The organism is Alteromonas portus (genome assembly GCF_005117025.1).
Lineage (GTDB): Bacteria > Pseudomonadota > Gammaproteobacteria > Enterobacterales > Alteromonadaceae > Alteromonas > Alteromonas portus.
Genome location: NZ_SWCO01000003.1, coordinates 57,672 through 173,014, shown reverse-complemented (window position 1 = coordinate 173,014; position 115,343 = coordinate 57,672). Strand labels below are relative to the sequence as shown.

Annotated in this window: 88 protein-coding genes (2 of these 88 cut by a window edge); 23 read left to right on the top strand and 65 right to left on the bottom strand. The window is 43.3% G+C overall.

What is annotated here, in order from left to right:
- The 27 genes from uup to E5672_RS06980 all read right to left on the bottom strand — a co-directional run.
- On the bottom strand, nt 1-642 hold the 5' portion of the coding sequence (gene uup, locus E5672_RS07110; RefSeq protein WP_136781563.1) for an ATP-binding cassette ATPase Uup. It extends 1,299 nt beyond the left edge of the window; 642 of the gene's 1,941 nt are visible here — the first part of the coding sequence; the start codon lies at nt 640-642; the stop codon falls past the left edge of the window.
- A complete protein-coding gene (locus E5672_RS07105; protein WP_136781562.1) occupies nt 639-872 on the bottom strand; it encodes a glutaredoxin family protein in 234 nt (77 codons plus the stop codon). Before E5672_RS07105 ends, uup begins: the two co-directional genes overlap by 4 nt.
- Nucleotides 869-2,965 (bottom strand): bifunctional 23S rRNA (guanine(2069)-N(7))-methyltransferase RlmK/23S rRNA (guanine(2445)-N(2))-methyltransferase RlmL, encoded by a 2,097-nt coding sequence (gene rlmKL, locus E5672_RS07100; protein ID WP_136781561.1) that lies wholly within the window; start codon nt 2,963-2,965, stop codon nt 869-871. Before rlmKL ends, E5672_RS07105 begins: the two co-directional genes overlap by 4 nt.
- Before the next feature lie 68 nt (nt 2,966-3,033).
- Nucleotides 3,034-4,041, bottom strand: coding sequence for a quinone-dependent dihydroorotate dehydrogenase (gene pyrD / locus E5672_RS07095; RefSeq protein ID WP_136781560.1), 1,008 nt, complete (start codon nt 4,039-4,041; stop codon nt 3,034-3,036).
- Between the two features lie 165 nt (nt 4,042-4,206).
- A complete protein-coding gene (locus E5672_RS07090) occupies nt 4,207-9,045 on the bottom strand; it encodes an NAD-glutamate dehydrogenase (protein WP_136781559.1) in 4,839 nt (1,612 codons plus the stop codon).
- Nucleotides 9,046-9,241: 196 nt separating this feature from the next.
- On the bottom strand, nt 9,242-11,560 hold the full coding sequence (locus E5672_RS07085) for an efflux RND transporter permease subunit (protein WP_136781558.1): 2,319 nt from the start codon (nt 11,558-11,560) through the stop codon (nt 9,242-9,244).
- Nucleotides 11,561-11,575: 15 nt separating this feature from the next.
- The gene (locus tag E5672_RS07080; protein ID WP_136781557.1) at nt 11,576-12,622 is read right to left on the bottom strand and encodes a WD40/YVTN/BNR-like repeat-containing protein; all 1,047 of its coding nucleotides are present in this window, start codon (nt 12,620-12,622) and stop codon (nt 11,576-11,578) included.
- A 79-nt stretch (nt 12,623-12,701) separates the two neighbouring features.
- A complete protein-coding gene (locus tag E5672_RS07075) occupies nt 12,702-14,069 on the bottom strand; it encodes a DUF1329 domain-containing protein (RefSeq protein WP_136781556.1) in 1,368 nt (455 codons plus the stop codon).
- An 11-nt stretch (nt 14,070-14,080) separates the two neighbouring features.
- Nucleotides 14,081-16,141 (bottom strand): DUF1302 domain-containing protein, encoded by a 2,061-nt coding sequence (locus E5672_RS07070; RefSeq protein ID WP_136781555.1) that lies wholly within the window; start codon nt 16,139-16,141, stop codon nt 14,081-14,083.
- Between the two features lie 340 nt (nt 16,142-16,481).
- Entirely contained in the window at nt 16,482-16,724 is a 243-nt protein-coding gene (locus E5672_RS07065; protein WP_136781554.1) for a DUF2835 family protein, read from the bottom strand.
- A complete protein-coding gene (gene pepN / locus E5672_RS07060) occupies nt 16,711-19,320 on the bottom strand; it encodes an aminopeptidase N (protein ID WP_136781553.1) in 2,610 nt (869 codons plus the stop codon). The genes E5672_RS07065 and pepN overlap by 14 nt, the downstream gene beginning before the upstream one ends.
- A 47-nt stretch (nt 19,321-19,367) precedes the next feature.
- On the bottom strand, nt 19,368-20,843 hold the full coding sequence (gene nhaC, locus E5672_RS07055; RefSeq protein ID WP_136781552.1) for a Na+/H+ antiporter NhaC: 1,476 nt from the start codon (nt 20,841-20,843) through the stop codon (nt 19,368-19,370).
- Between the two features lie 71 nt (nt 20,844-20,914).
- Entirely contained in the window at nt 20,915-22,249 is a 1,335-nt protein-coding gene (locus tag E5672_RS07050; protein WP_136781551.1) for a sodium-dependent transporter, read from the bottom strand.
- Between the two features lie 82 nt (nt 22,250-22,331).
- Entirely contained in the window at nt 22,332-24,374 is a 2,043-nt protein-coding gene (prc, locus tag E5672_RS07045) for a carboxy terminal-processing peptidase (protein ID WP_136781550.1), read from the bottom strand.
- A 3-nt stretch (nt 24,375-24,377) separates the two neighbouring features.
- Nucleotides 24,378-25,046: an RNA chaperone ProQ gene (gene proQ, locus E5672_RS07040; RefSeq protein ID WP_136781549.1), complete on the bottom strand. Its 669-nt coding sequence runs from the start codon at nt 25,044-25,046 to the stop codon at nt 24,378-24,380.
- Nucleotides 25,047-25,062: 16 nt separating this feature from the next.
- The gene (locus E5672_RS07035) at nt 25,063-25,353 is read right to left on the bottom strand and encodes a hypothetical protein (protein ID WP_118494789.1); all 291 of its coding nucleotides are present in this window, start codon (nt 25,351-25,353) and stop codon (nt 25,063-25,065) included.
- Nucleotides 25,354-25,355: 2 nt separating this feature from the next.
- Nucleotides 25,356-25,811 carry a GAF domain-containing protein gene (locus E5672_RS07030; protein ID WP_136781548.1) on the bottom strand — a complete coding sequence of 152 codons (456 nt, stop codon included), beginning with the start codon at nt 25,809-25,811 and terminating at the stop codon, nt 25,356-25,358.
- Nucleotides 25,812-25,823: 12 nt separating this feature from the next.
- Entirely contained in the window at nt 25,824-26,555 is a 732-nt protein-coding gene (locus tag E5672_RS07025) for an SIMPL domain-containing protein (protein ID WP_136781547.1), read from the bottom strand.
- Between the two features lie 361 nt (nt 26,556-26,916).
- Entirely contained in the window at nt 26,917-28,038 is a 1,122-nt protein-coding gene (locus E5672_RS07020; protein WP_240692177.1) for a pyridoxal-phosphate-dependent aminotransferase family protein, read from the bottom strand.
- Between the two features lie 520 nt (nt 28,039-28,558).
- Complete coding sequence (locus E5672_RS07015; RefSeq protein WP_136781546.1) at nt 28,559-29,083, bottom strand: gamma carbonic anhydrase family protein; 525 nt, start codon at nt 29,081-29,083, stop codon at nt 28,559-28,561.
- 10 nt (nt 29,084-29,093) lie between these two features.
- Complete coding sequence (gene tesB / locus E5672_RS07010) at nt 29,094-29,954, bottom strand: acyl-CoA thioesterase II (RefSeq protein WP_136781545.1); 861 nt, start codon at nt 29,952-29,954, stop codon at nt 29,094-29,096.
- Nucleotides 29,947-31,827, bottom strand: coding sequence for a protein kinase domain-containing protein (locus E5672_RS07005; protein WP_136781544.1), 1,881 nt, complete (start codon nt 31,825-31,827; stop codon nt 29,947-29,949). The genes tesB and E5672_RS07005 overlap by 8 nt, the downstream gene beginning before the upstream one ends.
- A gap of 84 nt (nt 31,828-31,911) precedes the next feature.
- The gene (locus E5672_RS07000; RefSeq protein WP_136781543.1) at nt 31,912-32,790 is read right to left on the bottom strand and encodes a 23S rRNA (adenine(2030)-N(6))-methyltransferase RlmJ; all 879 of its coding nucleotides are present in this window, start codon (nt 32,788-32,790) and stop codon (nt 31,912-31,914) included.
- A 160-nt stretch (nt 32,791-32,950) separates the two neighbouring features.
- Nucleotides 32,951-34,666, bottom strand: coding sequence for a dihydrolipoyllysine-residue acetyltransferase (locus E5672_RS06995; RefSeq protein ID WP_136781542.1), 1,716 nt, complete (start codon nt 34,664-34,666; stop codon nt 32,951-32,953).
- Nucleotides 34,667-34,682: 16 nt separating this feature from the next.
- Nucleotides 34,683-35,660, bottom strand: coding sequence for an alpha-ketoacid dehydrogenase subunit beta (locus E5672_RS06990; protein ID WP_061095031.1), 978 nt, complete (start codon nt 35,658-35,660; stop codon nt 34,683-34,685).
- A complete protein-coding gene (locus E5672_RS06985) occupies nt 35,660-36,847 on the bottom strand; it encodes a thiamine pyrophosphate-dependent dehydrogenase E1 component subunit alpha (protein WP_136781541.1) in 1,188 nt (395 codons plus the stop codon). Before E5672_RS06985 ends, E5672_RS06990 begins: the two co-directional genes overlap by 1 nt.
- Before the next feature lie 267 nt (nt 36,848-37,114).
- Nucleotides 37,115-37,660, bottom strand: a complete 546-nt coding sequence (locus E5672_RS06980; protein ID WP_136781540.1) for a hypothetical protein — start codon at nt 37,658-37,660, stop codon at nt 37,115-37,117.
- A gap of 263 nt (nt 37,661-37,923) precedes the next feature.
- Between E5672_RS06980 and E5672_RS06975 the strand changes: the two genes are divergently transcribed.
- Nucleotides 37,924-41,943, top strand: coding sequence for a rhombosortase-dependent M36 family metallopeptidase (locus tag E5672_RS06975; RefSeq protein ID WP_136781539.1), 4,020 nt, complete (start codon nt 37,924-37,926; stop codon nt 41,941-41,943).
- Nucleotides 41,944-41,985: 42 nt separating this feature from the next.
- On the opposite strand, the gene rmuC is transcribed toward E5672_RS06975, so the two are convergent.
- A complete protein-coding gene (rmuC, locus tag E5672_RS06970) occupies nt 41,986-43,275 on the bottom strand; it encodes a DNA recombination protein RmuC (protein ID WP_136781538.1) in 1,290 nt (429 codons plus the stop codon).
- A 233-nt stretch (nt 43,276-43,508) separates the two neighbouring features.
- Nucleotides 43,509-45,038, bottom strand: a complete 1,530-nt coding sequence (locus E5672_RS06965; protein WP_136781537.1) for a fumarate hydratase — start codon at nt 45,036-45,038, stop codon at nt 43,509-43,511.
- A 270-nt stretch (nt 45,039-45,308) separates the two neighbouring features.
- Here E5672_RS06965 and pabB point away from each other — a divergent pair, with 270 nt between their 5' ends.
- The 3 genes from pabB to E5672_RS06950 all read left to right on the top strand — a co-directional run bounded on the left by pabB (nt 45,309) and on the right by E5672_RS06950 (nt 48,941).
- On the top strand, nt 45,309-46,760 hold the full coding sequence (gene pabB, locus E5672_RS06960) for an aminodeoxychorismate synthase component I (protein ID WP_136781536.1): 1,452 nt from the start codon (nt 45,309-45,311) through the stop codon (nt 46,758-46,760).
- A gap of 79 nt (nt 46,761-46,839) precedes the next feature.
- A complete protein-coding gene (locus E5672_RS06955; protein WP_136781535.1) occupies nt 46,840-47,412 on the top strand; it encodes a CoA pyrophosphatase in 573 nt (190 codons plus the stop codon).
- 155 nt (nt 47,413-47,567) lie between these two features.
- Complete coding sequence (locus tag E5672_RS06950) at nt 47,568-48,941, top strand: L-serine ammonia-lyase (RefSeq protein ID WP_136781534.1); 1,374 nt, start codon at nt 47,568-47,570, stop codon at nt 48,939-48,941.
- Between the two features lie 77 nt (nt 48,942-49,018).
- Here E5672_RS06950 and cysB read toward each other — a convergent pair whose 3' ends face one another.
- On the bottom strand, nt 49,019-49,993 hold the full coding sequence (gene cysB, locus E5672_RS06945; RefSeq protein ID WP_136781533.1) for an HTH-type transcriptional regulator CysB: 975 nt from the start codon (nt 49,991-49,993) through the stop codon (nt 49,019-49,021).
- 208 nt (nt 49,994-50,201) lie between these two features.
- Here cysB and E5672_RS06940 point away from each other — a divergent pair, with 208 nt between their 5' ends.
- On the top strand, nt 50,202-50,906 hold the full coding sequence (locus tag E5672_RS06940; RefSeq protein WP_136781532.1) for a sensor histidine kinase: 705 nt from the start codon (nt 50,202-50,204) through the stop codon (nt 50,904-50,906).
- Between the two features lie 93 nt (nt 50,907-50,999).
- Nucleotides 51,000-51,758 (top strand): hypothetical protein, encoded by a 759-nt coding sequence (locus tag E5672_RS06935; protein WP_136781531.1) that lies wholly within the window; start codon nt 51,000-51,002, stop codon nt 51,756-51,758.
- A 32-nt stretch (nt 51,759-51,790) separates the two neighbouring features.
- Here the strand turns inward: E5672_RS06935 and E5672_RS06930 are convergent, their stop codons facing one another.
- Nucleotides 51,791-52,684 (bottom strand): LysR family transcriptional regulator, encoded by an 894-nt coding sequence (locus tag E5672_RS06930; protein ID WP_136781530.1) that lies wholly within the window; start codon nt 52,682-52,684, stop codon nt 51,791-51,793.
- 121 nt (nt 52,685-52,805) lie between these two features.
- On the opposite strand from E5672_RS06930, the gene E5672_RS06925 reads away from it, so the two are divergent.
- From E5672_RS06925 to E5672_RS06910, 4 genes are all read left to right on the top strand, one after another.
- Nucleotides 52,806-53,513: a CoA transferase subunit A gene (locus E5672_RS06925; protein ID WP_136781529.1), complete on the top strand. Its 708-nt coding sequence runs from the start codon at nt 52,806-52,808 to the stop codon at nt 53,511-53,513.
- Nucleotides 53,513-54,166, top strand: coding sequence for a CoA transferase subunit B (locus E5672_RS06920; RefSeq protein ID WP_205676479.1), 654 nt, complete (start codon nt 53,513-53,515; stop codon nt 54,164-54,166). The genes E5672_RS06925 and E5672_RS06920 overlap by 1 nt, the downstream gene beginning before the upstream one ends.
- A 305-nt stretch (nt 54,167-54,471) precedes the next feature.
- Entirely contained in the window at nt 54,472-55,797 is a 1,326-nt protein-coding gene (locus E5672_RS06915) for a DEAD/DEAH box helicase (RefSeq protein WP_136781527.1), read from the top strand.
- 230 nt (nt 55,798-56,027) lie between these two features.
- On the top strand, nt 56,028-56,543 hold the full coding sequence (locus tag E5672_RS06910; RefSeq protein WP_420809569.1) for a hypothetical protein: 516 nt from the start codon (nt 56,028-56,030) through the stop codon (nt 56,541-56,543).
- Nucleotides 56,544-56,720: 177 nt separating this feature from the next.
- Here the strand turns inward: E5672_RS06910 and E5672_RS06905 are convergent, their stop codons facing one another.
- The 5 genes from E5672_RS06905 to E5672_RS06885 form a co-directional block, all read right to left on the bottom strand.
- Nucleotides 56,721-57,176 carry a hypothetical protein gene (locus E5672_RS06905; protein ID WP_136781525.1) on the bottom strand — a complete coding sequence of 152 codons (456 nt, stop codon included), beginning with the start codon at nt 57,174-57,176 and terminating at the stop codon, nt 56,721-56,723.
- A 73-nt stretch (nt 57,177-57,249) separates the two neighbouring features.
- Complete coding sequence (locus E5672_RS06900; protein ID WP_136781524.1) at nt 57,250-58,308, bottom strand: YHYH protein; 1,059 nt, start codon at nt 58,306-58,308, stop codon at nt 57,250-57,252.
- Between the two features lie 371 nt (nt 58,309-58,679).
- Nucleotides 58,680-58,928 carry an EF-hand domain-containing protein gene (locus tag E5672_RS06895; protein WP_039220280.1) on the bottom strand — a complete coding sequence of 83 codons (249 nt, stop codon included), beginning with the start codon at nt 58,926-58,928 and terminating at the stop codon, nt 58,680-58,682.
- 52 nt (nt 58,929-58,980) lie between these two features.
- Nucleotides 58,981-59,976 carry an oxygen-dependent tRNA uridine(34) hydroxylase TrhO gene (trhO, locus tag E5672_RS06890; RefSeq protein ID WP_136781523.1) on the bottom strand — a complete coding sequence of 332 codons (996 nt, stop codon included), beginning with the start codon at nt 59,974-59,976 and terminating at the stop codon, nt 58,981-58,983.
- Nucleotides 59,977-60,109: 133 nt separating this feature from the next.
- Nucleotides 60,110-60,676, bottom strand: coding sequence for a VC2046/SO_2500 family protein (locus tag E5672_RS06885; RefSeq protein ID WP_136781522.1), 567 nt, complete (start codon nt 60,674-60,676; stop codon nt 60,110-60,112).
- A gap of 122 nt (nt 60,677-60,798) precedes the next feature.
- Between E5672_RS06885 and E5672_RS06880 the strand changes: the two genes are divergently transcribed.
- From E5672_RS06880 to E5672_RS06870, 3 genes are all read left to right on the top strand, one after another.
- On the top strand, nt 60,799-62,439 hold the full coding sequence (locus tag E5672_RS06880; protein WP_136781521.1) for a response regulator: 1,641 nt from the start codon (nt 60,799-60,801) through the stop codon (nt 62,437-62,439).
- A gap of 263 nt (nt 62,440-62,702) precedes the next feature.
- On the top strand, nt 62,703-63,944 hold the full coding sequence (locus E5672_RS06875) for a putative DNA modification/repair radical SAM protein (RefSeq protein ID WP_136781520.1): 1,242 nt from the start codon (nt 62,703-62,705) through the stop codon (nt 63,942-63,944).
- Between the two features lie 50 nt (nt 63,945-63,994).
- On the top strand, nt 63,995-64,798 hold the full coding sequence (locus E5672_RS06870) for a TIGR03915 family putative DNA repair protein (RefSeq protein WP_136781519.1): 804 nt from the start codon (nt 63,995-63,997) through the stop codon (nt 64,796-64,798).
- A 31-nt stretch (nt 64,799-64,829) separates the two neighbouring features.
- Here E5672_RS06870 and E5672_RS06865 read toward each other — a convergent pair whose 3' ends face one another.
- On the bottom strand, nt 64,830-65,672 hold the full coding sequence (locus E5672_RS06865) for a DUF6279 family lipoprotein (RefSeq protein WP_136781518.1): 843 nt from the start codon (nt 65,670-65,672) through the stop codon (nt 64,830-64,832).
- A 175-nt stretch (nt 65,673-65,847) separates the two neighbouring features.
- Between E5672_RS06865 and E5672_RS06860 the strand changes: the two genes are divergently transcribed.
- The gene (locus E5672_RS06860) at nt 65,848-66,852 is read left to right on the top strand and encodes an ATP-dependent 6-phosphofructokinase (RefSeq protein WP_136781517.1); all 1,005 of its coding nucleotides are present in this window, start codon (nt 65,848-65,850) and stop codon (nt 66,850-66,852) included.
- 110 nt (nt 66,853-66,962) lie between these two features.
- On the opposite strand, the gene E5672_RS06855 is transcribed toward E5672_RS06860, so the two are convergent.
- The 4 genes from E5672_RS06855 to E5672_RS06840 all read right to left on the bottom strand — a co-directional run bounded on the left by E5672_RS06855 (nt 66,963) and on the right by E5672_RS06840 (nt 70,218).
- Nucleotides 66,963-67,790, bottom strand: coding sequence for a LytR/AlgR family response regulator transcription factor (locus tag E5672_RS06855; RefSeq protein ID WP_136781516.1), 828 nt, complete (start codon nt 67,788-67,790; stop codon nt 66,963-66,965).
- 1 nt (nt 67,791) lies between these two features.
- Nucleotides 67,792-68,865 carry a sensor histidine kinase gene (locus E5672_RS06850; protein WP_136781515.1) on the bottom strand — a complete coding sequence of 358 codons (1,074 nt, stop codon included), beginning with the start codon at nt 68,863-68,865 and terminating at the stop codon, nt 67,792-67,794.
- 147 nt (nt 68,866-69,012) lie between these two features.
- Nucleotides 69,013-69,474 carry an Mpo1 family 2-hydroxy fatty acid dioxygenase gene (locus E5672_RS06845; protein ID WP_136781514.1) on the bottom strand — a complete coding sequence of 154 codons (462 nt, stop codon included), beginning with the start codon at nt 69,472-69,474 and terminating at the stop codon, nt 69,013-69,015.
- Between the two features lie 60 nt (nt 69,475-69,534).
- On the bottom strand, nt 69,535-70,218 hold the full coding sequence (locus E5672_RS06840; RefSeq protein WP_136781513.1) for a PilZ domain-containing protein: 684 nt from the start codon (nt 70,216-70,218) through the stop codon (nt 69,535-69,537).
- Nucleotides 70,219-70,411: 193 nt separating this feature from the next.
- Here E5672_RS06840 and E5672_RS06835 point away from each other — a divergent pair, with 193 nt between their 5' ends.
- Nucleotides 70,412-72,238 (top strand): M61 family metallopeptidase, encoded by a 1,827-nt coding sequence (locus E5672_RS06835; protein ID WP_136781512.1) that lies wholly within the window; start codon nt 70,412-70,414, stop codon nt 72,236-72,238.
- Nucleotides 72,239-72,352: 114 nt separating this feature from the next.
- Here the strand turns inward: E5672_RS06835 and E5672_RS06830 are convergent, their stop codons facing one another.
- The 3 genes from E5672_RS06830 to yejK all read right to left on the bottom strand — a co-directional run bounded on the left by E5672_RS06830 (nt 72,353) and on the right by yejK (nt 75,347).
- Nucleotides 72,353-73,261 carry a M23 family metallopeptidase gene (locus E5672_RS06830; RefSeq protein ID WP_136781511.1) on the bottom strand — a complete coding sequence of 303 codons (909 nt, stop codon included), beginning with the start codon at nt 73,259-73,261 and terminating at the stop codon, nt 72,353-72,355.
- A 37-nt stretch (nt 73,262-73,298) separates the two neighbouring features.
- Complete coding sequence (locus tag E5672_RS06825; RefSeq protein WP_136781510.1) at nt 73,299-74,174, bottom strand: 6-carboxytetrahydropterin synthase; 876 nt, start codon at nt 74,172-74,174, stop codon at nt 73,299-73,301.
- Nucleotides 74,175-74,240: 66 nt separating this feature from the next.
- The gene (gene yejK, locus E5672_RS06820; RefSeq protein ID WP_136781509.1) at nt 74,241-75,347 is read right to left on the bottom strand and encodes a nucleoid-associated protein YejK; all 1,107 of its coding nucleotides are present in this window, start codon (nt 75,345-75,347) and stop codon (nt 74,241-74,243) included.
- A gap of 159 nt (nt 75,348-75,506) precedes the next feature.
- On the opposite strand from yejK, the gene E5672_RS06815 reads away from it, so the two are divergent.
- Nucleotides 75,507-75,725 carry a YejL family protein gene (locus E5672_RS06815; RefSeq protein WP_014949499.1) on the top strand — a complete coding sequence of 73 codons (219 nt, stop codon included), beginning with the start codon at nt 75,507-75,509 and terminating at the stop codon, nt 75,723-75,725.
- Nucleotides 75,726-75,733: 8 nt separating this feature from the next.
- Nucleotides 75,734-77,260 (top strand): DUF3413 domain-containing protein, encoded by a 1,527-nt coding sequence (locus E5672_RS06810; RefSeq protein ID WP_136781508.1) that lies wholly within the window; start codon nt 75,734-75,736, stop codon nt 77,258-77,260.
- Nucleotides 77,261-77,351: 91 nt separating this feature from the next.
- Here E5672_RS06810 and E5672_RS06805 read toward each other — a convergent pair whose 3' ends face one another.
- From E5672_RS06805 to E5672_RS06790, 4 genes are all read right to left on the bottom strand, one after another.
- A complete protein-coding gene (locus E5672_RS06805; RefSeq protein WP_136781507.1) occupies nt 77,352-77,927 on the bottom strand; it encodes a D-glycero-alpha-D-manno-heptose-1,7-bisphosphate 7-phosphatase in 576 nt (191 codons plus the stop codon).
- A 35-nt stretch (nt 77,928-77,962) separates the two neighbouring features.
- A complete protein-coding gene (locus E5672_RS06800; protein ID WP_136781506.1) occupies nt 77,963-78,841 on the bottom strand; it encodes a putative RNA methyltransferase in 879 nt (292 codons plus the stop codon).
- A gap of 186 nt (nt 78,842-79,027) precedes the next feature.
- A complete protein-coding gene (locus E5672_RS06795) occupies nt 79,028-80,158 on the bottom strand; it encodes an enoyl-CoA hydratase/isomerase family protein (protein ID WP_136781505.1) in 1,131 nt (376 codons plus the stop codon).
- A 59-nt stretch (nt 80,159-80,217) separates the two neighbouring features.
- Nucleotides 80,218-81,372, bottom strand: a complete 1,155-nt coding sequence (locus E5672_RS06790) for an acyl-CoA dehydrogenase family protein (RefSeq protein WP_136781504.1) — start codon at nt 81,370-81,372, stop codon at nt 80,218-80,220.
- Nucleotides 81,373-81,609: 237 nt separating this feature from the next.
- On the opposite strand from E5672_RS06790, the gene E5672_RS06785 reads away from it, so the two are divergent.
- Nucleotides 81,610-83,211, top strand: coding sequence for a response regulator (locus tag E5672_RS06785; protein ID WP_338081707.1), 1,602 nt, complete (start codon nt 81,610-81,612; stop codon nt 83,209-83,211).
- A 57-nt stretch (nt 83,212-83,268) separates the two neighbouring features.
- On the opposite strand, the gene E5672_RS06780 is transcribed toward E5672_RS06785, so the two are convergent.
- A complete protein-coding gene (locus E5672_RS06780) occupies nt 83,269-84,144 on the bottom strand; it encodes an NAD(P)-dependent oxidoreductase (RefSeq protein WP_136781503.1) in 876 nt (291 codons plus the stop codon).
- A gap of 88 nt (nt 84,145-84,232) precedes the next feature.
- Between E5672_RS06780 and E5672_RS06775 the strand changes: the two genes are divergently transcribed.
- Together E5672_RS06775 and E5672_RS06770 are read left to right on the top strand one after the other, a co-directional pair.
- The gene (locus E5672_RS06775; RefSeq protein ID WP_136781502.1) at nt 84,233-84,718 is read left to right on the top strand and encodes a glutathione peroxidase; all 486 of its coding nucleotides are present in this window, start codon (nt 84,233-84,235) and stop codon (nt 84,716-84,718) included.
- Nucleotides 84,719-84,975: 257 nt separating this feature from the next.
- Entirely contained in the window at nt 84,976-86,016 is a 1,041-nt protein-coding gene (locus E5672_RS06770) for a 2-hydroxyacid dehydrogenase (protein ID WP_136781501.1), read from the top strand.
- Nucleotides 86,017-86,124: 108 nt separating this feature from the next.
- Here the strand turns inward: E5672_RS06770 and E5672_RS06765 are convergent, their stop codons facing one another.
- A complete protein-coding gene (locus tag E5672_RS06765; protein ID WP_136781500.1) occupies nt 86,125-86,871 on the bottom strand; it encodes a methyltransferase in 747 nt (248 codons plus the stop codon).
- A 15-nt stretch (nt 86,872-86,886) separates the two neighbouring features.
- Nucleotides 86,887-87,648 carry a Nif3-like dinuclear metal center hexameric protein gene (locus E5672_RS06760; protein WP_136781499.1) on the bottom strand — a complete coding sequence of 254 codons (762 nt, stop codon included), beginning with the start codon at nt 87,646-87,648 and terminating at the stop codon, nt 86,887-86,889.
- 255 nt (nt 87,649-87,903) lie between these two features.
- Here E5672_RS06760 and E5672_RS06755 point away from each other — a divergent pair, with 255 nt between their 5' ends.
- Nucleotides 87,904-88,227 carry a hypothetical protein gene (locus E5672_RS06755; RefSeq protein ID WP_136781498.1) on the top strand — a complete coding sequence of 108 codons (324 nt, stop codon included), beginning with the start codon at nt 87,904-87,906 and terminating at the stop codon, nt 88,225-88,227.
- Between the two features lie 74 nt (nt 88,228-88,301).
- Here the strand turns inward: E5672_RS06755 and E5672_RS06750 are convergent, their stop codons facing one another.
- The 4 genes from E5672_RS06750 to E5672_RS06735 all read right to left on the bottom strand — a co-directional run bounded on the left by E5672_RS06750 (nt 88,302) and on the right by E5672_RS06735 (nt 95,533).
- Nucleotides 88,302-88,925: a TetR/AcrR family transcriptional regulator gene (locus E5672_RS06750; protein ID WP_136781497.1), complete on the bottom strand. Its 624-nt coding sequence runs from the start codon at nt 88,923-88,925 to the stop codon at nt 88,302-88,304.
- A 102-nt stretch (nt 88,926-89,027) separates the two neighbouring features.
- The gene (gene sohB, locus E5672_RS06745) at nt 89,028-90,062 is read right to left on the bottom strand and encodes a protease SohB (RefSeq protein WP_136781496.1); all 1,035 of its coding nucleotides are present in this window, start codon (nt 90,060-90,062) and stop codon (nt 89,028-89,030) included.
- Nucleotides 90,063-90,180: 118 nt separating this feature from the next.
- Complete coding sequence (locus tag E5672_RS06740) at nt 90,181-92,706, bottom strand: acylase (RefSeq protein WP_205676478.1); 2,526 nt, start codon at nt 92,704-92,706, stop codon at nt 90,181-90,183.
- Nucleotides 92,707-92,935: 229 nt separating this feature from the next.
- Nucleotides 92,936-95,533 (bottom strand): VolA/Pla-1 family phospholipase, encoded by a 2,598-nt coding sequence (locus tag E5672_RS06735; RefSeq protein ID WP_136781495.1) that lies wholly within the window; start codon nt 95,531-95,533, stop codon nt 92,936-92,938.
- Nucleotides 95,534-95,853: 320 nt separating this feature from the next.
- Between E5672_RS06735 and E5672_RS06730 the strand changes: the two genes are divergently transcribed.
- Complete coding sequence (locus tag E5672_RS06730) at nt 95,854-96,597, top strand: YciK family oxidoreductase (protein WP_136781494.1); 744 nt, start codon at nt 95,854-95,856, stop codon at nt 96,595-96,597.
- Nucleotides 96,598-96,692: 95 nt separating this feature from the next.
- On the opposite strand, the gene glnS is transcribed toward E5672_RS06730, so the two are convergent.
- Complete coding sequence (gene glnS, locus E5672_RS06725; protein WP_136781493.1) at nt 96,693-98,360, bottom strand: glutamine--tRNA ligase; 1,668 nt, start codon at nt 98,358-98,360, stop codon at nt 96,693-96,695.
- Between the two features lie 297 nt (nt 98,361-98,657).
- Here glnS and E5672_RS06720 point away from each other — a divergent pair, with 297 nt between their 5' ends.
- Entirely contained in the window at nt 98,658-99,680 is a 1,023-nt protein-coding gene (locus tag E5672_RS06720) for a LacI family DNA-binding transcriptional regulator (RefSeq protein WP_136781492.1), read from the top strand.
- Nucleotides 99,681-99,786: 106 nt separating this feature from the next.
- Here E5672_RS06720 and E5672_RS06715 read toward each other — a convergent pair whose 3' ends face one another.
- The 9 genes from E5672_RS06715 to E5672_RS06675 form a co-directional block, all read right to left on the bottom strand.
- Nucleotides 99,787-101,484, bottom strand: a complete 1,698-nt coding sequence (locus E5672_RS06715; RefSeq protein WP_136781491.1) for an alpha-amylase family glycosyl hydrolase — start codon at nt 101,482-101,484, stop codon at nt 99,787-99,789.
- A 1-nt stretch (nt 101,485) separates the two neighbouring features.
- A complete protein-coding gene (locus E5672_RS06710) occupies nt 101,486-102,967 on the bottom strand; it encodes an MFS transporter (RefSeq protein ID WP_136781490.1) in 1,482 nt (493 codons plus the stop codon).
- Between the two features lie 38 nt (nt 102,968-103,005).
- On the bottom strand, nt 103,006-104,916 hold the full coding sequence (locus tag E5672_RS06705; RefSeq protein ID WP_136781489.1) for a glycoside hydrolase family 13 protein: 1,911 nt from the start codon (nt 104,914-104,916) through the stop codon (nt 103,006-103,008).
- Between the two features lie 200 nt (nt 104,917-105,116).
- Nucleotides 105,117-107,081: an alpha-amylase family protein gene (locus E5672_RS06700; protein WP_420809568.1), complete on the bottom strand. Its 1,965-nt coding sequence runs from the start codon at nt 107,079-107,081 to the stop codon at nt 105,117-105,119.
- A 114-nt stretch (nt 107,082-107,195) separates the two neighbouring features.
- On the bottom strand, nt 107,196-108,107 hold the full coding sequence (locus tag E5672_RS06695; protein WP_240692175.1) for a PEP-CTERM/exosortase system-associated acyltransferase: 912 nt from the start codon (nt 108,105-108,107) through the stop codon (nt 107,196-107,198).
- Nucleotides 108,108-108,210: 103 nt separating this feature from the next.
- Entirely contained in the window at nt 108,211-108,717 is a 507-nt protein-coding gene (locus E5672_RS06690) for an RNA methyltransferase (protein WP_136781488.1), read from the bottom strand.
- A 684-nt stretch (nt 108,718-109,401) separates the two neighbouring features.
- A complete protein-coding gene (locus tag E5672_RS06685; RefSeq protein ID WP_136781487.1) occupies nt 109,402-110,253 on the bottom strand; it encodes a patatin-like phospholipase family protein in 852 nt (283 codons plus the stop codon).
- A gap of 165 nt (nt 110,254-110,418) precedes the next feature.
- Entirely contained in the window at nt 110,419-114,750 is a 4,332-nt protein-coding gene (locus E5672_RS06680; RefSeq protein WP_161569377.1) for an alpha-1,6-glucosidase domain-containing protein, read from the bottom strand.
- An 83-nt stretch (nt 114,751-114,833) separates the two neighbouring features.
- Nucleotides 114,834-115,343, bottom strand: the final stretch of a protein-coding gene (locus E5672_RS06675; RefSeq protein ID WP_136781485.1) for a TonB-dependent receptor. It continues 2,541 nt past the right edge of the window; the window shows 510 of its 3,051 coding nt (coding positions 2,542-3,051); its start codon lies off the right edge, out of view; its stop codon occupies nt 114,834-114,836.

Sequence of the window (115,343 nt, the reverse complement as noted above, 5' to 3'; positions counted from 1 at the left end):
AGCACGGTCATGGCTTACGAACACAATAGCACCCTGATAGTTGCTCAAACTCGATTCAAGCCAGCGGATCATTTCGATATCAAGGTGGTTGGTCGGTTCGTCCAACAGTAATAAATCAGGCTGACGCACTAAAGCACGAGCTAGCGCTGCTTTTCTACGCCATCCCCCAGACAGAGTAGATAACGATATCTCAGGGTCTAGCTTTAGCATGGTGAGCGTTTGTTCTATTTGCTGTTCAAACTGCCATGCGTCTCTTGCTTCTAACTGTTCTTGTAGACGCTGTAATTTATTTAAATTCGCTTCGCTTGGATCTTCACCCACGATACGAGTTTGGTGAAAATAAGCTTTAAGGGTTTCACCTACGTCAGATAAACCTTCGGCAACATAATCAAAAAGTGTCACATCGGTGGTTTGAGGCGGGTCCTGCTCTAAGCGCGCAATAACCTTATTGTTTTCGATAATACGCTGACCGTCGTCGGCAATAATATCACCGGCAATCACTTTCATAAGGGTGGATTTACCGCTTCCGTTACGCCCAACTAAACATACGCGCTCTTTAGGCTGAACAACGAGTTCGACACCGTCTAAAAGCGGTGGATTTCCATAGATAACAGTGATGTTTTTTAACTGCAAAATGCTCACTGAAGAAACTCCTCTAAATCGGCGGTATTAAAAGGCCAGCCGATTTCTTTTTCATTATCTGCCCGTTTTAAAACGGGGATCCTTGCACCGTACAAATGGTAAAGCTCGGTGCTTGTGCGAATGTTAACTTTTTCTATGTCAAGCGATGTAAACATTGACGTTTGCTGAAGTTCAACATCAGCTGAGTCGCACAGACTACATTGGGGCCCGGTGTAGAAATAAATTTTCATGAACTTAATACCCAGCACTGATGAATGTTACCTTTGCGGGCGAAATCTTCAGGAATAGTGTCTTTGGTTATATTCTCCACTGACAATCCAAGATTGTTAATGGCAGTTTCATCTAACTTAAAGCCACGCTTATTGTTAGAGAATATAATAATCCCCTGCTCTTTTAGACACGCTTTAGCGTCGGTAAGCATTTTTACGTGGTCGCGCTGTACATCCCAGGTGCTTTGCATCCGCTTTGAGTTAGAAAACGACGGTGGGTCGATAAAAATTAAGTCGTATTTCCCTTTATGGGTACCTAACCACGTTGTGCAATCCGCTTGAATAAAAGCATGTGGGCTAGTAAGTTTATTCAGTGCTACGTTTTTCTTTGCCCATTCTAAATAGGTGTTAGACATATCCACAGTAGTAACAGATTTCGCACCACCCATACCCGCGAAAACAGACACACTTCCCGTATATGAAAACAGGTTTAGCACATCTTTACCCTGGGACAACGCCTGAACCTTTTGACGGGTATTACGGTGATCTAAGAAAAGACCCGTGTCTAAGTAGTCAGTCAGGTTAACCAGGAAACGCGCGCCATTTTCAAACACTTCCATCATGTCGCCAGACTGGTTAATTTTCTCGTACTGCTTGGTGCCTTTTTGTTGACTACGCACTTTAAGCGCAATGTGCTTTGGTGATATACCTGTTACGGCAGGCAAATGAAGTAACACTTCTTGCAGGCGCTTACGGGCCTTATCTTCAGATACAGTTTTAGGTGGCGCGTACTCTTGAACGACCAGCCAATCGCCATACCTGTCTACAGCAACGTTATAGTCCGGTAAGTCAGCATCGTATATGCGGTAACAGTTAGTGTTAGCGCTCTTTATCCAACCTTTCATACGTTTAAGGTTTTTCTTGAGACGATTCGCAAACTCATGGTTGCTGGCGTCTTCACTAAACTGCACCGTGTTTTGTTCATCAAGCACATAGTTGGCTAAGCGACACTCTAACTTACCGTTGTTCATGGCATAGTCTTTAGTGGCACGTAGCTTAAGCACGCGCAGCAAATCACGATTACTGCTAAGAAGGGATACATGCCATCCTTTCCAGGCTTCTTTAAAGCGCTTACCCCAGTCACTAAATAATGGTATTAGCGAGGTTAGTTCGCCCAAACGCTCACCGTAAGGAGGGTTAGACACAACGTAGCCTGGAGTACTCACCGGCGGCGACGATTTCGTTGCGTCTTGTTGTGAAAAGGAAATATCGTTAAACACGCCAGCGAAATCGGCGTTGGCTTTCGCAATGGCTACCATTTTACGGCTGAAGTCACCTGCGTAAATGCCGCCGCAGCTTGGCTTTTGCGCGGAAATAGCATGTTCGACTAACTCATCCCATACTTTCGCTTCATGGCCAAGCCATTTAGTGAAGCCCCAGTAAACTCGCTTAATACCTGGTGCAATGTTTCGGGCAATGTAAGCCGCTTCTATGGCGATAGTGCCTGAACCGCACATAAGGTCTACTAATGGCGCGTCGATATTTTCCGTCCAACCACTACGCATTAACATGGCGCTTGCAATATGCTCTTTAAGCGGCGCGTCGCCCGTTTCTTGTCGGTACGCGCGTTGGTGCAAGCTGGCGCCAGCTAGGTCTATGCCTAAAATCACGTTATCGCGATGCAGCCTTGCATATACAGAGATATCAGGGGTTTTACGCTCTACTGATGGGCGCGGTAAGCCCTGCTCTACGAACGAATCGACTATGGCGTCTTTAACACGAACCGCACCAAATTGGGTGTTTTTTATGGCAAAGTTTGTGCCGATAAACTGCACAGATAAGGTATGACGTGAATCCATCTGCATTTGCCAGTCAATACCCATAGCCGTGTTGTAAAGTGCATCTGCGTCACCTGCTTTTCCTGATGCAAGCACCCAAATTACGCGGTTGGCTAAGCGTGACCATAAGCAAAGTTTATACGCATCTTCCTTTGAGCCTTCAAACTGAATAGTGCCAGGCCCTTGTTTAATTTGCGCGTCAGGGCATAGGCTTAGCACCTCTTGTTTTAATAGTTCGTCAAGACCGCGACTGGTCGTAACCAGAATAGTATTCATTCATGTACCTGTTTTTGATGTACGTACTTAACGTAAAGCACGTACACGGGAGATTGGTTTCGGGTGTATTATAACGCGTTTACAATGCGTTTAACGAGAGATGGGCCTTGATAAATAAAAGCCGAGTAGACCTGCACCAAAGACGCGCCAGCGTCTAAACGGGCTTGTGCCGCTTCTGGTGAATCAATGCCGCCAACGCCGATAATCGGAATAGCGCGGTCTAGCGCTTTATTAAGCTTTCGGGTTACTTCCAAGCTCATATCCGTCATCACAGAACCACTTAATCCGCCCATTTCTTCAGCGTGCTGAAGCCCCGCTACAGCGTCACGCGAAAGCGTTGTGTTAGTTGCTATTACACCATCCATCTTGCTGTTGATTAACGATGCCGCAATGCTTTCAATTTCAACATCACTTAAATCGGGCGCTATTTTAATAAACAGCGGTACGTATTTTCCGTGTGTTTGCGTAAGTGTTTCTTGTGCGGCTTTTAAGCCTACTAATAACTTATCAAGCGCTTCACCGTACTGCAGGTTTCGCAGCCCAGGAGTGTTCGGTGATGAGATATTGATAGTGACATAGCTAGCGTAAGGATAAACCTTATTTAAGCAAATTAGATAATCGTCGAGTGCATTTGCTTCTTCGGTATCTTTGTTTTTACCAATGTTAATGCCAATGGGCCCTTTAAACTGGGCTTTTTTTACTTGCTCGACAAGATGATCAACACCTTTATTATTAAATCCCATGCGATTAATAATGGCGTGTTTTTCAGGTATTCTAAATAAACGAGGTTTGGGATTACCTGGCTGCGGACGAGGTGTTACCGTACCAATTTCCACGAAGCCAAACCCCATGCTTGAAAACGCATCAATACAATCGCCGTTCTTATCGAGTCCCGCGGCTAACCCCACAGGATTGTCAAAAGTCATCCCTGCGACAGTAACAGGCTTTTTAAGCGTAGGCGTGCTGTACATCCATTTCAGCGGTGTATGTTGGGTCTTGTTTAACCAGTTAATGGTGAAATCGTGACTTTTTTCAGGTTCACACTGAAGTAAGAGTTTTTGCACTAGAGATTGCATGGCTGTATTTAACGCTCGCTTATTAAGGGCCTATTGAACGTTACCGTAAAAGACATTGTACAGGTCTTATATTCAATAAAAACGCTGTAAAACTCTACGCTAATGTTCAAGCAGCCAATAAAAAGCCCTGATTAACAGGGCTTAAATCATTAAGGTGCGTGTATTCTAATGGTTAGACTTCACGCTTAAAAGCATCAATTCACGTAAAGCGACAGAAAATTTCGCAAATTCGTGTGTTGTACTGGTCTTAAACTCTGACATCATGTGATACCAGCGTTTAAGTAGTATCTGGTTACTCTCAATCCACTCATCTAAAATTTGGTCTGCGTTGCTTACATCTTCACGAGAAGCTAACAGATTCGCTGCGATTGAACGCTGCTGCCAATCCAGCTCTTCACGATACGAGGCTCGTGCCAACGCTTGCCAATGGTTGCTTACTGCTTGGTTGTTTATTTGGTCCAAGAACCAGTGAAGCTCTAAGCGAGAACCTAACTGATAATAAAGCTTAGCCACCACGTCAGTGTCGTGTTTGTCGGCTTCTACAATTTGCGCTAAGTCGAAGCTAGAGAACATATTTGAGAAGCTCGCAACTTGATACGCAATATCTTGAGGTACACCCTTATCGATATATTTCTGCGTTGCGGCTTCTAGCTGCGCGTATTCACTTTCAACAAGATAATGCTGTAAGTTTTTCGATAAAATATCGAATGTGCCGCGATAGCTAGCAATCGCTTCTTCAATAGATTGCGCCTTATTGCCGTGACGAATATACCAGCGTGAAGCACGACGCATAATTCTGCGCGCTTCATCAAGCATTTTTAGCTGAAGCTTTGCTGGGATAACGTTGTCTAGTTCCTCTATACGCTCCCACAGCGTTTTCATATTGAAAATACCGTGCACAATCGCATAGGCGTCGGCAATTTCGCTAACACTTGCCCCTGTCTCTTCTTGCATTCTGAACACGAAGTTCAGACCCATATCGTTAACCATATTGTTGGTCAATTTAGTGGCGATTATTTCGCTTCTAAGCGGGTGCTGCTGCATGTGTGAGGCAAACTTTTCGCGCAGCACTTTAGGGAATGCTTCTACTAACAGCTTGCCATGGTAAGGGTTGTCAGTAATTTCTGGAATATTAAGCGCGTCTTTAAGCACCATTTTTCCATAGGCAATCAGCACGCTAAGTTCAGGACGTGTAAGGCCTTGGTCAGTTGCAACGCGATCAGAAATCTCATCGTCACTTGGAATAAACTCAAGCTCACGGTTTAACTGCCCCTCGCGCTCAAGACCGTGAATAAAGCGAAGCTGTTCTTTAAGTTGCTTCACGCCAGCTAACTCGGTAATAGAGATAGACTGAGTTTGACGGTAACAATCTTTAAGTACGATTCGGCTTACATCATCGGTCATATCATACAACAGCTTATTGCGCTGTTTGAGCGTTAGCTCGCCGTCGTTGACCAGACTATTAAGTAAGATTTTAATGTTAACTTCGTTATCTGAGCAATCAACACCGCCAACGTTATCGATGAAGTCGGTATTAACGCGACCGCCATTAGAGGCGTATTCGATACGGCCTAATTGGGTTAAACCTAGGTTACCACCCTCGCCCACGATTTTAGCCTGAACGTCGCGGCCATTAACCCGTAAATCATCATTCGCACGATCGCCCACTTCAGAGTGAGATTCTTTCTTACTCTTGATATAGGTACCAATACCGCCGTTCCACAGTAAGTCGACAGGCATTTTCAATATATTATGAATAAGCTCGTTAGGCGTCATAGTAAGTTGACGTGTACCCAACCACTTCTTCATTTCAGGCGTAAGCTTAATGGACTTAGAGGCACGGCTGAATACACCGCCGCCTTTAGAAATTAATTTACTGTCGTAGTCTTCCCAACTTAGGCTTGGGTTTTCAAATAAACGCTGACGCTCTTTATAACTTGCTGCTGCATCAGGGCTTGGGTCAAAGAAAATGTGTAAGTGGTTAAATGCCGCAATTAAGCGTGTGTGCTTTGAAAGCAGCATACCGTTACCAAATACGTCGCCAGCCATATCGCCCACACCCACAGCGGTGAAGTCAGTGGTCTGACAGTCAATACCAATTTCTCTAAAGTGGCGCTTAACTGATTCCCAACCGCCGCGCGCAGTAATACCCATTTTCTTATGGTCGTAACCAATACTACCGCCAGAGGCAAATGCATCGCCCAGCCAGAAGCCGAATTCTTCTGCAATGCCGTTGGCAATGTCAGAGAAGGTCGCAGTGCCCTTGTCAGCGGCAACAACCAAATATGGGTCGTCATCGTCCAGGCGAACCACATCTTTCGGTGGAACAATTTCGCCATTTACGATGTTGTCAGTAATGTCTAACAAGCTTGTAATAAAGGTGCGGTAACACGCTTGACCTTCAGCTTGAATCGCTGCACGCCCCTCACCGACTGGTAAGTTTTTACATACAAAACCGCCTTTTGCACCAACAGGAACAATTACCGTATTCTTAACTTGCTGCGCTTTCACCAAGCCAAGTACTTCTGTTCTAAAGTCTTCCTGACGGTCAGACCAACGCAGACCACCACGGGCAACTTTGCCACCACGTAAATGCACACATTCAACGCGAGGGCTATATACAAAAATTTCAAATTTAGGTAGCGGTAGCGGCATTTCAGGAATAAGTTCAGGCATCATCTTGAATGATACGTAAGACTTTTCATTGCCTGCATCGTCTGGTTGATAGAAGTTTGTACGCAATGTCGCTGACATCATATCCAAGTAACGACGGATAATACGGTCGTCATCTAGATTACTTACGTTGTCTAGTTGCGCTTTTATGGTTTCTAAAATAGCTTCTTCTTTTTTCTGATTACGCTTTTTCTTAGGGTTAAAGCGTTGGTCAAAGAAATCAACCAGCAAACGTGCGATATCTGGATAATTAGAAAGCGTATTCGCAATGTAGTCGCGACTGAACGAGCTGCCTGTTTGACGCATATATTTGGCATAAGCGCGTAAGATGGTCACTTTTCGACCGGTCATGTTTGCGCCTAGGATAAGACGGTTAAATGCGTCATCTTCTAAGGTTTTGTACCATACCTTTGCAAAAGCATCCTGGAAGAGAATTTGTGCGTTTTCCATGTCAAAGTGTTGGCCACTTTTATGTAACATGGAGAAGTCCATCACCCAGTTACGCTCACCTTCGGAACACGTGATTTTATAAGGGCTTTCGTCGATTACGCGTAACCCAAAGTTCTCAAGCATAGGTAACACGTCAGACAAATGAATAGGTTCAGCGCGGTGGAAAAGCTTTAGTTTAACAACCTGGCTGTCAGCGTCTTCTTCTTGCGGACGATAGAACAACATATCCAGCGTGTGGCTGTCGTCAAGCATCTCTAGCTTACCAATATCAACTAGCGCTGCTGATGGAAGGTTATGCTCCATGTAGCTACGAGAAAACGCATTGTTGTACTTACGCTCAAGTGCTTTGCCAGATGCTTCACCGTGTGCAGCTGAAATAGCTGATGCTAGTCTGTCATTCCAGGTTTTGGTCAACTCAATAATGTTTTGCTCTATTTCCTTCACATCGAATTCCGCGTTGTTGTCGTTGACTCTTGCAATGTAATGCGTACGGGCATACACCGACTCTGAGAAGAACGTGGTAAATTCCACTTCTTCAGTGGCACCTAATGACGCTTTAAGCAGCGCTTGTGTTTCTTTACGTAGTTGAGTGTTGTAACGCTCTCTAGGAACGAACACCATGCAAGAGAAGAACCGACCAAATGTATCTTTGCGGATAAACAAACGTGAAATGCCGCGCTCTTGCATTTGGAATATACCCATTACAATTTGCGCAAGTTCTTCCGCTGGCGTTTGTAGCAATTCGTCACGTGGATAGGTTTCAATAATGTTTGCGAACGCTTTATAAGCGTGTGTGCCAGGTTCAAAGCCAGATAACTCACAAATACGCTTAATCTTTTCGCGCAAAATTGGCAGCTGAGTAACGCTATTGTTATAAAACGATGCTGAATATAAGCCTAAGAAGCGATGCTCACCGATAACTTGGCCGTCTTTATTGAAGACCTTTACACCAACATAATCCATGTATGCTGGCCGATGTACCCGCGCCCGCGAGTTGGTCTTGGTTAAAATTAACGGGTTTTTACTTAATGCTTCAGCTCTTGCCGACGCAGGTAAGCGTGATAACAAGCGCTCGCGGTCGTTCACTGAGTTTTTGAGAAGGCCTAAGCTGGTGTCATTTCTTGGGATCCATCTGTGGTCCCCTTCAATTGCCTTAACGTCATAATAGCGATATCCCATCATGGTAAAGTTGTGATCGCCTAACCATTCTAGGTATGCCTTGGTCTGTTTCTTTGCATCTGCAGACACAGGCCAGTTATATTTTGCATTGCTTTTGATAACGTCTTGCAAGGTATTGGTCATATCTTGCCAGTCTTTAACCGCCAAAGAGACTTCATCAACCACCGAGAAAAGCTCTTTAGTTAACGCGTCGATATCCTTCTTCGATGTCTGGGTATCAATTTCGATGAAAATGACAGTCTCTTTTTTTGCACCTTCAAGAGTTTGTCCTGGCTCGGCGAAAGCTTCAACTTTGTTTCCACCGTCTCGTTTAATGCCAATTGGGCTATGAAGAAATAGGTGTGCGGTAATGTTTAACCGGTTAAGCAGCATTCGAACAGAGTCAACCAAGAACGGCATGTCTGATACGATAATTTCTACGATGGTGTGGCTAGAGTGCCACCCATGTTTAGCAATTTCCGGATTAAATACGCGTATATATGGCGATGCGTGTTCAAACTTTGCTAAACCATTCCATAAACTTAATGTTGCACCATAAAGGTCGCTGTCGTTGCGATTTTCTAGGTCATCGCTTGATATGTTTTTATACAACAGACGTCCGAATTGCTGCACAAGAGACTTCTGCTTGGTATCTACTTTTTTGTCAATAAGTGCAAATACATTGTCTAGCAGTACTGAGTGTCGCTGTGAGGTGACTGTCATTTGTTAACCTTTTTTGAATGTCATAATACCAATTGAACTTGGTATAAGTGCCGAGTACCTAACTATTTTCTCTAATAAATGACGCTAATGAAAGCCCATTTTTAACCTTATATTAACAGCATAGATAACTATGCAGAAAACACCCAAAAAAAAGGGCCAAACGGCCCTTTTTTATGCGTAGCTATGCAAAAATATTTTATGCATCAGGGTCATTCTTGTTCCACCACAGGAACCTAGCCAAGGCAGGCAGTACAATTATTGCGCCGAGCATGTTCACAACGAACATAAACGTTAGCAATATTCCCATATCCATTTGGAACTTAAGTGAAGAGAACACCCAAGTACTTACGCCTATCGCTAGCGTTATGCCGGTGAACAGTACTGCACTTCCGCGCTCTTTTAACGCAGCGAAATATGCTTCCTGTACGGTGGCCCCTTTCTTCAGCATTAAGCTTTTAGTAGAAAGGATATAAATACCATAGTCCACTCCGATACCCACGCCAAGTGCGATAACTGGTAATGTAGAAACGGTGAGGCCAATTTGAAGGTATGTCATTAGCGCTTGAGCCAATACAGACACTACATATAGCGGTATTACAACGACTAACGTGGCACGAATAGAACGGAAGCTTATTAGACACAGCGCAATAACAGCGCCAAACACATAAAGCATCATAGGATCTTGTGCTGCACTAACCGCTTCGTTGGTTGCAGCCATTACGCCAACAGGACCAGAAGCAAGGCTAAACTTCATATCGTCGGTTTGATATTCATCGCGATAGGCTTTTACCGCATCAACTACACGAGATATGGTTTCCGCTTTATGGTCTTCCATAAAGAGGATGATTGGCATAACAGAACAATCACCGTTTAGTAAACCCGATGACGTTGGCACGCGAGAAATAGCCTGTACTAACGTCTGCTGATTACGAGGTAGTACCTGCCATTTGACGTTACCTTCGTTGTAACCTGCGTTTACGATTTTAGCCACAGAAGCCAGCGATACGGCAGATTGCACACCTTTTACGTTTTCCATTTTCCACTGGAAATCATCCATGGCTTTCATCACGCTATGGGATGTACAGGCCTCTGGCGTGGTTTCAACCAGAATTGAGATGTAGTCTACTGTAACCTCGTACTTGTCTGTTATCAGGAAAGTATCCTGATTGTAGCGGGATGTCTCATGAAGAGCTGGTGCACCAGCATGTAAATCCCCTATTTTCATGTTTTGCGCTTGGAAGTGCCCAAGTACAAACAAAATAGCAGTAACAGTTAAGATTAATGCTGCTGGCTTTTTACGCGAACATGCCGCAATCACTTCCCAGAATTTAGAGTTTGCGTTTTCTTTACCCGCAAATTTTTCAACATATTTCTGATCCAGCTTTAAGAAGCTCATCAAAACAGGTAGCAGCAAAAGGTTAGTAAGAATAATTACAGCAACACCCATACTTGCCGTTATCGCTAACTCGCGAATAATGCCGATATCGATAACCAGCAACGTCATGAAACCCACGGTATCCGATAACAGAGCAATTCCGCCCGGTACGAGTAGGTTTCTGAAGGCCGCCATAGAGGCTCGTTTTGCACCAATACCTGTTACTGCCTGCTTTTCTACAGCGTTAATCATTTGCACGCCGTGGCTAACTCCAATCGCGAACACCAAAAACGGTACTAGAATTGACATAGGGTCCATGCCAAAGCCAATTGAAGTCAAAAGCCCAAGCTGCCAGATAACAGCAATAATTGAACAAACCAATGGCAATAAGGTCAGCATGATGCTGCGTGAGAAGAAGTACACCATCACCGCAGTGATCGCGATTGCGATGGCAAAGAATAACAGTACGTCTTTAGCTCCGTCGGCTACATCGCCAATCATCTTCGCAAAACCGATAATATGGATAGACGTATTTTCGTTTTCATACTGACCGCGAAGCTGCTCTTCTAGCTCTGCAGCTAAAGCGAGTGTATTAAGCGGCTCGCCTGTTTGTGGGTCAATATCTAGCAACTGTGCAGTTACCATAGCACAGCTGTAATCACTAGAAACTTGTCGCCCTACAATATTTGCTTTTTCTACGTTTGCAGCCACTAATTCCAGTGCTTCAGGGCTGGACGAATTAAAGTCTGCCGGGATTACTGGACCGCCAGCAAAACCGCCTTCAACGATTTCTGTAAAACGCGTTGATGGAGAGAAAAGAGAAATAACTAATGAACGGTTCACGCCATTAATAAAGAAAAGCTGGTCGTGAACATTTTTCAATGTGTCGAAGAAGTTTTGATTGTAAATGTTGTCATTCTTGTCACAAACAGATACCAGAATATTATTGGCCCCACCAAAATCTTGGCGGTGCTCAATATAGGTTTTCATGTATTCGTGATTAAGCGGAATGTTTTTTTCAAAACCTGCGTCTAAGCGCATTTGTGAGGCTTGGTAACCTAGAAATACCGTTGCGATAGCAAACAGTGCCACCACGATTTTACGGTTTCCAAACACTAATTTTTCAAGAAAATGGGTCATTGTTTTTATACTGCCCTATTTTAAATTCAACGTTTTAACGCCGTTGGCGGAAACAGCAATGCTTGTACCATTAAATTGTGCGGCATTTAAAAGCGCTGCTTTATCTTTTATCTGAGAAACCTTGATGCCTTCGTCAACTTGGCAATCTGAAGGGTTGGCGTAAGGGTCACGCATACTGGTAGGAAGTGGACGCTGAGCACTTACCATCATACCGTTATTTCCTAAAGCGTAAACTTTTGACTCTGACCCAATTAGAATTGAATTAAGTGTACTGGTTGAACAAGTTTGAACGTATTCCCATTCACCTTGATTTCTATTCACGAATATGTTGCCGCGAAGTCCCACCGCTAACACCGTGTTTTCGTCTAACGGTTTTATATCGAAAAATGACCCCGTATAGTCGACATAGTAACGCTCCCAAGACTCTCCCATGTTGGTGCTTTTAGCTAACAAACCCGCTTCACCAGCCATATAAAGCGTATCACCGTCAAGGGTAACGCGATTTAAGTGAGGTAAAATAGACTCTAGCTCTTGCTGGTAAAAGTCTTCGTCTTCCTTGCGAATTTCTTCAAGGTACTCTTGATCCATCGGGTCAAGAAGACTGGCGTGACGTTCTGCAGACCACGTTTTTCCGCCGTCTAGAGTACGGTAAAACAGGCCATAGGCGCCCGTTGCTATCCCCTGTTTTTCGTCAAAGAAAAGTACATCTAAGAAGGGGCGCTGAAGGTCAGGCTGATAGTTTTGAATCTCCCAGCTTTCGCCCTTATCTGAAGAATGAAGAATGACAGCATCGTGACCCACTGCCCAAATATTTTCGCCTACAACTGTAGTTGCAGTAAGCGTCGATTGAGTAGGCACGAGCTTTTGATGAAAGCTTTTGCCATCCTCTGATACTAAAACGTGACCGCGTTCACCGACAATAACGACAAATGAATTAGCGTCTATGTCCAAAAGAACCGATTGCTCAACCAACGGTGCCATGAATGCTTCTTCGGCGAGTGCAGTTGAAGAGTAACTAACTGCGAAAGTGGCGGCAATGCACGCTACAATGGTTTTTTTCATAATTAACCATTCCCCCTATTTATAATTGTCTGTATACAAAAACGGTTGGCATATGCCAACCGTTTGTTGTGTAAGGCGATTAGCGCATACCTTCTCGTCGTAACGCTTGAGGCGTGAATTCCACGTCTCGAGGGCGTACGGTGAAGTCGTACATTTCTTCTTCGTTGTCTAAGCCGATGGCTAGGTAACGTCGAGAGTTTAAGTCGTAGTACGCGTCAAGCGTAGACCACTGAGTTGGAACTTCGTAGTAGTTCACACCATAAGCTACACCAACGCGGTATAGTTCGCCACGATTATCATACATATCAGCAACTTGAATTTGCCAGCTATCTTCGTCAATAAAGAATACGCGTTTTTGATAAATATGACGGAACCCTTCCTTAAGCGTTGCTTCGACTACCCAAACACGGTGCTTTTCCCAACGAGTCAGGTCAGGGTTAACGTGATTTGGCTTCAAAATATCCTCGTATGAGGCGTTATCTGAATGAAGCGCATAGTTGTTGTAAGCAACAAACATTTCCTGCTTACCTACGAGTTTCCAGTTATAACGATTTGGAGAACCATTAAACATATCAAAATCGTCAGTGGTACGCAGGCCATCGGCTGCAGTTCCCGGCGTGTCATATGCAATATTTGGCGCTAAACGCACACGACGTTGACCGGTGTTGTAAGTCCACGCTTTACGCGGCTCTTTTACCTGATCTACAGTTTCATGAACCAACAAAGCCGTTCCCGCCAAACGTGCAGGTTTTGTCACTTTTTGTTTAAACATGAACAAGATGTTTTCGTCTGTAAGCTTTTCGGGCGTAGCACCTTCTTCAGCGTACTTGATTAACAACTGTTCGTCGAAACCAATTACGTTATAGTCACCACCGGTAGTAACCGCTGCCTGTCCGCCGTTACGTTGCACCGCTTCACCACGATAGCGAAGAATGTGGTTCCAAATTGCTTCAAGACCGTTTTGTGGAATTGGGAATGGAATACCTAAAACGGCGCCTTTAATACCATTACCGTCGTCTAGAAGCTCAGCACGCGTTGCGTTTACCTTTGTAGCATCGTATATGGCCTGTGGATTTGACGCAGAACGACGGGTTGGATAAACCGGCATACGGAATGTTTCAGGGTACGCTTCAAAAAGTTTCTTTTGACCTTCTGATAGGAACTCTGAATATTCCTTGTAGTTCTTTGCCGTTATCTCAAACAACACCTTGTCTTCCGGAAAAGGGTCAGGGTGATGGTCGCCTACCGTATAACCAGACGGAGCAGCAGTAATACCGCCTGTCCACGCCGGAATACTGCCGTCTGCATTGCCTGCTTTTTCTGCACCTAATGGGGTTAAATCATTACCCAGTTTGTTTGCGTCTGCTTCAGACACTTTTGCCATCGCGCTTGCACCAGACAGAGCTAGTGACAAGGCTGCAGCGATAATTCCTACTTTTCTAATCATAAAAACCACTCTTAGATTGCGTATTTGATGTTAAATGAAATGAAGTCTCTGTCAGATAGCGCGTTGGTTGTACCAATACCACCCCAGAATGCACTGTAAGACGCCGTTGCAGACCATTTGCTTAAATAGTCGAACGTGAAAGATAGTGCAGCAGACTTAACATCTTCTGTGAAAAGAAATAATGGATCCGGTGTAGTGCCTTCAACGTCATGCGAGAAAGTACCGCGAACGCGAAGGTTCATACCGGCGAAAATTGAGTTGTAATCAGCAACAGCTAACAAGCGATAACCCCATGCATCGTCTGTTGCAAACGGATTAGTTTCTGGCCCGTCAGATAATGCTTGATGTAAACCCTCACGAGTATTGCCGTTAAGCGGTTCAAGTGACGGTGTACGAGCAGTGCCTGGTGCGTTTAGACGGATAACGTCAGGGTCTGGCATGTCAACAACGTTAACGTAACCTACTTCACCAAGCAGCACAAAGTTGTCAGAACCAAACTTAGGACCGAATACGTGTGACGCAGTGAACTGCATCTGCCATGTATCAGAGAAAAGGAAACCTTCTGCTGTTTCACCTGGACCTACAGCACGGCCAATGTTATTCAGCTGTGAAATACCTTCTAAATCAGGGCGTAGTCCAGCATTAGCAAGCTGTTCAGGCATACCCATGTAAAGCAATTCAACATCGTCGATTTGAAGTGGCTCGTCTACGCGATAAGCAAATTCGCCTGCAAGCGCTGTAGTACCGATGTTAGTGTTGAAGCTCATACCATAAAGTTTAATGTCTTCTGGGTAGTAGAACTCAGACTGTGTAAAGGCACCTAATTCAGTAATATTGTCACGAGTGACCGTATTCGTTGCGAGGAACGCCAAGTCTGCGCCAATGCCTTCAGCAGTGAAGTCTGATGTTTTACCAGAAATAAGCGGACGCTGACTATGGTAGTTAATGTGATAGAAACTGAACTCTGTTTCATTCAGTTCTTCAGCGAACCAGGTTAAGCGTAAGCCGTATTGACCCTGATCGTCTGCATCATTGTGCGCTTCGTCAGAGAAACCGCGTATAGCAACCTTGGTTGGATAAGCCAAATAAGCCTGAGATATAGCCGCAGAATCTGCGCCTGAACGCAACAAATCACCGTAGCCATTTAAAGCAGTCAATAGATGGTCAAGGTCAATGTCAGGGTTTCCGCTGAAACCTAGCTGGATATTTTGGCGCTGACCGCCCTCACCTGCAAAGTCGTTGCCGGCGAAGTAACTACCTGACACAGGTAGCCAGCTGCGCTGCCATTCATACTGATAATAACCTGAAATACTTACCGTATCTGTTAAGCCCAAAGACGCATAAACCATACCTACCGGTAGAAATACTTCTTTTAGCTCAGCGCCTGGAGCACGTGCACGGGTAACGTCAACCGGGTTGGTTGTGTTAATACCGTGTTGGATAAAGGTGCTTTCACCCCAGCTGATAACCTGGCGACCTACGCGAAGGGTAAGCGGCTTATCACCAATCCACCAATCACCATAAAAGAACGCATCGTACAAACGAACGTCAGTACAAAGCAAATCTTCTGCTTCCGGATCTTGGCACAAATCATATTGATTACCGGTAATCGGATTAGAGTACGGACGATCACCATCCATTTGCTCAAAGTCGTAGAACCAAAAACCACGAGCGAAGAAACCATAGTCGCCGAAGTTAATATCTAATTCGTGTGTGCCTGAAACTTGTGTTGCGAACGCGTCACCTGGATCGTGCGCAAGGTTACCAAGGTCGCCGTTTGTTGAGTACGCACCATCTGCTAACCCCCACACATCGCCACTTGGGTATAAAGGATTGAAAGCTGCGTGATAACCACTCCAATCGAACTGAGGATGGTTACTGTTACCTATAAGGTCGTAATCTCTTGCCTCTGTTCGAATACTTGTAGCCAGTGTAAATGTAGAATCTAAAGAAATACTTACATCACCCACTTGCCAATTTGCAGCGTGTGCTGGTACTGCAGCAGCACCTAGCAGAGAGAGAACTCCCGCTGCTACTGGTGATATCTTAAAAGCGCTAGGCCCGTTTTTCATATTTTTATACTCCCAAGTCGATGTGACTTAATACGTGACATCATGACCAACCATAACGATTAACAAAATCATTACATCATTTTGCCATAACCGCAAGAACTAATCCTACCAGTTAACAAAATTTACAACATTAGTCGTATCAAATAGTTATTGCTTTATTGTGAGTATAAAAGGCATTTATAAACTTGCAGAGAATTTGAACAAATTTATTGAGAATTAGCAGTAATTACCAATTCTTGTTATTTCTAGGGGGGTGGGTTGTCCAACGTTGACTAAGTTTCGTTGCAAGAATATGAACAGTTCGACTCAACGCGCGAATGATGTAAAAAAAGAAAAGGCCCTACGCGAGCCTTTCAAAAGATTTAATTTTTTTATTGGCGTCGACAATCATTCTAAAACGCCCTTTGATACCATCAGACGTAACAAACTGCCTAAGCCGGTTAGTTGGTACCTGAACGCTTAGTCCTGATTCACTCACCATCACCACATCTGGCATAGTCGCAACGTAAAGCACCTCACACTGCTTGTAAGGTGCTTGTATTGAAAAATAAAAAACCGAGTCGCTCTGACTAATGCTTGTCATAAGCAAGGCTTTTACTTACTTTCTCAAATAGATCCTTACTTAATCCTTTGTGGTTAAGTAACCGACCAAGTTGCTGTTTCATGTGAACTTGGTGTTCGCTTGCATATCCCTGCCATTGGGTTAATGGAGTTACAATGCGAGCTGCAACTTGAGGGTTGACCGCATCTAATTTAAGTAAGTAATCGGTGACGAACTTATAGCCGCTGCCATCCACTGCGTGGAATCTTTCACTATTGTAGAAAGCGAAACTGCCAATTACCGATCGAACGCGATTTGGGTTACTCATTGCAAACTGCGGGTGCTCACACAACATAGTGATAGTTGCAAAGATATCGTCCCTATTTTGCGTAGCGTGAAGTGCAAACCACTTGTCCAATACAAGCGGGTCATGATTCCACGTTGCTTCAAATTGAGCCATTAAGCTATCGAAGGTGCTGTTGCTGCAGTGTTGAGCACTTCTTAGTGCGCCTAAGGTATCTGTCATATTGTCAGCGGAGTCAAACTGAGAAACAACTTTGTGCTCATGCTGCGGTAACCGAGCCAAGTGTGCAAGCACGACGTTTTTGCAGCGTCGTTCGTTGATGGCGGACTGTGTATAGCTATAAGCTTTTTGTTCTATGCGATTGAAAATATCTAACAATTCTTTCTCTAAGGCACGTGCAAACTGGTTGCAAAACGCTTTTCTAGCTTTTGAGAGTGCAGAAACCTTTATGTTGCTTCGGCTTTGGCACAAGGTCTCAAATGAAGGAATAACTAAACACTCACCTAATAATTCAAGGTTATTCTTCTCTTGGGCAATAGCTTGTTTAATACCACTCCAAATGTCATTGCTGATCGCTGAACCCGGGGATTCCTCTAATTGCTTTACACAGCGGTCATACAGCGTTTGCATCGCATCCCAGCGATTAAATGGATCGTTGGCATGTTTAAATATGGTAAGAAGCGCATCTGTTCCCAAAGGGTTTTCAACTTTCGCTGGCGCAGAGAAGTTGCCCAATACTACAGGTGTTAAGCGAGTAGTTTTGGCCTCTACAGTAAAACGCATAGAGTCATCTTTTAAAATGACCATGCCGTTTTTAATGAGCGACTCTTTATCTGTGTAGCTATTCCCTTCATCATCAATAATCTCGATATTTACAGGAATATATAGAGGAAGCTTTTCTTTCTGATCGGAGGTTGCAGGCGTGTGCTGTGACAATGTAAAGCTATGCTTAACAATGCCATCATCATCGACCTCAGTGCTGTGTGCGACAGAAATCACTGGCGTACCAGATTGACTATACCAGCGGGTAAACTGGGTTAAATCTAAATCAGTAGCAGACTGCATTGCTGAAATGAAGTCATCACAGGTGACAGCCTGACCGTCGTGTCTTCTAAAGTACTCGTCCATACCACGTCTAAAGCCATCTGGCCCCAGTAATGTGTGGAACATGCGAATAACTTCAGCGCCTTTGTCATAAACCGTCACCGTGTAGAAGTTGTTCATTTCGATGACTTCTTCTGGGCGAATTGGGTGACTCATTGCACTCGCATCTTCTGCAAACTGGTGTTCCCGCATAACACGAACGTGCTTTATACGGTTACTTAACGCCGAAGTCATATCAGCGCTGAACTGTTGGTCTCTGAATACAGTAAGCCCCTCTTTAAGGCTTAACTGAAACCAATCGCGACAAGTAACCCGGTTACCAGTCCAATTGTGAAAATACTCATGTGCGATAACCGATTCCACATTGAAAAAGTCATCGTCGGTGGCACTTTTCTGATCGGCTAGAACAAACTTACTGTTAAAAACGTTTAAGCCTTTGTTTTCCATCGCTCCCATATTGAAGAAATCGACGGCAACAATCATGTAAATATCTAAGTCGTACTCTAAACCGAACACATCTTCGTCCCACTTCATCGCCCGCTTGAGCGATTCTAATGCGAAGACACCTTGAGACTTTTTGCCTTTATCAACATAAAGTTCTAGCGCAACCTCTTTACCGCTAGTGGTGGTGTAGCTATCAGTAAGTAAATCGAAGTCACCGGCAACTAAAGCAAAAAGGTAGCAAGGTTTCGGATGCGGATCGTGCCATTTAACAAAATGAGTATTCTCGTTTACTTCGCCCTTGTCCACTGGGTTGCCATTGGCTAAAAGCATTGGTACTGATTTGTCGGCAACAACCGTCACTGTGTAGACCGATAAAATATCCGGGCGGTCCATGAAGTACGTTATGCGACGAAATCCTTCAGCTTCGCACTGTGTGCAATAGGCACCGCCAGACAAATACAAGCCTTCCAGCGCCTTGTTCTGTTCGGGGGCAATGGTATTGGTAATCTCTAAGACGAACTCATCAAGTTCAGTAACCACACTTAAAGCGCTATCTGTTACCGTGTATTCATTATCAGATAAAGGCGTACCGTTAATAGAAATGGAATCTAGAGATAAATTATCGCCATCGAGAACTAAAGGGTTAATATGCGCGCCGCTTCGAGTGACGGATAACGTGCTAATAACTTTGGTTTGCGTCGGGTGTAGCGTTATGTGTAGGTCAACTGTCGCTATTGAAAAAGCGGGCGGCTGGTAATCCGCCCGACGTTTAGCTTGAACTGACATAGATCCTCCTAAAAGAAAGCCTACGTGGGTTTAATTGGAACGTTGTGTTAAACCGTACCTTTGCTGTTTACTTCAACATGTGGTGGCGTAATACGTAAAATCTTAATACCTAAGTACGCATAAACAACAGCAAGGATCGGGTTGATAACGTTAAAGAATGCATAGAAAACGTAATCAAATGGATTAACTAATAAAACACTGTGCATGTAAGCACCACATGTGTTCCATGGAATCAAGGGTGACGTTAATGTACCGCCGTCTTCAAGGCTACGAGAAAGGTTTAACTGGTCTAAGCCGCGTTTTTTGAATTCTTCTTTGTACATACGGCCTGGCATTACGATTGAAATGTACTGATCTGCAGTAACCAGGTTAGTACCAAAACAAGTCAGAATAGTACGGCTCACCATATCCCCTGCAGACTTTGCACCAATTAATATGGCTGAAACTGCGCGCTTTAACAGGCCTACACGCTCTAATACCGCACCGAATGACATAGCACAGATTATCAACCAAATGGTATTTAGCATTGATGACATACCGCCACGAGATAGTAAGCTATTTAGATTCTCGTCAGGTGTTGAAAAACTTACGCCATCAAATAATGCAGTCCATACCACTTTAAGCGCTCCCACGCTTGCTGTGTCCTCGCTACTTGCCATAGACGTGACCACATCCCATTGGAATACTACTGCCCAAATGCCACCTAACAGAGCGCCGATAAAAACCGCTGGAAACGCAGGCATCTTTTTAATTGCTAAGGTAAGCAAAACGACAAGAGGAATAAGTAAATGCCAACCCAAGTCAAAAGAGTCATTTAACAGAAGCTGCATCTGCTCAATACGTTCCGCCTTGGCTTCACCCACTTCACTAAAGCCAAGTACCGTAAATAGAATAAGCGCAATAACAAAGCTTGGAATAGTCGTCCAAAGCATATAACGAATGTGTTCAAATAAATCAGTACCGGCAACGGCAGGTGCTAAGTTTGTGGTTTCAGATAAAGGCGAGATTTTATCGCCAAAGTACGCACCAGAAACTACTGCGCCGGCTGTTATAGCGGCAGACATTTCCATGCCTGCAGAAACGCCCATTAACGCAACACCCACGGTAGCCGCAGTGGTCCAAGAACTACCAATACTCATGGCGACCACTGCACAAATCAAGCAAGCGGCTGCATAGAAAAACGAAGGATTTAGTAACTCTAAACCAAAATAGATAAGCGTAGGCACGGTACCTGCAAGCATCCATGTACCAATCAAAGAGCCAACTGCTAATAATATTAAGCAGGCCCCCAGAGACATTGAGATACCGTCAACTATGCCCTTTTCGATAGTTTTCCAGCTATAGCCGTTTTTCATTCCAATGATTGCAGCTAACCCCATGGCTAAAAGCAGTGCAATTTGGTTTGGCCCGTATGAAGAATTATCGGCAAACAAATAAACTGCGCTTCCCATCATTATGACTAACGCAAGAATAGGTAGCATTGCATCGAGAAGTGACGGCGTTTTTATGTCTTTATTCGTCATTGTCGTTTTTTAAAACCTTATTATTGTATTTGTAACGCGTTAAGCGAGCTGTCTGTTTTTACCAGAGTGCGTTAGAAAACTGAGCGATAGAACATAAGCGCAATGATAACAGGACACACAAAGCGTACGTACCAAGGCCAAATTTTCCAGAAAATGCTGTGTTCAGCAAACTCGTCCCCTTGTTTAAGTTCATCAAGTATTGCATCTCTGCGCCACACCCAACCCGCGAAAATACACAAGGCGAGTCCTAGCAACGGTTGGCTATACTCGGTAGTTAATGCGATAACAAAGCCGAACAAAGCTTCAAAATTAAAAATAATAATACAGCTCAATATAAAGATAACTGACGCCATCAACAGCACAGCTGGTTGGCGCTGAAGCCCCTTACTTTCTACCATGAACGCAACTGGCACTTCTAACATTGAAATTGAAGACGTGACTGCCGCAATTGCCATTAAAGCGAAAAACGTGAAGGCAACGAAAAGTCCTACTGTTCCAATGGTGTCAAACAGTGCTGGTAGTACTTTAAAAATCAGCGTGTCACCCTGAATTAACGCACCTTCTGGTGTGAATATTTCAACGCCATTGTTTAGCGCAACATACATGGCCGGAATGATAAGCATACCTGCTATCACCGCAACACCGATATCGACAAGCGCTACCGATGCACCAATGCTAGGTAGGTTTTCATTTTTACTCAGGTATGAGCCATAAACCAGCATGGTACCCACACCTAGCGACATTGAGAAAAATGCTTGTCCCATGGCGTTGATTAACAAGTCTGGGTCTAGAACGCGGGAAAAGTCAGGAACCAAGTAAGCGGACCATCCTTCGACAGCACCCGGCTGTAGGCTTACATAAACAATCAATGCAAGAATGAGAATAACTAATGTGGGCATCAGGCGTACTGACCACTTCTCAATACCAGACTTTACGCCACCAACAACGATAAATGCGGTTAACGCCATGAATAAGAAGCAAAAAATTACATTACGCGTAACCGAAGAGGTAAGTAGCCAATCGCTAGCGCTCGTTAATCCAACCATGCTAACAGCAGCATCGGCAAAATAAACTAACATCCACCCACCCACAATAGCGTAAAACGCAAGGATAAGTGATACGGTAACGCAGCCCCAGATACCCGTTAGCCTTCCGATGAAATTGCCTGATATTTTACCTAATGCGTCAACCATATTTGAACGTGAACTACGTCCAATGATGAGTTCTGCCATAAGTACGGGATAAGCGAGAACAAAAGCGAGAAGTAAATAAACGAGAACAAATGCTGCACCGCCATTACTTGCTACCTTTGTAGGAAAGCCCCAAATATTACCTAGTCCTACTGCTGAGCCTGCCGCTGCTAGCACGAACCCTATTCGAGAGGAAAATTCGCCTCTGATAGCCATGTTATTTCCCTTTATTATTGTTTTAATAATTTATAGACACAAAAAAAGGGCTGGCCCTAGACCAGCCCTTTTTTCTAATCACTTAGTTTCTTGTGATAGCGTAACGGCCTGTTTCGATCATGTCGAATGTAATGTTGGCTGCCTCATCCAAGAATGGATCTAATTCTTCCATATCTTCAGGTAGGTCGTCCAATGTTGTGACAGTTTCCATGCCCATTCGCTGTAAACGTTCGTTAGCACGGGCAAGTGATTTCTCTTCTGCCTCTTTCTTCTCGGCTTCACGAACAGACTTCACTAGAGAAATGAAGTTTTTATCCTTGTTTTCCTTATACTCTTTTATGTCGTCTTGAATATAAGAAAACTCAGGGTCTTGCAAAATACGCTTGTTGTGTTTTGCTGTTAACACATCAAGTGCAGCGGTACCATCTGCGAATGTTGTATAGTTAGCACGGTTAATACTATCCCAAGGTAATGCATTTTCAGCTTGGCTTTCTCCCCACTCAGCCGGTTCTACTGCTGAGGGATAAAGAATATCTGGAATTACCCCTTTGTGCTGAGTGCTGCCGCCATCGATACGATAGAACTTGGCAATCGTGAATTGAACACTGCCCAGCGGGTTATCATAAAGGTCGTAAATTTTACCTAAACCGCGGTGTTGCTGGACGGTTCCTTTACCAAACGTCTGCTCGCCAACAATAAGTGCGCGGTTATAGTCTTGCATCGCTGCCGCAAAGATTTCTGATGCAGACGCGCTATATCTATCAACCAATACGGTTAACGGGCCATCATAAGCCACTTCGCCGTCTGTATCACGGTTAACGCTAACTTTGCTTTGACCGTATCGAATTTGAACCACAGGACCTTTTTCGATAAACAAGCCTGTTAACAAGGTCGCTTCAGTTAATGAACCACCGCCATTACCGCGTAAGTCTACGATAACGCCTTTGACATTTTGCGCTTTTAAGCTCTCTATTTCTTTAGCAACATCCATACTGAGGTTGTTGTAAAAGCTTGGAATAGTGATAACACCTAGAGGTTCACCCGCGTGAGGGCCAGTTTCTGGAACATATACTTCCGATTTCGCTGCGCGGTCCTCTAACTTAATCTTATCGCGTGTTAAGCTAACCACTGAAGTCGTCTTTGAATCACTCGCGCCCTTTTCAACCTGTAGACGAACCGTGCTCCCTTTCGGGCCTTTTATAAGTTCAACCACTTCGTCTAAACGCCAGCCAATCACATCAACGAACTCATCGTCGTCTTGCGCTACACCAACAATTTTATCTTCTGGTTTAATGGCACCTGACTCGTCAGCAGGGCCACCAGGAACAACGCTCTTAATCACAGTGTAGTCATCTTCACTTTGAAGTACTGCTCCAATCCCTTCAAAGGACAAGTTCATGTCCATTTGGAACCGTTCAGCATTGCGCGGAGATAAATAGCTTGTGTGGGCTTCTATTGTACGAGCAAACGCATTCATTGCGGTTTGAAAAACGTCTTCGCTTTTCGCTTGCTTAGTGCGTTTTATCGCTCGCGTGTAGCGTTTAGTGAGAAGTTCTTTTGCTTCTTCCCACGTTTTGTCAGCAAGAATAAGGTTCAACGCGTCGTACTTCACACGCTGACGCCAAATTTCATCTAACTCAGCTTTGCTGGTAGGCCATTCGGCGTCTTCTCTGTCATAAAAGAACTTGTCGCCTTCTTTTTCAAAATCAAAGGGGCCCTTTTCTAACAGTGCAAGTGCAAACTCGTAACGTTCAATTCGACGCTTCGCACTTACATTGTACATATCGTAGGCAACAGAAAGATTGCCTTTGCTCAGAGCGTCATCAAATAGCGTGCGGTATTTTTCAAAACTAACCACATCTGACAACAGTAATACCTGTTTATTGTGATCTAACGAATCGATAAACCGCTGATAAACTCTGGCCGAGAGTGCATCATCCAACGATATTTCCTTGTAATGCGCCCTGGTAAAAAGCGCGCTTACTCGCTTAGCTGCAACACTGTGTTGAGATTCCTGTTGTAAAATAGGAAGCTCGTCTACCTCAGGTGTTGACGTAACTGCGCCTGCTCCTACCCCAACGGTAAGAAAAGCACTGGCGATGGAAATTCGAAGGATGTCTCTCATATTTTACGACCTCTTGGAGCGTGCCAAACGTAAAGCGTCTGCGTTTACTTTAACTACCATGCCTGAGTCTAACTGAACGTGAATGCCATCTTTAGCAACTTCGGTAATTACTGCTGGCATAGGTGCTTTACCCAGCTTAACGGTAACTTGAGTACCTTGTTGTAAATCGCTATCTGTCAATTTTGCAGGTGGTGTACTGTTTGGTCTGTTATTTTTCGGTTTAGTTCCGCGCTTACTATCAGCATGGTCCGAATTTGCAGATTTTTCACCTTTTGGACGATTAAATTGACGTTTATCTTTTCGCTTAGGTTGTTGAGCTAGCTTGGCTTTGCGCTTTTCAGCCGCTTTTGCTTTGCTTTCCTCTAACTGCTGCTGCGCATGATCAGCGTGTTCTTTTTCAATTGCATCGCCTTCAACACCATCTAGGTCAACTCGATGTGCACCTTCTTTGATGCTATGGAGATAGCGCCAACTGTTGGTGTAATGACGTAGTGTAGAACGAAGAAGGGTTTTGCTAACCCGTTCCTCTTCTTCTAAACGTGCTGCAAGATCTTGAAAAATACCGATCTTAAGTGGGCGGGCCTCGCCTTCAATGCTAAAGCACTTCGGAAAGGTCTCTGCAAGGAAAGCTATTACTTCCTTACTGTTATTAAACTTCTCTGGTGATTCCATTAACTTTCTAAATTATTCAGGAGATTTCATCGTTACTTGCATCATCCCAAGTTGCCAGCGTGTGGTCAACCCAATCGAGCAATTCGTCGTCATCTATTTCTAATAAATGCTTATCTTGTTGCCAAGACTCCCATGCGTAGTGCAAAATTTGCTCTAAACGCTGTGTTTCAATATCTTCTTCCGCGTTGTCGTAAACGGCGTGCAAGATAAAATTTAAACGTTCAGATGCCTCATCTGGGTCATCGTGAAAGTCTTCCATATCTTCGAACGTGGATAAAACGACGTGAATATCAACACTGGATTTCATAATTATTTCTGCGAATCCATAAGAATTTTAGCAATTTCAACAAGCCCTTTTTCGTCTTCTTCAGTAAAGCGCTCAAAAACAGGGCTGTCGATATCGAGTACACCAACAAGTGAATCGTTAATTACTAGCGGAACAACAATCTCAGAATTTGACGCAGCATCACATGCAATATGCCCTTCAAATTGATGCACATCTGCGATGCGTTGAACGGTTCTGGTACTTGCACTCGTTCCGCAAACGCCTTTTCCTAGTGGTATGCGAATACAAGCGGGTTGTCCTTGAAATGGGCCAAGAACAAGTTGATCCTCTTTAAAAAGATAAAAGCCTGCCCAATTCACCTCTTCAAGGTTATTAAAAAGAAGCGCACTAATGTTGGCCATATTTGCGATGAGATCGCGCTCGCCACTAACTAAGCTTTTAGCTTGAGCGATTAACTGGCTGTACTGTTGTTCTTTCAAACGAATTTCCTGCTATTGAACAATGTTAAAAGACACACTAATACGCGCTTCTATTTTCTCCTGACCAGGTAAAGACATAGACATGTCCTTGGCAAAAGCTTCTGCGCGCATTACTGGAATCGGCATATTGCCACCAGATTCTGAGATTGCAACAACTTCACCTACTTCAATCTCTAATTCTTTTGCTAATAACTGTGCACGATGCTTTGCGTCTCTAACAGCCGCAATCAATGCTTTTTGGTAAGCATCACCCTCGCCAACTGATATAAAATTAAATTGTTGAATACGATCAACACCACGTTTCAGTACGCCATCAAGCACTTTATCGTATGTTTCAAGGTCAGTAGATGTAACGGTGATATCTCGTGACAACGTAAAACCCTCTTGCTGACGGCCTTGAGGCGTATTGATATAACGAGGTTGTAAGCGTACCTGCATACTCTGAATATGTTTTTCTTCTATACCTTGATTTAGCAAGAACTTAACAATGGAGCGCAGGTCCGAATCAAGCTGACTGTTCAGTTTACCTACTGTGTTACCTTCTTCTTCAACGACGAGTGTTACTGAGTAAGCGTTTGGTGTCACTTCTACCGCCCCTACTCCTTGGACATTTATAACTGCTTCTTGAGCGGCCTGTGCAGATACCATTGGTGCGGATAAAGCTAAGAGTGAAGATGCCAATAGCGCTTTGGCGAATACACTTTTTGCCGTGGTGCATGATTTTGTAAGCGTGATCATTTTCATAGAGATTCCTTTTTACTAGCGCCTTTCTATTAGGTTTCCTAAAGGATAAATGTGTTGAACTGAATAGTTTATGAATATACGCCCAAATTGAAATGTTAGCACTGAACTGAGACAACAATAGATAGCGCTTCGCCAAGATGCGTGTTTTATAAGGTAAGAGTCAAATAAAGAGAATTTTAAGTGGGAAGCTAAGTTGCGTTAGTATTTTAAACTAGAATAAGCCAACAGTTCAGTTGAGCACATCGCTGAACGTGTTGGCTGTAATTTCAGAGCCAATTGACCTTTTACGTATGATTTCAGGCGTCTTTTGGCAGTACCTGTGTACTGCAAGAACGTACAGTAAAGACCATCTATATTAATTTTACTTTAAAACAGTACGTAATGCAGCGAGGCAGTGGTCTATATTACGGGGTTTACATGCGTACCCCATAAGACCAATTCGCCATACTTTACCTGCATGATCGCCCAACCCTGCGCCAATTTCCAAATTGAAATCTTCAAGCAATTGCTTGCGAACAGCAGCATCGTCTACGCCGTCTGGAATTTTCACAACATTCAATTGAGGTAAACGATAAGCACTGTCTACTGTTAGTTCGAGCCCAAGTTCGCTTAACCCATGTGCAAGTTTTTCATGACTCAAAGCGTGACGTTGCCACGCATTTTCTAACCCTTCTTCTTTTAAAATTAGAAGCGCTTCATACATGGCGTACATGCTGTTAACTGGCGCTGTGTGGTGGTAGGCACGTTTTGCCCCCTGCCCCCAGTATCCAACGATCAGGTTCATATCTAAAAACCAGCTTTGAACTTTCGTTTTTCGATTTTGAATAACGCTAACCGCTTTGTCACTAAATGAAACGGGAGAGATTCCCGGTACGCAACTCAAGCATTTCTGCGAGCCAGAATAAATAGCGTCGATGCCCCAACCGTCAACGTCTAATTCAATACCGCCAAGTGAGGTAACTGCATCCACAATACTAAGGCAATCATATTTTCTAGCTAACTCACAGAGTGCTTTAGCGTCATTGCGAACGCCTGTTGATGTTTCGGCATGTACAAAGGCGAGAACCTTAATATCAGGATTCGCTTTAAGGGTATCTTCAACGGCGTTAAGATCAGTTTGCTCTCCCCATATGTTATTAACAGTAAGGGCTTCACCACCGCATCGTTCAACGTTTTCGACCATTCGATTGCCGAATACACCATTTATGCAAACCAACACTTTATCGCCTGGCTCTACGAGATTAACAAAACATGCCTCCATGCCAGCAGAACCCGGAGCAGAAATAGGCATAGTTAAAGCATTCTCGGTTTTAAACGCGTATTGTAATAGCTGTTTGGTTTGGTCCATTAACTCAATGAATAACGGATCGAGGTGGCCTAGCGTTGGTCTCGCCATGGCATTTAGAATTCGAGGGTTAACGTCGGATGGTCCTGGACCCATCAAAGTTCGTTCAGGGGGTATAAAAGTAGAAAATGATTGCATAATCCATCCTCGTATGAATGTAAGGGCCTGTTTTTATAATCTCTGTTATAAACGTTTAACATTAGCGTTAGCGACATACTACAAGGATAATGGCATGGTACAACCGTCTGTATTGAACATAAATAACATGAATGGGAATGCTTTAAGATATTTAATAGAGGTATAAAGGAAGAAACTTTCTTTAAGTGGATAAAATGTGGTCAATATGTGGATATGATATGTACACTTTAAATATTAAAAAAACATCACATCCGACCAGATTTTAGTTCATTGATAAGTAACGTAATAGTTCTACAATTTAAATATTGTTGAGAGTGTAAGATAAAATTCACACATAAATTGTTTATAAAATAAACAAATGTATTCTATAATCATTGTCCGTTTAAAATATTTTATTTAAACTCTCCCTGTAAAAGTTAGCGCACGGCTCAGCAATGAGCCATTCCCCTAGGCCCGGAACGTTTGTTCTGGGCATTTTTTATGGGGAAACAAAATTGCGACTACAAATTCCGCTTAAAATTTAGTCATCTATTGGCTGCAATGACGCTTTATATGATTTTGCGTTGTTAACATAGTGGTCGGCGGACGCCTTCAACTTCGGTTGAATGCTTTCGTCCATAGTCCTTATAACCTTTCCAGGCGATCCCACGACTAAACTGTAATCTGGGATTTCCATGTTTTCTTTAATCAATGCGTTAGCGCCAATAATGCAATATTTTCCAACTTTTGCACCATTTAATACAACAGCATTAATACCAACTAATGAATAGTCACCTATCTCACATCCGTGCAGCATGACCTTATGCCCTACTGTTACGCCTTCACCCAACACTAAAGGAATGCCAGCATCGGTGTGTAGTACGCTGCCGTCTTGGATATTTGTATTCTCACCAATCGTGATTTTATCCATATCGCCGCGTATTACTGCATTGAACCAGACGCTCGAACCTGTTTTTAGCTCAACATTGCCAATTACATGTGCGCCAGGCGCAATAAATGTACTTTCATGAACCTGCGGTGACGTTGTACCTAATTTATAGCGCATAACTGTTTTCCTATTCGTCTACTTTTCTCATGAGACCTTCTTGCATGGTCGATGCGACAAGCTCACCGCTTTGGTTAAAAATTTGTCCGCGAACCAAGCCTCTTGCCCCTCCACTGAAAGGGCTCTCCATCGCGTATAATAGCCATTCATTCATATTTATTGGGCGATGGAACCACATAGCGTGATCGATGGTTGCAATGCGAAGTGACTTATCGGTTACCGCAACACCGTGAGGTTGAAGGGATGTGCTAAGAAAGTGGTAATCTGATGCATAGGCAAGCGCGGCTTGATGTACAGATAGTGATGCGTTCATTGTATCTCTTGCTTTTAACCAGATATAGCGGGTCGGCTCACGCTTAGCTGAATGATACGAGTTAGCCGCATCTATAGTACGAATATCTACAGGCTTATGGTAACTCAGTGCTTCCTGCATAGGCCGTGCAATTTTGTTAAAGTTAGCTTCATAGAATTCTATATCGGACTGCACGTCTTCCGGCGCAGGCACATCGGGCATTATTGGGTTCTGATGCTCCATACCTTCTTGTGGCACCTGGAATGACGCGGTCATATAGAAAATATTTCTACCATCCTGAATGGCTTTAACCCGTCTAGCAGAGAAGCTTCTGCCGTCTCGCACTATTTCGACATCGTAAACCACGGGCTTTTTAGCATCGCCGGGTAGTAAAAAATAAGTATGAAACGAGTGTGCGACTCTTCCTGCCTCCACGGTTTCATAGGCTGCGGCTAATGCTTGACCCAGAACTTGTCCACCAAACAAGGCGCGGAAGCCTAAATCCCAGCTTTGACCTCGATAAATCCCCGCTTCTACTGTCTCAAGTTCAAAAAGTGATGATAGTTTAATTTCAGACATGGTGTGCGTTCTCTTCAATTACTGCTTTTGGGTTTCGCGGATAGTACTTCTCAGGCAATTTTGCTTTATGCTCGAAAAAGCGCGTATCTTTATAGGGTAACTTCATAAACCCTGAAATGCCTAGCCCTTTTATTTTGGGGATTTGCTGTACGAGTTGCGCTAACAATGTTTGGAAGCGCTCTTCTTGGCTATGATCTAGCAAGGTATAATAGTTGTGAATTTTCAGATGCCTTGGTAATGCTTCAAATATAATACAACCAGTGTGATGTATTGTATTAAGCTGGACGATGGTATCGATTATCTCCTGGGGCAGCTTTAGTAATTCATCAGGATCATCACCATCTTCAAAGTATGAGTGAGTTCGGCTTTCATCTTTTTGTGCAGAAATCCGTGATAGTTCGTAGGGTATAAACATACCGCCAGCAGGTTTAAAGTCTTCATCTTCACTTTCGCGTTCAATGTGCAGTGTATTTTTGGCGTTGAACATACAACATTTGAACACCGCGGGCTTGTGAATAGCCCTTGCTAAATTAATGACATTATTCACTGCTAAATCAAACGCTGCTTTCATTGATTCATCATACAAGTTCAAGCTGGAATCAACATATATGCCTTCAGGCTCCCAGCGCACAGCCATACCGCCAACCACAGGGTAACGACCTAGCCTGCTAATTGCCGAAACAAACGCTTTTTCAGTATCACCCATGCCCTGTAAATAGTTTTTGTAGTAGCGATCAAATTGCGCATCGTCTATATAACGAAGTTCCTCTACGTCTTTCTCATCTAATGAATCAGACAGCCTTGCCTGTTGACGTAAGTAAGATTTTCGAGAACTGTAAACGACGGTTTCAATATCAGCACGGTTTTGTGTGTGAGCTAGCCATGTTGGTATTAACGGTGTGTATTGTGCTGGCTTGTCTTGTGTGAAGACCATATTCTTCAAAACGTGAAGGTGATTAAACAGGTAATCTCCGCCTTGTCTTCTTTTTATAGGATCTTCACTTAGCATGTGCTCCAAAATATTGGCGAGCATTTTGGGTAGTCCGAGGGATGACGGTGTAATAACCTTGCTTCCGTAACGACACGACTGCCCTGATGCCAACGCATACAGGGTGCTCGCCAGGCCTTGTTCATCAAAGCGTGGGCTGGAAAGTGCGCCATTAAGTTGCTCTTCTCCAATAAAATAAACATCACCAAGCCGGGCGTTGGTTTGGTGTAGCTCTCCTGACATTAAATCCATGACATTGTTACCCACATACTGCCCCGTAATGTCAGTCTGTGCGAACACTGAAGAGCCCCAATCAATCAAGCCTACAGTTTCATTTTCAGTATCCCAAACCAGATTCGAGGGTTTGATGTCACCGTGCACAATGGGTTTAATCTCACCATTTTCACTGTATTGGCGAAAGCTTGATAAAAGTTCGCCTACTTGTACTGCGATTTTGACGATGATACGGGGCGACAGTGGCCCAGTTTTCAAGCTGACTTTTTCTAGGTCTTCGCCAGGCGCGCGCCCCATGACTAAGATGGATTGCCTGCGTATTTGTTGATATTCAATAAACCGCGGCACAAACTCGTGATTAACGTGAGAGAGCATGAATGCTTCCTCTTCTAGTCTATCTTGCACATGCTGCGGTAACGTTATACGCGAGAACTTAAATACCCGTGATTCACCGCTTGGCGCGTTCCCTGCGAACGCAAATCCAAAAGCCCCTTTTCCTAAAAGTTCGATGTCACTGTAACCCAACCCTTCTAACTGTGAGATACACAGGTTTACCCAGTCTTTTAGTTTTTTCGCATCCGCGTGGGATAGCAGATATATGGACTGCTCATCGGGTATATAGAAATGTTTTAGGCCTTTGAGTTGCGACATGTTTTTTACTTCACGCTTTTAGTGACTTATTTGAAACGGATTAATCAGCAACAATACGCTTACCATTGTTAAACTGCACAGCAATCAATTATCTTCGTTTATCCAGGTAACATGCGCTGTAGCGTGATAACCCGTTTCATTTTCACCTAGCATACCAACAACGCTTTCTAACGCGCTCTCTAAATTAGCATCTAATTGCCAAGGCGGGTTTAAAACGAATACGCCCGAACCATACATTCCGGCATCAGCGGTATTTTCTGCCACGCATATTTCTGCTTTAAAACAGGATTTACCCATTGCTGCAAGCTTTTCACACATAGCTTCACTTGCACCACTTTTCGCGCCAGCTCTCTCTGAAAGTAGTGGATACCACACTACAATTTGTGCCTGCTGCCAGCGTTTGAATACCTGTTCTACACCCTTAACAAGGTCGCTATATTCATTCACGCGCTCATAAGGGGGGTCGATTAAAATAGCACCGCGATTGGGTTTAGGCGGCGTGAGTGCACGAAGCCCTTCGTACCCGTCTCGTTTATGTACGTGGCTATTACGGGTGCGTAAACTGGACACGTTGTTGTCTAGTTTATCGAATTCCGCAGGGTGAAGTTCCATTAGGTGTAAGTTATCACCATCCCTTTTCGCTTTTGCGCTTATTGCAGGCGAGCCCGGATATTGCTGCTGTGCTAAAAATGGTTCACACAACGATAAATAGTCGGCCAACAAGCCTGGCAAGTCCTGAGCGCCTTTATCATCTATAAGCAAACGAGAAATACCTGTCTCGTACTCTTTATTTTTTGACGACATAGCGTCGGTTAAATGGTACGCGCCAGCGCCTGCGTGGGTGTCGAATAGCGTGAAAGGTTTATCTTTTTTCTTTAATGCGTTGATAACGCCAATCCAACAAAGATGTTTAATGACATCAGCATGGTTGCCCGCATGAAAGGCGTGTTGATAACTAAGCACAAAACCTCAGTAAAATTCATGTTTGTTTATAAAGCGATATAATAACGCCATCGCGCTTTGAGGTATACAAAACAAAAATGGCCAACATTTTAATATTGGCCATTTTCATCTTTTGCTTACGCCAATCAGGTTACATTAATCCTGATTGAACAACGGGCGTTTACTTAAGGTGCATTAACATTTTCTCTGGCTGTGTCAGGTAACTCACCCATAGATTATTGAATCGCACCATTGTCGCACCATCAATAATACGGTGGTCACCAGACCAATTAACCGCCATGATATTTTGCGCGCTAACGTTCCCTTCATCATCAAAACGCGGAAGTTTCTGCGTTTTGCCAAGAGCAACAATGGCAGCTTCTGGCTTATTAATTACTGGCGTTGCGGTAATACCACCTATCGCACCAATATTAGAGATACTAATCGTACCGCCTTTAAGGTGCTCGCCAGCCACGCGCCCTGCTCTGGCTTGCTCGATAATATCCTGCATTTGAACAGCAATATCTAAAAGCGAGAGGTCTTGTACGCGCTTAATATTCGGTACAAGCAAACCAATTTTAGAGTCTACTGCAAAACCAATATTGTGGTCTGCGAAGTAGCTTATCTCAGTGGCGTCTTCGTTAAGCTGACTGTTAATTACAGGGAACTCATTAAGTGCCAATGACATTGCTTTAACGAAAAACGGCATAAAGCTGAGTTTTACGTTCTTCGCTTCAAATTCAGGTTTAAGCAGCTTGCGTAGCGCCATCAGGTTGTCCATTACCAACTCGTCACTTACTGTGAAGTGCGGGATAGTATAGACCGAAGCCGACATTTGCTTCGCCATAGCGGCCTGAATACCGCGTACTTTTTCTGTTCTAACGCTACCTTTAAGCACAGTGCTTGTGCTGTTTGAATCACCTTTATCTGCGGTAGATGAACTTGGCGCAGAAGATGTCGTATTTTGAGACGAGGTATCTTGGGGCGACGTGTCAACATTCGAATGTTGTGTATTCAACACGTCAGACTTAAGAATTCTCCCTTTTTTACCCGAGCCTTCCACAGTAGAAAGGTCGATATTCTTTTCTCTTGCAACACGTCTTACCGCGGGGCTAGCCAACACCTTACCTTCTATAGCAATAGGTGGCTCGTATTCGCCGTCGCTGAACTTTGATGGTGCCACTTGCGCTGATTGCTGACTTGAACCGTTTGTTTGCGTGTTCACTGAACTTTGAGGTGCAACGATTGAAGCACTGTTGTTTGCCGATGGTGATTCGTCATTAGTACCACTGGTAATTGTAGCTTCACCGGCAACTTCTAGCGCAAACAATGCACTATGCACTTTCGCTATATCGCCTTGCGCGTAGTAAAGACGATGCACGGTACCTGCGTTTTTAGCGGGGATCTCTACCACAGCTTTGTCGGTCATTACTTCTACAACGGCTTGGTCTTCTTCTATTTCATCGCCCTCGGCCACGTTCCACTTTACAATTTCGCACTCGACAATACCTTCACCAATATCTGGCAAAATAAAGTCTTCGATGCGCTTGCCGTTTGAAGCGCCTGAAGAAGCACTATCATTCGCTGTCGCTGTTTCAGCCGCACTATCTTTTACTTCCGCTTGCGCGTCTTCTTGTGTATGTGAGTTAGCGTCGGCATCATCTGGTGTCATAGAGAATAACGGTGCGTGCACTTTAGCAATATCGCCTACCGCGTAATGCAGTTTATTAACCACACCCGCATGCATTGCAGGAATTTGCACGGTAGCCTTGTCGGTCATTACTTCCGCGACAGGTTGATCTTCTTCTATATGCTCACCTTCAGAAACTAACCACTCCAGAAGTTCACATTCAACAATACCTTCACCAATGTCCGGTAAGATAAATTCAATTGTCATTTCATCGTCCCCCGGCTTAGTAGTGAAGCGTACGTTTTATGGCTTCGTACGTCTTCGTTTCATCTGGCATATATTCTTTTTCGTGTGCCAAAGGATACGGCGTATCTAAACCACACACCCTTGCAATAGGCGCTTCAAGGTATAAGAAACAACGTTCTTGAATGCTCGCGGCAATTTCACTCGCAAAGCCACCCGTTAGCGGTGCTTCGTGGTTTATCAATAAACGACCTGTTTTCATTACAGATTGCATAACCGTTTCAACGTCCCACGGTAATATGCTGCGTAAATCGATAATTTCACACGACACACCATCTTCAAGTGCCATCTCTGCGGCTTTTTGCAGAATTTCTATTTGCGCGCCCCATCCCAGTAACGTGATATCGCTACCTTCTTGAACGATATCTGCCTTACCTAACGGTAGTTCGTAATCTTCTTCAGGCACTTCTGACACTGAAGCACGGTAAAGACGCTTAGGCTCCATAAACAATACGGGGTTTTTATCGCGAATAGACGCAAGCAACAGACCTTTCGCCTGGTATGGATCACGAGGAATAACAATCTTTAATCCCGGGCAGTGAGCGAAGAAGGCCTCTGGTGATTGACTGTGATAATGGCCGCCTGCGATACCGCCACCGTAAGGTGTACGAATGGTAAGCGTACCCACATCGAACTGTCCGCCTGAACGATAGCGCCATTTAGCTGTTTCATTCACGATTTGGTCAAACGCAGGGAAAATGTAATCGCCAAATTGAATTTCAGCAACAGGTACAGAGCCTTGTGAAGCTAAGCCGTTGGCAAAGCCGATAATGCCTTGCTCGGTAAGCGGCGTGTTAAAGCAACGTGCTTTTCCAAATTTTTCCTGAAGATGACTGGTCGCACGGAATACGCCTCCAAAATGGCCCACGTCTTCACCAAAGACCATCACTTTTTCATCTTCGGTCATGGCTGTGATGAGTGCATTATTAATTGCTTGAAGTAGGTTCATCTTAGCCATTATTTTACTCTCCCTGCTGTTTTAGGGTACATCTTCGGATACTTTTTAATATGCGCTTTCAATTCACTGAGCTGTTCTTTTAAGTGCCAAGGTGGTGTGTCGTATACATCTTCGACAATGTCTTCAATGGCACATACGTCTGTTTTTTCACAACTCTTCATTGCTGCTAAAACGTCTTGTCTTGCTTTATCGACGCGCTTTTGGTTTTCCGCCTCGTCAAACCAGCCTTTACTTTCTAACCATTTTGCCATGCGAGCGATAGGGTCTTTTGCACGCCACTTATCTTCTTCTTCACGAGAGCGATAGCCTGTTGGGTCGTCTGATGTAGAGTGCGCCGCTAAGCGATAAGTCATGGCTTCAATAAGCACAGGGCACTTTTCTTCAATGGCAATACGACGGGCTTCTTTGGTAGCAGCATAAATAGCTAGCACATCGTTACCGTCAACACGGATAGTTTTAATACCGTAACCTAAGCCACGAGACGCAATGCCGTCACCTGCGAACTGCTCTTCTGCTGGTGTTGAAATGGCGTAGCCATTGTTACGGCAAAAGAAGATTACTGGGCAGTTTAGTACAGCGGCCATATTCAGCCCTGCGTGGAAGTCCCCTTCTGAGGCTGCACCTTCACCGAAGTAACAGATAGTAACCACATCTTTACCCGACATTTTTTGGCCATAGGCGTAACCAGATGCTTGAGGGATCTGTGTGCCTAGTGGAGAAGATATCGTCATGAAGTTAAGTGGCTTGTCACCATAATGGATAGGCATTTGACGTCCTTTGTTCGGGTCGTCTTTATTGCTAAACATTTGGTTCATAAATTGTTCTGTGGTGTATCCGCGGTACGCCAATGCGCCTTGCTCACGGTACTGAGACATTATCATGTCGTCGTCCGATAGTGCCGCAGCACTTGCTACTGACGCTGCTTCTTCACCTGTACTGGCCAAATAAAAACTAATACGACCTTGACGCTGTGCACCCACCATACGTTCGTCTAATACTCGAATGTAATGCATGGTATTAAATATTTTTAATGCTTCCTCTTTGCTGAGGTCAGGCTCAACCGCTTTTTCAATGAGTTCACCTTCAGCAGAAAGGATCTGCAGCATTGGGATATCAACAACCCCTTTAGTAATAATTTCGACCTTACTTGTTGTTTTTACTTCGGCCAAATGATTTCTGTCTTTCACGTTTTTCTCCCCTTAAATATGAGGGTTAATAGCGACTTATAGTGATAACAATATGCTAGTTGAGGAGAAGCAGGAGTGTCATTTTCATTAATTGGCTTTTATGAATTACTAAGGTATAAACCTCCTATCGTTCCATGCCAATACGAAACAAACATCCTAAATCACGTGAAGGAGATGTAAACCCTGTAAACAGAGTGTGAATGCTGGCTTGCTTAGTTAACAGTCGGGAATGAGGAAGTAACCTTCCTCTGTTTTTAAAATATCGTCTTAAAACTGCTTTTTTGCGTCGCCGTCATGACTTCCTAAAAACATGATATTCATTTCAACATGCAAAAATTCAGGAGTGAGTTTTAATTCTCTATAAATTTCAAGTAGATGAGCTTTTCTGTCTAGTGGGATAAATTCAAATGTATCGTTAGATAATGGCTTTATTTTGAAGCGAGTGTTAAGTTTGTTAAATTCCATCTTTTTTTCTATCGATACATAAAAAGATCCCATCACTGTTCCAATCTCGTTAGTTAGTACATTTCTTACTTTGCTTCCCGCTTTAAAATCATGAGAGAGTAGTTTGTATTTCTCACCGTTTATATCAAGAGAAGCTGATTGCTCATTTTTGCTGCCAATGACGGACTCTACTTTGTTTTCATATGTAATATCCTTTGCTTTATCACTGTTATTACTCTCGCCTTCTCCCACAATTTCTTTCATTACAACAGCTTTTTCGTTTTCACTACTACACGCTATGACCGCTACGCTTGTTACTAGTATCGATAACATTTTGATATGTAAATTAATTTTTGATTTTAGGTTCACTGTTTTTGTTTCCTCTTGGTACTTAGGAAGTAAATATAAACAATTTTTTACAATTAAAGTTAGCTAATAAACAGAATTTTTCTTGCCTTTGTTGAGTGTAAGACCTTATTTTCTAAATTGGCTCTTTTTCATCACAATCGCATTCTGCTGATGTTAAAAGCGTAGGACAAAACTTTGCTTTGACAGATGTATTATCGGATAAGAGCTAACAGCAAAATATAAGACCATAATAAGGTCACTTAAAAAAATACCAGGGAAACAACATGTTAAATCTCAAACTTACCACAGTGTCAGCTGCCGTGGCTGCTGTTCTTGCCAGTACAGCCGTGGACGCCGTCCCTACTAATTACACAAAGCTTTCAAATAGCAGTTCTGTTTCAAAAGCGTCATCGTTTAACGCAACAAGCCACGATGCTGACTTCCAACGTGAATTGGCCGCAAGACCAACAGTATCTGGCATTGCTAGTCAGTTTGATAGCGAAATGGGCAAGGCGACCTTTGTATGGGCCCCAAAAAATTTATCAGCACCTAGTCTTTCAGCCCTAGAACCTGAGGCACGCGCAGAGTTTGCTGCTGATTACTACCTATCTGCATTAACAGGTGTCAATCGCACAAAATCAACAGTTAATAGCGCAAATCTCGTTTACATGCATGACCTTGGTAAAGGTAGCCGCATTGCAAAATATCGACAAAATATTTTGGGGGTAGAAGTATTTAATCGTGAATACAGCGTAATGTTAAACGCTGAGTATTCATTAGTTGCTGGCTCTGGTTATTTTTCACAGAATCTTCTACCAGAAGGTCAGATTGCACCTAATATGGATTTCGGTAATTCGAATACCGCAGTTTCTATAGCGTTCAAAGACCTTAATGCTGGGGACATCAACTTAAGTCTTGATGCTGATTCGGCAAATGAAAAGTATGAAACTTTTGTCGCAACGCCGTTTTCGAACGACCTTGTCGTTGATAGTAAGCCTCGCGCTAAAAAAGTATATTTTGACAGCGACAATGGGTTGATCGCCGCATATTATGTTGAAGTGTCTGTTGCAGATGTTAACAGTGTGGAAAGTGAGTACTTTGGTTATGTGGTAGATGCTAATTCAGGTAAAGTTTTATTGAAAAACAACCTCGTAGCACATTCAACAGAATTTACATATAGGGCTTACGCTAAGGAAAATGGTTACCCATTACAAGGACCTCACGGCGACGTCATCCCCCAACTAACTGAGGGAAATGATCCAACTGAGATTCTTGATGCATCTCTTGTTACTCTCTCTCACTATGAAAGCCTAAGCACAGAAGATCCATGGTTGGAAGAAGGAGCGACCATTACATCCGGAAACAATGCGTTTGCTTACGCAGACGTAATTCCCCCGCAAGGTTTTAATAATGGTGACTTTACTGCTGAAACAACGTCGCAAAACACCTTTGACTACGTACTTAGTGATGACGAGCGCGCAAACAGTTATAACAACAGAAAAGCTGCCATTGTAAACCTGTTTTACATGACCAATTTCTTACACGACTACTATTATGATTATGGTTTCGATGAAGCATCTGGGAATGCGCAACTGTCAAACTACGATCGTGGTGGTTTTGAAGGAGATCCTTTAGAGCTTCAAGCGCAGGATTATTCTGGACTAAACAACGCTAACATGGCAACGCCAGCAGACGGTTCAAGCCCTCGTATGCAGCAATATTTATGGAACGATAAAGATGCGACTGTTGGCGAAGACTGGGGAACAGTCGTTACTAACGTTGATGGTTTAGGCTTACTAGAGTCAAGTCAAATTGCTTCGTTTGGGCCTCAACAATATTCAGATGTTTCAGGTAGTGTCGTACGCTTGGTTGACGGCGACTTAACAGCTGGTTCCGAAACAGATGGTTGCGAGCCCGCAATCAATAGCGACGCTCTAGCTGGTAATATTGCAATAATTGATAGAGGCGGTTGTGCCTTTACTGAAAAAGTAATTAACGCACAAGAAGCTGGTGCTATCGGAGCGTTAATTGTAAACAATATTGATGATGGAACACCCGCTCCTATGGGAGGAACTGACCCTTTAGTATCAATTCCTAGCATGGGTCTAAACTTTGAAGAAGGTAGTCAGGTTTATGCTGAAGTTGACGCAAACATTGACCTTCAAGTTGAAATGTTTAGCAATTTCCCTCTTAAAGATTCAACTTTTGACAATGCAATTATTGCTCACGAATTTGGTCACTACATTCAAAATCGCCTAGTTGGAAACGCAAGCGGTCTTATAAATTTCCAAGGTCGTGCGATGGGTGAAGGTTGGTCAGACGTACACGCCTTATTATTTGTTACTAAAGAAGAAGACCTTGCCATTCCTGGTAATGACATGCTTCAGGCAAACTATGGCGTTGGAACTTTTGTAGCTGATTTTTTCCGTGGTATTCGTCGCGCACCTTATTCGACAAACATGGAAATTAACCCGTTCACTTTCCAACATATTTCTACAGGTGCAGCCCCAGATGGGTTCCCTGCTACGACAAATGCTTCCCCTCACGGTGCTGGCGAAATTTGGGCAGTAACTCTTTGGGAGATGTACGTAGCACTTGTCAATGAGCACGGTTTTGACGAAGGTCGAGACCGGATGTCTCGCTATATCGTAGAGGGTTATAAGATGACGCCTGTTGCGCCAACTTATACCGAAGCTCGCGATGCAATTCTTGCCTCAGTTTACGCAAATAACCCTGAAGATTTTGAATTATCGATTGCTGCTTTCGCGAAGCGTGGTATGGGTTTGGGAGCAATTTCTCCAGACAGATTCGATGCTGATCTCATGAATGTAGTAGAATCTAACGCAGTAGAGTTAGCCTCGTTTACAGCAGCATCATTCACACTAGATGCAAATTATGATGGTGAAACTGTTGGTTATTGTAGTGCTGATGGCATTCTTGACAATGGCGAGACAGCTACTTTATCGGTAACTGTAAATAATAGCGGGAGCGAGTCGTTAACGGGAGTAACCGGACAGATTGTAGTTGTAAGCGATCATGATGTTGTAATTGAAAACGATGGCGTTATTGTGTTCGGCGATATGACGCCTTTTAGTTCCTCCACAGTTGATGGAATTGAAGTCTCATTAGAAGGGGCTGGAACAGCGGATGAAATTGAGTTAGAGATTCGTTTCCCTGAGCAAGTTGAAGGTGATGACATTGTCGAGCCTGAACCTATTTCGCTAACAGCTTCTGTAAACTTTGACTTCGACAAGAAAGCACCTGTCGGTGGTTCATCGACCAGCGATATGGAAACAGTTTCTCTTTTTGAAGACTTTGTAGAAAATGTTATAGATGGTGATGGCCTTGCTCTTGGAACTCGTGTTGTAGATACGGTAAACACAAATTTCTTTCAGTCTAGGAATCCAGGCGTTAACTTGGGTGCTCAAACTATGCTGATCAGAAACAACGACTTTATTTCTGATGTAGCATATGAAACCGATACTGTTGAAATTGGTTTCAACGGTAACTTCACCATATCTTTCTGGCATGCTTATCTAATTGAGAGCGGCTATGACGGTGGTGTTGTCGAAATCAGCATAAACGGCGGTGAATGGCAAGATGCCACTAACTTTGGTCAATTTACAAACGGGGGCTATAATCAAGTCCTTGGTGAGATTGCTGACCAACCTCTAAGTGGTAGAGCAGTCTTCAGCGGTCGTAATTTAGCTGCCGACTTTAGTACTGCAGGAAATACAGAGTCAATAGTGTTTGACGAAGTTCTCAACGGAAACGTCGTTAAATTCCGTTTCCGTATGGCTTCAGATTCAGCTGTAAGCGACTTTGGATGGTTTATCGATAATGTAACATTTTCCAATATAGAAGGTCCTGTATTTAACGAAGTCGTTGCCGGTGATACAGCAGATTGTGACAATTCACTACCGCGTATAGTAGTACCAGAGACTATTGAGGTAATTGAAGGTGAAACTGGAACTATTGAAGCAGTAGCAAGTGACCGTAACGGTGATACCCTATCTTACTCATGGGTTCAAACAGCCGGGCAGGATGTAGAATTAACCAACGCTGACACGGCAACGCTCACATTTAGCACTCCTTCGATTTCAATTGACGCTACACTTGAATTCGAAGTGACTGTATCTGACGGTAAAGGTTCAGTTACTGCGCAAACTACAGTGAATGTGAGTAATGTTTCTACTCCACAACCTCAACCTTCAAGCGGAGGTTCAAGCGGTGGTTCAATGGGCTGGATTGCACTACTTCTAGCTCCAGCGGTCTACTTACGTAGACGTATGAAACGTTCATAACGTTTCCTTTATATGAAAAAAAGGCCGCATCTGCGGCCTTTTTTAATCGTCTTTCGAAAGCTGTTGAAGGTGCTGTGACATTCTTTTGCTTGGCTGCACCCCAAGTTCGCGAAACTTTTCAATTTGCCTGACTATATTCCCGCGACCACTGGTCAATTTGCCCATTGCTTGTTCGTAACTTGCGTGAGCGGTATCCATAGACTTCCCAACCTTTTCCATATCTACCACAAAGCCAACGAACTTGTCGTAAAGCTTAGCCGCTTGGTCAGCAATGAGCTGAGCATTTTGATTTTGATACTCGTACTGCCAAATATTGTTAATGGTTCTCAACGCTACCAATAAGTTAGTTGGGCTCACCAGCATTATGTTGTGATTAAGTGCCATAGTCACCAATTCAGGCTCTTCTTCTACTGCAATAAGAAATGCTGGTTCTATAGGGATAAAAAGTAAAACATAATCTAGCGTTTTGATGCCTTTCAATGTTTGGTAATCCTTAGCCCCAAGGCCTTTTATGTGACCTTTAATAGACGCTACATGTTGACTCAAAAATTGCGCTTTTTCGGGTTCATCTTCGCAGTTGTAATAACGTTCGTACGCGGCAAGACTAACTTTTGAGTCGATAATTACATCTTTATCGTTGGGTAAATGAACCACCACATCAGGCTGGAATCGCTTGCCCTGTTCCGATGTTGCAGACATCTGAGTTTCAAACTCGTGACCTTCCCGTAAACCTGACTCTTTAAGAATACGTTCAAGCACCACTTCGCCCCAGTTTCCCTGCTTTTTATTATCACCCTTTAACGCACTGGTAAGTGCTGCCGCTTCTTCTGTAATTTTCTGATTAAGTGCTTTTAAGCTTAATATTTCGGTTTTAAGCGATGCGCGTTCTTGCCCTTCACGAATATGTTGTTCCGATATTTGACGCTTAAAACCTTCTAACTCATTTTTAAACGGAGCGAGTACAGCTTCTATGTTGTGTTTTGTCTGTTGAGAGTAACGCTGTTGTTTTTCTTCAAATATTCGATTTGCTAAATTTTCGAATTGCGTATGCAGACGTTGTTCAGATGCATTCATAGACGCAAGCTTATCTTCATGCGCAGCATGAAGGGCCTGAATTCTTGCTTGGTGCGCATCGTTTTGTGCTTGAAGCTTGGCAATAGCAATACGCTCGCTATTCAAGTCATTTTGTAGCTGCTCATTGATTTGCGAAAGCTGTGCTATCTTGGTGGCATTCGCCTGACCACGAATAAATGAATAAAGTGAAAAAGCACACACACTTACGAAGGCTATTAAAAAGGAAATGGGTTCGCTAGAAATAAGGTTAATTAACATAGTGCACGTTCATACTGTTATTTTGTACAGCACTATAAACAAAATCAGATAAATATACCAACTGGTATAAATTTAAAATGAAATTAGGGCAAAACGTCTAGCACGAAAACCTTTTAAAAAATGAAACCACACAAATGAAAACGGGTGCTATTGCACCCGTTTTTTGTTTTGTGACGAAAAACCTCAGTAGCTTTCTTTAGCAGAACGGCTCATCTTAAGTTTTGCCTTCCTATCTATTTAGATAGCGAGGCATCAAGCTCTTCAATTTTTGCTTTCCAAATGGCCGGACCATTTTTGTGAGCATTGGCACCCGTGCTGTCTACTGCAACGGTAACTGGCATGTCTTCTACGTCAAACTCGTAAATCGCTTCCATTCCTAAATCTTCAAATGCTACGACTCGAGATTTCTTAATGGCTTTAGATACAAGGTAAGCCGCTCCACCAACTGCCATTAGATAAACCGCTTTGTGTTTTGCAATTGAATCCACGGTTGCTGGACCGCGTTCTGCTTTACCAATCATGCCGATTAGGCCTGTTTTCTCAAGCATCATGTCGGTGAATTTATCCATACGGGTAGCGGTTGTTGGGCCAGCAGGACCAACGACTTCATTACCAACGGCGTCAACGGGACCTACGTAATAAATAAAGCGGTTAGTTAGATCAACGCCTTCTGGTAAGCCTTCACCGTTTTCCATCATGGTTTGAATGCGCTTGTGAGCAGCATCACGACCGGTAAGCATCTTACCTGAAAGCAGCACCGTTTCGCCTACTTTCCATTCTTGGATATCTTCTTTTGTTACTTCATCAAGGTTAACGCGGCGAGTGTTTTCGCTAACTTCCCATGTTACTTCTGGCCAGTCTTCTAACTTAGGTGGAGTAAGTTCCGCTGGACCCGAACCATCAAGATAGAAATGTGCATGACGGGTTGCAGCACAGTTAGGGATCATTGCTACAGGTTTTGATGCAGCATGAGTAGGAAGTGACTTAATCTTAACGTCAACAACAGTCGTTAAACCACCTAGGCCTTGCGCACCGATACCCAACTTGTTAACGCGGTCAAAAATTTCTAGACGAAGTTTTTCATCCGTTGTTTGTGGTCCACGCTCAATAAGTTCTTGAATGTCTACAGGGTCCATAAGGCTTTCTTTCGCGAGTACCGCTGCTTTTTCAGCCGTACCACCAATACCTATACCCAGCATGCCTGGCGGACACCAACCAGCGCCCATTGTTGGTAATGTTTTCACCACCCAGTCAGCAATATCATCGCTTGGGTTAAGCATTACCATTTTCGATTTATTTTCTGAACCGCCGCCTTTAGCTGCGATCATCACTTCAATCTTTTCGCCCGCTACCATGTCGATATGCACAACAGATGGCGTATTGTCTTTGGTATTTTTACGCGCGCCTGCTGGGTCTGCAACAATTGACGCTCGTAGTGGATTGTCTGGATTGAGATAAGCGCGGCGCGTTCCTTCATCAACCATTTCTTGAACGGTCATGTCAGTTTTGTCCCACGTCACTCCCATACCAACTTTAACAAAACACGTCACAATTCCCGTGTCTTGACATAAAGGGCGCTTACCTTCGGCAGACATGCGCGAGTTGATAAGAATTTGTGCCATGGCATCTTTTGCAGCTTGGCTTTTTTCTTTTTTATACGCCTCTTCTACGGCTTTCACGTAGTCTAGCGGGTGATAATAAGAAATAAATTGTAGGGCATCTTCAATGCTGTCAATGAAGTCTTGTTGACGGATAACGGTCATGACATCCTCTTTTTATTTGGCTTTCGTGGTCTTAGCTAGCTAAAAAAGCGTATACTAGCGCATCTAAAGACATCGCACCATGTAAAACCATGCGCATTAGGCTAATTCCAGTTATTTTTGAAAACTATGAGAATTAGAGCACCAACCAAACGTTCTAACGCCAATGGTGAAATGCGCTTATTAGCCTATAACAGTTAGAAATAGAAGGTCGTTGCATGTTTGTATTACGCAACAAAACGCCGGCCATAAAAAGAAGTACAGAAAACACCTATGTTACACCCAGATACAATTCACGTTCATGTCTCCCGTTTTACTCAAAAAGAGTTAGCCGAAAGGTTTTCCCTTAACTGTGAATGCACTGCAGTGTTTAATCACCTTTTTGAACAAGTATCTACACTGCCCTATTCAATTTTGTTAGATACATCGGGATCGAAAAAAAGTGAAGGCCGGTTTAATATTATGGCGTTTTCACCAGAAGCGGTTGTTGAAGCTAAAGACGGCAATGTTGAACTAGTCGAATTAGATACCTCTTCCAGAGAGCAGCTAGACATGCAGCCTTTCGAGGCGGTTCAGACACACTTGCATACCAGGGTGAAGTCTGTTGAATTAGACACAGAATATGATCTCTCGTGTTTGCCATTCATAGTTGGTGTAGCGGGCATGGCAGGCTATGACACAGGGCGTTTTTACGAAGCATTGCCAAGTAATGCTAAAAGTGACTACAACACGCCTGATTTTGCTGTGGGACTTTACCTTTGCTCTCTTATTGAAGATACCCAAACGGGATTCATTTATTATTGCACTGCAAAAAATCAACCACTGGAAGAGTATTTTTCTGCAATTACTAACGTGTCATCAGACTCTTATTTTGCGCTTACGTCTGACTTCAAATCTAATTTAACTAAATTAGAATATGAAGCTTGCCTAAGCAAAATACACCGGTATTTGCGAGCTGGCGATTGCTATCAGGTGAACATGGCACAGCGATTCAGTGCAACGTTTGAAGGCAGTGTGTGGCAAGCATATTGTGAGTTACGCAATCAAAATCAAGCGCCCTTTTCTGCCTACTACAAGCTTCCTGAAAGTTGTATTGCATCTATTTCTCCCGAACGCTTTTTGCGTGTAAGCAATGGGGCAGTAGAAACAAAACCAATCAAAGGCACACGGCCGCGCTTTGCCGATATCACAAGAGACAAAGCCAGTGCACAAAGTTTACTTAGCGCAGAAAAAGACCGCGCTGAAAATCTTATGATTGTAGACTTGCTGCGTAATGATATTTCTAAACACTGTAAGCCAAATTCTGTAAAAGTGCCGGCATTGTTTGCCCTTGAAAGCTACGAGGCAGTTCATCATTTAGTAAGCACAGTAATTGGCGAGCTGAATGACAATTCTTCGCCCTTGGCCCTATTGGCTTCTGCATTTCCCGGTGGCTCTATAACCGGTGCGCCTAAAATACGTGCAATGGAAGTGATTGATGAACTTGAGCCACACCGCCGCCATATATATTGTGGCAGCGTGTTTTACATGGGATTTCGCGAAGATATGGATTCAAGCATTTGTATACGAACGGTTTTAGCCGAAAAGAACACGCTACATTGCTGGGCCGGCGGTGGTATTGTGCTAGACTCTAAGCCAACCGAAGAGTATCAAGAAACCCTAGATAAGGTGTCCAAAATACTGCCAGTATTAGAAGCTATGAATCGAAAGCACGATGAAGTTTAAACACTTAAATAATGCATAGCGTAACGAGTATGTGTCGTGCATGATGGGTACATTTGGAAAGAGGTAATACGAAGCACCAATGACCAGAAGCGAATTTCTATCTCAGTTTCATCACTTGAGGCAACCCCACTCAGAGCCTGACTTCCCGCTTAGAAAAGCTGGACGACCGGCGGCCGTGTTAATCCCTTTGATAGACTATGGCAACTCGCTTCAAGTATTACTTACCGAACGTGCACACCATCTAAAACACCATCCTGGACAAATCAGTTTTCCAGGCGGTGCGGTTGACGAAACCGACCGTTCTTTCTTTGATGCTGCGCTTCGCGAGGCTGAAGAAGAGGTGGGCTTGCCTTCTACTCATGTTGATGTTGTAGGCATGCTGCCCAAATACCGGACCATCAGCGGCTACGAAATAGCGCCTGTTGTCGGCTTTGTAAATCCCGATTTCACGCCGCTAATAGATAAAAACGAAGTTGAGAGCGCATTCGAAGTCCCCCTTGCTCATGTGCTTAATAGAAAAAATCACCTAGTACACACTACGCACCGTAATAAACAAGCCTTTCCTATCTATTTCATTCCCTGGCAGCATCGCATGATTTGGGGGGCAACTGCTGCTATGCTCAGAAACCTTTCCCATCACATACATCCGTAATCGGCTTACAAACCTATATAGAGCGCCGCTTTACTATAAATTAAACTTTACAGCATATTAGCAAAACTAATCTTATTATTAGCTTTTCTGTATTGTGGTTTTCAACCAGTGGATGCATGATCTAATTATTACTTTGTTTTAATTTTTGAAAGTTTATGATCAGTGTATTTGATATGTTCAGCGTGGGCATAGGCCCATCTAGTTCGCACACCGTTGGCCCAATGAAAGCAGGCGCTGAGTTCGTTTCGGAGCTCTCTCAAGATGCAGCGCTTTTTGAAACGGTAGATAGCGTAAAAGTTGAACTGTTTGGTTCTCTTGGTCAAACGGGCATTGGCCATGGCACTGGCAAAGCTGTCATCTTAGGTCTTTTAGGTGAATTACCTGACGTTGTCGATGTAGACACTATTGAATCTAAGCTTGAAGAAATTCGAAACAGCGAGAAACTCTGCCTTAACGGTCAAAGATTAGTACGCTTTCCTAATAAAAACGCCATTGTATTTCATCGCCGGAAAACATTACCAAAGCACGCTAATGCATTGACGTTCTATGCGTATGCAAAAGACGAATTAGTTAAAGCGCAAACCTACTACAGTATTGGTGGCGGTTTTATAATAAAAGACGAAGATTTCGATGCGACTAAAGCCCATGCAGCCAGCCTTCAGGCCTCAGTCCCCTTTCCATTTAAAACTGCCGGCGATTTACTCGCTCAGTGTAAGAACAATGGGTTAAGTATCAGCTCATTAATGTTGCGCAACGAGGCAACCTTTAGGCCTAAGCATGAAGTAAAGCAGCAGCTACATAATATCTGGCTAGTCATGAAAGCCTGCATACAGCGCGGTATTGAAAGCGAAGGTATACTTCCTGGCGGCCTAAAAGTAGTACGCCGCGCACCTGGTTTGTATCGCCGCCTCCAGACTGAGCATACTAACGACCCTATGCAAACCATGGACTGGGTAAATTTGTTCGCGTTAGCAGTTAATGAAGAGAACGCAGCGGGAGGACGGGTTGTTACCGCACCCACTAACGGTGCAGCGGGTATTATTCCAGCCGTACTTCAGTACGTTGATAAATTTATTAGACCTGTAGATGAAGAAGTGGCAAGTCGCTTCCTTCTTACTGCCGGAGCCATCGGTATTCTTTATAAAGAAAATGCGTCGATTTCTGGTGCCGAAGTAGGTTGCCAAGGAGAAGTTGGTGTGGCCTGTTCAATGGCTGCTGGTGCCCTGGCGGAAATTATGGGTGGTACTGCGGCTGCAGTTGAAAATGCTGCTGAGATAGGTATGGAGCATAATCTAGGTCTTACCTGTGATCCGGTTGGCGGTCTTGTTCAAGTTCCCTGCATTGAACGTAATGCCATGGGCGCAATAAAAGCCATCAATGCGTCTCGCCTTGCATTAAGAGGAACGGGTGAGCAAAAAGTATCGTTAGATAAGGTGATTAAAACCATGCGCGATACAGGTAACGACATGAAGACAAAGTACAAGGAAACCGCACGAGGCGGACTTGCAGTAAATATTATTGAGTGCTAGCTCCGTAAAACCAGTATCGAAAATACAAAAAAGGGGCATTTGCCCCTTTTTTATTGATATGCGTGAATTTCAACACGTTACTTAACTGGAAGCGTTACGCCTTTAAACATCTTTTCAACTTCCTCGTTGTTTTTCAACATCATGGCCTTTTCCACCTTATCCTTTGTTAAGTGAGGTGCAAAACGTTCGATAAAGTCATACATGTAGCTTCGCAAGAACGACCCCTTTCTGAAACCTATTTTTGTTGTGCTGTAATCGAACAAGTGGCTCGCGTCTATCTTTACAAGGTCATCGTCTAGGTCCTCACTTACCGCCATAGACGCAATAACACCAATACCTACCCCAAGGCGTACATAGGTTTTAATCACATCGGCGTCGGTTGCGGTGAAGACAATTTTGGGTGTAAGCCCAGCTCTCTCAAACGCTTGGTCTAATTCAGAACGGCCCGTAAAACCAAAAACGTAAGTAACCAATGGATACTTCGCAATGTCAGAAATATCAATAGTGCCTTTTTTAGACAAAGGATGGTCTTTATTAACGATTACGCTTCGGTTCCAGTGATAACAAGGCAGCATAACTAAATCGTTGTATAAGTGTAATGCTTCCGTAGCGATAGCAAAATCAGCTTCGCCTTTAGCGGCTAAGTCACTAATTTGAGAGGGGGTGCCTTGGTGCATGTGCAACGAAACTTTCGGGTATTTACTCATAAACCCTTGAATCACGTTAGGTAAAGCATAGCGTGCTTGTGTATGAGTCGTAGCTATATTCAGTTTACCTTGGTCAGGAAGCGTATGCTCTCTAGCTACGGCTTTAATACTTTCTACTTTTGCTAGAATTTCCCGTGCGATGTTGATAACGTCGTTGCCCGCGTCTGTCACATGTGTAAGGTGTTTGCCACTACGGCCAAATATCTGAACGCCTAGCTCGTCTTCCAACATACGTACTTGCTTGCTGATACCTGGCTGAGACGTATATAAACTCTCCGCCGTTGCTGATACATTCAAGTTATTATTGAGAACTTCTACGATATACCGTAGTTGCTGTAGCTTCATATTTTACACCGTTTTAGGGATAGACTGACACTTTACTCCCTCCGTTATAACCAAAACTGCTGTTTTTTACTAGTTGCTATTACAAAATTAGCATTATAAAGTTGAATTTAGTTCATTTTTTTACAAATTTAGGCGTAATTAGCCCTTCATAGTTCAATCTCTTCTACAGTATGTAAAGGGTTAAAAGTCGCACGGCGTTTTATAGATAATGAGTAGCAGTAAACAGGTTACATCCACAATAGATTTTTCATCGGTATTAGCTGCCGCGGTACACGATATGAAAAACTCACTTTTTCTTTTGATCCAGTCTATTGAAACGTTAAGCGACACCCTCTCACCGCATGATACTAAAGCAAGAGAACAAGTTGCCAGTGTTCACTATGAAGCGTCGAGACTTAACACGAACCTTGTCCAGATCCTTTCGCTGTACAGAGCTGAGCTAGAAAGTCTACCTATAACGGTTGATGAAAGCTTTATTAAAGATTTAGTCGAAGATGTTGTTGGCTCAAACGCCTTGTATGTCTCTCAAAAAAATATTGATATAAGCATTGATATAGAAGAAGACCTGAGCTGGTACCTAGATAGCGAGTTAATTTATTTACTTTTGAATGACGTTATCATTAACGCCATGCGCTATGGTACGTCGAAAATACTTGTTTCAGCACATGTCGACGACAATGATTTTGTGACATTAAGGATTGAAGATGATGGCAGTGGTTACCCCGAAGATATGCTATCTAAAAGTCACGAAGATTTGTGTGATTTTGAATTAAGCCAAGGCAGAACAGGCCTTGGTTTGTTCTTTGCTAAACTCATCGCACGTGCCCACTCTCAAGGCGATAAGAAAGGAACGATTGCTCTTTCAAATGGTGGATGTTTCGGCGGAAGTGTATTTGAAGTAAAAATACCGTAATATTGACCGATAACAGTAGAGAATTCAGAAAGTAACGCTCATGGTTAAAAATAACTGACGTTATAAGAAATAAAAACAGACGGAAAAACACGCATGTACGTGATCATTATTATTTTAATTGTTGTTTTGCTCATCGCCGCTATTTTCATTAACGCAATCCAACAGCATCGTCAAAAGCAAGAAGCAGAGCGTCGAACTGAACTAGCTAAACAACGCACCCTTGTTGATGAAACAGAGAACGTTATCGCTGCTAGTGTCAACATGCCTGTTTCTTCGAGAATTATGGGCATCCTTCATAACCGTATTCTTAATGCGCTTAAAGCGATGAACGAATTATCAAGCACCGCAGAATTAAAGCAAAGAATTTCTAGTAGTGAACAAGCAACTGCCGCAGCACTCTCTGATAAATCCGGTGCTACGTCTGAGTTTTCATTGCCAGATAATGACAAGATGATTATTCAGTACATTCAAGCTGTTAAGAGACTGCGTATTATTCTCCGCTCTGAGCATAGTAAGGGACAAATCGATTCAAAGGTGTTTATGGATGAAGATAAGCAGCTTGAACGCTTGCAGGTAAAGGTGAATGTGGAGACGTTAATCAAACGCGGCCGCGCTGCGCTTCAAACCAATATGCTTGGCTCTGCAAGGCAGTACTTTGAAAAGGCAAAGAACGCACTAGAAAATCAAAACCCTCAAGATGATTATTCTACGTCCAAGCTTGCTTCACTTAACGAGTGGTTACACGAGATACAAAGTAACCTTAAAAGCGTGAATGAAAAAGATCGCGTTAAGAAGCAAGAAGAAGAAAGGGACGAGCTCGACGAGCTTTTCGCGCCTAAGAAAAAGTGGTAATTCCTTAGTCCTTAAAGCACTTATTTTGCGCATTATGCTTTTCTAGCATAATGCGCAACAGCCAAATCCCACATCGACTGTGCAGGCAGCGATAGTCCCTTTCGCTCATTTATTATTATTCCAATATTTTTAACCAAGGGCTCATCAGATATTTGTTTTGCTACTAGCCCTAACCTCTCCATTTGTGCCTTGCAAATAGCCGGCATGATAGAAATGCCTAATCCATTTTGGATAAGTTTACCGAGCGTAGATAGCTGACCTGTTTCAGCGATAATATTTAGTTCGCCATACTGTGCTAGTTTCGATTCGGTCCAATGGCGCACCGCAGAGCCTCTATTCATCATTACTAATGGTAGTTTAAGGCAATCTTTCCAAAGTAATTGCTCTTTCAGGTTGGCTGATTGAAATTTATTGGTCACCACAACGAACTCATCGGCAAATAAACTTTTGAACATTAAGCCATCTTTGCGCTCTGGCTCAAAAGAAAAACCTATTTCACTGCGTCCGGTAGTCACTTCATGAATAACTTGTTCCATCACTACATCTACTATTCGCAAGTTTACGTTCGGAGTACGCTGATGAAAAATCGACAAAATTTCTGGTAGGTGAGATTCTGCAAATGACGGCATAGCGCAAACGGTAAGTTGCCCTTTCGCCATGGCAAAAAGATTTTGCATATCTGAAAACGTGTTGTCCCAGTCATGAAGAAGCCTCAGCGCGTTTGGAAACAACACTTCGCCTTCTGGTGTTAAGCTCACGTTACGAGTATTGCGTTGAAACAACTTTCCACCCAACTGCTCTTCCATCTTTTTAATCGCCGAGGACAAAGCTGGCTGCGTTAAATGCAGGTTTACTGCTGCTTCAGCAAACGTTGATGACCTAGCGACTTCTACGAAGGCCTTTATTTGACGGTATGAAACATCCATAGACGTAATCTATAACCCTGCCATTAATAAAATATATTTATTAATGGCAAGATTAATTCGATTTTACAAATAACACAACAAAGTTAATACTTATTTTTAACAATTGGGTTGGAGATGGAAAATGGCAGGATTTAACAAGGTCGTATCGTCATATGATGAGGCCATGGCTGGGCTCGCGAGCGGAATGACGGTTATTGCAGGTGGCTTCGGATTGTGTGGTATACCAGAAGGACTCATAGCTCAAATTAAGAAAATGGGTACGTCTGGACTGACTGTAGTTTCAAATAACTGTGGTGTGGATGGTTTTGGGTTAGGTCTTTTATTAGAAGATAAACAAATTGCCAAAATGGTGTCTTCTTATGTGGGTGAAAACGCACTTTTTGAAAAGCAGTTGCTTAATGGCGAACTGGAAGTCGAGCTTACGCCACAAGGAACACTAGCTGAAAAAATGCGTGCTGGCGGTGCTGGCATCCCTGCATTTTATACCGCTACAGGTTACGGCACGCCCGTTGGTGAAGGTAAAGAAGTCAAAGAGTTTAACGGTCGCCCTTATATTCTTGAACACGCTATTACTGGCGATTTTGCCATAGTAAAGGCATGGAAAGCAGATACTTACGGAAACTGTATTTATCGCCATACAGCACAAAACTTTAATCCTATGGCAGCTACAGCAGGTAAAATCACTGTGGTAGAGGCGGAAGAGATTGTAGAGCCCGGTGAATTGAACCCCAGCGAGATCCACACCCCGGGCATATATGTGAACCGTGTTATTCAGGGGTCGTTTGAAAAACGTATTGAACGCCGTGTAGTCAGCAAGGAGTCAGTATAATGCTTAGTAGAGAACAAATAGCAATGCGTGTAGCCCAAGAGTTCAAAGATGGAGACTACGTCAATTTGGGTATTGGCATCCCTACTCTAGCAGCTAACTATGTACCGGATGACATAAGCGTTATGTTGCAGTCAGAAAATGGCCTGTTAGGTATGGGGCGTTATCCCACTGAAAATGAAGTAGACGCTGATATGATAAACGCCGGTAAAGAAACGGTTACCGCTATTACAGGCGCGTCAATTTTTAGCAGTGCTGAAAGCTTCGCTATGATCCGCGGTGGTCACGTAGATTTTACGGTACTAGGTGCATTTGAAGTTGATGTATCAGGTAATATTGCATCGTGGATGATCCCAGGAAAACTTGTTAAAGGCATGGGGGGCGCTATGGACTTAGTAGCTGGCGCAAAAAACATAATAGTCACCATGACCCATACTGATAAGCATGGTAATCCCAAATTGCTTAGCGAATGTACTTTACCGTTAACTGGTGTGAATTGTATTACCCGTATTATTACTGACCTAGCAGTGCTCAGTGTGGAAGACGGTGCTTTTGTTCTTCAAGAGCGCGCACCAGGGGTTAGCGTTGACGAAATTAAAGAAAAAACAGGCGGAAAACTTGTAGTGCCAGACAGTGTACTAGAAATGCAGTTTTAAACCTTAGCTTAATAGATACTTTCCTTTTCGCGTTTACCCTTTCGCAAATAAGTCGTTTGGGTAGGCGCGGTCCATACAATTAGCAGGCACGCTCCCCTCCACAATACTTTGCCCTTCTATTAGCGCTACAAGCTCTGCACTACTAAGCCAATATGTTCACTGATGCGTTTTGTTTTATATCAAACAATGTCACACATATACACCTTGCGTATTCAAGCAAATGAACCGTTCCCAATAAACCTTTAAATGAACCCTGCATTAAGGGATAATACACGCGAATATTAATTTAAAAAGGCCTACCCTTCTTGCTAGTTACCGATTTACCTGTCCACCACAAAATTATTTCAAAGCTCGAAACAAAAAACATTTCGACGCTAACCGAAATTCAAGAACGCACTATGCTGCCTGCTATTCAGGGCAAAGATATTATTGCGTCATCAAAAACGGGGTCAGGTAAAACCTTCGCCTTTTTAGTGCCAGCTATAAACCGCCTAATGTCGCAAAAAGCGTTAAGCAGACAAGATCCACGTGCACTTATTCTTGCGCCAACACGTGAACTCGCCAAACAAGTTTTCATTGAAGCCAAGTCAATGTGTACAGGTTTGAACCTTACTTGCTCGCTTATTGTGGGCGGCGAAAACTACAACGACCAAGTTAAAGCGCTTCGCCGTAACCCTCACATTATCGTTGGCACAGCAGGTCGTGTAGCCGATCACCTTTTAGATAAAAGTGTGTATTTGAACGGTTTAGAGCTGTTGATCTTCGATGAAGCCGACCGTATGCTAGATTTAGGTTTCTCTGCTCAGCTTAAAATGATTAACGACTATGCTGATCACAGAAAGCGTCAAACTATGTTGTTTTCAGCCACGCTCGATAATATTGAGCTTAAGCATATGACCACGCAGTTGACCAAAGGCGCTGTTCGCGTAGCTGTAGGAGACTCAACTGCAGAGCATGGCGATATCGAACAGAAGTGCTTCTTTGCAGACAATGTTGAAAACAAAGATCAAATTTTACAATTTGAGCTAGCCAACCGTACTTACAACCAAGCTATCGTATTTACTGCTACCCGTGAAGATACCGATAGAATTGCAGCATTGCTTAACGAAGAGAATTTAGAAGCGATTGCGCTTCGTGGTGATATGCTACAAAGCCAACGGGCAGCGGTAATGAGTGCGTTTGCTCGTGGGCAGCACAGTATTTTGGTTACCACTGACCTCGCCTCTCGTGGTCTGGACCTGTCAAAGGTTGGCTTGGTAATTAACTTCGACCTACCCAAAAACGCCGATGAGTATATTCACCGTATTGGACGCACCGGTCGTGCTGGGCAAAAAGGCGAAGCTTTCTCGTTAATTGGCCCGCGCGATTGGAACAGCTTTGAAGGGCTTAAGAGTCATCTTCAATATGCATTAGAGTGTTCACCCCACGACGAATTCTCGGCGTCTTTTAAAGGTTTTACGCCGAAGAAAAAAGTGTCGAAAAAATCAAATGCGAAAAATGGTAAAAAGCGCGTAGCGAAACCAGCAAAACCTGTCACTAAAAAGCGTGTAGATACCATGTCTGGAGAAGATATTGGTATGGTTCCTGTTAAGCGCAAGCCAAGAAACACACAATCCGATGACGACGAGTAAAAACTACTCGTTAGCTAGCTTATAAACCACCGCTATCGTTGAGCTTAGTGGTGGTAGTACAACTTTCTATTCTCACGCACATTTTTTACACTCTTTCAGTGTAATGTCTTTCCAGTATATGCTGTACTACGCACATTAAAATTTTCAACTCATTAGTTAAGTTCGTTGTTTATTAGCGCTCTTAAAAGACTTTTAAAAAGGATATTGAAAAAGTGAAACTATTCAAGCTTATATCAATAGCGGCAATTGTTGTTGCACTCATCGCGGTACTTTTTCATAAAACGTTAATAGCCAGTGTGTTATTGCCACAGTATATAGGTTGGGCGCAAAAAACAGACAAGGAAGGCATGGAAATAGGTGTACCGTTAAATCAAAAAGAGCTGGCATTAGCAGCTGAAATAGGCATTAAATACCCTGAAAAAGTAAGAGTTGTCTATGTTGATGAAGTGCCATTCCCTCATGAAAACTTCGCACTTAAGGTTTTTGGTGAAGCCGTTGGTCTAGTTGGAGAAGGCATAATAAATAACGCACAAGTTTTTGGGTATTCAATATACGCGCGAAAAGATTTCAAACTCACTAGGCCCAAGCTAGCCCATGAGCTTGTACATGTACTTCAGATTGAAAGAGCCAGTTTAGATGACGTTGTTACCCAACACTTTTTTGACATGGCAGAATATGGGTACGAAAAAGCACCGTTAGAAGTAGAAGCTGCTAAAGCTAACGTTATATATAGTGGTGATTGGTGATCTCTACACACTAACTTCTACCTTTATTCAGTAATAAAGAAGTCTTCCCAACTAAATTAGAATGGCTAAGCCCCCAAAATAGAAGTGTATTGTGACCGCTATAGTTAATTAGTTAAAAATGGCCACACTACTTGGATCAAATTTCAGTTGGGCAATTTACACGCGCTAAATCAATCGTTAGCTAGCCCAAGAAAATGCTATTTCATATTTATTTTCGTCGCTTAGGCGGTAGCGTTTTTTAGTGCCGTTGTGTGTGATGCTAAGCACATTGACTTGATGGGTATTGTTGCTAAAGCACGTAACTTTAGCTTCAATCTGAGAAATTACTTCTGGAACATTGTTTAGCTTTAGCCGAGCACGGGTTTCATGGCTACCGAGCTTTAGCATCCCCATACCATACGTAATAATACTGCCGTTCACAAACAGTCTTGTATTGTCTTTGATATGCTTAATTAAGCGCTGCTTAAAAGCCGTGCTATCAGTATCATTACTATCTGACGAAGGCTGGCTTGCTTTTAATGCTTGCTCTACCCCATATTGGGACAAATATAGGTCGATATAACTTTCGGTGCCGTTAAGAACGACATTGAAGCTGGCTTGTTGGGTATTGTGAGCATAAGCACTGTTACTCAACAAGCTCCCGATTAAACACAAACTATAAAACATTAGCTTGTATCGATACCACGGTATCCACTTTATATTGGCACTATTCATAACGAGCAAACCCATTATTTTCAGCTGTTTCGCCAACAGTGCAAGGGAGGATGTTAGTGTAACCAGTATCGGTAGATGGACTAAGTTCATTGGTAATATGATAATGATAAGTCTCATTGTCATCGTCAGAGGAATGGGTATGACCTTGACATTGGTCTAGATCGTTAGGAATTGTGTCATCAGCATCTCGCGTACCATAAATAGCGAAACCGTCTCTTGCATAGCCTAAAATGGTATTGTCAGTTTGTGGAATGTACTCACAAACCACTTTAGTTATGTCATTCTGTGCGAGTAAATCGTCGATGACATGGGGTACTAAATGGTAGTGATACGGGCCATCAGGTTGTGGATGCCCGCCGCAGCTGTCTAATCCAGGGATAGCGACACCCACTTGACTCGCCGCACCTGGTGGCTTTTCAGCAAATGGAAAGCCATCTAACGATAATCCCCAATATTCCAGTGAATTCGTAGTGGCAACAGAAGTTGCTTTTGTCGGGTAAGCCGGAATGGTATATGTGATCTGATAGGTTTCGTCTAACTCTGCATCTAAACACGAGCCACTGATGCCGGAGCCCGCCTCAATAAAACCAGAACCGGGGCCGCCTTCTGGTACTTGAATATTTATCGTGCCATCATCATTTATAATATCGTAACCGTCTGTTGCGAAATCTGCCCATAAATCATCATCTAAAACACGTATACCCGGGTTCGTTGTGCCGTCATATATACCTAATCCGCCAACTTCACCTACGTTTTCCGGACAAATAACCGTTCGGGTTTCGCGAACATTTTCATATACCGCGGTATAACATTGAGAGTCCTCACCGTTTGACAATGTACAGTCCACTAGCTCAAATGGACTGATTTGAGAAAATGAGGAAAAAAGATTGGGGTCAAAGACTTCTACACTGGTAGTGTTTTCATCTGAAGTATTGGTCGAGCTGTCGGTCTCGGCAACGACGTCACTGTCTGAGGTATCTGAGTCTTCCGAACCGCAAGCAATAAGTTGCACCGCCAGTCCAAATAGAATTATTAGGTTTACTATTCTCATAGTGTGTTTCAAGCCGCCCTTTAAGTAACTAACTGTACATGGAAATGGTAAGGACTACTCTAGCAACCTTTATTTTCTATAATGTGCAGTTTTAGCGCATATTTCGAAGGGATTTTCAGCAGAAACCACCGATACTAGTGGGCGTTTTTACGCCACGGTAGGCTCAGAACCTTTATACTATTGGTACATACTTGTTTAAGAGACGGCCTAAGGTGTTCACTAAGTAGCATAAACCTAGGGCATAAAAAAACGAGCGCTCCGGTGGAGCACTCGTTTGCGTTTATATTTGCGTAGCCAAGGATCTTTATACACACACTTTGCATAGTGTGTTTTAAAATCTCAGTTATGGACAGGTATTACTAAGGCTACGCTTAGTACTCCCACCATCCTTCTTGCCACCACTCCAAAAACTCTTCAAAGTCGATGTAACCATCGTCGTTACTATCGATAAGCTTAAAGCCTTCTTGAACATGGCTAGCTTTCGTTTTTGGTGAAATAACGGTTAGAAGCTCGATGAACTCCGGTAAATCGATTTGGCCATTGCCATCACGATCGAAAAAGCTGAAGTCCTTTCTAATTTCTTCAATTTTAGATTCTGAAAGTTGAGTGCTCACTCGCATTCCTTATTTCAACTGCAATAACCACGAGTGTAACGCCCTTCTTTCTAGCTGTCTACGCCTGATTTTCTTTTGCTTTAAGTGCGCGTAAACGTTGAGCTTCTGCTTTTTCCTGGCGCTTTTGTTCCATGGTTAAACGCGCTTCAGTACCTACGTGCTCCTGTTGACGCTCTTTCGCCAGCTGAACCTGTTTTTCTCGTTCTCTAAAGCGAGCAATTTGGTCGTCGGTATGGGTGCCAAAGCAGTGAGGGCAGCTTACACCAGGCTCGTACTTATCGCTTTGTTTGTCGTCTTCGGTAATAGGAAGTCGACACGCGTAGCACTGCTCATAATGGCTTTTCTCTAAGTCGTGGTTAACTGCAACGCGATTATCAAATACAAAGCAATCACCTTCCCACAATGACTCTTCTTTCGGCACATCTTCCAGATACTGAAGAATGCCGCCCTCTAAGTGGTAAACCTCGTCAAAACCTTGCTCTTTCAAATAAGCTGTCGATTTTTCACAGCGTATTCCACCTGTACAGAACATCGCTACCTTTTTGTTTTTTGACGGGTCTAGTTCTTTAGCTACGTATTCAGGGAACTCGCGGAACGTTTCGGTTTTAGGGTCGATAGCGTGTTTGAACGTACCAATTTCAATTTCATAACCGTTTCGCGTGTCAATAACCGTAACATCTGGGTCGCTAATCAATGCGTTCCAGTCTTTAGGTTTTACGTAAGTGCCTACGGTTTTGCGAGGGTCAATTCCCTCAACGCCCATAGTCACGATTTCTTTTTTCAGTTTTACTTTCGTGCGATAAAACGGCTGTTCATCGTGAAGTGACTCTTTATAAGAAATAGGATTGATACGTTCATCGCTATTCAGATAAGCGAGCAATGCGTCAATGCCTTCACGGGTACCAGAAACTGTACCGTTGATGCCTTCGTGAGCGAGTAGAAGTGTACCTTTGATACCATTGGCTTCCATAGTTTCTAGAAGCGGTTGGCGAATTTCTTTGAAGTTTTCAAGCGCAACGAACTTGTACATCGCGCATACAATAAATTTAGACATATTTTAACCTTTGCTGATTGGAGCGTAAGACCAGTGCAAAAATGCGGCGCGGAATATAACAAAAAAGAGCGGTAAAAACTAGGCCGGATACGGGAGCGGGCTAATATGCTTGTTCTAGCTACTATCAGCAAGTTTACGCAATCTTCTCAAAGGATGACAAACTATCGTGAACCTGTTTGTTATTTCCGTCTTTCGTAGTTTGTCTTTCACCTTGTGCCGAGAGAATATCGTAAAGTATTGTATTATCTTCTTTTAGCATATTGGCATATTGTTTTTTGAGTCGTTTTTGCGCTGCTAAGCTGCAGTTTTCTACTACGTCATCAGGGAGTCGTTTCGCGTTATCAGTTTGCGCAAGCGGCAATGGTTTCATGTGAAGAAAAAGACGGGCACTTTCGAAATCCTTAGACACTAAGCTTGAACATACGTGCATATTTTCCCACGCTTTTTCATTAGCCGATAATGAAGGCCGCCTGTAATGATTAAGCGAAGCAAGCTTTGCTTCTATGCTTTGAATATTGTCATTAGCGGATGTTGCTACTTCTATTTCAAATGGCTCTGCCACACTGTGCTGGTGCATGGCAAGATATAAAGAGAACAAAGCCCCCTGAGACGATGAACGCGCAAGAACACCGCTTCGCTCCCAGAAAATACTGGGGTCGATTGTTGCTTTTTCACTCGCTTGGGTTATTTCTGCAGACATTCGTAATAAAGGCTTTGTGTGTATACGTATGTTTTCGGCAAGATAATGTTTTTCTTAAGCTTATTTTTTAAAGTTAGATATACTTGTAACAAGTAAATGCAGCGCTCATTCATGGATTTGAAATGCAATTTAGCAACAAACAAGTATTGATTGTTGAAGATCAACGCCCTTTCTTACTTCTTTTGAAAGGGCTTATGCATTCAATGGGCGCGTCCGATGTAGTCACGAAATCTTCCGCTGAACAAGCTGTATCGCTTTGCAAAAAGCACAAGTTTGATATTGTAATTTGTGACTTACATCTGGGGACAGAGAATAAAAATGGCTATGAACTTATTGAAGAGTTGCGCACTCGCAGGTTAATTAATCCTACCTCAGTATTTATTCTTATCAGTGCCGATAGTGCCCGGCCTGTAGTTCTTGGCAGTATCGAACGCCGCCCCGATGACTTCTTAATAAAGCCTTTTTCCCAAGTCCAATTAAAGTCTCGGATTATACGCGCTTGGCAAAAAAGGCAGTTCCTCCAGCTAGCGTTCAGCTTAATAGAACAAGGTGAATTCAATAGCGCAATTGACCACATCGAAGGGCTTTTAGAAACCCCGCGTCACTATAAGGGTCATTGTGAACAACTACTCGTTGAGCTCTACTGGCGTATATCGCAGCCTCAAAAAGCACTTGATGTTCTGCGTGACTATATAGAAGGCAAACCTGTGCTATGGGCGCAAATAGCAATTGGAAAGTCTTATCTTCAGCTTAACGACTATGAAAAAGCAATTTCTGTTGCCAAAAAAACGCTAAAGCGTAACCGGTTTAATGCAGACGCCCATGATATTCTCGCACAGGCTCATCACGCCATGTCATCGTCGGAAAAAGCCCTTGAGTCAATAAAAGAGGCAATTAAATTGTCTCCCTTTTCGTTACCTCGTCACTATAAAGCGTGCGAAATTGGTCGTCAGAGTAACGATTTAGTACTCGCTGCCACTTCCAGCCAAGCTATTTGGGACTTATCTAAGCGCACTGTCAATAAAACAAGCCTGCACTGGTGCGGCATTATTCGCAGTTTGCTTGATGTAGCCGAGAGCGCTGAAGATAAAAAGCAACGTAACAAGTATCAACAAGAGGCGCTACTTACCCTTCAACGAGGCAAGTTTGATGAGCATTTACAAAAAATAGACAGAGAGTTCGACGTAGACATCTTTGGCTATATTGTAAACGCAAGAATAAGTGCGATAGACGGAAAGTTAATTGATGCGAAACGTCACTTAAATACATCACAAACACAGTTGGAGGATAAATACACAGAAGTCCCTACGGCTTTTCTTCCAGACAGTATCAATATTATGTACAAACTGGGTGAATTCGACGACGCGCTTCAGCTCAATGCAATGCTTTCATCAAGAGAGGCCGAGCTCGATCCAAATAGTTCAAACATGCTAAAGGCACAGGCTCAAAACGCACAAAAAAACCTGGCATGTTACCAACAGTTTAACCGAGAAGGTATTCAGCATTATCAGCAGCAAGACTACGAACGAGCTAAAGCCTCGTTTGCCTTAGCCCAAGGCTTTGCACCTGTAAATACAGGGGTTGCGCTTAACCTACTACAGTGCTTACTGCAAATAGCTATAAAAGAAGATAATGCGGACATTAAACTCGTTAACGAGTGTAAGCGATTATTCAAACTAATTGATGATATGACCTTAAAAGCGCCGTACAAAGAAAAGTATGAGAACATAAGAGACGAGCTCTCTAAATTCATTGGGTTTTAAAGTGTTCCAGCAGCGTTATTATTGGTACATCTCCCCCGTTTTCTTCAATGCTTTCACCTAGCTTCTCTCCTTACATCTATAAACTTAAATTTCAGCAATAGGAATTTAAGTTCAAATTTTTCTCTCTTCAAGATATACTGTATAAATATACACTATACGGATTCTTCATTCTTTATTTTCTCGCAGATAACGTGTGGGGGCGCCTATTTTAGGTGAACAGAGAATGACTAGCCGACACTATTTTTAGGAAGTGCTCACCAGCGATGCATGACAAACTGATACAAAAACTCGAAATATTATCTGATGCGGCAAAGTATGACGCCTCTTGTGCAAGTGGTTCAGCGGGTAAACGGCACGCTGGAAAAGCCGAAAAAACGGGTATAGGTTCACTTACCGGCGGTGCGGGGATTTGTCACAGTTTCACACCCGATGGAAGGTGTGTGTCTTTATTAAAGATCCTCATGACTAACTATTGCATCTACGACTGTCATTATTGCATCAATAGAGTGTCTAGCAACGTTCAACGGGCTCGGTTTTCGGTAAAAGAAACGGTAGATTTAACCCTTAACTTTTATAAACGTAACTACATTGAAGGGTTGTTTTTAAGTTCAGGTATTGTTGGCTCTCCTGATATCACTATGGAAAGTATGGTTCGCATAGCAAAGTCTCTGCGTCTTGATCATGGCTTTAAGGGGTATATTCATCTTAAAACCATTCCAAATGCATCGCCCGAGTTGCAAGCAGAAGCGGGTTTGTATGCTGACAGGCTCAGTATAAACGTAGAGATGCCAACACAGTCTTCGTTAAATAAATATGCGCCAGAGAAAGACCTTAGCGATATTCACGGTTCGATGAATTCGCTCAAAGACAAAATAGCAGAACATAAGTTCGATAAAACCTTTTCGGGAAAACGCCCTCCCCGTTTTGCGCCTGGCGGACAATCGACACAAATGATAATTGGGGCTGATGATTCTAACGACAAAACAATTTTGGGTACAAGTGTTAAGCTTTACAGCCAACAAAAATTACGAAGGGTTTATTATTCAGCGTTCTCTCCCATTCCTCATGCTTCAGAGGTTTTACCTCTAAAGCCCGCACCGTTAATACGTGAACATCGACTTTATCAGGCTGATTGGCTGTTGCGATTCTATGGCTTTGAACTAAACGAAATATTGCAAGACGATATGCTAGATATGGACTACGACCCTAAACTTGCATGGGCATTGCGTAACCGGCACTTATTTCCTATCGATTTAAATAAAGCAGACAAGCAACTCCTATTGCGGGTGCCCGGTCTCGGTGCGCGTACAGTACAAAAAATCCTTTCTATTAGACGAAACACAAAGCTTAACTGGGTAGACCTAACCAAAATGCGTCTTCCACTTAAAAAGTTAAAGCCCTTTATAAGCGTGGGAGATTATTTCCCTGACATACATTTACTAGATAGTAATAACTTCGAACTTCAGTTCAAGCAGCCCAAACAGTTTGAGTTATTTAGTGCTTAAACGTGCCTTAAAAAGACACAGTTCAGAATTACTCGTAAAGATTACGCGATATGAAAACCATTACAATTTCCTCGGTTCCAGGCTTCGACGAGTGGCGACAAGTTTCGCGAGAATGCTTGGCTAATCTCATAACGCCTGAAGATATAATTTGGCAAGGCGCTCAAGCTACCCAAGATGATCTTTTCGGTAATATTATAGATAACGCTTCTAGCAACAAAACACAGCGCAACCTTAGAATACCTAAGCCCCTGCTAATGCTTTTAAAATATGCGTTATGCCACCAAGACGAAAGCCGATTCGCTTTGTGTTATCGGGTGTTATGGCGCGTTATTTATGAAAATAAAAACTTAATTCATTTAAAAACGGATGATGACGTCATGCAATTGTATTCTATGGCTAAAGCCGTCAAACGAGACGCATACAAAATGAGTGCTTTTTTGCGGTTTAGAGAGGTTATTCTCGAAGGCCAAGAGCATTTTATTGCATGGTACGAACCGGAACATTTTTGTTTAGAAGTTAAGCTAGACTTTTTTAAAACCCGCTTTAAAAACATGCGATGGTCTATACTCACACCCTATCGCGCTGCTCACTGGAACACCGAGACCCTTGTACTTGAAGATAATCCCGATCCTAGTGTCGTTCCTAATAACGACCGCATCGAGAGTTATTGGCTTACATATTATTCGAACATCTTCAATCCGGCTCGTATTAAAACAAATGCAATGCTTAGCCAAATGCCTAAGAAATATTGGAAAAATATGCCTGAAACCACACTTATAGACGACATGATCAAGCAATCAGACGCTCGTGCCAGAAAAATGATAAGCGATGGAAATACTCAACAATCAGACTAGTTTTCGCTGTAAAATAACGAGTTATTTTGAATTAATTTTTAAAGTTTTCTACCGTATCAATTAAATCATCTAGGTTTTCAATAAGCCTTTCACGTTGCTTGTCACTAAGCGTGGTGAAAAGTTCTGATATTAATGTAGCGCTAACGTTCATATTGTGTGCACTACTTTGCTTGTAAATATCGCTCTTGTAGTTATCAGGGTTTTGCATTAATTCTATAAGTTCGGCTTCGAAATTGTTATTGAATTTGCGTGTTACAAACAGTTTTCGGGCAGCGTTTTGTATATTCCTGCGATAGGTCAGCCACTCTCCCCCTGTGGAAATAAACTGTGTTGAGTAGGAACTTACTATTTGCTTTTGTTCGGGGGTCAACTTACCGATACGTTCACTGATTGTATTTTCTATACGCTCGACACGTTCCTCTAAACGTTCTTTTTCAGATTTTTCTAACGTATCTTTACGCTCTTCTTCTTCCTCTTTGTTATCTTTTTCAAGAGCTGCAAACAGTGAAACCACTTGTTCATCGTCTAGCGTTTTTGCAATTTCAGCTAACTGTGGGCTAACTTCATCACGCACGCGTTCCCAGTGCGCCCTCATTAGTTCAAGATTGCGATAAACACTTCTCGAATCTAAGGTGCCGTTTTGAATCTGCTCTTTTATGCCCTCTAGTTGCGTCTTATAACGAGTAAGTTCACTTTCTTTGTGCCAGCTCAGCCAATTTTGAAGGTAGGCATCAAATTTTTCTTCTTGTTCATCTTTAAGGTCAATGTAGTCGTCCAGATACCAATAGACCCACCAGTCGATATTGTTGTATGCCAGCTTTGAACTACACGATGTGAGAAAAATCAGAAAAAATAGAACCAATAAAGAACGCATAATATATCCCTTTTTACGTTAACTACGCTGTGGCGAGCAAATTTGCTTAATGCTGTGTACTTAAAATTTTGTTTTACTTTGTTTCCACTCAACAAATATCCGCAATAGCGCTCTTTACGAAGCACAGCTATTACTCTACTTTAATGATATTACCTGCAAAAAGAAGGACTTTAATGTGTCAAAACGTGTCGCAATTTTGACCTCTGGTGGCGACGCACCAGGTATGAATGCGTGTATTCGCGCTGTAATTATTGCTTGTCAAAAAGCCAACTATACCCTCATTGGCTATAAGCATGGCTACAATGGTTTGCTACAGCAGGAATACATTTCCCTCTCGCTAGACTCGACTCACAACCTTATTCAGCAAGGTGGTACTATTTTGCACAGCGCCAGATGTGAGGAGTTCAAAACCCGCGAAGGCGTTTTTAAAGCCGCGAAAAACTTGGACAAGGCAGAAATTGATACCTTGATAGTCATTGGTGGTGACGGGTCGTTTCGCGGAGCAGAAACATTGGGCGAAGAATGGGATGGCCAAATTCTCGGAATACCGGGTACGATTGACAATGATATAGGTGGTACAGATGCAACCATAGGTTATTTCACCGCTATTGATACCGCCATGAGCTCTATCGATAAAGTTCGAGATACCGCCGATGCTTTTGAACGTATTTTTCTTGTAGAGGTAATGGGCCGTAATGCGGGCTTTCTAGCATTAAATGCTGCCCTTTCAGCTGCTGCTGACTATGTAGTTGTTCCTGAGTTTTTTGAATCCCCTGACGTAGAAGTTACAAAGATCGTAAGCCAAATAAAAGCGCAGCGTGCGTTGAAGGGCCCTGTCAGCTTTATCGTTGTAGTCGCAGAAAATGTATGGCCGAATGGCTTAAATGGGCTAACCGAAGCATTGCAACATCACCATATTAACGACGTTAGACCGGTTACATTGGGGCATGTTCAGCGAGGCGGTTCGCCTGTTGCGCAAGACAGGTTACTGGCGACTACCTTAGGTGAGTTTGCTGTAAGCTTAGTCGGTAGTGACATTACCAATATTATGGTTGGTGAAGTCAATCAGCGCCCTGTTACCGTCCCTTTACCCAAAACATGGGAAAACGCCAAGCCGTTAAATGTGGCCCGTGTAGACGCCATGCTAACATTGATGAACGAACGATATAACAACGTGTAAGCAGTGCGCTTCAGGCGCTGTTTAGACTACTGTATTTCTCGCACTTACAAATAAAAAGGCGGTGTTCTTACGTACAACACCGCCTCTATGTATCTGTTGCTGACAGCTTTTTACATCTTCATCGCCGCTTTTACTTTATCTCGATGGCTACGGCTTACTTTAAGCTCAGTATCATTTTGAAGTATTAAGTGATACTCGCCGCTAATGTGGCTCACTAATTTCTTAACAAATCGTATATTAGCAATAGCTGAACGGTGGACTCGGACAAAAAATTGCGGATTTAGCTCTTGTTCAAGCTCTTTCATGGTTTTACGCATAATGTGCATGCCATCTAGCGCATGTACACACATGTAATCACCTGCTGCGTCAATCCATTGTATATCTTGAACATTTACACGAGTCACTTCTGAACCATCTTTAATTGCCAATACATCTGGATAAGGGTTTGTTTCAACAGGCTCACCGTTTGCTAATTTACGTAAAATTTCCTCGCAATCATCGCCTGTTAGTTCGGCAACAAGGCTGACAAGCTTTTGTGATTGCTCATCCTGATGCTGAGTCGAGAAATATTCGCGAACTTTATTTAATGCCGCCCCTAATCTTTCGTCATCCGCAGGCTTTAATAAGTAATCTAATGCGTGCACGTCAAACGCTTTAATAGCGTAACTATCGTAGGCAGTCACAAAAACAATCATCGGTATCGGTTGCTTCAATTCGCGCAATTTGTGAATCACTTGGAAGCCATTTAAACCAGGCATTTGAATATCCAGAAACACTAAATCTGGGCGATGCTGCGAAATACTACTCACCGCTTCAAGGCCGTTTTGACATTCGGCAAGCACCTGCACATCTTCATGACGTTCTAGCCTGGCGCGAAGGCCTCTTCGCGCTAAAGGTTCGTCATCAACTACAATGGTTTTTATCACTTGCTTTGTCATGTTATACGTCCTTAACTTCATACGGAATGCGTAGTCTAACTCGCACACCAGAAGGCTGATTGTGTTCTATAGAGAATGCAAAATTACGATGATAAAGGGATTGCAAACGTTCTTTTATGTTGGCTAACCCTACGCCATTTTCACGGCTCAGTGTGCCGTCTTTGATGTCTGCGCCAGGCCCGTTGTCAGCAACATCCATTAGTAGATCATTACCAAAAGTACGAGCAGTAATTGAAATTCGCCCACCATTTTCCATCTTAGATATGGCGTGTTTTATGGAATTTTCAATAATGGGTTGTAGGATCATGCTTGGTACGAGTGCACTTTCACAGCCCTCGTCAATGTCCCATAGCACTTCTAGACGGTCGTCAAACCGCACTTTCTCTATTTCTAGGTAAAGCCTTAGCGCTTTTATCTCTTGGCCCAGAGGTACGCGTTTTATTGGGTCATTATCAAGGGAGTAACGCAAGAAATCGCTTAAGCGCGAAACCATCGCCTCAGCCGTATCATTTTCTTTTAATAAAATAAGAGTCGAAATAGCGTTAAGCGTGTTAAACAGAAAATGTGGATTGAGCTGGTAACGCAACATCTTAATATGTGCTTGGTGCGCCATTGTGCTTGCCTTGAGCGCATTCTGCTTCTCTTTTTGAAGCATCTGAAAGTTTTTAATACCGAAGTAAACACCACTCCAACACCCCACCATAATCAGTGAATTTATCGTGTTGGTGAAATACATATACCACTCGTCTGGGCGATATCCATGTTTGTAGATTTCCCAGTAGTTTATGTTTTTCACAACGGCCCACAGTAAAGCAATTAAGTAACAAGAAACAATTACTATAATGATCATGTTGAGCGGAGATTGTTTTCTCGCCCATCGATAGATGTAGCGAAGCGGAATGGTTAACAACCATCCTGCGTAGGCATTAAGCATGATGATAAAAACCCAGATAGGTCTTACATCATGGAGAAACGAACCAATGTAATAAATTATTGCAAACCCTGCCCAGCCTGCGCTGTGCAACGTCCAAAATAAACGTTCATTACTTTCTATTACACGCTGAAAGCGACTCACAATATTACCAATTTAAAAACTTATACGAAGATTATACGCAAGCCTTGCCTCGACCCAAGCATCTTGGTCGTACCCCTTATGCCTCTGGTCGCAGGGCAAAATCTTGAAATTAGACATGTTTTAACTGGATTGACTGGTTCATCGAACTCAGTAGCTAATATTCATTCTTTTAAGCCAATGCACCCACCACCAGGCCGGTCCTACCAACAAGAAGCGTAAGTCATCAAAAAACGAAGGCTTTTTGCCTTCTATATGATGGCCGATAAACTGTAGTCCCCACATAACAAAGAACAATACAAGAGAAAAGAGCCACACCGAAATATTGAAATGAGCTAACGTATTTACTGCACCAAAACATAAAATAGTTAGGAGGGTCATTGCCGCCCCTATCGGGCCTGACAACATGAAATAATAATACAATACGGGAACCGCTATGATATGCGCCCATGTAATATCGAATTGCGCTATCACATAAGGGACCGGTAAACTCCACAGCAAACCAATTGTTACGAAATAGATACTGGGTACAGCAATAGCATGGATAATAACGTTGGTCTTGTTTTGGTGGCTTTCGCCGTACTGCATTAAAAGTCGTTCAATACTTCTCATGTAGATCCCCTTAGCCTATTATTTTAATTGTTATCTAACACGCTCCCAATTATTGCTTTATCACGTTAACAATGTGTGTCGGGACAACAGCGTTTTTATCAATTTTTCTTCACAGGTAAAGGCGAGCCCATAATAAACCACATCGCTATCAAGCTTATGGTTTTTAACTTTTGCAGTAAGCGCTACTTCTTTACCGTCTAGTGAATAGTTTAGCTTAACTTCAGCTTCATCAAGCATTACTGGCCAATTTGGTTTAGCTTGTAACGCTATTTTGCACCCCTTTTCACTTAGGTCAATGATAACCCCGGTAACATTCTCGTCATCTGGATAGACTTCGGTTTCAAGAGTTACAGAAATACCCAACTGTGCTCGCTTAACGGCACGCAACCCGATACTTTCAATACGTTTCGGAAAGGATGTAATGAGTATGCCGGATGGCTTGGAGAGCAATTTGAGTACTTTCACTTTAAAGGCAATAACCTGACCCGTATCGCCTTCAAGTACTGAGCGTACAACAATCTCATTACCAACGGTTAAGGCATCCCTTATTGTTATCCACTTTGCAGACGTTGGAATGTGAAAAAGCAAACCTTCGTCAATAAGCATACCCACATAATCAGTCTTCACACGCTTTGGTGCTGCAGGCATAGCAATTTGTAAATCTACCGTATCGCCAGGTACTAGCGAGCGTAACGATTCCAAATTATCTTCGCTTAGTAAATTGCTTTTTATTTTTTCAGCCATTTGTATTTGTTATTGCTGGATTTAATGTTGATTAACTCAATGTACGCATCAAAACAAAACATATCAACACTACGATGGAAAACCGCAGTTAATAAACGTAAAAAATTGAGCGGCAGTATCGTGCAATCTATTGGGATTAACACAATAGATTGATATAGTTAAGGGATAGTTTTGCTTATCTTTTCGGACGTTTATGACCTCTGCTCTTCGCTATACGTTAACTATTTCAAATTGGCGTGCCCATCAATTTACTGTCGCACTGCAAATACCTGAACATTCTGGCTCATCAATAGAGCTAAGCCTGCCAAGCTGGATCCCCGGAAGCTACATGGTGCGCGATTTTGCGAAAAGCATTATTGAGCTAAATGCTAATACTTCTGAAAGTAATAGTGCTGAAAATGTTGGCGATAAAAGCGTTCATAGTCTTTCTGTTGCTAAGCTTGATAAGCAAACTTGGCAAGTAGAAACAGATGGAAAAGCTTGTACTGTTAACTATACCGTTTATGCCAACGACTTATCTATTCGCTCTGCTTTTATGAACGATCAATATGCGTTTATAAATGGTACCAGTGCGTTTCTAAACGTTTCCGGCTTTACGAATGTGCCTTGTGAGGTGGACATTGAGCTAAACGACAGCGATTCGGCAATCGCAAACTGGAAGGCTTATACGTCTATGCCTTCTCGTTGTGAAAGCACAAGTCCGTCTCGTTGGCACTTCATTGAAAAAAATTACGATGAACTCATCGACCACCCTATTTATGTGGGCATTGCAGACACTCATAGCTTTGAGGTTGACGGCATTAGGTTCACGTTACTTTTCTCAGGTATTAACAATATCGATTATGAGCGAATAGCAAATGACTTAGCGCCAATATGTAAGCATCACCTAGATTTGTTTGGTGCTCCACAACCTATTAATGACTATCTGTTTATGACGCTGCTCGCCGATAATGGGTTCGGCGGTTTAGAGCATAAGTATTCCACTGCCCTTCTATACCCTCGCTTCGACCTTCCTCAAGTTGGTGAAAGTGAGAAAAAAACCGACAGCTACATCACATTCTTAAGTCTGTGCAGCCATGAGTTTTTCCACACATGGCATGTTAAGCGCATTAAACCTAGCGTAATGGTGAAACCAGACTTATCGCAAGAAACATATACAAATCAGCTATGGATATATGAAGGCTTTACCAGTTTCTATGATGACGTCACCCTTGCTAGAGCCGGCGTTATTGAACCACAGAAATACCTCGATATTGTTGCGCAAAATGTCAGTCGACTTTTGCAAAACGCTGGTCGCTTTAAACAAAGTGCAGCTGAAAGTAGTTTCGACGCATGGACAAAGTTTTACAAGCAAGACGCTAGCGCTACTAACAATATTGTTAGTTATTACACTAAGGGGGGCATTATCGCCCTTGGGTTAGATTTACTGCTTCGTAAACAGTCAAACGACCGTGTGAATTTAGACACCTTGATGCAACTATTGTGGAAACATTATGGGGTGGATGAAAAAGGCACACCTGATGACGTGATCCAATCTTTATGCAAAACCCACCTCAACATCGACGTTTCAGATTACTTGAATCGCGTGGTGTATGGCACAGACGATGTAGAATTAGCGACATTGGTATCTGAGATGGGCGTAAATTACGCTATTCGTGCACGCGTATCAGGTGAAGATAAAGGTGGCGTTTCCTCGCTACCTGTTATTAAAAATCAACTTGGCGCCACGTTAAAACCTGCCACCTTCGGACTTACGGTAATGCAAGTATTTGAAGGCCTTGCCGCAATGAAGGCAGGTATTCTTTTGAACGATGTAATCATCGCGTTAGACGGCCACATCGTCAATGCTCAGAAACTTCAGCGCCTTTTAGATAATGCCCAGACACCAAAGGTAGATTTAACGCTTATTCGAGACGGGCGGCTTCTAACCCTTCCTCTTGAGGTAACTGAGGCTCGAAAAGAAATGGCTTACTTTGAAATTACTGATGAAGAAAAGCTTAATCAATGGCTAGGGAAATAACTTCGCCCAGTAGCGCAAATACGATAAGGTAATGTAAATACTAAAAAGGCGCTTTTAGGTGAGCCCTGAAAGCGCCTTTTCTTTATGGCTGTAGAAACTAAGTCAAATTAATGGTTACTGTTCAGGAGACCCCGACATTATAGTGTGGGGATCTAAGCGAATGTTGCCTAAATTTATTCGCCAATCTAGATGCGGGCCTGTCGAGCGCCCTGTCGAGCCAATTGTACCAATCTGCTCGCCTTGCTTAACGGTGTCTCCCACTTCTACCGTTATAGTATCCATGTGAAGGAATGTCGAAAACACGCGCATGCCGTGGTCTAGAATCAAGGTGTTACCCGAATAATAGAGATCATCAGCCATGGTTACCACACCATCTACTGGGGCATACACAGGCGTGCCCGTTTCATTGGCGATGTCCAATCCATAATGCGGCCACTTCGGCACACCGTTTAGAATGCGCTGACTACCATAAACACCAGTGATAGCACCTTTTGCAGGCCATTCAAAACGAGTGAACAGTGCATCCAAATCTGTATTGCCACTGCGCGCGTTTGCCACGTTGATATTGTCTTGCTTAATTCGCGCCGTCACTTCTGCTGGCGGCGTAACCATTTTTTGCTCTAGCCCGTCAATTCGCTGAATGTTGTACTCGCGTTTTTCAAGAGTAATATCGCGCTGCCACTTTTTGCCATTGTCTAACTCTACAGCCAACGTCTGCTGAAGCTGTGCTTCTCTTTCAAACCCAACCACAAATTTTCCGTCTTTATTGGTTTGTACGGGTTCGCCATTAAGCGTTACTTTGGCACCAACTGGGGCTTGCCCGCGCAACAGAGCACCTTGCGTAAACTTACCGTTCAGCACAACGTCTATTTGCTCTTGACTAGAAAGCCCAGTGGCTTGTTCATTTAATTCTAAAGCCGCAGAAACAAATGATATAGAAGCAACTGCACTAAGCACTACTACACAATTTAATATAGAAGATATTTGATTGCGTAATGTGTCTTTTGAAAGCGTGAATGCCATAGCTATTTCCTTTCCCTATAACGAGCAGTATCGAATATTAACCCTTTACTGTGGCGCCTTTGCCTACGCCCTCGTAAGCGATGACTTGGCAAACGCCATCAGGCGTGCGTTTCTTTTGCTCTTCCAGCAAATATTGCGCTAAACACTCTACGGTTGAGTCAGTTTCAATCACTTCACAATCTGACTTAGGTATGAGTAATTCAAAATAGCCTTGTGAAGACTCGTAAGCAAAACAGTAATAATCTGCGTCATTAGCTACTTCACCTTTAAGCTTTCTGTCGCTGTAGGCTATTTCGTCCTCACGGGTTGCTATATAAATATCGGCCCAACGGTCAGCCCAATACTGTTGACTTTCAACACACACTTTGCCATCAATAATAATATCAATGCGCGAACGGTGACCGTGCGCTATGCGCTGGCAATTACCGTCATGCTTTTTAAGCCCGTGGGTATAGTGATAAAACGGAGAGTTAATCACTTCTTCACGTAAATGTAGCGTGATGTTCTCAACGTTTTCAGGAAGATGGGTCGCCAACACTTCTTTTAAGTAAACGCCGACAGATTCCATGTTTATCTCATCAGAATAAACAAATGCATAAGCTTCAGCGGGGCAATGTAGCATAATGCTACGACCGTCAGTACAGGTAAAGCGCGCCTCTACTTGTTCAGAGTCGTCATCGTGGATAACTTCTGAGCCACTGTATTCAGCAGGTATAAGCAACTTATGGTCGACATATTCGTCGATAAGCCGCTTTAAGTTCTTTTTCACGTGACCAAAGTCTTGAACCATGCTCTCTTCGTTAAGCTCACCGTCCAAAATCACATCGACAATCCAGCTTTCCCCTACCATGCCGCGTTTTGGGCAAAGGTAAGAGAAGTCCATCACTGTCAAATCATTTACAAATAATTGCATAACACCCTTGAATCGAGTTTATATTCTACTAACTAGTATACGTTTTTTAACTTTGCTTCGCAGCGACTAGTCCATTGAAGATTGGCGATTAAGCTGATCTTTTAAATTTGGTGGAATTCCGCGAATAGTTAGTGTATCGGTTGCAGGGTCGTAAAACACCCTATCACCCATTAATTTGCGTTCGAAGCTTAACGATATACCACCGCCCTGACCGGTAAATTTAGCAAGCTGTTTTAGCGCCGCAGGGTCTGGCTGAATTTCTTTCTCAAGCGGTACTTCCATAGACTGAGTAAAAGCAGAAAAGTTGCTGCTGGTCTCTTCATTTTGAGGAAGTCGGTTCGCCAGTTCATCTACCGATAAACTTTCGCCTGCATCAATCTTTTCTTTAAAGTAAGATTTAACTTCTTCTCTATGCTGATGCTGTTCTTGCGGGTCTAGAGACTCACTGGCAAGGTAGGCATCAACTGAAGAAATCAATTGTTTGTTTTGCTGTTTAACATCAACCAGCTCTTCACAGCCTACAAACTGCATAAAGAAGTCAGATACCTTTCGCCCCATTCTACCTTTAATAAAGCTAACGTAGCGCTGCTGTTCTGGCTGAATATCCCACTGGGTTAAATCGAAACGTACAGCGAGCTGCATTTTTGCTAAATCTAAGTGTTCACGAGCAGAAAGATCTAAAGAGTTTGTCACTTCAACGTGCGAACGGGTATTTAACAATGCAATCATCAAATACTGTGTGGCCAAATATTCATACTGGCAGAAAATAAGAAAACCGGTCTCAACAGTACCCGTTTCTGCCAAAGTGCGAACCAAGCGGTTAGTCGATGACACTGAAAATGCATGGAATGCATCTTCAACGTTATCACCCGCCGCTTTTTGGATATCCATGTATTGCCTAAGGCCTTCCGCAAACTCAGCCACGTTTTCGGTGCTTTTTTGCGTCGTCGCTTCGCCTTCTTCGTTTTCCACCTTTGCTTCACGGGTAACTTCCGTCACGAAGTGGCCAACCCCCTTTCCAGGTTTAGCATTGAAACTGTGGTTTATTTGATGGGCAAGAAGCTCGATTTCCGGAGTAACAGCTAAGCAGTTGTCACGTGGAATAGCTTCAATTTTCTCTTCTTTGTTTACAATCAAACGATGTACAACAAAGTGATGAATCAGTGCACTCATAGAGTATCGGGTGTCCTGTTGCTTAAAAAGTGTCAGAAATATCCAAAGAATTGCGGGATTTTAGAATGAATGATTGTACTCACTCAAACAACGATTATAATCATTTTACGTGTAAAACCATTCTTTTTATCAAAGAAATCATAAAAAAGAGGCGTAGCAATGCCCCAACAGAGCCGCTATAGCAACGACGAATTCGAAACGCTAATGAATAACGTTATTCTAACCCTTGAAGAAGGCGGTGCAAACCGCGATCTTTCACTAATGGTGTTAGGAAATGTCATTACGCACATTTTAAATACTCAGGTAGCCCCTGAAAATCGCGAAGCCATGGCAACCCAGTTTGCCGATGTACTGAAAAAAAGCGTTAAAAATAGCTAAGGGATTGCATGATACTTGCCGAATCACCTCGTCGCCAGCGCGTTACTAAACTGGTAAATTGGGGGCATTGGTTTGCCTTGGCGAACATTATCATCGCCATTGTTATTGCCTCGATTTTTGTTTTCTCATCACCTATGCCAGGCACAGGTGTCGGCACTTTGTATCTTCTCGCCAACTGGTTCGGTCATATTGGATTTATGACCTTTTTTGGCTTTGTTATTTTTATCCTCCCCCTTTGCTATTTAGTTAACAACCCCAGAATTATAAAGGTAAGTGCATCTGTTATTGCTGCTGTGGGTTTAGCGCTATTAGCTTTCGATGCGCTGCTATTTAACCGTACAGGCTTTCATATTAGTTTCCACGCCGCTGACCTGCTGCGCAGTGAAGCACAGTCGACAATGGCAATAGAGAGCTGGCAACAGTGGGCTTTCTTATTTCTTTTATTTGTTGTTTGGCTTGGCTTTCAGCTGGTTTTAGCCAATGCAATCTGGAAGCGTGTTGAACGCTTCACTCGTCATAAAGTTGGCATTCCTGTCACTACATTTTTTGTCAGCTGTTTTGTTACCAGTCACGCTATTCATGTGTGGGCTGATGCCAAGCTGTATCAACCTATCATTAAGCAAGACAACATGTTTCCGCTTTCTTACCCTGCCACCGCTAAGACTACAATGTCGCGTTATGGCTTGCTTGACTTAGCGGCCTATGAAGAACGAAAGCAACTTCAGTTCAACCCTGATATTCACAATATCACTTACCCTGCTGAGCCTGTTTATTGCTCTATAGAAACGAGTAAAAATCTTACCGTTATTGTGCAAGTTGACGGTGATAACGATATCGATTTAAGCAGGATTAAAGGTAAACAGCTGAATCAGGTTGCTAATTATTATTCAACAGCAAGTACCGTTGAAGGTCTTATGACAGCAACCTTGTTTGGTGTGCCGGAAATTTATCAGGACGCGTTATCTAAAAAACGTCCCGTGTTGCTTGCCCTTCCGCTAGGCTCGGGTATGCCAGTTTCTATTCACAGCGATGTACCTTTGCCGCTGCCACAATTATCTGGCTATTTACAGCCTTTAAGTAACAATCATGAGGGGCTGCACATTGCTTTCATGAATGGCGCAGACATAAAGGATTACGTTGAAAGTACAATAGATAGAAAACATGACGTTATTGTAGCGACAGGCTTTGCTAGTGAAGATGGTAAAGGGGCGCTATACAGTACCCTTAAAATCAAAGCAGAACTTGCAAGTACTGAAGATTTAGCACCAACGATTTTGAACACTTTAGGCTGTAACGCGCCCTCTACGTTTTATTCAACAGGTCAAAACTTACTGGCGCCGTCCAGACCCTGGTTGGTTAGCACATCTGGAGAACGAATTGTTGTTTTCCATGGAAATAAGCGCACAGACGTTCTAAGTAACGGTAGCTATGAAATTAGTGACTTATCTTCTGGGAAGCGAAGTAAAGAATCGTTAAATATTGACCTGCTAAGCCAAGCGGTTAAGCACTTATCTCGCTTTTCCACACAGAATTAACGGCGTAACAGCAGCGATTAACCTAAGCTATCGCTGCTACCCGTTGCGACCTTTAAATAGGGAATAATAAGGTTTAATTTAAATTTTTCGGTTACGCATAACCTTGTTTTGACGAGATGTCTAATAAGGATGCAACCTGAATGACTTCATGAGGCGCAGCAAGTCGGTTTAACTGTTCGTCTGTTATACATTCCTCTGATAAATAGAAGCTTTTACTAACACCTGCTGCGCTAGCAGCTTCTATGTCTCGCCAGCTGTCACCGATTAATAGGCTGCTTTTTAAGTTAATATTTAGCTCCTGCGCCGCTTGATTTAGCATTCCGGGTAGTGGCTTTCTACACTTACAGGCAGTAGCGTATTGTTCAACAATACCTTGCGGGTGATGAGGACAAAAATAAACAGGAATGTTCACTATACCGTGGGAAGAAAAGTCTTTTTGTACTCGCGCCATTAATGCCTGAAAGTCCATTTCGCTATAATAGCCACGGGCTATCCCACTTTGATTGGTAACAATAACAGGTAAGTAGCCGTTATTTTGAAATTTCAGAATAATGTCGAAGATACCTTCTACAAATTCAAAATCTTCATACTTACCCACGTAGCCGTGGTCGACATTAATTACACCGTCTCGGTCTAAAAAGAGCGCTTTTTGTTTGCTATCGGCCATTTAGTATCCCTACCTGAACCATCTTATTCTCACTGTCATTGCCCAGCAATGCTGTCACTTGAGCTTTTCTTCCACATTTGGATATGGAAGTCTGCGGTTACGTGGCCTAACGATGCAACAATTGCGTCAATTTTGCCCTGAGGTAGCTTCCAGTAAAAAGGCGTCATTTTTATTAAAGCTAGAGCGTGTTCGGTGTTTTCAAAGTGTATAGGAAATGAGAAGCACTCATTGTGAACGCGAGTAAAACCGTCCCTAGGCTTTTCATTTATCTGATGCTGCCTTGCATTGTCATAAACTTGCTGCTTTAGTTCATATAAATGGTTTGGCGCAGGGTCTACTGTGATCAGTATCCCTTGTTCTTTTAATACTCTTAAATACTCATCATTACTGCCTGGCGCAAACACCTGCATTACTACGCTTTGCGTGTTGTCCTGAACGGGTAATTCAAAGCTACTTGCTACTACAAACTGTGTTTCCTTATAAGCTTTAGCGGCTAACTCTACCGCTATTTTAGCAATATCACTTCCTGCACCTTTAACCGAATGACCATTACAAGACAGTCCCTGAACCATTGCATCTAAATAGCTTCCTTCGCCACACCCTGCGTCGTATATAGACAAGGGTTGTTTAGAATTAACATTCGAGAAATCACTCGCTTTTGCCGATTGAACAAGAAAATTTTCCACCAGCGATAGCATTTTCTCTTTCAATGGTTTGTAGGTGTTTAACTGATGAAATTCCCTTCTGGCTTTCACCATATCTTTATCGTCACCCGGAAGTTTCGATTTTTTGAACTGAACAGGTAACAAGTTAACGTAACCCGATTTCGCTTTATCAAAGCTATGATTATTAATACAGCGTATTGGCGTAGAATTTAGTTGTATCGGTGATTTACAAAGTGGGCACTGCCACATGGTGAGAACTTTGTTGTTAGGAATTTGCCGTAAAGGATACCAAAATCGGTGCCTTCACGGCAATAATAGAGCGTAAGAACACCACGATAGATGGCGTCGCCTACGCTTACTGGTTTAGGCAATCAGCCCTAATAAAGAAACGTTTGCCATACTCGCATGCTCACGCAATTGCGAAAAGCAGAGTTTTCACAACTGTACTAATGGGTGGTTTTCTTCACTCCAAGGTGAGTGAAAGAAATGCTCGATTACGTCTTGGGGTACATCATTTACCGTTTTATATTTCCAGTTAGGCGACATATCTTTATCAATTAATAAGGCCCTTACCCCCTCTTGGAACTCCCCTATTTCACCGCACCGGCAAGACATATCTGCTTCCATCCTAAAGCAATCAGCCAATGTCATGTCGGCTCCTTTAACGCACTGCTCGTAAACTAAATGCATAGTGATAGGCGACCCCTTTGCAAGGGTACTTTGCCCGCGGAGAAGCCATTTATTGTCTTTCATATCTGCGCTTAAAATAGCGTTGACTATTTCACTCACACTGCCTTGCGAACATAAATCATTGATAAACGACATATTTGGCTCTACATTGCCAATAGGCAAGGTATTAGGTTTTTCTAAAGCATTAATAATTGTCGATACAGATGCCGCTAAACTTGTGTCATCTGTCTTATTCCATGAATATTCTGTTAGAGCGCTTAAAAGATTGTGTTTCTGTGTGCTGGCTACCAATGCGTCGGCAAGGCCAACGTAAAGGGCATCCGTACCGTTCATTTGTCCGCCTGTTAGGCCAAGGAATAAACCTGACTTTCCTGGCAAGCGAGGAAGAAAATAGCTTCCCCCAACGTCAGGATATAAACCTATTGTGATTTCGGGCATAGCTAACCGAGATGTCTCGGTAACCACGCGATGGCTTGCACCGCATAGAAGCCCCATACCACCGCCCATGACGATGCCGCTACCCCACACGATTATAGGCTTACTGTAATTATGAATGGTGTAGTCTAATGTGTATTCTGTTTTGAAAAACGTCTCTAGAAAGGGCGGTATTTTGCCCTTTGCTTCTACCATCGACTGGTACATAGAAACAATGTCACCACCGGCACAAAATGCTTTTTCTCCTTCCGCATCGATCACCACAGCAACAACATCATTGCGCAACTGCCATTGCTGAAGTGCATTGAGCATAATGTCCGCCATCGTTAGGTCTAGCGCGTTGAGTGCTTTTGGCTTATTGAGAGTTAAACGCCCAATAGTAAAGTCGTTACAGCTTGTTTTTATCTCATCAACAATGACTACCGGCTCTACGTTTGTCATGTTTACTCCTGCTCATAATCCATTAGATAGTATTCAGATAAATTCATTTTCTTACTTTACTACAATACGCTTCGCTCATCTGACAGCAAACGTCTTCCAATTATGACACGCATAATTTCGTTAGTGCCCTCTAATATTTGATGTACGCGGACATCCCTGAAATGGCGCTCTAATGGATATTCTTTGATATAGCCATAACCACCATGAAGCTGCAGCGCATCATTACATACATTAAAACCCACATCGGTAGCGAAGCGTTTAGCCATAGCACAGTAAGTGGTTTTGTCAGGATCATTATTGTCTAATTTACACGCCGCCATTCTTACCATTTGCCTGGCCGCAACCAACTCTGTCGCCATGTCTGCTAACTTAAATTGTAGCGCTTGAAACCCAGCAATTGTTTTACCAAACTGTTCACGTTCGTTCATGTAATCTCGCGCTACATTAAGAGCTTGCTGTGCCGTTCCTACCGAACAAGTTGCAATGTTAATTCGACCGCCATCAAGACCCTGCATGGCCATTTTAAAGCCTTGCCCCTCTTCTCCGAGCAACCAATTTGCATCGAGCTTCACATTGTCGAATGTAATCATCCTTGTGGGCTGTGCGTTCCATCCCATTTTTTCTTCTGCTTTTCCATATTCAATGCCCTTCGCATTAGCCGGCACGGCAAAAGCTGAAACTCCTTTTGGGCCATCTTCACCGGTACGCGCCATAACAACTAAAACGTCTGTACTTCCCGCACCTGATATAAATACTTTCGCCCCATTTAGTACGTAAGTTCCGTCTACTTTTACCGCTTTTGTTTTAAGCGACGCGGCATCAGAGCCTGCACCAGGTTCGGTTAAACAGTACGACGCTAATTTGTTACCTGTTACAAGTTGGTCGCACCACATATCTTTAACTTCATTGGTACCCCACGTTGCTATCATCCATGTCGCCATATTGTGAATGGTTAACATAGCTGTGGTAGTGGTACATCCCATTGAAAGCTGCTCAAAAATAATTGAAGAGTCGAGCCTCGATAGTCCAAGACCACCAGCACTCTCTGGTGCATACAAACCACAGAAACCTAATTCGCCTGCCTTTTTTATCGCATCAATAGGGAAATGGTGCTCCCTATCCCACATAGCAGCATTAGGTGCCAATTCTTGCTGAGCAAATTGGCGGGCAGTTTCTTCAAAGGCGAGTTGGTCATCGGTTAATTCAAAGTTCATTAGACGTACCTTCAATAAGTTGCTTTTAAACAACAATAACCAATACCTACCCCTTACGTAAACGTAAAGGTAAATTTTTATTTAAATATTATAATACTAATCGTAAATATTTTGTGACGAAGCTTCGTTTCTACCACTTAGGCGGGAAATAACCGACGAAAGTTAACCTTATTAATAATGCACTTTTATTTTTCCGCTGATAAGCTAGCTTCATGTAATCGTACAGTTAAGCAGCCTGTGGAATTTAGAATAGCAATAGTAGAAGATAATGCTACCGCTCGAACCGCGCTTCGAGGGCATCTCATGTCTATCGCTAATTTATCTGTGAGCAGCTTTGCGTCTGGTATAGAGTTAAAAGCGGCGCTTAAGAAACAAAATTTCGAACTATTATTGATGGACTACCATCTTGGTCAGGGCAAAACCGGCGTTGAATGGGTGCAAAGCTTAAGAGAAGCTGGGTTTATTCGGCCAAGTACGGGGATAATATTTCTTACGTCAGACCGTTCTCCGCAGATAATCGGCCGGATCATGGATCTACAGCCCGATGTTTTACTTATCAAACCTTACACTATCGCCTCACTCACTCGCCAGATTAACCACTATTTAAGCTACCGTGATTTTGTCAAAAACGTTTTACATTCGTTAGACAATAAGCAGTTAGAGCGCGCCATCAGCGTTATACGAGCCAAAATTTCCGAAGGCATTCCGCCACGCCTTGTTGCAGACATTCGAAAGCTGTACGCGCGCCTTCTTTATGAGAATGGCGATCTTCAAAGAGCACTGAGCATTTATGAAGACGTGCTAACCCGTTCCGATAAAGTACTCTGGGCTCAGTGGGGTAAAGTAAAGTGTCAATACGCCTCTGGACAATGGCCTCATTGCAAGAATCACTTAAGTCAGATGGTAAACTCAAGTTTAGCTCGTGATAAAGCATTCGAATGGCTTGCTTCCATATCTTTTGAACAAGATGCGTATGCTCAAGCAGAGAAGTATCTGAACGAAATTAAGTTCAGCGAATTAAGTCTACACGCAGCTAAGCTTAAAACTCTTGCTTATCAAAAACAGGATAAAGTCGTTGAAGCCATCGACCTTCTCCAACGTAAGCGAGCGATGCACCGCAGTGCTAAAGACAGCTTTAACGACTTTACCTTTGAATTGGCTGAATTCTATTTGTTTTTGGCCGAGGAATCGCCTCAAACCAACAGAAGTGAAAGTTTGTCTCAAGCAAGAAAACTGGTGGGTATTGCAGGAAGAAGTCAGAGCGACCCTCAAACGCTGCAAAAGAGAGATTATCTCTTGGCGTTCTCAGCAGTGTTAGATAACGATCTAGAAAAAGCTGCACACTTTCTTGAGAGTGAACACATCGACAACTATTTACGCACCGAGCCCTCTATCTTAGTTATTGCAGCAAAAGTACATCACGGGCTTGGTGATGAACGCAAAGCGGGTGAATTGCTGTTAATGGCTAAACAAAAAAATGCCGAACTGCAAGCCATATCGGAACAGGTGATGAACGACGCCCTTATTTTCACTGGTGGGGAACGTTTAGGGCTAAACCATGAGCAGGCCATTTCTATTAATGAAACTGGTACTCAGCTTTTCATCGAAGGGTTGTTTACCAAGGCAATGAAACATTTTTATGATGCGTTTCAGCTTTCACCAGATACCGCTGCCTTTGGCTTGAACCTGCTTCAATGTATGATTGAAGCAGACACTGGCGTTTACCGTAAATTTAGTATCAAACATTTACTCGAAAACATTACTGTTTTACCGCTTAATGACACTAATAAAGCGCGTTTAGCGCAACTTACCTTATCTGCACAAGAGCAAGCACTTTAGTCATTCACAGCGCTTACATAATGCACAGCTAGCAGCGGCTTTATTCCTTATACAAAATTACTTCAATCGAGTAAGCAAGCTGGACGTATCCCAACGACCGCCACCAAGTTTTTGAACATCCGCGTAGTATTGATCAACCAATGCCGTAAGCGCGAGTGTTGAACCATTTTTACGAGCCTCATCCAACGCAATGCTCAAGTCTTTACGCATCCAGTCAACAGCAAAACCAAAATCGAAGCTATTGTTAAGCATTGTGCTGGCTCTGTTTTCCATTTGCCACGATTGTGCTGCACCTTTACTAATAACGTCCACCACCGCGTTACAATCGAGTCCAGCACGCTGACCAAAATGTAGCGCTTCAGCCAAACCTTGTACAATGCCTGCTATACAGATCTGATTCATCATTTTCGCCAACTGTCCGCTACCGCTCCTCCCAAGTAACTGGCTATGACGTGCATAATGTGCCACTACTGGCTCTACATTCCTGTATACGTCTTCATCGCCACCCACCATAATAGTTAACTGGCCATTTTCAGCCCCAGCTTGACCTCCAGAAACAGGGGCATCTAAGAAGCCAATCTGTTTCTCTTTACTACTTTCATAGAGTTCTCTGGCGATATCTGCTGACGCCGTTGTATGATCCACAAGCACACTGCCCGCTTTCATTACAGCTAAAGCCTGATTGCCAACATCTCTCACGTCGTTATCGTTACCCACACACATAAAAACAATATCAGCGTTTTCGCACGCCTTGGCAACAGTATCGCCTGCGCTAACGGTAGCGCCGTCTGTGTCATAAATTGATAGCCATTCTTGTGCCTTTTGAGAGGTACGGTTAAAAACCGTGACCGAATAGCCAGCTTTGCTCAAGTGCCCCGCCATAGGAAATCCCATCACACCCAGGCCCAAAAAACTCACTTTCAAATTACTCATACAAAATATACTCTAGATACTTAATAAAGATGTTTGGATTACCTAAGAGTAACAGACTTAACAACAACAAAAATATAGGAAAGTAATTTTGACACTCTATGAACACCCTATTACGTTAAACAACGGTGAACAAACAACCCTTGAACAATACAAGGGAAAGGTACTACTCATTGTTAATACGGCAAGCAAGTGTGGCTTTACTCCTCAATACGAAGGGCTAGAAGCGCTGTATAAAAAATATAACGATAGAGGCTTTGAGATTTTGGGGTTTCCTTGCGATCAATTCGGGCATCAGGAGCCCGGTAGCGACGAAGATATTGCTCAATTCTGTAGCCTTAACTTCGGCGTTTCGTTTCCTTTATTTAAAAAAACGAATGTGAATGGACCAGATGCCAACCCGCTATTCGAAGAAATAAAACACCAAGCTCCCGGCCTATTAGGTACAAAGCGTATAAAATGGAACTTCACCAAGTTCTTAGTTTCAGACCAAGGTAAGGTGCTAAAGCGCTTTGCGCCGACTGTAAAACCAGAAGCCATTGAAAAAGATATTGTGAAGCTACTTAAAGCGCAGTAATAGATTTCTGAACATATATACCAACTAATCACGAAAGTAGCGAAAGAATATATTCAGCACATGGGTTTAGTGATACTAAGTCGGCACGTGCAATTCCTTAGCGTAGTAAACACTCTTTGCATATTGGAGATGTATTGAGAAAAACATCACAAGTTAGTGCTTTATATGTTCTGCTACTTTTATTGATCTATATCTACGTTGATTGAATGTTGCCGTGGTAAATTTTAGTGGTCTACGTGACCTAATTGAGTACTAAAATGAATACGAGTAGCACCGACAAAGCCCAGCCAGAGTGTTGCAACCAACAACAGAGAAACGTCGCGTTCTTCAGTACACGCTCCTATGAACGCATTCTGTTTTCCGAGTTAATAAAAAAATTAAACGTTGCAAATGATTCATCTATTAACGCCACGTTCTTTGAACATCCACTGAATGCATCTACCGCCGCTAGTTGCCATGGGTATACTGATGTTGTTGTATTTGTAAATGATGATATCAATGCCGCTACTATCAAAGTACTTAAACGCTGTGGCGTAAGACATGTTGCGCTTCGATGCGCTGGCTTTAACAATGTTAATGTAAACGCCGCAGCAAAGGCAGGTATTACGGTCAGTCGCGTGCCCGCCTACAGTCCACAAACTGTAGCTGAACACACTCTTGCACTTATTCTCACGTTAAATAGAAAAACTCATAAAGCATATAATCGCGTTCGTGAAGGGAACTTTGACCTTGGTGGTTTGATGGGCTTTACGCTTCATGGAAAAACTGTGGGGGTGATTGGAACAGGGAAGATTGGGCAAGCGGTTATTCGCATTTTGTTAGGTTTTGGATGTCATGTTCTTTGCTTCGACCCTCTGCCAGACAATAATGTGACCGCAATGGGAGGCCATTATGTCACGCTAGATGAACTACTTGAAAAAAGCGTGATTGTTACCCTGCACTGCCCGCTCAACGAACAGAGCCATCATATAATTAACGCTGAAAGCATTGATAAAATGCCCCAAGGCGTAATGCTTATAAATACGTCAAGAGGCGGGCTTGTCGATGACAATGCTGTTATCAAAGGGCTTAAGACGAAAAAAATTGGCTATCTAGGGTTAGATGTATACGAAAGGGAGTCTGAGCTTTTCTTTGATGATCATTCACAAGAAATTATCCAAGATGATATTTTCCAGCGCTTAATCACGTTTCCCAACGTGGTAATAACAGGTCATCAAGGCTTCTTTACCATAGAGGCGCTAGAAGAAATCGCAAAAACTACACTCGATAATATACTGACTGGAGAAAACACACTCTAAGTCGCCAGAGCTAATATTCTGTTATTTAGACACTTGCAATCCTTTGTAGTCCGTAACGAAAATGCACTAGTTTGATTTTGTCCTAACTATTCTTCTCTAATTCCTTTTCTAGCTCTCTTTTTCTAGGATCAGTTGAAAATATTTTCCTAACCAAAGGTAAGGCGCTTTCTTATGATACTGTCGCTCCAGCGCCAGTAAGTCGTCAAACTTACTGCTTTGATGAGAAATGTCTCGCATGTAATCATGAAAACAACGAATCCCCGCTTTATCAACTATTTTAAAGCCGAGCGACTCACAGTGTTCAACCACACGGGTTGCACTTAACGGCTGTTTTGGATTCAGCCTAACTTGCTTTTTTACTTTCATTCCTTTTGCAATGTAATCAAAGTTGCCGTAAATGGCATTGGCAAACAAGTTCGCATCTTGGTTAAAAAAACTTAGGCTTAAACGTGCTCCTGGTTTCATGTTGTTAAACATAAAATCAATTGCATCGAAAGGCGCATCCAGCCACTCCAAGACCGCATGGCAAACCACTAAATCAAATTCGCCCAAGTCCTCTATCTGCTGCAAATATTGGTGCCTGATTGTGATATTAGGCGCATCAGCAAGTAGCGTCTCAGCTTGTTTAAGTACATCCTTCGACGCATCAGTTAACACTACAGAATGCCCCTTAGAGGCAATATGCGCGGTCATCACCCCCGTGCCCCCACCAATTTCAATAGCGCGAACAGGCGTGGTTAAGTAAGGCTCTAAAACATCACATAACAAGGTATGTCGCAGTTTTCCCTTGGTAGTGCCATATATATTGCTTGAGAATTTTTCTGCAATGCCATCGAAGATACGATCGTTATTCATAGACTACTGTCATCGTTAAGCAGGGTTGTTAATATCAATGAACTCAACGGGAACATCGAAATGCTGGGCAATATGCTCCCCTAAAGATTTAACGCCGTAGCGCTCAGTGGCATGATGACCAGCAGCGAAAAAGGTGATCCCCATTTCTCTTGCTGTGTGCACAGTTTGCTCAGAAACCTCACCTGTGATGAATGCATCAACGCCAAGTTCAACCGCTTGCTCAATAAACCCTTGTCCACCACCTGTGCACCAAGCTACGCTTGATATAGATTTTGACACAGGCCCTTCTATCAGCACCTCTCGTCCTAACAACTCCTGCAATTTAGCCTGCAGCGCGGCCCCTTCAATTTCTTCTTCAAAACTACCCTGCATAACAACACCCACTGGCTTAACGCTACTTACCGCGCTTATATTTTGAATGTCCAATAGCGACGCGAGTTGTCGATTATTACCAAATTCAGGGTGAACATCTAATGGGAGGTGGTAGGCGTAAAGGTTGATATCATTAGCCAACAACGCTGATAGACGGCGCTTTTTCATACCAGAAATGACCTGTGATTCACCTTTCCAAAAATAACCATGATGGACAATCAGTGCATCAGCTTTAGCGTCTATTGCTGCATCAACTAATGCTTGGGAAGCCGTTACCCCTGTCACAATTTTTTTTATTTTATTTGTGCCCTCTACCTGTAAACCGTTAGGGCAATAATCATTGATTTCGTTAACCCTTAATAATCCATTGAGATAATTTTGTAGTTCTAGGCGAGTAATAGACACACGTCCTCCGGTTGATAGTTAGACAAATTGCTCAAAAAACGTTATAAAATACGCGAACGTTTCGGATTTTCACTGTAAATCGATCATACTTGGCCACGAGTAACTGGATGAAAAGAAAAAGTCACTCATCGCCTGTCTAGTTTACGCTTTGACTCATTATTTTTATACATTGAGTTATCAGTACGTAGCACTAAATTTTCGGTTTTACAGGCCCTATAGCGTTCGTCATCTTAACAAAATAAAGAGCAAAAAAGCATGGCAAACTTAGACAAAGATGCAGTGATAGCTGCTTTCACTGAGGCTTACAAAAAAGCAAATGGTAACGCGCCCTCAATAGAAAGCAAAAGCGGGTGGTACAGTGTAGACGGCGGTAAGAATATGCGTTTAGCGCAGCTTCAGGAGATGACTGAGTCGTTAACAAACGGGTCGTCCGTCAGTGCTGAAAAGAAAGAAGCCAAAGCCAAGGCAAAACCAGTGAAGAAAAAGACTTCGAAAGCTTCTAAACCTGGGTTCTCAGTTAAAGACTTCTGGGCAGAAAAACTTAAAGCTGAAGCGCCGGGCGCTACCCTACCTCGCTAAAACGTTTCAAACTTCTTGGACTTTACGCTTAGTCCCCCAGGGGGCTAGCGTTATATGCCGTTTTTCTACACCACTTATTTTCCAGCAAGTCCTTGCGCAACAAAGGGTACGAGATGTTGCATGACTTCTTGTATATCCACATGTTTATGAAAATCAGATTCAGCAATTTCTGTTAACGCCTGACTCGACGCCATGGAAAATACAAAACTCCCCATCGCAAAATGCAAGCGCCAGAATAGTTCTTCTTCAGGTAATTCAGGTAGACAACATCTAATGGCGTCGACAAGTGCACGAATACAATCACCGTAATCGTTCATTAAAAACTTACGCAAATGCCCCTGCGTCTCGTTGTAACCGCGCCCTAAAAGTTTCACAAATGTTGCAGTGCCTTGCTCTGATATAGCGTTTAAATTGAGCATAGGTGGGATAAGCGAATATAGAAGTTGCTCTACGCCCTTAGCCCCCTCTACAGGTGATAAAGACACTAGGCAAGATTCAATTTGCGGCATTAAGTGATCAAAATACCGCTTAAACACAGCTTGAATTAAGTTTTTCTTGCTGCCGAAATGATAGTTTACTGACGCCAGATTGACTTCTGCTCTAGCAGTGATCTCACGCATGGATGTTTGGGTAAATCCGCTTTGCGAAAACAAGTACTCTGCCGCATCTAATATATCGGTTTTAGTATGCTGTGCCATATTCTTTTTATTATCTTTTATTAGGTTATATAGTTAACGCACGCCTGTGTTTATCACCTTATTATAGGCCCTGACTTTTTAAACACAGACGTACTTTCTATTCTAAAACCAGTGGCGCGCTTTGCTCATCGATTTCATAAATACGCGTTCAACTACGTTCGCAGCTGACATGCCCAATTTCTCTGCTACATTTTTCTTCACAGCATATTTAACACTGAATATTTCTCGTGCTGGGTAATGAGAAAGAATATAGTCATCAGATGTAGTGATATCGTCAATCAATCCAAGCGCCTTAGCTTTAACACCTGGCCAATACTCGCCAGTAGCAACTTTGTCGATGTCCATATCCGGACGCTGGCTTTGAACAAAGTCTTTAAACAACACGTGAATTTCTTCAATTTCTTCTTTAAATTTCGCACGGCCTTCGTCGTTATTTTCACCAAAAACCGTGAGCGTGCGTTTAAACTCACCCGCTGTATGCTGTTCAAATTCAATGTCGTTTTTCTTTAGTAACTTATTGAAGTTTGGTAACTGTGCTAAAACACCAATACTACCGATATAGGCAAACTGTGAAGCTAATAACTTATCTGCAACACACGCCATCATGTAACCGCCGCTTGCTGCTACTTTATCTACCGAAATTGTTAGTTTAAGGCCCTTTTCTTTTATACGTTGAAGCTGTGACGCCGCAAGTCCATACCCATGGACTACTCCACCGCCGCTTTCAAGTCGAACCAAGACTTCATCTTCTTTATTCGCTACACATAAAATAGCGGTAATTTCTTCACGTAGATGCTCGACTTCATTGGCGTCCATAGACCCTTTAAAGTCGATGACGTAAAGGCGAGACTTTTCAGATTGTTCGCCTTGCGACTTGTCTTTTGCCTTACTTTTGGCCTTGGCTTCTTTTTTCTGTTCTTTTGCCAGTTTTTTTAACGCATTTTTATCTAAAAGGACTTCTTTAGCGTAGTTTGTAATATCCTTTAATTGTTCAGAAATAGACACGATTTCAAGTTGCCCTTTCCCCTGTTTCTGCTTGCTAGCTACACCAACAATGGTTGATACAACAACAACGAAAGCGATAACTAACGTTACTGCTTTGGCAACAAACAAACCGTACTCGTACAAAAACTCCAAACTTTACTCCTAGTAAAATAAACGGGTAAGCATCGTTGTTTACCCACAACGTAAAGAGCGGCCGTACGTAATATGAGTAAAGCCGCTGATGTAATTACGTTATAATACCAGTCTCGTCTTATTCTGACGATAGGGTAACCTGCTCTATCTTGTTTGCTTCAATTTCATCATCTGTGAAATAGATATCCCTTAGTGATGGTTGAGTAGAATACAACCTTGTTTGGTCTAAGAAATGCTCGCTTCCATATTTTCTGGATTGGGAGTAGGTCAATATACCCCGCCCCTTTGGCCCTTCATCAGTGAAGCTAATAACCATCGCCCAACTCGTGCCGTAGTTAATGTGATACCCCTGTGCTTCAGCACTCATCGCCGTATTATTATTGACTGTAGCGTAACTATGTCTTGGCAACTGAGTCCCATTTCGATTGCTACTCACATCAAATACGTTAAAGCCACCTTCGATATTATGAGCGCCAGCCCAAGGCAATTTTACCCCTGAAGCGGAGCCATCTGGTAAGCTACGCTCAACAAATTGAACTTCGCCTAACGGTGCATCAAATGCAATGCCGGCTTGTTCAATCACCCGTGTTGCTTGCGCTAGTTGCTCTAGCGTTGCCTCATTTTGAACCAAACCTGATGGCGTAGACACAGGTGCATCAAGAGAAAACGGGGTTTCCCACTGTGGTGCTTGATTGAATTGGAATGCAAATTCTCTAAATACATGTGCACCTGTGCTTGCAAGATTCATGGTGCCATCCCAATCCTCTAAGGCAGCACAGGCCGCTGAAACATCTACACTAGCACCATCTAATTCCACTGGTGTATTGCCCTGCGCTGCACACAAGGATAGCAATGAGGGTAAGATATTTTCTGCTAAATAACTTCTGTTATTAAATAATAGGCCTTCAACTTCAGCAGGTGTAAAAGTGCCATCACTTCCAGCTTCATTTTCAATAAACTGCTGCCCCATACGTGAACGCAACGATTGTTGATTATCCACATTTCCAAATAGTGGATTACTTACAACTATTGGTGAGTTTAAATTTGTTAACCAGTAGCTGTCATTTGAGTTTTGAACAGAATCTGTACCCTCGTATTTGGGTGCCTCTTCATAGGGAACAGGACCTTCAAAATCAAATTGTGAAATATTACCCGGTAATACGGTAAAGCCAGCCGCTGCTTTAGTTTGAATAAGTAACGGGTTAGTCGTTAGTTGCTCAATTGCAGTTTCGGTTAGGTTTGGCACGGTTGAATCGTCAATATAGAAAACTTGGCCGTCAGCAGAAGCCGCCATCGTATTATTGAAAATCACACCATCATAATCTTTAAACGCCTGCTTAAACTCTTCCATCGATGTCGCCATATTCATGGCAAGCCAATGGTCTACGATATCGAAGTTGGGCAGATTCGCGTCTTTTATGGCAAATGCATTGCTACCATTCCAATCAAAGTTTCCAGGCACTTCAATCATAGGCCCGTAGTTGGTGTAATACGCCGTCTTATTAAGCTTAATGGTTTGACCGCCACCTACTGCAACGTCAATTTGAAGTGGCTTTTCATAGATGGTACGTCTGTTGCCGTCAACCACATGAGTAAGACCAGTTTCATCATTTTCGTCGAGGGTTAGTTGGTACACTACAAAGTGCTCAGCAGTTGAGAATGTATGAGTCCACGCAACATTTTCATTAAACCCGATATTTACTGCGCCGGGTAACCCCATCAACGAGCCACCTGTTACATTCAAGTGCCCGGGTATTTGAGCATGGAAGTTCCAAAAACGTAGGTTGCCTGTGTGGGGAAAATGCGGGTTGCCCAAAACCATACCTTTGCCATTGGTTGTTTTATCACTGCCTAATCCCCACCCATTAGATCCCATTTCTTGAGGATTTCTTTCAGGCAGACCAACCGTAGGGTGAATCTTAAATGAAGATGCTACGTCACTTGAGGATGCAGCAGGGGTTGGTAAATAGCTATCGCCTTCTGGTGCAGCAATAAACATAGGTCCTAGGAAATTTGCTGCGCCAGGAAGTAACGCTACGCCTAACGAATACGTTAATAGATCCACACTATCAATTTCATTGACCCATGGCTGGCCCGCACAGCTTTGATCTTGTTCTTCTATAGGCGTTTCACTTAGATATTTATTATAACCTATCGTGTAGCCTTGAAACATAGCGCGAGAATTCGCAGACAGGCGCGGTAAGTTTTCTTCTGCTAGCTCTCTAATACCTAACGTAAGAAACCCGAAATCGTTAATGAGATGCTCTGAGTCGCCGCTACCAGGCACTTGATCGGGGCCAAAATATTTTGCGCGCTCAGAGTTGTATTTAATAATTTGATCTGCCAATACGCACAGATTATCTCTAGCAAAAGCGTAGCCTACACCATAAGCCATGCTTTCGAGGTTATCAGCCTTTACATGCGGTACACCATAGGTCGTCCATGTTACATCTGCTGACAATGAGCCTTCCGGTGAAAAAGCAGGAATAGGTATAGGTGCGGGTTCTGGTGTGGTAGGCGTGGTTGCATCTGGCTGCTGAATGTTTGAAAAGTCGTTGTCATTATCGCCACAAGCAGTTAATAGACCAGCAAGCGAGAGTGCGATTAGCGTCCGTTTTGCAGTAAATGTGTTTTTTTTAATCATCGCAAATGTTCCCTAATGATGAATGAGTAAGGTCGATGGCTTCCACTTCACTCTCTTTTTGAGGAGTTAATTGTCTTCGTTCAAAAACTCATCGGACCAAATTCACACTACATTAACATTAAAAAACATACAAATAACATTCTACTTTTAAAGACAAAAAAGCCGGCTTTTACGCCGGCTTAGGTCAAGTAAAATGTAAGCAGTTGTAACACTGCATCTGTTTTGCGAACTAGTTCGCTACAACACTTTCATCAGAAATTGGCAGCATAAGCGCATCGGACGCAATATAGCCTGCCACTTCTTTTTGCATTTCAGTTGTTACTGCTGCGCTTGCTGCTGGGCTAAGGCTAGAAGCATGCGCGCCACTATTGAACTGCACGATACCGCTAATTGGATCAGCAACAGGTCCTTGAGTTGTGGTGACTTGTTCTAAGCCAATGGTAGCTGCCAATGGTAGCTGGCCTGACAGAGGCAGCGCCGTTGAAATTGGAATAACTTGGTCAGGCAGGTTTTCATCACTACCGTCACCCACTACCGTCATCATATGAACAGGCGTGTTGCTACCCAGTGTTTGCGCGTAGTTAGTCGGATCACCCGCATCCATCACTGTTTGCGCAGCAAAAGCAAACTCTGCAAATACTGCGTTAACTTCGGCAGCTTGCTCAGCCGTTAGATTGTCTTCGAAAATAGCTACCGCTGCAGCTAACTGCTCTTCGCTAACATCTGTTGTCTCATACAGCTGATTTAGTAGAGCAACAAAGTCTTCTGAAGCTTGTGAAAGCAATAGACCCTTAATTAGCGGACCGAATGCCGCAGACTCTAGTAAGAATTGTGCTACGCCGCCCCCAGGAGATTCAAGCGATGCTTGTCTGACCGCAAACATGCCATCTAGCGCAGCAAGGTCGCCGCCCATTGATGTGTTTGCAAGCGATGCAAAATTACCACCTGTAATCGCACCTAAGGAAACGCCCATGATAGACACACGAGACATATCGAACTTAACATTTTGCGCCGCAGTTGTATCGACCACAGCATTAAGCCCTAAACGCAAGCCAAGCAAATCCGACACACTTTGACGTAAGTTATCACGAGCAGTTGGCAGGCTAGCAAGGTTCATATAGTGCGTAGCACTAACGGTCGTTGCATTTAACTCGTCTGTACCATCGCCGTTTAGGTCAAAACCGCGGCTACCATGTATTGGTTGATCGATTGCCACAGACGCAATACCAGCAAGCGAAAGCGTACCTGTGATGGCAAGCATATCTTCTTTTTGACTGGTAATACCGTGCGCTAAAATAACGACAGGCCACCCTGCTTCTGGCATACTAATTGGGAAGCCCAACGCCCCTGCGATAGCCGGGTCGGGGATCGTTACCTGAACGTCTAAGCTTTCCGTACCCATGTTTCCGCCAGTCGGCTGAGGGTATGGATTGAACTTAGTGATGTTTCTAGCGCTATCTAACATTTCGCCGTTAATGCGAACATCAGCAAGACCTAGCGAACTACATAATTGAGCATTTGGACCTGGTTCTGCATCTGCAAGCACTTCTTGCGACGCACTAGCTAATACGATGCCGCTATCACAGGCCGCTTTCCAGAAGTCATTTACTGGCGCTAATGGATTTTCAGCACTCGGTACGCCCAGGAAGTATGGCAATGCAATATTACCTTCATAACGTTGTGCAGCACAGAATGGACCAGCTTGCGCTAAAATGCCTGTAGACACGCCAACAGCAAACTCATTTAACGCCCCCCACTGAGCAGCTAGCTGACCCGACGCCGTGCCGGCTAGACCTGCACAAGTTTCAAGTAAACTAAAGTCAGTCGCATCAATTGCCGCTTGAACGTTCTCTGGTAGACCTTGTTTGCCTAACTCAACCGCTCCCGCAACCACAGTCGAATTCACAAGGCCTAAGGCTTCCATTGCGTTTGGCGCAGCAGACACATCACTAACGGTGATTGCTGGTAGCGCTGTCGGCGCAGATGGGTCGCCAGCAGCTGCTAATTGTGCAAAGGTGCTAATCATCACCTTTTTAATGGTATCAAGCGAGTTAGCGATAGACTGGGTGGTAAAAGCAGAAACATAGGTAATGTCTTCACGGTCGAAACCAGCACCTAGCACAGGGTTTACTAATGAATTTACTAAGCCTTGAAGCTGAAGCTGTGCATCGCTCGATAGTGGATTGGTGCTGATGTCTTGCCTTACCGAGTCCCAAGTAGTTGATCCTTGAACCGACTTGCCAGATGAGTCTTTCAAATCAGTGGTCATTACTAACATATAGCCTTGAGCTGCTTTTAGCGGCTTAAGAGGAACAAACGTGATTGTGTTGCTATCAGCAAGGCTGAGTACGTAATCAACACCAAAGGTGAGTTGTTCACCAAGCTTACAGCCTGCAGATGGTGTCGTAACCTGCGCACAGTCAGGATCGCTCTGGTCAAGGCCTAACGTCGCCTCAAACAACAAAACACCAGAGGCTAATGAACTTTCGTCCAGCGATACGCCGACAGGAGTTTCGATGTTAATAACAAACGGATGTTGAGTAGACCAACCGTCTAACACATTAAGTGCGTTTTGAGGGTCAGCAAAATCTGTAGGATCATCGACCGGAATATTGAGTGTGTAATCAAAGAAACCATCATCGCCCGGAAGCATTAGAAGGTCATTAGGAATGTTCAGATCCCCAGCAGCTGGGTCAAAAACAATTCGTGAAAATGGTGTTTGGACTTCTGTTTCGGCCTGAATGTCGGAAAGGGTTTCATCGGAGCCACCACAGCCTGCTAGACCCAGCGCAAGGGCCACACTGGAACTTAATACGAGTTTTCTCATCTCTACTCCCTACAAGCATTGTTGTTATTCTGTGTCTAAAACTTAACTCTATTAAAAGTAGCTTGGTCTACGCTGACTTTACAGGCGTAGTTGATAGTTTTAAACATGTTAGACCAGTTGTATCTTCCTCAATCTTATTGACTTTGTTGCAACTTTGCAAAGTTTTGTTAACTACTTTTGTTAACTTTTTTTACGTTTGAAGAATTTTTCATTCATTGTTTTACTTGTGAGTCAGGCTGAGTATGATCAGGGGTCTTAAGTTTAATTGGGTCTACAGGCCCTAATCACTGCGATAAAAACTAACCTTTTAAAGGAAGATAATGAACGATTACAACGCACCAGCGAATTTATTACGCGATAAAGTTATTCTTATCACCGGTGCTGGCGATGGGATTGGTGCACAAGCTGCAAAAACGTATGCTGCACATGGCGCTATCTGTATTTTGTTGGGCCGCACTGTGTCTAAACTTGAAGCGGTGTATGACGATATCGTCGCCGCAGGTGGTCAGGAACCCGCCATTGTTCCTTTAGATATTAAAGGCGCAACGCCCTCTCATTATCAGCAAATGACGCAAACCATAATTGACCAGTTTGGTCGATTAGATGGTGTACTGCACAATGCCAGCATTTTAGGCCATCTAAGCGCATTTAAAGATATTGATGCGCAAGAGTGGCAAGACGTGATGCAGATTAACCTTAATGGCATGGTCTTTATGACACAAGCGCTTATTCCTGCGTTAGAAAAAGCCAACAATGCGTCAATTATATTCACTACATCGAGTGTAGGCAGAAAAGGTCGTGCGTTCTGGGGAACATATGCGGTTTCTAAGTTCGCAACAGAAGGTGTTATGCAAACGCTTGCTGATGAATATCAGAACAAAACATTGCGCTTTAACTGTATCAATCCGGGTGGCACACGCACCCACATGCGAGCACAGGCTTTTCCTGCGGAGAACCCTGACACATTGAAAACCCCAGAAGATATTATGCCTATGTATCTATATTTAATGGGTGAGGACAGCAAAGCAGTAAACGGTCAATCGCTTGATTGCCAGCCAAAGTAGTTAATGTTATCTACTTTGAGCATGAAACAAAAAACCGCTTAAGTGCACTTAAGCGGTTTTTTAATTTATAAATAAAACATATTAAAGGACAGTGTTTACTCGCCCATTTTTGCCCATGTGTCTCTTAGGCCTACGGTACGGTTGAACACTGGCTTGTCTTCTGTGCTGTCTTTGTCTACACAGAAGTAACCGGTGCGTTCAAACTGCCATGCCCCTACTTCAGGAACATTGTTCGCCAAACCCGCTTCAACCCAGCCTTGTTTAACTTCTAATGAGTCAGGATTAATCGCATCAGTGAAGTTTTCTTCTGCCGCCGGATTAGGCACATTAAACAAACGGTCATACAGTCTAAATTCCGCTGCCTGCGCGGTTGCTGCATCGACCCAGTGAATAACGCCTTTGACTTTGCGGCCATCAGCCGGATCTTTACCAAGCGTATCAGGGTCATACGTACAGTAAACGGTAGTGACATTACCGCTTTCATCTTTCTCAACGCGATTAGCCTTCACAACATAGGCATTGCGAAGACGAACTTCTTTATCAAGCACCAAACGCTTGAACTTTTTATTCGCCGACTCGCGAAAATCTTCAGCCTCTATATATACTTCGCGACTAAAGCCGATGTTACGCGTACCCATAGTTTCATCGTTAGGATGATTAGGCGCGACCAGTGTTTCAGTCTGACCTTCTTCGTAATTTTCGATGACCAGTTTAATTGGGTCAAGTACGGCCATAGCACGTGGTGCATTTGCGTTTAAATCGTCGCGAATACAAGCTTCAAGCATGGACATTTCAACCATGTTGTCCATCTTGGTCACACCAATACGCTTACAAAACTCGACGATAGAGCCAGGTGTATAACCGCGGCGGCGTAAACCGGCAATCGTAGGCATGCGTGGGTCATCCCAACCACTCACGTGGTTCTCTTCAACCAGTTGAATAAGGCGGCGTTTACTTAGTACCGTATATTCTAGATTTAGGCGAGAGAACTCGTACTGACGTGGCGTGCAGTCGATAGAGATGTTTTCGATAACCCAATCATAAAGACGACGGTTATCTTGAAACTCTAGTGTACAAAGCGAATGGGTAATTCCCTCGATGGCATCAGAAATACAATGCGTAAAATCGTACATTGGATACACGCACCACTTATCACCAGTTTGATGGTGGTGAGCGTGCTTAACGCGATAAATTACCGGGTCACGCATACACATGAACGGTGATGCCATATCAATCTTTGCACGCAGACTGCACTCACCTTCTTTGTATTCGCCAGCCGTCATTTTAGCAAACTCATTAAGGTTTGTTTCTACGTCTGTATCGCGATAAGGGCTGTTTTTACCCGGTTCTTTAAGCGTACCACGCATTTCGCGCATAACCTCTTGCGCAGAAAAATCTACATAGGCTAAGCCTTTTTCAATAAGTTCAACAGCGTATGCGTGAAGCTGATCAAAGTAATTCGATGAGTAGCGTGCCTCTTTGTCCCACGTAAAGCCAAGCCATTGCACGTCTTCTTTAATGGAATTAACAAAGGTAATGTCTTCTTTTGCAGGGTTAGTATCGTCAAAGCGCAGATTACACGTGCCCATGTAATCTTGTGCAATACCGAAATTCAAGCAAATAGACTTGGCATGACCTATGTGTAAAAAGCCATTCGGCTCTGGTGGGAACCGAGTTTTGATAGCGTCATGTAGACCATTAGCCAGGTCTTTATCAATAATCTGACGGATAAAATTGGTCGGACGGTGTTCAGTCTCGGCCATTCGCTTGTTCCCCTTATACACGTAATATTTCAAAATCTCGCTGAGTATAACACTCTCGCAATTACTTCAACCATGTTTTATTAAAAGAAGCCTGACAAGTGGTTGAATTAAGAGCGATCCATGGTTAACACAGACAAGGCACTCGTCTGCGAGTACAAAAAACTATGAGCAGAATATAACGATTTGTTAACTTTAGTTGGCTTTTAATCGCCTATGCTTCAAAAAGCACGCGGCAAATCAAAAATATGCTACTCTAATTCTGCGACAACGAGGTCGTAGCAGCAAAACATGGTGTTTATGAAAGAAAAAGCAACCTCTTTTGACATTGCCCATTTGGCAGGGGTTTCGCAGTCAACCGTTTCACGGGCATTAAATAATAGTCCACTGGTGAATCAAGAAACTCGTGATCGCGTTCAGCGTATCGCCAAAGAACTCAATTACAAAGTGGATAAAAACGCGAGTAACTTGAGAAAGCAAAAGAGCAGCACAATCGCCCTACTTTTATTTGAAGATCCAACCTCTGACGATTCGATGATCAATCCGTTTTTCCTCGCCATGCTTGGAAGTATAACCCGTGCGTGCGCACAGGCTAACTACGATCTTCTTGTATCGTTTCAAAATCTAGAAGATGACTGGCACGCTGAATACGAGGACTCGAATAAGGCTGACGGTATTATCCTACTGGGTTATGGAGACTATACTGATTACCAAACTAAAGTGGCCCAATTGGAGTCTCAGGGTACCCACTTTGTGCGTTGGGGAGCGCCAGATGAAGCTCACCCCGGTGTGAGTATCGGCTGTGACAACTATCAAGGTGGCCAAAGTATCACGTCACATTTAATTGGTTTGGGTAAAACATCGTTTGCCTTTATTGGCGACAATGGCGATCACGCCCCTGAATTCAAAGCGCGCTTTAACGGATATTATGAAACATTGCGCTCTCACGGTTTCGCTGAGTCTTGCGTTCAGCGAAACGCAATATCTACCGAAGATGCTGGCTCTGAAGCAGTGAAATCGCTACTGCAAAGCGGTGAGCTACCCCAAGCAATTGTCTGTGCATCAGACCTTATTGCAATGGGGGTGCTAAGAGCCCTGCGTCAGGCTAATGTGAATGTGCCATACGATGTTGCAGTGGTAGGCTACGATAACATTGCTGTATCGGCCTACACCACACCCTCGCTTACTACTGTTCAACAAAATACCAAACTGGCGGGCGAGTTATTGGTGAATACCTTATTAAAGGCCATTAATAATGAAGACGTTCAGGATTACTTGATGCCAGCAGATGTCATTGTTAGGCAGTCATGTGGCAGTGAGTAGGCGTCCGCCACTCTCTCACATCTAATTGTGTAGCTCGTACATCAAAAAAAGCCCGGACGTCTGAAGTGACATCCGGGGCTTTTTGTATCATTGTTTTAAAGCCGTTTTATTGACGTGCTAATTGCTGTTTGATTTGATTCAGTAACGCACTATTAGCTACCTTACCTTCGCGCACCCATACATGAACGCTATTTGGTGCAACTGTTGCGTTTAAAGCATCGCCTTGTTCTACCGTTTGCGTCTGGCCAGACAATTGCTCTACCCATTCGCCCATCTGCATAAAATCATCAATCTCAAAGGTTTGTGGCGAATTACCTTTATTAAGCAATATGAGCGCAGTCTGTTTAGCGTCTTTTGTGTCAACAACACGGTAAAACGACGCTCGATGGCCTTTTAGTTCTACATTAACTTGTACGCCCCGCTGTAACGCTACTGTATTTTTGCGCACATTGGCAATTTTTGTAAGCGCCTGTTGTATAGGATGTGTTTTCGCTTGGTCCAACCGTTTCTGGCCCACGTAGTTTCGATTACCGGCATGTTCTGCCGTGCCGCGCATGAAACCAATTTCAGACCCCATATATACAACCGGAATACCTCGAACGGTAAACATCCAGTTATGCGCGTTAATGAAACCATTGTCAGTGGCATTTATTCGCGCCATATCATGATTATCATAAAACGTGGTCAGTTCATAGGGGTTATTATATGGTCCATGCGTAAGATAAAGCACCTTTTCTAGATCAGCAAAATCACTTTCTATTGGCTTTTCAAATACACTAACCATGGCCTTCTGCATAGGAAAATCTAATACGCTAACGCCTCCGTTTTTAGGTAACGTATGCTGTGCAATATTGTTTGCCTCATAGTCAAACGCTTCGCCAAACATGAAAAAGTCAGGATTTTGCGCGCGAATGCGATCTGACGCCTCGCGCCAAAAAGCATGTGGCACATGCCTGATTGTATCTATCCTAAATGCATCAGCGCCTTGGGAAATCCAATACAAATAGCTGTTAATAAGGTAATCCCGTACTTCGGGGTTCTCATCATCTAAGTTAGAAAGCTTGACTAAGTCTGGATAGTTGTGAAAAAAGCTGTGAAGCGGATTGTTTTCAGGATCTAGGTCTTCAGGCGCTAGGTTTTGATGGTCAGCAACCAAGTTTCCATCTCTGTCATATATTTCGCCGTATCCCGGTAAATCCTGTTCCATTGTGAAACTTGGTGTGCCGTGATTTGCCACAATATCAAATACAGACTTGAGTCCGTGCTGACGCATTTTCGCAGTATAGTCGCTCACGCTTAAATTGGTGCTAACCAAATGTTCGTCTGCTTTATAGAAGTTTGTTGCCCAGTAACCATGATAGCCAGTTTTACCGCCGTCTTTAAATGCACCGCCATAAGTAATGGGTTCGTCGCCATTAAACGCATAGTCTGGATTATCGTGTACAGGGGTCATCCAAACCGCCGTAAAGCCCATTTCTTTGATGTAATCCGCGTTATTTAGGATGCCTTGCAAATCCCCACCCATGTAACCCACATAGGCTTTTTTACCATCAGGGCCCTCTAATGGTAATTGCCAGGTAGGATGCTCACCTCCCTGGCCTTCGTGATTATTAGTGGGGTCACCGTCGACAAAGCGATCTGTTACGACAAAGTAAACCGCTTCGCTTGCAAATGGTGTACTAGTGCCAACAATCTCCCAGGTGTTTTCTTGTTTATCGTTAGATGAAGTTACATGCGTACTCGAGCAAGCCGAGCAAAACAATCCAGCCAACGATATAGCAATAGCTGTTCGATTAAATGACATGTTATGCCCCCTTCTGTGTTTCAAGTTCTTGTTTATCCGCCTCTTTAACAAAGAAAACCGATACCGCACCAATCAGCATAGAAATACCAGCAACAACGATAATGTACTTAGCATCGTTATCGAACACACTACTTAAGATCCACCCAGCAGTTAGACCTGAAACAATTTGCGGTGCAGCAACAGTGAAGTTAAATATTCCCATATAAACCCCGGTTTTATTCGCGGGTAATGCGCCGGCTAACATGGCGTAGGGCATCGCAAGAATAGCCGCCCACGCAATCCCCACGCCTACCATTGGAATTAGCAGCTTCACTGCGCCCAAAGGTACGGTTACTTCTGTGATGAGCAGGTTTACGTTCACCATAGTAAGATCTTGAAACAGCAAGAAGCTGACATAGCTTAATCCGCCCAACGCTAACGATGAAGCGTAAACCGTTTTGCGACCAAACTTGTCAGCTAGCTTTGCCAGGAAAACAGAAAAAATTGCAGCAAAAACAGAATATGCTGCGAACAGTATGCCTACCCAGTCACCAGCAGCACCTTTGGCCATAACAATCGTCTCTGGCACCATAGGCGCAGCAGCAATATAAGCGGGGTCAAACCACTGTTTATCAACATTCCATATATGTTGTGTAATCGCAGGCGTGGTGTACACCCACATAATAAAGAGCGCAAACCACGAGAAAAACTGCACAACAGCAAGTTGTTTCATCGTCTTTGGCATATCTTTTACTAAGGTGAAAAACTCACTTAAGCGTTGCCCAAGTGGTGCTTTAGGCATTTTGTCATTACAATGCGCCTCTTCAGTTAGCCCCTTGTAGCGGTTGTATTCCTCTGGTGCGTATTCTTTGGTGCGAATTACTGTCCAAATAACCGTTCCAAGTAGAACCGTTGCACCGATGTAGAATGCCCAAATAACGGAAGGCGCAACCTCACCCATTTGTGCCGTATTTTCAAGGCCGATAACATTAGTAAGAACAAACGGTAAAATAGAACCGATAACCGCACCGATATTGATCAATAACGACTGTATTGAGTAACCTACATTGCGCTGTGACGGCGGTACCATGTCTGACACCAATGAACGAAATGGCTGAAAACAAACGTTAAACGATGCATCCATCAGCGCAACCATTAATGCCCCCATAATCATGGGAGCCAAAAACGCGACAAAAATGGGGGCATTAGGCAGTAAAATCATGCCCAGTACCGCTGCTATCGCACCGGCGAGAATAAACGGACGACGGCGACCTAATCGATTCCACGTTCTGTCAGATGCTGAACCAACAATCGGCTGCACAATTAACCCCATTATTGGCGCTACAAGCCAAAATAAAGATAGCGAATGAAGGTCTGCCCCTAAGTCAGATAAAATCCGACTTACGTTTGCGTTTTGCAGTGCAAAACCAAATTGAACACCTAGAAAACCAAAACTGACATTCCATATTTGCCAAAAAGAAAGGCGTGGTTGAGTTGATTGCATATTTTGCTCTATTTATTGTTTTAACTTAATTAATACGGTTATTGCACAATGAAAACATTAGCCGACATAACAGGAAGGCTTAAGGTTTCAGAGGCATTAAATATTTGGCCGTCGCTGACACGTGTTATTGATACATCCGAACCCAATACCTCTGCGTACTTTGCTAAAGGTAAATCTACCGATTTTTTGTTAAGGATAACCATAAGCTTCTGGTCAGAAGTATCAGCTGTATCGTCGACTACACGAAAATATGTGTAAACACCGTCAACGGGGGCATAATGTTTAAGCTTGCCTTTAAATAGTTGAGGGTGAGACTGACGCAGCGCTAACAGGTTTTTTATACGCTTCTGTGCCCACAATTCATCATCAGAAAGGCCTTTACCGCTAAACGCATTTTTATCGCTATCCGATGGCCACCCGCCAGGAAAGTCTGAGCGAATAATACCGTGGTCTTCTGTGCCTTCATTACCCATTAAAATCTCAGTTCCGTAGAATACTTGAGGTATACCACGGGTTGTCAGAAACAACGTCATTGCCATATTCCACTTAGCTTTGTCGTGGTTTAATTGAGTGAAGATCCTGCTCATGTCGTGGTTGTCAGCAAAGATAACCAGGTTGTTCGGGTCACCATATAAAAAATCTGTAGCTAGTGTTTCATAAATAGATATAAATCCTGAGCTCCAGCTTTCTTCGCTATTTAAGGCTTTAACAACGGCTGCTTGAAGTGGGAAATCCATCACAGAAGGCAATGCGCTATCATAATCATCGTGTCGCTGACTGCCTGCTTGCCAATAGGCGGTTATAGCAGGGTTTACCGACCACTCTTCCCCAACAATATTGAAGTTAGGGTATTCCTTCATAATACGGTTAGTCCACTGACTTAAAAAACCTTTATCTGGGTATGAATAAGTGTCTACTCGTATGCCGCTCAGATTGGCGGTTTCTACCCACCAAATGGCATTTTGAATTAAGTAATTTGCTAAATGTGGATTGCGCTGATTCAGGTCTGGCATGGTTGCTACAAACCAACCGTCGCTAAACCCTTTGACATCACTCGCTACGGCGTGAGGATCGTGAAGTGATTCCCGCTTGTGGGTAGTACCGACAAACTGTCCGTAATTGTTTATCCAATCAGAAGACGGTGTATCCTTCATCCATACATGTTCACTACCGATATGATTAAGCACCATATCCATGATAACGCCTATACCGTTTTCGTTGGCTTTTTTACTTAGTTCTATAAAAGCATCATTGGAGCCAAAACGTGGATCTATATTGTAGTAGTCGGTGGTAGAGTAGCCATGGTAACTGTAGTTTTCCATTGCATTTTCAAGCATGGGCATGGTCCATATTTGGGTGAACCCCATCTCTTTTATATAGTCGAGGTTGTTAGAAATACCCTGAATATCACCACCGTGACGTCCACCTTTAAAAGACCTATCTACCTTATCTTTATACCCTTCAATGTTGTCATTACCCACGCTGCCATTGGCAAATCGGTCTGGGGCTATCAGGTAAATGGCGTCTTCCGGTCCGAAACCTTTTCGTGCTGATGAACCTTGGGCACGTTTTCCCAACGAAAAGTGAATGTCCCGTGAACTACCGTCCTCGTCTTTTAACGATAGCACCAATTCTTGCGGGCTCGCGTCGGCAATATCTAGCGTTACAAAAAGATAATTTTCACTATCAAGTGCCCTGCTCTGTTTTATTTGCACATTGCCCTCGGACACTAGAACCTTGTCATCGGCAACATTCTCGCCTGATATCATTAGCTCTACTTCGGCGTGTTGCATGCCTGCCCACCAGTTAGGCGGGTACACGTCTAGGTTATTTTCCTGATAAGAATAAACACAAAATACCGGCAAAATAGTAACGAAACTGGTAATCACAGAGAGCGAAGTATTGCGCAACGATGTAGTTTCATTACTTATGCGGTTACGTTTAAGCATAAAGATACCAATGTTAAAAATACGTTAAGTGCAAGGTGTAATCGCGATACTACATCGCATGGAGTGACTGACCAATGCTCTGCATACGTATTCACAAGAGGCCATGTTATTTACCTTGGCATTTCCCATGGTATTTCCCATGGCCTCTTGTTTACATAAATCCACTAGTAATACGACGTGTTAACAAGGCCAAGCACTTACTAAAACGCAAATACTTTGGTTTCTAAGCCATTCAGTGATAACGAGACTTTGTAATTAACATTATCTTTTTCTAGGTTAATGCTGTCATGAAAAAGAAGCGGCTCTAGGGTAACGTTTTTACTATCTTCACCAAGCACACTTGCTGGAACCGTGAACTTTATTTCCCCTGTGGGCTTTTCACTAAAGTTTGAAATAACCACAAACCCATGCTCGCCTTTAACGCGAGCAAACGTAAACTGTTGCTCTGAATAGGCTGAGCCTTCGACACCGAGGTTCAACGCATGAAGGCTTTGGTACTTACCAGCAATAGCCGGGTTACCAGCAGCAATAGACATAACGCGCTTGTAAAAGCTATGCAGTTCTTTTTCATCCTTCGTAGATTGTCCACCATCAAATTTACCGTTATTCATAAATCGCTGGTGAGCTGGAACACCCACGTAATCAAAGATTGAGGTACGTGTTGGATCGCCAAACCCAGTCTCTTCGCTGCCGTCTTCACCCACATCTTGGCCAAAATAAAGTAGCGTTGGTGAACTGCTTATTAGCGCACTCACAGCAAGTGCTGGCTTGCCTTTTTCGGCGCTACCTGCAAAGTCAGGGCTAGCGATACGCTGCTCGTCATGATTTTCTAAGAAGTGCAGCATGTGTGGTGCGATATCGCTGACTTTTTTATGAACGGCCACCAGGTCACTCACCTTGCCTTTTCCTTGCATGATTTCTTTTAACGTATCGTAAAAACCTACCTTGTCGTATAGGTAATCCATTTTACCTTTATGAATATAATCGCGATATTTGTCTGGCTGATAAACCTCTGCCAACAAGAATGAATTCGGCGCTTTTTTCTTGATGCTGCTGTTCAGAAAAGACCAGAACTCTACTGGCACCATTTCAGCCATGTCGAAACGAAATCCATCGACACCTTTTTCAATCCAATAATGGGCAATGTCTCTGAATTTGTACCACGAGTCTGGAAGGTCCTTCCCCTGCCAAAACGCAGCGTGTTCTTCGATAGATTTTTGTCTGTATTCGTCTGGTAGTATGGGAAAATCGTAGGTGCCGTCTGGCTTCACGCCGTAATTTACTTTTACCGTTTCATACCAGTCGTTAATATCTGGCTTCGCTGCTCTTGCGCCATTACCTGTCCACTTCGCTGGAAACTCCTCAAACTTACCGTCTGCTAACGGATGTGCTTCGCCGCCTAAAGGTTGATAATTATCAGCTGTAGGCACTTGAAACGCTTCACCCACTACATAGTAAAAGTTATTATCACGGGCGTACTCAACCGTTGTATCGTCTGTGGCGCCGAAATCGCTTACCCCTTCCGGTGCCGAAAGCGAATGATAGTCTCGCGCAACGTGGTTGGGAACGATGTCGATGACAACTTTCATTCCCGCAGCATGCGTTCTTTTTATCAGTGCTTCGAACTCTTCTAATCGCTTAGCTGGGTTCTCTGCTAAGTCAGGATTAACATTGTAATAATCTTTTACAGCATAGGGCGAACCAGCGCGGCCTTTCACTACATCTGGGTCGTCATTCGATATACCGAAATCCTTATAGTCGTTAATTACCGCATGGTGTGGCACGCCTGTATACCAAATATGACTGGTGCCTAAAGACTTTATCGCCCTAAGTGCTTCCGGTGTAAAATCACTGAATTTACCTACGCCATTTTGTTCAACTGTACCCCAAGGCTGATTGTTTGAATTAGTATTACCAAATAGTCGAGTAAACACTTGGTAAACCACAGGCTTACCTTGCCTTTCGTCTATATCAGAGTGCGTTTTCATATCGCCTTGTTGTTTTGATACCAAAGGTTTGCCTCTTTCGCCCTCAAGTGTTTGATTATTCGCTGGAGACGAAGGCCCTGAGCACGCGGTTATTCCAATTGAAAGCATAGCAATGGACAAGGGTTTTAAACAAAAACGAAGTTGGAGATTTGGCATAGTAATCATTGTGATAAACATAAATTATGCCGATAGGATACGCGTTAACTGGATGTTAAAAAACATGCATACGTATTCAGACCAAAAAAAACCGCCCAAACGGACGGCTGTTTAGTATCACTATATTGGATAATCTTACGCTGCTTGTGCTACGCGCAATGGTTTCTGCATAGAACGAGTGGTATGAGTTGGTTTATTTTCGATAAATTGTAATGCACTATAAAGTTTATTATGTATTTTTTTATGGAAACCTTGGAGTGGCTTAGCTAATTCCGTAGCCAAAACATTTGGAGAAACTCTATAAGGCACACGCTTACCGTTAAATTCTATCGCGTCACCGACTGAGTTGAAGTTAATACCAAACGCTTTCATTCTTCTTGCCAACTTAGGCTCCATTAACACGTATGCATGTTGCACATTTAAATGTTGGCATATGCTGGTTGCCATTAAATACAGCGCAATAGAAAGATAAGGAAAGTGCTCAACGTTAAATGGCGTGCTTTTCCTTTGTTTTATTTTTTCAAGTTTTTCAGTGGGTAAAATTTTGGAACGCATTTGGCGAACTCTGAACTCTCTTGGAATGGCCAACCTTGATATTTCACATACGCTCGTTGGGTCGCAACTAGAGGGAAGCAGTGCCCCATCTTCAAACGCTTCAGCACACTTTTCCTCTAAAGGTAGCGATAACCCAGCTTCAGTTGGCAATACCAACCGAATTGTACCTGCGCATTCACCTGTAGGGCGGTGTTTGATATAACAGTTGATTGCGCGATCATCGTACTTATCCTTTTCAATCGAAGCCGCATTTTTTTGCTCGAATTTCATCTCTTCACAATACACTTTGTGGCGAGTTTTATAGCTTACCTGCTTTTCATTTTCTTCGTTAGCGATCACCAGTTCGTAACGACTAAAGAAGAAATTAGAAATACTTTCTTCAAGTGACAATCGGCGTGGAAAGACGTTTAGCCATTGCCGTGGTAATTTAGATAGTTTATTGGACACGGCGCAGTTCAGCGCACGAACTGCGCTTATCGTATGAGTTTTCAACGCAAAGCTCCCCTGATTTTAATTTATTGTTAGGCTTGTGGGTAACTTCCTGTTCGCAGCAGCAGCCTTAGGTATTTTGTTAAAGTTAATAATTGAATTGCTATTAAATTTTTGCTTTGTTATTGGTATCACGACTTTGTCTGATAAGTGCATCCCCACTTACGTAATCAGACTTTGAAAGGCGGTCATAAAGTAAAACATTGGCTGTTGCCGCTAAGTTCATGCACGAATATGTGGGTATATAAACCACGTGGTCGCACCATGACAGTATATCCGCACCTACGCTTCCATCTTCAGGTCCCAAGATATAGAACGCATTTTCCGGGTGTTCGAATCTAGGCAAAGGCGCGGCTCCTTCGACAAGTTCTACTGCAACAACGGACGCACCTTCAGGCACCACTTCCCGCAAACTGTCAACGCCAATGGTTGGAATGACTTTATGGAACGCTTTAGTATCCGCGTTAAAGTCCTTGGCGAATCGATAGCGCTGGCCGGTGTAAAATACACTTGCAACACCGTAACAGCCCGCTGCTCTCAAAATAGAAGCAACGTTTACAGGATTTTTCGGGTTTACCAACCCAATTGAGATTTTCTGACTTGCTATTTGCACGATTTATTAGGCTTTTTCTATTTATTTTTCGATACTGCCACGTCTTTGGACACGCTTCTATGCGTAACCAGAAAATGTAGCCATAAGTATTAATTCACATACATAAATACCGTAACGCCTTTTATGAATACTCCGCAAAGCGACCACCGTAGAAGTCGTATTCACCACTATACTATTGAGTAAAATACTCAGTTTTTATGACGTTTTAACTAAATCTTGGTCGTCTGCTAACGCTTAAGGAAATCGAGTAAATGCTATCTTGGACGTATTGTTCTTCTGTATGAAAGTTCATAACTTTACCCGATTTAGTTCAGCAAAATACAGACCAATTCCATGAATTTTTTGCAAATTAAGTGCAAAGTTTACATATTTGTCTTTAGTCTTCGTACAAATTTACTGGTTTTCAGATAGTTATGCAGATGCGTTATTCAATGCTATTTCTTGGCACTGGCGTGATAAAACCCGTTATTGTCGAAAAGGACTATCTAAATTAAAGCCTGAGAAGGATTGAGAAAAGGGAAAATAAATAACGCGGCAAAAGGGGTGTAGCCAATTTGGTACATTATAAGCTACTGAGATTTAATGATTTTAAATCCATCAAAAAAAAAGCTTGGATAAATCCAAGCAATGAAGTGTTAGTGTTGCCTAATTACTACAGGTTAGGAAACAGATTATCAGTTGAGTTCACGCGGACTTTTGGTTTGTCACCCAATCAAGCTCTTTAATATAGCGTCTAGCCATACGTCGCCCCTGCCCGTATCCCCTCAATAACTTTTTCTTGTCCATTGTAAGCCGTTTTACGCAAAAAGCTTCATCTGGCGCTATAACTCGAATGGTGCAGTCTTTCGGTGGTTCGCTTAAAAAACTAAGCGTTTTATTATAAATGGTTGCCCGTTGCAGCATCTTCTCTAAGATGGCAGGTTGGTTGCCATACATTTTTTGCATTAACCATGCAGACTTAACCTCTGGCTTTGTAAAGCCAAGTGGTTGAGAGAGAATGACCGTAATATCCCTCGCCCCCATTTTGTACGCTTGAATAGCAGGTATCGCATCAGCCACACCCCCATCCAAATATCGGGTGCCGTTAATTGAAATCTCGTCACGATAAGCCGTTGGTAGTGCACAGGAAGCGACCATTAAATCATCAACATTATCTTTGGTGGCCTGTATATATTCACACTCTCCTGACTCAGCATTAGTAATACCTACATAAAGCGGCATACTGCTTTTTTCACCTGGGGCTGGAATGTTCATAGATTGTTTTGAATGATGCCATAGCCAATGGACATCCGTCATGTGTCCACCTTTAATAAAGCGTAGTGGACTAAAAAATTCTCTCTTCGTAGCGTATTGTGTAATGATTGTCTTACTCAAACCCTGCATTTTCGACACGTAGGTTGAGAGATTAGTGGCTCCAGCTGAAACTCCTATCGCGAAGTCAAACGAATAGTAACCATGCTCCATAAACTTATCTAGCACGCCTGCTGCAAAAACTCCGCGCATTGCACCACCTTCAACAACAAGGGCACTTTTCATTTTCATCTCCTTTTGAATTGACCCAGTCAATCTGGTATGACCACTTTCTACATCTTCATACTACTAAAGAATCAAGAGATATGCCAAATACAAAAAACCGCGTACTAAGACGCGGTTTTAAAATTATCGGCTTTTATAAACCGACCTATTAAAGGCCTGTCGAACTTACTTTTTCGTGACCGTTAAAGTAGGCGCAATACCATCAGGTCCAGACACCATAAACTCATAAAGTCCTGACTCAGAAACTTCAATCATAAGGTTGTTGTTACTCACACCTAATATTTTAGGCTCACCTGGAATAACAACATTACTTGCTGCATCATTAGGATTACCCAGGTTTACCGTCGACCAGTCTTCAGAGGCGACCTTAAATTCAATGCTACCTGCACTCAACTCGATGTCAGCGGTGTAAACGCCTTCCCCTTGATATTCAAACATATCTACCGCACCCCATCCATTCATACCGCCACGGATATAGACTTGAGTGTCCCCCCAAAACGCTTCTTTAAATACACCAATAGTAGGCGCACCTAAGTCAGTCACGTTGAAAACAAACACATAGCGGTCTGCAGTTTCAATGTTCAAGATAAGGTTATCGTTAGTTGCAGCAAGACTTAGAGTTTGACCCGGAGCCAGATTTCGATCCGCGTCATCTGCTGAGAATGCACCAAAGTTCACGGTACTCCAGTCTTCAGAAGCCACTTTAAACTCGTAAGTCCCTAGCTCAACATCACGAGAGAAAGTGTAAATACGTCCGCCTTGGTAAGCAAACTCCTCAGCCGTACCCCAGTCGTTCATTGCACCACGAAGATACACTGGTGTGCCAATATAGGGCTCTTCGTTTTCAACCATTAGGATTGGTGCTTCGCTATCAGTCGCATCAATAGTAAACAGGTAGGCCGCGCTCGTCGCTGGTGTAAATGAAAGGTTGGTATTAGTACGTGCAAGAACCTTTTCTTCACCCGCTACTACTGTACCTTCTTCACCATCCGCTGCGCCAAAGTTCACTGTACTCCAATCTTCAGATGCGAATTTGAATCCATATGTAACGCCACCTTCAAGTGTAGCTATTACGGTGTACTTACCGTCACCCTGATAGATGAATGCATCATCCGTTGACCATCCATTCATGTCTCCACGAAGGTAAGCGATGATGTCGCCGTAAGGAACAACATCTGGCGCACCAGACGTAGCAAACGCTGAAAGACCATAACCTTGGGCGCCAGATTGTGGTTTAACAAACACGGCAATGGTAAGCGCAGGAACGGTGAAGGTACCGTTACCGTCTTCGCCCTCAACAAAGGTAGCGCCGCGTACCGTGGCATCAACTGAATTCATTTGTGTGGCATGGAGCGAAAAGCCCGTTGCAGTGTTGACGGTGATAGACTTCTCTTCATATCCCGTATTCACTAGCACCATAATCGCATCATTCATCATGTCTAGGTCTAGACGAGACTCATCGCTGTTTTCCGATACGCCGTCATCAATGCTCATCGCAATGAGGCCTCGCTGCTGGCGCTCACCGATATTGTGGAAACCAATACGATCGATAATGTCTTCAGCGGTGGTCAATCTAAACAATGGGCTCGTCATACGAATGTTTAGCAACTCTGCAAACACGTCTGAGGCGAACATGATATCTGCCATCGACGCAGCGCGGTTCGGACTATAAATAAACTCACCCATTTCTTCCCAACGGGCTTCATTGTCCTGTGCTAGCGGTAAGCCTACATTCCAGTTATTGGTCTCGTAAGTGAAATCCACATAGTTAAACCAATCTCCTGCATCATAAGTGTTTCTATCCATTGATTTGGAGCGGAGCATGTCGCCGCCCATTTGCAGGAATGGAATGCCTTGAGATACAAGGTTGATACCCATAGCTACGTTTTGTGCACGAACTCGCTGCTCTAGGGTGATATCTTGCGGAAGCGTATAGTTTAATTGATCCCATAGTGTTTCATTATCATGCTTTGACACGTAGTTAATGATATCTGCAGGGTCTTCAGCATAGCCACCCAAGTTACTTGTCGCACCAGCACTGCCTGAAGACGTTTCTAATACATAGTCTTTCAACGTGCCTATCATGCCCATTTTCACACGGTCTTGAGCACTTAATAACCCTTCATCTTCTGCTCTGAAAATAGCGCCCTGACGAATAGCCTCACGAATACGGTCGTTATAGGTACCAATCTCAGTACCGGCCATATTCAGCTGACTTGCCTGCTCGTAACCACGGTCTATTTTGGTCCAACCTTCCCCATAAAAGTAATTGTCTTCGTCAATAGAATGAACCGCATCACGCAAGCGCACCATGGTGTCTTTAGTGGCTTGGCTCATAATATCGAAACGGAAAGAGTCATACTTATAGTGTTCAGTCCACATAAGCAGTGAGTCTTTCATGAATTTTTCCATCATGACATTACGAGGTTCGGTGTCATCACAGCATGTTTCACGAACAATCGCACCAGTATCCACTTCGTAACGGTGATAGTAGCCCGGTACCGCTTTGTCTAAAACTGACTTGCTGAAAACACCCGATGCATTGGTATGGTTGTAAACAACGTCTAATGCAACACGAAGTCCCATCTCGTGAAGTGCTTGGATCATGGCGCGCATTTCTACAATGCGTTCTACACCCTCTGCACTCGACGCATAACTTCCTTCCGGCGCGTTAAAGTGATGAGGGTCATAGCCCCAGTTGAACGTATCTAGATTCCGCAAATCATTAGTAAGCTGTTGTGCCTTGCCCGCTTCAGATAGTGGATCATAAGAATTGTAAACATCGATTAGCAGTGCGTTTGCGCTTTCTTCTTCACACACTGCCGCACCGCTGTTTAAGCGACACAATTTGCCTACCGTATCGTATAAATCAACGGTCTTAGTAGGGTCTTCGTCAATGGTTGCGATGTCATTCGCTGGAAGGATATGGAAGTAGGTAAGCCCTGCCTCAACTAGCTTTTTAAGGTGTTCGACCGGCGCTGTACCTTCTTCCGTGAAGGCAAGGTATTTACCTCGATTTTCTTCAGAAGTAGACATATCACGCACACTGAAATCACGAATGTGACCTTCGTAAATAACTGCGTCTTCGTAATTTTCAACCGTAGGGATGGTGTGAGAATCCCACCCTTCAGGTTTTAAATCATCATCCGCTAGATTTACAAACTGCGAGAAACGGCCGTTTGTGCTTAGTGATACAGAATATGGGTCTGTTACAAGCAGTGTCTCTACTTTGCCCGTTATCGGGTGATAAACAGTAACTTCATAACGGTAAAGCTGACGGTCAAGCGACATATCACCTTCATGGCGCCAAACACCTGAGGTATCGTCACGAACCATTTCAATACGTTGGTTTAATGTCTTGTTGTCGTTATAAAGTAAAAGGTCAACATTTGAAGCAGTAGGTGCCCACAGTGCAGCAGTTATAACTGCGTCAGTGTAGATTCCGCCAAGTTGAGCTTCGTCAGCATCGTCTTCCCCTAAGGTGTACAGGGCATCAATAGCATTAGCTAATTGGATACCTGTTGCAGCTACTAGCGTCCCGTCAGCATCATATCCGCCAACAACCGCTTGTGTCGTCAATACCGTTTTGGCATCTTCTACCAACCAGTCACCTTCCCATGCTTGCATAGAAGATAAATTCGGCGCGCGGGTAGATTGCTCCTCGGTAAGCGTTGTACCCATTAGGGTTACTTGAGTACCGTTGATACCCTCTTCCAGCGTACTCTCTAAATCAGCCTGAGCTGAATAGTGAAGCTTTACCTCTGAAACCGTTTCGGGAACATCCCATAAAATGGTGTTTGCATCTAGCCAATGGGCACCAAAGCCTTCTATATCAACAGGCTGAGGACCAAGCGACATTATGGGGAACTCAAATATGGTTGGCTCACCAGAAAGGGTAAAATTCATGCGTACAAAGGTTTCGTCGTCTTGAACAAGTGAGCCTTGGAAATCACCTCCCCCCATTTCTTTACCGGCGTCATCGGTACCTTTGTGGATGATGAAATTGTGGCAGCTTCCATACCCCTCTTTAAGCTCTAAAATCCAATATGCTCCGTAGTTTGGATCGATGCCACTGTGAATACGTCCGTTTGCCCAATCAGTGTCTGCATCGGCATAAGCATCACACGTGTCATTATTCCAAGTGTGCAACCTCCAGCCCTCGTAAGCCGCATCGTTGCTAGAATTATCCGCATCAATAGCAGCGCGGTTATAGTACAACACGGCTTGATTAGCTGAAGGGGTGAATACTGGTGCAGGTAAGCTAGGATCTGCACCAGCCTCACATGCGTCATTTGCTTCATTAGGCACTAACGGCGCATCGCATTGAATAGGTGGTGGTGGCTCACAAGCTGTTCCTGCTGCGTTAGGTACGTTAGGCACCTCACAAGTCAACAGGTCATTTGTGCCCGATTCAACGCCCGAGCCTCCACAACCAGCAAGTGTATAAGCGCCTACTAAAAGTAACGCGGCCCGCACTACCCTTTTTTTAGTAAACATAGAATTCTCCTGAATATTTTCGCTATTTTTGGCAGCCGAACATTTTTGTGCGTCGCTAAATAAATTACCTAAAATGTTAGTTTTCATAGTTGGTAGGTCATCCCTAGGTAATATTGCGTGCCGAAGTATTGAATGGTGCCGGTTTGTTCTTCTGATGCGAAATAGCTCTTTGTAGGCTCGTCAGTTAAGTTGTTAACTTGGAACAGTACACTCCAATTGTCGTTAATTTCATAAGACGCTTGGTAATCTATTACCAATTCTTCGTCAAAGTTAACTACTTGGTCGTTTACTGCTACCTGTTGCGATACAAACGCGTCGCGGTAACGGCTAGACAATCGGGTTTCGAAGCCTTCGTATTCCCAGAAAACCGTTAGCGTTGCCACATTCTCGGAAAGCCCTGGTAAATTAGCAGCATAAACACCGTCGCCCAGTGTGCGCTGAATTTCACTTTCGGTGTAAGAGTAACTTGCGCTTACGCCTAATCCCGACCACATGCCAGGCAGCATGCTATAAATTTGCGTGTAAGCGACTTCTAAACCTCGAATGTAGCCACCTTCAGCGTTATTTACCGCAGTGCTGTAGCTACCATTTTC

What these genes read in the sequence shown, in the direction of transcription:
- E5672_RS07105 (WP_136781562.1), bottom strand. Translation starts at nt 872, where the DNA reads ATGAAAATTTATTTCTACACCGGGCCCCAATGTAGTCTGTGCGACTCA.
- rlmKL (WP_136781561.1), bottom strand. Translation starts at nt 2,965, where the DNA reads ATGAATACTATTCTGGTTACGACCAGTCGCGGTCTTGACGAACTATTA.
- pyrD (WP_136781560.1), bottom strand. Translation starts at nt 4,041, where the DNA reads ATGCAATCTCTAGTGCAAAAACTCTTACTTCAGTGTGAACCTGAAAAA.
- E5672_RS07090 (WP_136781559.1), bottom strand. Translation starts at nt 9,045, where the DNA reads ATGACAGTCACCTCACAGCGACACTCAGTACTGCTAGACAATGTATTT.
- E5672_RS07085 (WP_136781558.1), bottom strand. Translation starts at nt 11,560, where the DNA reads ATGACCCATTTTCTTGAAAAATTAGTGTTTGGAAACCGTAAAATCGTG.
- E5672_RS07080 (WP_136781557.1), bottom strand. Translation starts at nt 12,622, where the DNA reads ATGAAAAAAACCATTGTAGCGTGCATTGCCGCCACTTTCGCAGTTAGT.
- E5672_RS07075 (WP_136781556.1), bottom strand. Translation starts at nt 14,069, where the DNA reads ATGATTAGAAAAGTAGGAATTATCGCTGCAGCCTTGTCACTAGCTCTG.
- E5672_RS07070 (WP_136781555.1), bottom strand. Translation starts at nt 16,141, where the DNA reads ATGAAAAACGGGCCTAGCGCTTTTAAGATATCACCAGTAGCAGCGGGA.
- E5672_RS07065 (WP_136781554.1), bottom strand. Translation starts at nt 16,724, where the DNA reads ATGACAAGCATTAGTCAGAGCGACTCGGTTTTTTATTTTTCAATACAA.
- pepN (WP_136781553.1), bottom strand. Translation starts at nt 19,320, where the DNA reads ATGTCAGTTCAAGCTAAACGTCGGGCGGATTACCAGCCGCCCGCTTTT.
- nhaC (WP_136781552.1), bottom strand. Translation starts at nt 20,843, where the DNA reads ATGACGAATAAAGACATAAAAACGCCGTCACTTCTCGATGCAATGCTA.
- E5672_RS07050 (WP_136781551.1), bottom strand. Translation starts at nt 22,249, where the DNA reads ATGGCTATCAGAGGCGAATTTTCCTCTCGAATAGGGTTCGTGCTAGCA.
- prc (WP_136781550.1), bottom strand. Translation starts at nt 24,374, where the DNA reads ATGAGAGACATCCTTCGAATTTCCATCGCCAGTGCTTTTCTTACCGTT.
- proQ (WP_136781549.1), bottom strand. Translation starts at nt 25,046, where the DNA reads ATGGAATCACCAGAGAAGTTTAATAACAGTAAGGAAGTAATAGCTTTC.
- E5672_RS07035 (WP_118494789.1), bottom strand. Translation starts at nt 25,353, where the DNA reads ATGAAATCCAGTGTTGATATTCACGTCGTTTTATCCACGTTCGAAGAT.
- E5672_RS07025 (WP_136781547.1), bottom strand. Translation starts at nt 26,555, where the DNA reads ATGAAAATGATCACGCTTACAAAATCATGCACCACGGCAAAAAGTGTA.
- E5672_RS07020 (WP_240692177.1), bottom strand. Translation starts at nt 28,038, where the DNA reads ATGCAATCATTTTCTACTTTTATACCCCCTGAACGAACTTTGATGGGT.
- E5672_RS07015 (WP_136781546.1), bottom strand. Translation starts at nt 29,083, where the DNA reads ATGCGCTATAAATTAGGTACAACGTCACCGCAGGTTCATGAAAGTACA.
- tesB (WP_136781545.1), bottom strand. Translation starts at nt 29,954, where the DNA reads ATGTCTGAAATTAAACTATCATCACTTTTTGAACTTGAGACAGTAGAA.
- E5672_RS07005 (WP_136781544.1), bottom strand. Translation starts at nt 31,827, where the DNA reads ATGTCGCAACTCAAAGGCCTAAAACATTTCTATATACCCGATGAGCAG.
- E5672_RS06995 (WP_136781542.1), bottom strand. Translation starts at nt 34,666, where the DNA reads ATGACAATTGAATTTATCTTACCGGACATTGGTGAAGGTATTGTTGAA.
- E5672_RS06990 (WP_061095031.1), bottom strand. Translation starts at nt 35,660, where the DNA reads ATGGCTAAGATGAACCTACTTCAAGCAATTAATAATGCACTCATCACA.
- E5672_RS06975 (WP_136781539.1), top strand. Translation starts at nt 37,924, where the DNA reads ATGTTAAATCTCAAACTTACCACAGTGTCAGCTGCCGTGGCTGCTGTT.
- rmuC (WP_136781538.1), bottom strand. Translation starts at nt 43,275, where the DNA reads ATGTTAATTAACCTTATTTCTAGCGAACCCATTTCCTTTTTAATAGCC.
- E5672_RS06965 (WP_136781537.1), bottom strand. Translation starts at nt 45,038, where the DNA reads ATGACCGTTATCCGTCAACAAGACTTCATTGACAGCATTGAAGATGCC.
- pabB (WP_136781536.1), top strand. Translation starts at nt 45,309, where the DNA reads ATGTTACACCCAGATACAATTCACGTTCATGTCTCCCGTTTTACTCAA.
- E5672_RS06955 (WP_136781535.1), top strand. Translation starts at nt 46,840, where the DNA reads ATGACCAGAAGCGAATTTCTATCTCAGTTTCATCACTTGAGGCAACCC.
- E5672_RS06950 (WP_136781534.1), top strand. Translation starts at nt 47,568, where the DNA reads ATGATCAGTGTATTTGATATGTTCAGCGTGGGCATAGGCCCATCTAGT.
- cysB (WP_136781533.1), bottom strand. Translation starts at nt 49,993, where the DNA reads ATGAAGCTACAGCAACTACGGTATATCGTAGAAGTTCTCAATAATAAC.
- E5672_RS06940 (WP_136781532.1), top strand. Translation starts at nt 50,202, where the DNA reads ATGAGTAGCAGTAAACAGGTTACATCCACAATAGATTTTTCATCGGTA.
- E5672_RS06935 (WP_136781531.1), top strand. Translation starts at nt 51,000, where the DNA reads ATGTACGTGATCATTATTATTTTAATTGTTGTTTTGCTCATCGCCGCT.
- E5672_RS06930 (WP_136781530.1), bottom strand. Translation starts at nt 52,684, where the DNA reads ATGGATGTTTCATACCGTCAAATAAAGGCCTTCGTAGAAGTCGCTAGG.
- E5672_RS06925 (WP_136781529.1), top strand. Translation starts at nt 52,806, where the DNA reads ATGGCAGGATTTAACAAGGTCGTATCGTCATATGATGAGGCCATGGCT.
- E5672_RS06920 (WP_205676479.1), top strand. Translation starts at nt 53,513, where the DNA reads ATGCTTAGTAGAGAACAAATAGCAATGCGTGTAGCCCAAGAGTTCAAA.
- E5672_RS06900 (WP_136781524.1), bottom strand. Translation starts at nt 58,308, where the DNA reads ATGAGAATAGTAAACCTAATAATTCTATTTGGACTGGCGGTGCAACTT.
- E5672_RS06895 (WP_039220280.1), bottom strand. Translation starts at nt 58,928, where the DNA reads ATGCGAGTGAGCACTCAACTTTCAGAATCTAAAATTGAAGAAATTAGA.
- trhO (WP_136781523.1), bottom strand. Translation starts at nt 59,976, where the DNA reads ATGTCTAAATTTATTGTATGCGCGATGTACAAGTTCGTTGCGCTTGAA.
- E5672_RS06885 (WP_136781522.1), bottom strand. Translation starts at nt 60,676, where the DNA reads ATGTCTGCAGAAATAACCCAAGCGAGTGAAAAAGCAACAATCGACCCC.
- E5672_RS06880 (WP_136781521.1), top strand. Translation starts at nt 60,799, where the DNA reads ATGCAATTTAGCAACAAACAAGTATTGATTGTTGAAGATCAACGCCCT.
- E5672_RS06875 (WP_136781520.1), top strand. Translation starts at nt 62,703, where the DNA reads ATGCATGACAAACTGATACAAAAACTCGAAATATTATCTGATGCGGCA.
- E5672_RS06870 (WP_136781519.1), top strand. Translation starts at nt 63,995, where the DNA reads ATGAAAACCATTACAATTTCCTCGGTTCCAGGCTTCGACGAGTGGCGA.
- E5672_RS06865 (WP_136781518.1), bottom strand. Translation starts at nt 65,672, where the DNA reads ATGCGTTCTTTATTGGTTCTATTTTTTCTGATTTTTCTCACATCGTGT.
- E5672_RS06855 (WP_136781516.1), bottom strand. Translation starts at nt 67,790, where the DNA reads ATGACAAAGCAAGTGATAAAAACCATTGTAGTTGATGACGAACCTTTA.
- E5672_RS06845 (WP_136781514.1), bottom strand. Translation starts at nt 69,474, where the DNA reads ATGAGAAGTATTGAACGACTTTTAATGCAGTACGGCGAAAGCCACCAA.
- E5672_RS06840 (WP_136781513.1), bottom strand. Translation starts at nt 70,218, where the DNA reads ATGGCTGAAAAAATAAAAAGCAATTTACTAAGCGAAGATAATTTGGAA.
- E5672_RS06835 (WP_136781512.1), top strand. Translation starts at nt 70,412, where the DNA reads ATGACCTCTGCTCTTCGCTATACGTTAACTATTTCAAATTGGCGTGCC.
- E5672_RS06830 (WP_136781511.1), bottom strand. Translation starts at nt 73,261, where the DNA reads ATGGCATTCACGCTTTCAAAAGACACATTACGCAATCAAATATCTTCT.
- E5672_RS06825 (WP_136781510.1), bottom strand. Translation starts at nt 74,174, where the DNA reads ATGCAATTATTTGTAAATGATTTGACAGTGATGGACTTCTCTTACCTT.
- yejK (WP_136781509.1), bottom strand. Translation starts at nt 75,347, where the DNA reads ATGAGTGCACTGATTCATCACTTTGTTGTACATCGTTTGATTGTAAAC.
- E5672_RS06815 (WP_014949499.1), top strand. Translation starts at nt 75,507, where the DNA reads ATGCCCCAACAGAGCCGCTATAGCAACGACGAATTCGAAACGCTAATG.
- E5672_RS06810 (WP_136781508.1), top strand. Translation starts at nt 75,734, where the DNA reads ATGATACTTGCCGAATCACCTCGTCGCCAGCGCGTTACTAAACTGGTA.
- E5672_RS06805 (WP_136781507.1), bottom strand. Translation starts at nt 77,927, where the DNA reads ATGGCCGATAGCAAACAAAAAGCGCTCTTTTTAGACCGAGACGGTGTA.
- E5672_RS06800 (WP_136781506.1), bottom strand. Translation starts at nt 78,841, where the DNA reads ATGTGGCAGTGCCCACTTTGTAAATCACCGATACAACTAAATTCTACG.
- E5672_RS06795 (WP_136781505.1), bottom strand. Translation starts at nt 80,158, where the DNA reads ATGACAAACGTAGAGCCGGTAGTCATTGTTGATGAGATAAAAACAAGC.
- E5672_RS06790 (WP_136781504.1), bottom strand. Translation starts at nt 81,372, where the DNA reads ATGAACTTTGAATTAACCGATGACCAACTCGCCTTTGAAGAAACTGCC.
- E5672_RS06780 (WP_136781503.1), bottom strand. Translation starts at nt 84,144, where the DNA reads ATGAGTAATTTGAAAGTGAGTTTTTTGGGCCTGGGTGTGATGGGATTT.
- E5672_RS06770 (WP_136781501.1), top strand. Translation starts at nt 84,976, where the DNA reads ATGAATACGAGTAGCACCGACAAAGCCCAGCCAGAGTGTTGCAACCAA.
- E5672_RS06765 (WP_136781500.1), bottom strand. Translation starts at nt 86,871, where the DNA reads ATGAATAACGATCGTATCTTCGATGGCATTGCAGAAAAATTCTCAAGC.
- E5672_RS06755 (WP_136781498.1), top strand. Translation starts at nt 87,904, where the DNA reads ATGGCAAACTTAGACAAAGATGCAGTGATAGCTGCTTTCACTGAGGCT.
- E5672_RS06750 (WP_136781497.1), bottom strand. Translation starts at nt 88,925, where the DNA reads ATGGCACAGCATACTAAAACCGATATATTAGATGCGGCAGAGTACTTG.
- E5672_RS06740 (WP_205676478.1), bottom strand. Translation starts at nt 92,706, where the DNA reads ATGATTAAAAAAAACACATTTACTGCAAAACGGACGCTAATCGCACTC.
- E5672_RS06735 (WP_136781495.1), bottom strand. Translation starts at nt 95,533, where the DNA reads ATGAGAAAACTCGTATTAAGTTCCAGTGTGGCCCTTGCGCTGGGTCTA.
- E5672_RS06730 (WP_136781494.1), top strand. Translation starts at nt 95,854, where the DNA reads ATGAACGATTACAACGCACCAGCGAATTTATTACGCGATAAAGTTATT.
- glnS (WP_136781493.1), bottom strand. Translation starts at nt 98,360, where the DNA reads ATGGCCGAGACTGAACACCGTCCGACCAATTTTATCCGTCAGATTATT.
- E5672_RS06720 (WP_136781492.1), top strand. Translation starts at nt 98,658, where the DNA reads ATGAAAGAAAAAGCAACCTCTTTTGACATTGCCCATTTGGCAGGGGTT.
- E5672_RS06715 (WP_136781491.1), bottom strand. Translation starts at nt 101,484, where the DNA reads ATGTCATTTAATCGAACAGCTATTGCTATATCGTTGGCTGGATTGTTT.
- E5672_RS06710 (WP_136781490.1), bottom strand. Translation starts at nt 102,967, where the DNA reads ATGCAATCAACTCAACCACGCCTTTCTTTTTGGCAAATATGGAATGTC.
- E5672_RS06705 (WP_136781489.1), bottom strand. Translation starts at nt 104,916, where the DNA reads ATGCTTAAACGTAACCGCATAAGTAATGAAACTACATCGTTGCGCAAT.
- E5672_RS06700 (WP_420809568.1), bottom strand. Translation starts at nt 107,081, where the DNA reads ATGTTTATCACAATGATTACTATGCCAAATCTCCAACTTCGTTTTTGT.
- E5672_RS06685 (WP_136781487.1), bottom strand. Translation starts at nt 110,253, where the DNA reads ATGAAAAGTGCCCTTGTTGTTGAAGGTGGTGCAATGCGCGGAGTTTTT.
- E5672_RS06680 (WP_161569377.1), bottom strand. Translation starts at nt 114,750, where the DNA reads ATGTTTACTAAAAAAAGGGTAGTGCGGGCCGCGTTACTTTTAGTAGGC.